Raw genomic sequence first — 115343 nt, forward strand, 5'->3', positions numbered from 1 at the left:
TTCTGTTTCCCACGGATGTTCGGGCAGCTGTGGCTGTGGGACTTCCTTTTTTGGAAAGTTTCCGCCTGTGATATACGGCCAATCATTTTCCCAATAAACAGACTGGATCGCTGTTTCTCGTCCGAGCGGGCAATAGCCGCGATTTTCTAAGAGGGGCGTTTCTGGATACTTCAGCGCTCGCCCTGTTAAGTGAACAAAATACCATTCATCAGTCTGCGTTTTCACAAATGAACCATGACCAGCTTTTTGTAGCGGGATCTCTGGCTGTCCCCATGAACTGATCAGAGGGTTTTGAGGATGAACTTCATAAGGCCCTTCGATGTGTGTCCCACGAGCGATGGTACTTGCATGTTCAAACTTGGTGCCGCCTTCTGCCGTCAATAAATAATAATAGCCGTTCGCTTTATACATAACCGGTGCTTCCGTCAATTTGCGCTCTGTTCCTTTGAAGATGATTTTGGGCTGCCCCACCAATTTCTTGGCTTGCCAATCAAACTCTTGGAGAGCGATCCCATAAAAGGAATGGTTTGTCGGACGATAATCCCAAACCATGTTCAGAAAATATTTTTTGCCGTCGTCGTCATGAAATAACGAGGGATCGAAACCAGAAGAATTCATATAGATTGGTTCTGACCAATCCCCATCAATGGTTTCACAGGTGATCAAATAATTGTTCACATCTTTCCAACTATTAGATTGTGTTTTGACATCTGAATAAATCAACCAAAAACGACCATCACTGTAACTTAAGTTTGGCGCCCAAACACCCCCAGAATCTGGGTTTCCCAGCATATTCAACTGACTGACACGATTGACTGGTGTACTGATCAAGCGCCAGTTCTTCAAATCCTTCGAATGGAAGATGCGCACACCTGGAAACCATTCAAAGGTCGACGTAGCAATGTAATAATCTTCTCCTGCACGACAAATACTCGGGTCTGGATGAAAGCCTGTTAGTATCGGATTGGTAATCAAAAAAATTTCCTCCTCTTTCCCTTTTTGGCATTTTGTGATTCAACTGAGTGTCAGTAGGAATGAGCTTCATCCAGTTAGTAAGTTTTCTTTACTAATATACCTAACAAAAAAAAGAAACTTGCTGCTGCAGCTCATTTTAAAAATATTCACTAATCATTGTTCTATTTACTTTCTTCAGCTGAACTGTCATAATTATAGAATGAAATCGCTATCATTCACAGGACGATTTCCACACATCGATAGACAAAAAATGGAGGATAGATCGCGTGACCATTTTAGAAGAATACCATTTCGGCGAATACCTAGGCGTTTCCAGTTACCATCCCTACTCGCTTAATTACATGGAACATTTTCATCGTTCCTTTGAATTGCTTTTTTGTAGTGACGGCGAAGCGGTTGTCAAAATCGAAGAAAGTCCCTATGTCCTTACGACAGGCCAAGTGTTATTAGTCATGCCTTATCAGACTCATGCCATTGAAACCCCTAAGGAATCACAATTGCATATTCTTGTGTTTTCACCTGAGTATATTCCAGATTTTTACGCCAAAACGAAAGATTTCGCTTTGTCAGATCCGGTGATCACCATTGATTCATCTGTTGCCAAGCAACTCTACTATCCTTTATTTGAAACGGATTCCCTCTATTTACGAAAATCGGCACTGTATCAAGTCCTTTACCTTTTTGAACACCAAACTACTTTATTACCAGCCAAAAATCAAGAGGATATCCTGATCCAGCTACTTGTTTACATCGAATCCCACTTCAAAGAAGAACTGACGCTCGAAAAACTAAGCAGCAGTATCGGTTATAGCAGCGTCTACGTTTCCAGAATGATCACCGATAAATTGAAAAGCACCTTTCCTCGGCTTTTGAATCAAGCAAGAATACGCCATGCCTCTTTTTTGCTGACCCATAGTCTCTTGCCGATTACGGAAGTAGCAGAACAAGCTGGCTTTCAAAATGTGCGAACCTTCAATCGAAATTTCAAAGCATTGACCTCACTGACGCCAAAAGAATACCGCTTAAAACACAATGCTCATTTTTCGTTGCTGAAGGAATAGCCCTCCTCAAAGACATTTCATCGTTTTCCTTTGCTCCCACAAAAAAAAGCATCAGAAAGCAAAAAGCTTTCTGATGCAATCCAATTTTTGATATACAGGAATCAATAACGACTAGACAAAATCTCTGCTCCAAAGGGCATCAACGCTAAGCGCGCCATTTTCAATGATTGCGCCGCAAATGGAATGCCGATGATCGTGATGGCTAGAATGACTGCGCTAGCTAAATGGCCTAAAGCCAGTGGTATACCAGAAAAAATCAACCATAAAATATTTAGAATCACGGACACGCCACCGCCACGGTAAACGATGTCTTTCCCAAATGGTGCGAGTGACAACGTCGCAAACTTAAAACATTGCAGACCAATGGGAATGCCGATGATGGTGATACACCATAAACACCCAGCCAAAAACCATGAGATCGCACCGATCAAGCCGCCAAAGACAAACCAAATCACGTTGCCTAAAAAATTCATCTGATTGCCCTCCTTCTTTTTTTAATAAAGACTGCTCCTGTTTTATCAAAGAAAGCAGAGGACATCGAAAGCACTCAGACGTGCGCTATCGTCTGATGCTCCTTCCCCTGCGCGCTTCTCTTTTTTCTTAATACAAGCGAAATGTGTTATTTTGTAAAATGCTTATTGCCCAGAATCAACGGTTGATTCGCTGCTATTGTTGGACTCATTTGAGTCATTTCCGAAGACACCGGTGATCGAAGACCAGATGCCGCTAAAGAAGCTCTTGATATTTTCCCAAAGGCCCTTAGAGGTTTCTTCGATTTGCTTGCGGGCTTCTGACAGATCCAATTCTTTGATGAAGTCATCGAAGATATTGTTGTCTCGCATGTCGCTCATCAAAGAGGTCAATTCAGAAATTTGATTTTCCGTAACGATTCCTTCCAATCCGTTGTCTTTCAAGGCTTTTTCTACTGTCTCTTGAATATCGGCTTGGGTTAATTCCGTACCATCTGCGGTTTGAGCAGCCAAATCGGTTTTCGCTTGTTCTTGCGCTGCATTCAAAGCTTCATCGGAATAGCCTTCTTTGTCTTTATTCTCTTCGGTGATCGTAGACAGTACATCCATCTCATCTTGAGCTACGGCTACTCGATTCTGATTGATGACACCGCCTGATTCTTCAACGATTTTGTATACCCCAGCTAAAGCTCCGGAACCGTCGATCGGTACGGCAGAAGCGACCGTTAGCTTCGCATCAGTGATCCCTGCCGTCAGCGCTGCATTTTGGTACTGGGCTGCAGTGATGCGGGTAATGTTATCTGGTGTCGCGATATCGACAGTGATTCCTGCCCCGCTTTCTAGCGTCTGCATTCTGACCGAGCTATAGACCGCCCAATCTGCAGTAAAGCCGCCATCGGGAATGTATTTCATCAAGTCATTACCGTTTGTCGTATAAATCGGTGTTTCGCCTTGAATGCCTAAGCGTTCCAGTGTGTAGTCTTCTTGTGCTTTCGTCAAGGCATTTCCGATCGCCACGGCATTGACTTGCAAACGATCTGAACTGCTGTCAGAAGTACTTGTTTGACTATCGGTAGTGGCTGTCGTTGCGGTAGAATTGCTCGTTGCAGTGGAACTGCTGGTCGTTGAATTGGTTTCGTCAGCAAAAACTTGTGGTGCTGCTAATAAAACTTGGCTAGATACCAAGAGAGTCGCTAAAATCATCGCTGGTTTTCGAGTCTGTTTTTTCATCACTATATCCTCCAAGTGTTGATCTCTTTTTCAGGGATTTTTTCCCTCTTACTGCTGTTATTGTACTATAGGTTTTCTTGCAAAGCCTACGTCTAGGGTCTGAAATGAAGAAAAACTTAGAACTCTACTGCTATTTAAAAAAGGCGCAATTTGGTATTATCCTTGGTACAGCAATACTTTAGACGCTTTTCTTTTCATCAACTGTTTTTTTAGCAAAACCAACAGTATAGGATTTCAAACGGCTGCCCACTTTCCTCAAACCAAGAAAGGCTCCCGTTAAAGCTATCGTATAAAAGAACAACGGAAACCCTGCGAGTGAAAAAAAGACCTTCCCGGTTTCTAGAAACAGCGGGTGACTCAGAAAGATCAATCGACTAGCCTCAGCTGCTTGTTTTGCTTGCCAAGTCCGCTTTGGGGGTTGCTGCTTGATCAGCCAAGCAAGGAAAAAAAGAGTCGTCGGCACAAAAAACAGCATGAAATTCTTATCGTCCCCCTGATTGAGATACACCAGTCGACCTTCAATGCCTAATAAGCAGAGAGACCGCGAGTTTTCTACCAAGATGCTTCGTAAAAAAAGGGTGTTTTTGGTGTTCTCTTAAACAAACCCCACACAGTAAAAATAAAAACCCATAAAAGAGTCCGTTTCTCGTTGTAAAAAATAGTGTCCGATAGCTTTGATAGCATACCAATAAAGGTCCCCTTAAATAACTGCTGTACGTTTCAAGACAGCCAATCACATACAAACTGATCGCCAGTAAAAACTGCCGCCGATAGCCAAGAAAGCGAGTTTTTCGTACTAACCACATGCCAAAGAGCAACGCTGGAAAATACCAAAGATGGTACCAGACCCCTACTGTAAAAAAGCCAGTAGCCAAACCGATGACCCGTAATGAATCAGCAAGATTTTGCTGCCCTAAGTAAAACCAGCCTAAGGGAAGATACACGATCGACCAACGCAAATAAAGCTTGAGTTGTCGTTTGCACCATTGCTGCCATGAACAGGTACTCTTTTGAAAAAAATAGCCATTCAGCAGCAGAAAAAAAGGAACCGCCAAACGACATAAGAGACTCTTTAACAAAAAATGAAGCCCGTTGTTTTCTGCCAGTCGGCCACAATGAACGAGAATCACCAATAAGGAAGCGATGAATTGGATGTAGCCAATTGGAACCATAGGTTGTTTTGTCTTCATTCGATCGTTTCTCCTTTCTCCGTCAAATTTGATCAAACATACTTCACTCTACTGGTCCTTTCTTTTTGTGACCAGCACGGAAAGCTTCCAAGATAGAAAGGCAGCGCAACAAGTAGAGACATTGATAAATAAAGGATGTTACCCTTTGTTGCATCGCTAATTTCATAGATCCTCGTTCGTATAGAAAAGAGTTTGCTATAATATATGAAGAATGATGGAGGCAAAACAGACACATGGATATTGGGAAAATTATCAAAGAAGAACGCACCAAACGAAATCTCACACAAGAACAATTGGCGCAGGAATTTTTTGTCACTCGGCAACTGATTTCAAAATGGGAAAACGGCAAGAGCTATCCTGATCTAGACCAAGTAGTCAAGCTGAGCAGCTATTTTGAATTGACTTTGGACTATTTATTAAAAGAAGATCAGCAGATGGTCCAAGAACTTAATCTGACCACCCACCGCAAACGAATTGGGCTCGTATTGATCGCCCTTTTGACTATTCTCAGTATTAGCTTAAGTACGATTTTGTTGGCAGCATTTTGGATCGATCCAGTCTTTTTTACAAAAGAAGACCTAACGATCACTTCTATAAAAAAGTATCGCTTGCCTGCCACTGAGATAACGAATGAGGCAACCGGACAAGTGATTCAACTGCCTGAAGATACGGAATACTTGATCACTTATACGATCGATCGGCCGCTGGTAAAAACGGATCGTCTGTCGGGTTATAAAGAATACAGCAGCGAAAATGCCAGCCAATTAACGGCTTTTGGTCATCGCGGTTTTCATTTTGGCGCGCAAACAAGCAAAATCGTCATTCGCAGCAATCGCGAAGACAATTTAGCTGCACCAGAATTAAATGCAGGCAAGGATCTTTATCTTCGTAATATGAATAAAGCGCGCGTCTATCAAAAATCAGCAGCTGGTGTCGCATTTTCTATCGAAGATGAAGGCGACCTCCTCTTTACTGCAGAAGAACTGGCGCAATTGCCCTTTGAACAAGGACAGCTGCCAGAGTAAACAAAAACCACCGAATCGTTTTGATTTGGTGGTTTTTTGCTGACTTTCTTATCCTAGCAAGATCATTGCGATCGCCGCCAAGGCGTTGTTGAGAAAATGCATGGCGATGGCTGTTTCTAGACGCTTAGTTTTTACATAAATCAACGCCATGATCAGTCCCATAGCACCATAAATCAAAAACTCGACCAGATTGGTGACGGAATGGATGATACTAAAAACCGCTACACTTGAAATGATCCCGACTATTGGGTATTTCTCGAATAAAAGGCCAATAAACCCACCACGAAAAACGATCTCTTCCATAATTGGCGCAGCAACAGCGATCAATAAAAAGATCAAAAGCGGATTTTCGCCTGTAAACAGTTCCCCTAACAATGCATCATTGGCGGTCGCCTCTTGATCGGATATATGCTGCAGATAGAGCGTTCCGCCAACTGCAACGACTCGACCTAAAACAAACCCTCCGACGATCCATAGCCAATTTTTCTTCGTTGACCAGCCAAAGTCAAAGGTGGCAAGTCCTAACTTTTTAGCCAAAAACATCAGTAGACCAATGTTGGCCAAAAGCAAGGCAATCAACCCATAGCTGATCATCGCAGGAATCGTCGGTTCTCCTGCTTCCAAATAATAGATTTTTACCACGCTAAATGCGGTCATCCCTACTTGACTAAGTAAGAATAAGCCAATCAAAATAAAGACATTCTTTACTGCTTTCATGCTCTCCTCCATTGTTTGCTCATTGCATTTTTCAGGATTGGGTTACGACAAATCATGACACAGCCCATCATTTGGTTCCCCATGTTTCCAGAAAATGCTTAGCCACTATCGGCTGCTTATAATGATACTTAGTTTCCTCATTATTTACAACTAATAAAAAATAAAAATAGTTATTTTGCTCATTTTATCGAATAAACCACGCTTTTTCATTCCCATTCTTTTCAAAAAAATATAAGTAATGTTTGAAAAAAGCGCTCTCTTATGCTACACTGTTCCTACTTTTGTTTGGCTGACGAACCGCTGCCCCAACCATGTTCGTTTGGACCAACTCGTTGCGAGTATTCGATTTCGAATGCTCTTTTTGTCGCGTTTGTCAAAAGAAAGTGAGTGAATCCAAATGATCCAAGTAGAACACCTCAGCAAGACCTTCCAAGTATCCAAGCGAAAAAGCGGCTTTCGCCAAGCAGCCAAAGCCTTTCTTTCTCGTGAAACCACCACCGTCCATGCGTTGCAAGACATCAGCTTTACCATCAATGAAGGCGAAATGGTTGGCTACATCGGGCCTAATGGTGCTGGAAAAAGTACCACCATCAAAATCATGTGCGGGATTTTGACCCCTGATCAAGGCGTTTGTCACATCAATGGTCGTACGCCTTGGCAAGAACGTATCCAACATGTCAAAGACATCGGCGTCGTCTTCGGGCAACGCAGTCAACTCTGGTGGGATGTCCCCATCAATGACAGCTTTGATTTGATTCGTGATATCTACAAAGTCGACGCTGCTAGTTATCAACGCAACCTAGAAGAATTAGTCACCTTACTAGATTTAGGTGAGATCTTAAAAACCCCTGCTCGTTCCTTAAGTCTCGGTCAGCGTATGCGCTGTGAGATCGCAGCCTCCTTACTCCATGACCCCAAAATCTTATTTCTTGATGAACCCACCATCGGTTTAGATGCTGTGTCAAAAATCGCCGTGCGTCAGTTCATCAAAAAAAGAAACCAAGAAAAAGGTACCACAGTCATCCTGACGACCCACGATATGCAAGATATCGAGGCGCTGACACAACGAATTCTGTTGATCGGCAAAGGGCAAATTTTGCTAGATGGTCGCCTCGATGAACTAAAGCACCGTTTTTCTGATGTCAAAACGCTGGAGGTCGACTATCAAGGGAATGAGCCCCATCTGCCAGAAAATGTCCAACTTCTTCAAAAAGACGTCGGTCGCCTTGTTCTGAAACTTGATCCCAAAGAAGTGTCGGTCGCTCAGCTGCTCAGTCTGCTCAGCAGTCAAGTCGAGATCACCGATTTGGCCGTTGCCAGTATCACCGCCGAAGAAATGGTCGCCAAGCTGTATCAGGAGTATCAGATATGAGGAAGTATCAGGCATTTTTCCGCATCCGCTTTATCAATACCTTGCAATACCGCTCGGCGGCAATTGCCGGGATGGCTACGCAACTAGCTTGGGGCTTGATGGAAATTCTGGCATTCCACGCCTTTTACCAAGCAGATCCTAGTGCCTTTCCCATGACCTTTCAACAAACTGTCTCCTATGTTTGGCTCCAGCAAGCCTTCTTGTCTTTATTTATGTTGTGGTTCTTTGAGGCAGAAATTTTCAATACCATCACCACAGGATCGATCGCCTATGAACTTGTGCGGCCGATGGATCTATACAATCGCTGGTTTTGCCAATCGGCTGCCAATCGCTTAGCAAAAGCCGTCTTGCGTTGCGGACCGATTTTTGTGATTGCCTTTTTACTGCCAGCACCTTATCGTTTAATTCTGCCAGCAAACATCGTTGCCTTGTTCTTGTTTCTTTTGTCCATGGCGCTGAGTTTAGGTGTAGTGATCGCTATGTCGCAGCTGGTCTACATCTCGACTTTTTATACATTATCCTCCATCGGGGTGCGGGTCGTCATCAGCTCCATCGGTGAATTTTTAGCTGGTGGGGTCATTCCTCTGCCTTTCTTTCCGCAGCCTTTTCGCCAATTCGTGGAACTACTGCCTTTTGCTTCCATGCAAAACGTCCCGCTGCGAATTTACAACGGGGATCTGACTGGCTTTGCGCTGGTTTCAGCATTGCTCTTACAAGCCTTTTGGCTCGTACTTTTGATCGTGATCGGAAAAATTTGGCTGCAGCAGGCGCTCAAACGCGTCGTTGTGCAAGGAGGTTAAGGAATATGGTTTATTGGCATTATTTTTGTATTCATCTCAAAAGTCAGATGCAGTATAAAGTTTCCTTTGTGTTAACCGCTTTAGGACAATTTCTAGGCTCCTTTACTGCTTTTTTAGGCATTTGGTTTATGTTTACCCGGTTTCATCAAGTGGATGGCTTCACCTTTGAGGAAGTCCTACTTTCCTTTGCGACGGTTTTGTTTGCCTTTTCGATTGCGGAATGCTTCTTTCGCGGGTTCGATCTTTTTCCGCAAATGATCAGTAATGGCGAGTTCGATCGAGCACTCGTGCGCCCTCGCTCCTTGATTTTTCAAGTCTTAGCTTCCAAAATGGAATTCTCGCGTCTCGGCCGTTTTATTCAAGCCTTGCTGTTGTTTGCTTATGCGATTCCTAATAGTGGAATTGCTTGGCATTTTGGAAATGTCCTGACTCTTTTTCTGATGATCGTCTGTGGCGCCCTCTTTTTCGCCCTATTGTTCTTAGTGTATGCCGCCATTTCCTTCTTTACGATCCAAGGACTTGAATTTATGAATATTTTTACCGATGGTGCCCGCGAGTTCGGTCGCTACCCCTTCAGTATCTACGGAAAACACGTCTTGCGTTTATTGACCTACGTCGTGCCGATGGCTTGGTTTCAGTATTATCCGTTTCTGTATGTCATTGGTCGCGTAACTAATCCTTGGTGGATCTTATCACCCTTGGTTTGTCTACTCTTTGCCTTTCCCGCCTTCTTCTTTTGGCGAGTAGGTTTGAAGAACTATATTTCTACGGGTTCGTAAGCCTCACCCTTAATAAACATATTATGGGAAAAGAGCGTCACTTTATGGGTGATGCTCTTTTTTTCTTTCCAATAGTTGTGAAATTGCTTCGCTTTTTTGATTGCATAACTACACATGTCTTATGCAGTAAATAATTATTGTTATAAAGACAAAAACTGGCTAGGAAAAGCCGCCAATCTCTGGTAAGATAAATAAAAACGTAAAAGAGGACCAGTTATGGAATATTTAGCGATTTTACTTGTTTTCTTTCTATTGAATGTAGTGATACTTGTACTTGGATTGAAGAAGAAACGAATCATGCTGCTTTTTCTGTCACTCTCTGGTTTATTGTTGGTTTGCTTGATTGCCATTTCTTACGTTTTCTTCTATTCAAATACACTTTAAGTCGTCAAAAACACGGGAAGCTGGCTACGAACCTACCGAAACAAACGAGGCTGTTTTAGTCATTACACCCGACGTATAGGACACATTTGTTAAAATTTATTTGAGAAAAAAATGACTGTGACATAAGTTACGAAAAAAGCGTAATGAATAACGGATATCCGTTCATTCATTACGCTTTTCTCTTGTTCTTTTTTCATGATGAATAATTAAACGAGCTATACTCTCCACATGTTTCACAGATATAGTAATAGTTGCGTTTCTTCTTATTGTAAAGTTTCAACTTCTTCCCATTTTTACAACTCTTGCATTCTTCTAATTCAGTCAAGGTTTTATAATAAAATAACTCACTGATCATTTCTGGATAAAAATGCGTAAGCAGCTCAATCAGTTTTTTTCTGTCAATTAACAGTAAATTATCACCGGCTATTTCTAAAGCTTGATCTGTAAAAAAATGTGTTGTGATGAAAAGCCCATTGGGAAACCCTTTGTCTGGAAAAATCCCTTTAAATGCGGCAACAAGTGGCTTACTGATCCGCTCCGTTGTCTTTTGCGGATTCCAAGCTTTACATTGGACCGCTATTGCCTTTTTATTATTAGAAAAAGCATACACATCAATACCACCATCTTTGTAACCATCGATGTTTTGGACGGTATATCCCATCTTTTGTAAAATACATTCAGCAATATAATTCAAATCCTCCGATTTACAGGTTTCTAATTGAGCCACAATCTTTTTCAATTTTTTCGGGTATGTACGTTCATTAAAGTTGCTTAGTTCTGGTAAATTAATAACTTCTTTTTTTTTCTTAAATGAAAACATGTCTCTTCCTTTCTTGATTGTTTTGGATGTGATTAGTTAAAGCTTAGCTAGTAAGTGGTCTTTGATTATGTAGAATAAAATTGGTTCTTAAGAGAGGAAAAATCTACTTTTCTCAAAAAATCGTTTGAATTCGGCGAAATAAGTCAAAATAATAAACTTATAAAGGGATATTATCGATTTAATGATAATTTTATTTAAGCTAAAAGTCAATTGAAGCTTGAATATTCAATAGCAATCGAAGGTTAAATCAAATCACTCTTGATCACTGCTTCATTTAAAAAAATTTCTAGATAGGATTCGTTATAGTGCTAATTTTCACATTCTTGTCTTACTGATCTATTGAGTCCTCTTACTTTACTTGTAACAGATTCTGAATGGTTTCTTTCGCTTTAGCAGTTGCGTGTCTATTACCTATAAAAATAAAAAAGGTTTCCCTCGTAAAAGGGAAACCTCAGAAATGTTGCCGAAACAACATTTGCAGTTATTTGTCTTATTCTGCAGCGTTTGTGTCTTTGAGACCGTATTTTTTGTTGAAACGGTCCACACGTCCGTCTGCTTGTGTGAATTTTTGACGTCCAGTGTAGAATGGATGTGAATCAGAAGTTACTTCGACACGGATCAATGGATACGTGTTGCCGTCTTCCCACTCAACAGTTTCTTGAGAATTCTTTGTAGAACCTGATAAGAATTTGAAACCAGTAGTTGAGTCCATGAATACAACTGGATGATAATCTGGATGGATATCTTGTTTCATTTCTTCTTCTCTCCTTTGCCCTGGCTCATTTGCTTCACCAGAGTTGATTTGTCGATTTTACAACATGACTATCTTACCATGTTTGGTTTTTAGATGCAATTATCTTTTTATATTTCTTTTTTGCCGTTTGTCTCCGAAATGGACATCATGAAAAGCCGCTAAAAACTCTTCATTGTTCTTCGTTTTTCGCAAGAATTGAATGAATTGTTCTGTGAACTCCAAGGAATCCCCCAACATGTTGTTGCGTAAGCGCCAGGTTTCTTCCAATTGCTCGCTACTCATCAGCAATTCCTCTTTACGGGTACCAGATTTCTTGATGTCGATCGCTGGGAAGATCCGACGTTCTGCTAAGCTGCGAGAAAGCTGCAGCTCCATATTGCCGGTTCCTTTAAACTCTTCATAGATGACATCATCCATGCGGCTGCCGGTATCCACCAGTGCGGTGGCAAGAATCGTCAAGCTGCCGCCTTCTTCAATATTACGGGCAGCACCAAAAAATTTCTTTGGTTTGTACAAAGCAGCTGGATCGATCCCGCCGCTTAGTGTACGTCCGCTTGGAGGTACCACTAAGTTGTAGGCTCTTGCCAAACGAGTGATACTATCCATCAGAATCACGACATCACGCTTGTCTTCTACCAAACGCATCGCCCGTTCTAGTACCAATTCAGAAACACGGGTATGGTTGCTAGGCTGCAGGTCAAAGGTTGAAGAAACAACATCGCCTTTGACACTGCGTTCCAGATCAGTCACTTCTTCTGGGCGCTCGTCGATCAAAAGAACGATCAATTCCACCTCAGGATAGTTGTCAGTGATCCCATTGGCAATTTCTTTCAAGATACTGGTTTTCCCAGCTTTAGGCGGAGCAACGATCAGTCCCCGTTGTCCAAAACCCACTGGCGACAGCATGTCGATCATCCGCGTAGAAAGGCGTCCTGGCGTTGTTTCCAATTTTAAATGACGATTCGGATAAAGCGGCGTCAGCGCTGGAAAATGCGGACGCTCTTTGGCATCTTCTGGATCTTTGCCATTAACAGACTCAACGTGCATCAATCCATAATAGCGCTCAGATTCCTTGGGCGGGCGCGCCTTACCGGCGACTTTATCACCATTACGCAAACTAAACCGACGAATCTGTGATGAAGAAATATAGATATCTTCTGCACTCGGTCCGTAGTTGATTGGGCGTAAAAAACCGTAGCCTTCTTGGCCTACGATATCCAAGATTCCTTCCATATAAAAGAAACCTTGTTTTTCCGCCTGCGCCCGTATCACAGCCAATGACAATTCTTTTTTATTCATCTGGCTGTAATAAGGAATTCGAAACTCTTTGGCAAAGGTGTAGATCTCTTTTAAGGTTTTGTTTTCCAACTCTGCCATCGTAAGATAATCGCTCATAATTACTCCTCTATCATTTGAATATCAGCTCCAAGAGCCGTTAGTTTTTCGATGATATGATCATAGCCGCGCAAAATATACTCGACATTAAAGACGCTGGTCGTGCCAGTCGCCATCAATCCGGCAATGACCAGGCAAGCTCCTGCTCGTAAATCAGAAGCGACAACTTCTGCTCCGTGCAATTGGCTCGGTCCGCTAACAAAAATCATGTTGCCTTCTGTCGTTGCTTGTGCACCCATTCGTGCTAATTCAGGAATATGGTTGACCCGTTTGGCGTAAATCGTGTCCATGATCTCCGATGTTCCGTTTGCTTTTAGCAATAATGGTGTGATCGGCTGTTGCAGGTCTGTGGCAAATCCTGGATAAGGATAGGTTTTCACAGTCGCTGGTTTCAAGTCTTTTGAGGGATGCACATAGATTTCATCTTCGCTGATATCCATTCGTACGCCAATTTCTTCCAATTTCGCAATGTAGCTTTCTAAATGCTCATAAATCACATTTTTGACAGTAATGCCTTCCCCCGCTGCTGCGGCTAAAGAAAGGTAGGTTCCTGCTTCGATCCGGTCTGGAATGATGGAATGACGACAACCGTGCAATTCTTCCACGCCTTCGATACGAATTTCATTGGTACCTGCACCTCTGATTTTCGCTCCCATATTATTTAAAAGGGTCGCAACATCAATGATCTCAGGTTCTCGTGCGGCATTTTCAATGATCGTTTTGCCTTTCGCTTTTACTGCTGCCAGCATCACATTGATGGTTGCTCCGATGGAGACCATATCTAGGAAGATTCGTTCACCAGTCAAACCTTCTTCTTCGGTACGCAAGTACATGGCACCATGTTCGTTGGTGACTTTTGCGCCAAGTGCTTCGAAGCCTTTAATATGCAAATCGATTGGTCGCGGGCCTAAGAAGCAGCCGCCAGGCAATCCAACGACGCCTTCACCAAACTTCGCCAACAATGCCCCCATGAAATAGTAAGAAGCTCGTAGACTGTTGATTTTTCCGTTAGGCATCGGGATCGAAACGATGTTTGTCGGATCGATCTCTAGCGTATTGTTTTCAAAATGGGTCTTCACACCCATGATTTCGATAATCTCAATTAATGAGTGCACATCTTGGATGTCAGGCACTCCTTCTAAAATGACCGGTGAATCAGCTAAGATCGCTGCCGGGATCAATGCGACTGCACTGTTTTTTGCGCCGCTAATGGTGACTTCACCTTTTAAGGGACGATTGCCGTTGATGACAATTTTTTTCATGGAATTCCACCTATACTCTTTTTTAATTTATGTGTATCATTCCAATTTTAGCACAGATCACTCAAAGAAAAAAGATGCAGGATATTTTTGATCCCCGCATCAAGAATATTTTCTTGGAAAACAAAAAAACTCTTAGAATCAGTGATTCTAAGAGTTTTGATCTTTGATTAAGATTAAGCTTTACCAGCTGAACCGAACCAGTCGATGTGTTCTTCTGCATCTTTAACGATTGCAGCAACACCTGGTGCTAATAATTTACGAGGGTCGAATCCTTTACCTTCTTTATCTTTGCCAGCTTCGATGTATTCACGAGTTGCTTTAGCAAATGATAATTGGAATTCAGTATTTACGTTTACTTTAGAAACACCCATTGAGATTGCTTTTTCGATTTGGTCTTGAGGAATACCAGAACCACCGTGTAATACTAATGGTACATCAGAACCTACTGCATCAGCGATTGCTTGTAAGTGGTCAAAAGCAAGGCCTTTCCAGTTTTCAGGGTATTGACCGTGAATGTTACCAATTCCGCAAGCTAGGTAATCAATACCAGTTGCAACCATTTGTTTACATTCTTCGATGTCAGCTAATTCGCCAGAACCGATGATTCCATCTTCTTCTCCGCCGATTGAACCAACTTCACACTCAACAGAAACGCCTTTTGCGTGTGCTTTTTCGACAACTTCTTTAGCCAATTTCAAGTTTTCTTCAAATGGTAAGTGAGAGCCATCAAACATAACAGAAGTGTAACCAACTTCGATACATTCCATTGCTGCATCATAATCACCGTGGTCTAAGTGGATTGCAACTGGAACAGTGATGTTCATTGAATCAACCAAGTTTGTAACGATGTCTTTAGCAACTTTGTATCCGCCCATATATTTGGCAGCACCCATTGAAGTTTGGATTAGAACTGGCGCTTTTTTCGCTTCAGCAGCTTTTAAAATCGCTTGTGTCCATTCTAAGTTGTTTGTGTTGAATCCGCCGACTGCATATCCGCCTTGACGAGCAGCTTTTAAGAATTCAGCTCCTGATACTACTGGCATAAAAAATTCCTCCTAAGTTTTGAAAAACTTTATTTGTTAAGCAATGCTTAACCGACAATGCTATTTTAGCAAAGATTTGCGGTATTTGCTACTAAAAAGAGGAATTTCTCTTTTCAAAAAAAGATTGCACAAATATAAAAATCCAGCATTTTCATCATCTTTTCTGAAAGTCTAGGATTCTGTAAGGTTTTGCTCTTCTGTCTGTGGTCGTTAGATAACAAATCGGCATGTGAAAATTCGAGAAAAATTTCACATATTTTTTCGTTATTTTATCATAATCTTCCAGCAAATCCTTTCTTCTTCTCTTTTGAGCATAAGAATAGCCTTGTGAAAGCGGCTATATTATTATGTAAAAAAGGAGGGATAAAATGAAAAAAGCGCTTATTGGATTTTTGGCAGTCATCGGAGTTCTTTTCTTGGCAAGCTGTAGCTCGGGGGCCAAGGAAGAAACCAAAACATTCACAATGGATCAAAATGGGGTTTCAATGGAACTGGTCTTCACTTATGAAGGCGATAAAGTAAAAACTCAGACTGCGAACAATGTCATGCCTTATTCAGCGATCGGGGTAACGACTAAAGAAGAAGCACAAACCGTGCTTGATCCGATCGCTAAGAAGTATCAGCAAGTCAAAGGGTTGGACTATTCCCTCGACTATACAGATAGTGAAGCGACTGAATCCTTGACCATCAATTATGATGAGTTGGATTATGATTCAGCGAAACAATTGCCTGGGGTTAGTTTCGAAGGAAACACTGAAAATGGGATCAGCATGGAACGTACAGAGGAAATGCTCTTAGACCAAGGGTATAAGCTAAAAGAATAATCCTCTCTAGGCACCAGCAAATCAACATGGGTTTCCCACTGGCGGATTTCATTCGAACTGCTAGCGAAAAAAATAATGTATCAGCCAGAAACTTCCGGTCGTTTTGACGGAAGTTTTTTGTGTGCAGAAACAGATACCTTCTACCAACGCTCACGTAAGTTTCAACCTTTTACGGATTACTGGGATGGCGTAACTCAAAAAAACTCCCCATCTTGAGATGAGGAGTTTCGCACATTCATTCCTTGGTTTGCCGCTAGCGATTATTATGCTTGGCGGTTATCCAATGAAGCTCCAACAAAGGCTTTGATCAAGCGTTGTGGGCGAGTTGGACGAGAAATCAATTCTGGGTGGAATTGGCAACCCACGAAGAATTTGTTTTCTGGGATCTCAACGATCTCAACCAAACGATTGTCTGGTGACACACCTGAGAAAACCATCCCGTTTGCTTCAAAGATTTCACGGTATTTGTTGTTGAATTCATAACGATGACGGTGACGTTCTTGAACAACTTCTTCTCCGTCATAAGCTGCAGCTGTTTTGGTGCCTTTCTTCACTTTACATGGGTACAAGCCTAAGCGCAATGTCCCACCTAAGTTTTCGATGTTTTCTTGGTCAGCCATCAAATCAATGATGTTGTTGGCTGTTTCAGGATCTGTTTCTGCGGAATTGGCATTTTCCAAGCCAACGACATTGCGGGCATATTCCACACAAGCCATTTGCATCCCTAGACAAATCCCTAAGAATGGTACATCGTTTTCCCGAGCATATCGGATCGCTTCGATTTTTCCTTCAATCCCGCGATCACCGAATCCACCAGGAACGAGAATACCGTCTACTTCACCTAAGTAAGAATCCACGTTTTCTCGTGTGATTTCTTGGGCTTTGATCCAATCGATCTCGATGTCTGCATCAAAGGCAAAACCAGAATGTTTCAAGGCTTCGACAACTGATAGATAAGCATCTGGCAATTCCACGTATTTTCCGACTAATGCGATACGTACTTTTTTCTTCAAATTCAGTACCTTTTCTTCCAATGCTTGCCATTCAGTCATGTCAGCAGCTGGTGCAGTCAGTTTCAAATGATCACACACGATTTGATCCATGCCTTGCGCTTGCAGTGCCAATGGGATCGAATAAAGGGTCTCAACGTCACGAGATTCGATCACGGCTTCTGGTGCCACGTCACAGAATTGGGCCAATTTGTTTTTCGTTGATTGTCCTACGGGTTGTTCTGTACGAACGACCAAGATATTTGGTTGAATCCCTAAGCCGCGCAGTTCCTTCACACTGTGTTGGGTCGGTTTGGTTTTCATTTCGCCCGCTGCTTTCAAATAAGGAATCAGCGTGGTGTGGATGTACATCACATTGTCTGAACCTACGTCTGCTTTCATTTGACGCAAAGCTTCTAGAAATGGCAATGATTCAATATCCCCTACTGTACCGCCGACTTCTGTAATGATCACATCTGAATCAGTCATTTTGGCTGCCCGCATGATTTTTTCTTTGATCTCGTTGGTGATATGCGGGATCACTTGAACAGTCGCGCCTAAGTATTCTCCTTTACGCTCTTTCCGCAAAACTTCTGAATAGATTTTTCCAGTTGTTACATTTGAGTATTTGTTCAAATTGATATCGATAAAGCGTTCATAGTGACCTAAGTCTAAGTCGGTCTCTGCTCCATCATCGGTTACGAATACTTCACCATGTTGGTATGGGCTCATCGTTCCTGGATCGACGTTGATGTACGGATCGAATTTTTGAATCGTTACTTTCAAGCCGCGATTTTTCAACAGACGTCCTAATGATGCTGCTACGATCCCTTTACCAATAGAAGAAACCACACCGCCGGTTACAAAAATATATTTTGTCATAAACTGAAAAACTCCTTTAATCTATTTTACAGGAAAAGCATTTAGAAAATAATAAAAGCTCCCTATCCATAAATGAATAGGGAGCGAAAATTCTAAATCACTTTCTGACTCTTGTAAAGAGTGCCCAAACAGAATGATACATTCTCACCTAGCAAATGTCAAGAAAACTTTATCTGTTTTTTTCAGAAAAAAAACGAGGTTTCCAGACAAAGCGCTTTACTTATCGATACAGCTGGTTCCTTCTTTTTCACGACTAAGTTCTATGGTTATTCTTTCTTAAACAACCTTCATGTTTTCTGCACAACTTTTTGCAAATTTTTCATTGCTTCTTACGAAATCGTTGAACTCTCTTTGGCATAATACAAAGTGTAGATGAAGTCTGGCGCTTTACTCGTTTTGTTAAAAATGATCGGAACGTATTTCTGGTTATTTTTGGCAAAGACGAGGTGCAGGTTCGATTCCTGCCTTCTACGCTAGTGATGCGGTTGAAAGGGAGCTCTGAGGATCAATCGCAGCAATCCTTAGACTATTGTTTCACCAATGAAACAAAATCAACGTTCGTCCAAGCATTTTCTGAAGCCTTGCTGTAAACCCCGATTTCACAAGCACCTGTTGTAATTGGAATGTCTTTGATTGTAATTTTTGTCCATTCACTTGTTTTAACAACCGCAGTATTTAGTTCCGCTCCACCATAATTTTTGATATATAACTGATTGGTATCAAACTCTCCCCCAGACATTACATAAGCACTCAATGTGTAAGTTCCATCGCTTATACCACTAACATTTTGATAAGCTGATGCCTCGTAAGCTTGGTCCTGCCAAAAAGTTAATTTGTAGTCTCCAAAAAAAGTCCCTGCTTCCGTTTTGATCGTACCTTCAGCTGTTCCTTGTTGAAACCACGTTTGCCAATCGGAAGGACTAGTCGTTGGTCCATCGCTCTCGAAACTTGCATTTTTAACCAGATTTGTTTGCGTCCCTGCTTGTTTAAACGCACGCAAGCTTGGCAAGGCGTTTCCAGCAAAATCAAACATCGCCTGGTTGTCCCATTCGTTTCCCATAGTGGATTGAACACCGAGATAATTCATACCTGCTTGTGTTGCCCAACTCACGTTTCCGTTGTACCAAAGAGGTTCCCAGTAAAAGAAGCCCGCCCCGCGATCATTCGGCACCGCTTGAATACGATCGGCTAGATCCAGCAAATACTCTGCTTGTCCTGACGGTGTTGGTTCATATCCCCCCGCCGCTGCTTCGGCTTCGCCAAAGGCATTTGGCATAGTATCTGCATTCGCTGTTGTATGCCCATAAGCTGTTTCAACTACGATCACTTCTTTGCCATACCGTTGACTGATCGTATTCATATTGGTTTGAAGTTCATTCATTGAACCGTGCCAATACGGATAATACGATACTCCAATTAAATCAAATGACACACCCCGACTGGTGATTTCATCAAACCACCAAGTAAATGCTCCTGTATCGCCACCATCAGCTAAGTGGAGCATTACTGGAGTTGTTTTAGGTTGAGTGTCTCGAACAGCTTGGACACCAGACTTCAAAAAAGTAGCCAATCGATCAAACTCTCCCCCGTCTTCTCCCCAAGACTTGCCATAAGGCCAGAGCATGCCACTATTCAGTTCATTGCCGATCTGAACCATATCAGGATAAACGTCTAGCTGCTTCATTTCCGACAGAACGTTCTTTGTATAGTCATACAATGCCGTATTCATTTCTTCAAAGGTCAGATCTTGCCACGCTTTAGGAACATTCTGTTTCCCAGGATCAACCCAAAAATCACTGTAATGAAAATCTAGCAACACGTTGAGTCCAAGACTTTTTGCTCGTTTTGCAAGGGCAATCGTCGTTTCCAGATCATTTGTCCCTGCCCCATAACTTTCTCCGTTACTATTATAAGGATTCTGCCACAAACGCAGTCGAACATAGTTGACACCATTATTTTTTAGAATCTCTAAGGCATCTTTTGAAATACCATCTTCATAATATTTTGCACCAGATTTTTCCATATCTGACAAGATTGAAATATCTGCTCCGCGAATAAACTCGCTGGCAGATGCTTCAACTGTTTTTGAAACAGCCCCCAAAGTCCCTATCACAGCTGCAAATAAAGCGACTTTACGTAACCAAGCTCCCTTTTTCATTCATTTGCTCCTCCTTTATTGAAATTGGTTCAGAATAAATTGAACGGCTTTTTCAGGATCTCTCGTTAATCCGATATATTCTGCTCCTTTTGTCGCAACCAGCTTGATTCCTAAGCGATCGGTATCTTCTTTGATATCATCATAATAAGAATTGACTTGCGGTGCTAAGACCACCATATCAAAATCCTGCAGCATTTCGTAATGAGAACCATAAGCACCCGCCATTGCACTGATCGGTGCTTTCGATTCAGATGCGCCTTCTTTTAAAGCATTAGCTAACATCGCACTTGTCCCTGCTCCAGCACAAAGCACCAACACATTGATTTCTTTATTTGTATCGCTGATAATTTGGCTCGCTGCCACAGGTACTTCCTCACGTATAGCAGCAGAAGCACCTTCTTCGGTTGCGATCACTTCCGCTTTTTGTGCTTCTTGCTCTACTAAAACAGCATCGTATGCTTTACAAAATGGTAGATAGATCAGGAAGTCAACGACGATTAGAACCGCTGCTAAAACAAAGGCTAACACCCCCATGCCCGTTCCTAGAACCAGACCGATCGGTGCCGGAGTTGCCCAAGGTAAAACGTACATAAAACTGTTCATGCCTAGCACATCGACAAAAAACTTAAACAAGCAAACGTTTACAACTGGTGTTAACAAAAACGGAATGAAAAAATAAGGATTCAAAATCATGGGTGCTGCAAACAACAATGGTTCATTGACAGCAAAACTTACTGGAATAAAGGAAGCTTTCCCGACTGCCTTCAATTGTTTAGACTTAGCAAAGAGTAAGAAGATAAAAGGAACGACCAATGTGGCCCCAGTTCCTCCCATAGTTCCTACAAAATTTCCTAAACCGACTGTCAGTACTTTTGAAGCTTGCTCACCGGAATTGAACAATTGCAGATTGGTTTCCACATTGGCATAGATAATTGCTGCAATTGCTGGTTCCACGATCGACGGTCCATGAACACCGACAAACCAAAATAGCGCCATCGCTCCCCAGATGATAGCGATTCCTAAATAACCGTCGGCTGCTGTGAATAATGGCTGCAGCACAGTAATGATTGCTTCTGCAAATGAGATTTGGAAAATTTGCCGAATACCTAAATCAATTAAAACGGCCGCAAATACTGAAAAAGAGAAAGGAAAAATATCTCGGAAGGTTTGCGAAATCGTACCAGGAACTTCTTTAGGCATCTTAATGGTAATATCTTTCAGCACACAAAACTTATATAAATTAACTGTTAAAAATGCAGCGACAAAGGACGCCAATAGCCCCTTTGTCCCCATGTATTCCGTTGAAAATCCGCCTTCGATCGGAGAGACGCTTAACAACAGGAAACTTACCACAGAAGCCAGCATCACAGAAGTCGTGTTGATCACTTTGTTTTTCGGTAAGCGGCGATTCATCGAATCAGCCAAGCAGCGAGCAGTGGTTGCTGAAACAAGTAACCCTACAACCCCCATCGAATAATTATAGACTTTCCACAACCAAGTGGAGACAGCTTCAGGCCATTGGTAACCAAAAATCTCAGGAACCGCAGCAATCAAAATGAATATGCTTGAGAATAAAATAGCCGGCATCGCTGTTAAAAATCCGTCACGAACGGCTCCCAGATAACTATTGCGTGAGATTTTTTCAAAAAACGGTTTCCCTTTTTCGATTTGTTTAATGATTCCATCCATAGCGTTCTTCTCCTATCCTTGATTCTGCTTGTACAGTGCAATAAAGTCTTGAATCAGATCCCTCAGCAACAAAGTGGTCATTAAATGGTCCTGTCCATGGATAAAAATGAATCCCATCTCCATCTCTTTTCCCGATGCTTCTTCCGCTAAAATTTTCGTTTGCGAATTGTGTGCAAGGGTTAAATTTTCGTCGGCTTCTTTCAGTGCTGAATCAACATGCTCAAAGTTCCCTTGTCTTACTTCTTTCAATAATTTTAATAATGTACTGCGAGCGTCCCCTGAATAAGCAACGATCTCAAAACCAAGCATTTGTAATTCCTCTTTATTCATCTTTTCTTCCTCCATTATTACTTATTAAATAATCGTTTTGGTTTCACTAACTAATTTGTACCAGTATGCTGACTCTTTCGGGTAACGCTTCTGGGTTTCAAAATCAACATAAAACAAGCCATACCTTTTGTTATACCCATTTGTCCATGAGAAAAGATCCATAAGCGACCACAAAAAATATCCCTTCACATTTATCCCAGCTGTTATCGCCTTGCTTAAGGATTCCAAATAGACTCTCAAATAGTCGATTCTCGGCTGATCCATAATGATGCCATCTTCAAACTGGTCTTTATACCCCATGCCGTTTTCAGTGATATAGATTTTGTTGTAATGCGGGTAATCGCTTTTAATTCGCAACAACAAGTCATAAAGACCTTCTGGATAAATCAGCCAGTCCCAATCTGTTCGAGGAATTCCTTCTTTATAAATGCGTTCTCCGATCCCCTTCACTTTATAAACAGAGGTCCCTTTTTCACCCGTGCCATTATGATGGATCGCGTTTTCTCCATCGTAAGCTTTGACAAAATGGCATTGGTAGTGATTGATCCCTAAATAGTCATTACGCGTGGAGGCTTTTTTCAATTCAACGAAATCTTCTTCAGGAAAATGATAGCTAGCCTGATTTGCTTCACATATCTCATCAAGAGCCGTCAAGGTTTCAGTTGAATAATAGCCTAAATAAGTAGCATCTAATAAGAAGCGGATCGACAATGCATCGTCTAAAAAGGCTGCATGCTTATCTTCTGGAGCATCTGTTGCCGCATATTTCGTCTCCAATGAGTGAACGACACCGATTTCGCCTGGAAGTTCGTTTTCTTTGAAATAGTTCACTACACGTGCATGGGCAACCATCATATTATGAAGACAGGCGATGATTTTTGTAAAATCATATTTGATACCTGGCGGGAAAACGCCTAACAAATATTGATTGGTCGCAACAGGATAGATTTCATTAAAGGTACTCCACACTTTCACTTCTTTGAATTCATGAAAACAAAAAATGGCATAGGAAACGAATGCTTCTATTGTTTCTCGATTCAAAAAATCTCCCTGGTCAAACAAACGTTTAGGGGTATCAAAATGATGCAATGTCACAAACGGCGTTACGTTTCTTTTCGCACATTCTTCGAACACACGATGATAAAAAGCGATTCCTTCTGGGTTCGGTTCCCCATCACCATCAGGAAAAATTCGACTCCATGCAATGGATAATCTTAGCCCATTCACACCAAATCGTTCACACAATTCAATATCCTTTGCATATTGATGATAAAAATCACTTGCCGGATCGGGACTAAATCTACCCTGTTCCTCTAAAAAATCATCCCAAGCAACAGCGCCTTTGCCGCCTTCCTTAGTGGCTCCTTCAACCTGATAGGCTGCTGTGGCTCCACCAAAAATAAAATCTTCTGGTAATTTAAGCATGTACATCTCTCCTCAAATCTATAATCAGTTTCCGCACTTTCTAACTGATTGAATTGTAATCGCATCCAAAACATTTGTCAACAAAAACAAACATAAATAATCACAAAAATCGAAAAAAATTGATAAAACCCATTGAAACAAACATATATCACGCGAATAATTGTTTGTTTTTGTTTGAAACAGATTGACTGTTATCCGATTATATGGTAGATTATCCTTAAATTAGAGGTGAAGACGATGCTAAAAAAAGAAAGATTGTTTACTATCGTAGAAATGGTCAATAAAAAAGGAATCCTTACCGTTAATGAAATCATCAATCAATTAGATGTTTCTGATATGACCGTTCGCAGAGATTTAGATGAATTAGAAAAATCGGGCAAGCTGCTACGTGTCCATGGAGGGGCGCAAAGTCTTTCCTACACTTTAGATCAAGAACTTTCTCACACCGAAAAAGCCACTTTGCAGATTCAAGAAAAAAAAGAAATTGCTGCCGCAGCAGCCTCCTTGATTCAAGAAGGTGAAACGATTTTCTTAGGGCCTGGTACAACAATCGAACTTTTGGCGACTCATTTACTCAACAAGAAAATCCGGATCATTACTAATAATTACCCAGTTTTTGATATTCTTGCGCAAGCAGATGGACCAGAAATTTTACTAATTGGTGGTGATTTCCGTAAAAATACCGGTGCATTTGTTGGACCGATCACTAACGACAATTTAAGAAGATTAAAGTTTACGAAAGCATTTATCAGTTCAAACGGTGTACACAACGAAGCCATTTCTACTTATAGTACAGAAGAAGGAGAAGCACAACAGATCGCATTAAATAATTCCCGTAAGAAATATCTGCTCGTTGATAACAAAAAGTTCAACCGAGATGATTTTTATGTATTTTATAATTTGCATGACTTCGACCTACTCATTACGGACCGTCAAATATCACCTGAGCTGCAAGAGCACTATGCACAATATGTCGATCTGCAAATTGCTGATCCAACCGAAAATACCACTATAGGAGCGTAACTATGAAAGGGATTATTTTTGATTTCAACGGAACTATGTTTTTGGACTCTCATCTACATGAAGCTGCTTGGCTGCACATGATTCATGATCATACAAAAGATGGTTTATCAGATGAGGATATTTTAAAAAATATCCATGGTCGAACGAATACGGAGATTTTAAAACATTTCATTTCAGAATATTTGACCGTCTCTGAGATCGCCGTATTGTCAGATGAAAAAGAAAGCTATTATCGTATGCTTTGCTTACAAAATAAGAACGATCTCCAATTGACAAAGGGGCTTGAAGCGACTCTTGATCAGCTGACTGACCAGCAGATTCCATTAACGATCGCCACGGCTACTGTTAAAGAGAATGTTGCTTTTTATTTTGATACTTTCGATTTAGCTCGCTGGTTTGATTGGGATAAGATCGTCTATGACGATGGCTCTTTTCCTGGAAAACCGCAACCGGATATTTTTCTTAAAGCGGTTGGCAAATTGGGCTTAGCTCCTGCTGATTGTCTTGTTATCGAAGATGCTTATTCAGGTTTGCTTGCTGCCAAGCGTGCTGGGATCGGAACAATTATCGCAATTGATCCATTCGGTAAGAATAAATCAGTATTTGAACAGGCACAGCTAAATAAAGATGGAACCATCAAAGATTTTACTGATTTTTGGACAGAGCACCTGTCAAAAGTTTTCGTTAAATCATAATATTCCATACAAAAAGCGGCTCAACCAAGAAATCTTGATTGAGCCGCTTTGTTATTATTTGTTTCCATTTTTCTAATTCCGACGGTTGTTATTACCAAATAAAATAATCAAACGTAAGAGCTGCAATAAGGTTGCTACGGCAGCTGCGACATACGTCAACGCTGCGGCAAAGAGCACTCTTCTTGCTTGTGGTACTTCATCTTCTGTTAACAAGCCACCATCTGCCAAAATACGGATCGCCCGTTTTGAGGCATCGAACTCGACTGGCAAGGTCACTAATTGGAAAATAAACGCCAATGAGAAAGCCAACAAGCCTAAGTTGATCAGAAACGATCCTCGTAATAGGACCCCAATCAAAATCAATGGGATCGAGATGCTGGTTCCGATATTAGCGATCGGTACGATCGCATGACGCAAACGCAAAGGAAAATAACCTTTGGCATCTTGGACTGCGTGTCCACACTCATGGGCCGCAACACCGATTGCTGCTACCGAAGTTGATTGTGCAGTGGATTGCGATAAACTCAGCATTTTGTTGCCAGAATTGTAATTATCCGTCAAATCACCAGCGATCGCTTGCACACCCACATTATTGATTCCTTGGCTTTGCAAGATGTACTGCGCCGCTTTTGTGCCGGTAATATTATTTTTACTTCTGACTTTGTCATATTTGTTAAAGGTACTTTTGACGTACGCTGACGCTGCTAGTGAAATCACCATACCGATAATTACAAGAATGAAAGTCGGGTCATAAAAAAAGCCGAACCCGTATCCGCCCATACCATACACGATAAAATTCCCCCTTTTAATCTTTGACCTTATTTTACCATTAAAGTGGTGAAAAAATTATGAAGATGACTGGAAGATTTTGTTTTTAACCTTTTTTTACAAATTCTGATTTTAGTTTCATTGCGCCGAAGCCATCGATCTTGCAATCAATGTTGTGGTCGCCTTCGACTAATTTGATGTTTTTCACTTTCGTTCCTTGTTTGATGGCGCCAGATGCGCCTTTGACTTTCAAGTCTTTGATGACCGTTACTGTATCACCATCGACTAAAATATTGCCGTTGGCATCTTTATATACGGGTGCTTCTTCCATCGCTTGTTGCTCTTGCCATTCGTTTCCGCATTCAGGACAAACAAACAGCCCACGGTCTTCATAAGCGTATTCAGATTGGCAATTTGGACAGTTAGGAATTTGAGTCATAGTGTTGCTCCTTTAAAATATAATTTTCGCTGTAAAAAAACAACTCACCATCAGCATACCGAAAAACCATTAGCGGTGCAACCAAAAATCAGTGACCTGTAAGTAAAAAAAATCGCTTCTGTAGAGTAATAACAGAAGCGATAACTCAAGTGTATTCGAAAAGGAACTACAAAACGTTGGGTATTATTTTGAGAAATGATTCGCACAAGCATCGCCGACCCACTGGATGATTTGTACCAGAAGAATCAGCAGGAGAATCACCACAATCAAAATCGCCGTTTCATAGCGATAATAACCATACTGAATTGCTAAATCGCCAATGCCGCCTGCGCCAATTGTTCCCACCATCGCTGAGTAGCCTAAAAGACTGATCAAAGTTAGCACAAATCCGCGAATCAAAGCTGGCAGACTTTCTGGTAAAATCACTTCGCGAACGATCTGTCTCGTCGATGCTCCAGAAGCGACGCTGGCTTCAAGGACGCCATAGTCGATTTCGGCAAATGCGGATTCAGCGATTCGGGCGTAAAAAGGAATCGCGGCAATCGATAAAGCAATCGCACCACCCGCTGGGGTATAAGGATCACCGATCAGCATCGCTGATAACGGAATCAGCGTAATCAATAAGATCAAAAATGGCAGCGAACGGATTGCATTGACGACAAAATCGGCCAGATGATGCAAGAAAATATTTTTATGAAAAAGGTTACTGCCGACTAAAAACAGGACTAATCCAATCAATAAGCCGAAAACTACTCCTATAATTGCTGAGGTCCCCACCATAAAGAATGTTTCCCATAGTGCTTGAGGCAGGTTTGTTTTTAAAATCTCAATCGTTTCAGCCATTTTTCTCACCTATCTTTCTTAGAGAAAAGACGTTCGCAGCTAAGTGTTCTCGGGCTTTTGCTGCTTCTTCGTCGGGTCCCGTCAAATAGATATACAAAATACCGATCACATCTTTTTTGATATACTCAATTTTCCCATGGATGATATTGATCGACACATCGTAGGCTTTCGCTACAGTCGAAATCAGCGGTTCTAACGTATACTCACCTTGGTAGCGCAATTCCAGCAAGTCGCCTTGCGTGAAAGATGCTAGAATCTCTTCAGGAAGCGTCAGATCCAAGTAGCGGCCTACCAGTTTTTTCGTAATAGGCTGTTTAGGCTGACTGAACAAGCCATAGGTCGTTTGTTCTTCAACGATGCGCCCCTTTTCCATCACTGCCACCCGATCAAAAAACTTACGGGCAACATCCAATTCATGAGTGATAAAGACGATGGTGATGCCTGTCTGTTCCTTGATTCGGATCAACAATTTCAAAATTTCTTCAGTCGTTTCAACATCTAACGCACTGGTAGCTTCGTCACACAATAAAATCTCAGGTTCGTTGGCAATCGCTCGTGCAATGCCGATCCGTTGCTTTTCTCCCCCAGACAAATTATTCGGATACTCGTGAATTTTGTGAGGCAGATCCACCATTTCCAACAGTTCCTTGATCCTCGCTTCTTGCTGATCTTTCGGATAATCACCAGCGCGCAAAGCAAAGGCTAAATTTTCCTTGATGGTTCGATTATGGATCAGATTGAAATGCTGAAAGATCATCCCGATTTTTTGTCGTACTTCACGCAAGTGTTTGCCTTTGGCTTGCGTGATGTCTTGACCATCAATCAGAATTTGACCGCTAGAGGGCACCTGCAGTAGATTCAACGTACGAACCAAGGTACTTTTCCCAGCCCCGCTCAATCCGACGATCCCGTATACTTCTCCAGCTTTAACGGAAAAATCAACGGAATCCACTGCTTTTTTGATTTGTTTTTTATGAGTGAATGCCACTGATACTTGTTTTACTTCTATTTTTGCCATAAGATATGCCCTTCTTACTCAGCCCAAAATTTCGGTTGATCAAAGTTGCTGAACGGTGATTCGGCAATCGCTTCTTTAAATGCATCACTTTCTAATACTTCCGTAACTGCCTTAGCAAAATCACTGTCTTCTTCTTCGGTGGACACCACAAAGACATTTTTATATTCTTCTTTCAACGACTCCAACGCCAAAGCATCTGCAGGATCAAGAGAAGCCGCCCAAGCGAAGTTTCCTGGTACTAAAGCTAAATCGACTGTATCTAACGAACGAGCCAATTGGGCTGCGTCTAATTCTTTAAATGTCAGATTCTTCGGATTTTCTTCGATATCATTCACCGTTGCCTTCGTTTCGTCGATATTGTCTGCGATGGTGATCAACTCATTGGCAGCTAACAGTTGCAAGGTCCGAGCTAAATTTGAGGCATCATTGGCAATCGAAACAGTCGCCCCGTCTGCTAACTCATCCAAGCTGGACAGTTGCTTCGAATAGATGCCCATTCCCAATGTTGGCACTTTTTGTAATGCCGTAAGAGATAACTGGTTATCTGCCGAAAATTTTTCTAGATAGGCCGTATGCTGAAACAAATTGGCATCGATTTGGCCATTCGCCAAGGCATTGTTCGGCTGAATATAATCATTAAACACTTTGGTCGTTAGTTGATACCCTTTTTCTTCCAGTAATGGAGAGATCACCTCTGTCACCATATCCCCATATGGTCCAGGTGCCACTCCAACGACTTTTTCTTCCACTGCATCTACACTGTTTTCACCAGACTGTGTATCCTCCGTGCTGCTAGTATTGCCACAAGCTGCCAATGTAATTAAGACAGCAGCAGCAACTAACCCAACGATTCCCTTTTTCAACTGTTTCATTTTTTAGTTCCCCCTTTTTATAATAAAAAAACGTCCTTTCTCCATCATAGAGAAAGGACGAAACAACCATGTTCGTGGTACCACCTTTAATTCATTGGCACAAGCTGCCAACCTTATCAGTTTATCAACTGCTTTGCTGTAACGGGCAATCCCGCTGCACGCTTGCTTTTGCTCACGTCCAAACGCTCCAAGGCCATCTTCAGTCAAACGGCTGTGCTCTTTCTCACCAATCCGAGCTCTCTGATCCAATCGAAACTGACTTACTCTTCTTATCATCGCGTGTTTTTAAGTTGTGTTTAACTATACGATAGCCTCAAATGAATGTCAATTCTTTTTTTCACGAAAACACCATCTTTTTACAATGGTTTTCACAGCGTTTACACAGTCAAATTCTCATCTAAAATCAAGCCTTCAGATACCATAACCGCATCGCCGATCAATTCTAATGCGCCCTGATCAACATCAACTTCTACCGTTAACTCGCCACCTAACACGTGCAGCAAGACATTCGCTGTCGCTTGCTGGTGACGTTTGGTCACGACATACGCAGTGGCACCAGAACCTGTGCCGCACGCATAGGTAAAACCTTCCACCCCTCGTTCATACGTGCGAACGATCAGATCACCCTTGTCATCTTCTTCATAGAAATTGACATTCGCCCCTTTTGGGAAAACTTCCCAATAGCGTATCTCTTTGGCAAGTTCAGCCAGCTGTTCCAACTCAGTTTCTGCCAGACCAGGATAGTGAACCACCGCATGAGGGATTCCTGGATCACCCAATTCCACATAGTCCACGAAAGAAACCATTGGATTCGGGTACGCTTGATCAAATGTAGTCACGGTCGGTGGATTCAAGGTTACTTTGTAGTGTTTTGCCGACAAGCGCCATGCGGGGACATCGCCAGCAACTGTTTCGATGGTCATCTGCTCGCCAGCAATTCCCTTCTCAAAGGCATAACGGGCAATACAGCGAGCGCCGTTGCCGCACATTTCTGCTTCGGTCCCATCAGCATTGTAAAACCGCATCCGAAAATCAGCGGTTCCTGTGGGAAAATCCACTGCCATGACTGCATCCGCGCCAACAGAAAATTTCCGATGGCAAACCTGAGCAGCAAATTGCGACAGTTGTTCATGGGAGAATTTCAATGTGCGGTTATCGATTACGATAAAATCATTTCCTGCACCTTGCATTTTTGTATAAGAAATCGTCATGTTGTCACCTGCTTTTCAAAATTTTACTTGCTGGAAGCTCCCTCTTTTAGAAACGAAGGAACCACTTCATTTTGCAGCATTTGCTCGTAGGACTGGCGTTTAACGGCTAATTCCGCTTGGCCGTTTTCCACAAAGACGACTGCAGGAATCTGTAAATTATTGTAGCTGCTGGCCATCGAATAGCCATAAGCTCCTGTTGCGAACGTAGCAAACAGATCCCCAGTTTCAACGGGCGGTAATGCAAGGTCTTTTACTAAGATGTCCGTGCTCTCACAAGCTTTACCAGAAATGGTGATCTTTTGTGTCGCAGCTTCGGAAGCGCGGTTGGCTAAGATCCCAGTGTAAGTTGCCTGATAAAGACCAGGACGAATATTGTCTGTCATGCCACCGTCAATGCTGGCGTATGTTCTGATTCCCGGCAATGTCTTGATACTGCCGATGGTGTGCAAACTGATACCTGCTTCTGCGACGATACTGCGCCCAGGTTCAATAACGATGGTCGGGCGTTCGCTCTGGTGCTGCGCATAAAAGGCGTCGATTTTTTCCATCACAGGATCTAAAAAATAGCTGTAGGGTTGGCGAATATCTGCATCTGTGTATCGAACGCCAAAGCCGCCGCCAACATTTAGTTCTTTGATCCAATAATCAAAGCGTTCATGAATGGTTTGGACAAGGGCCAAAGCCGCATCAACTGCCGCTAGATGTGAGCGATTGTCCGACAATTGACTGCCGACATGAAAATGCAGGCCATAGAAATCCAATTCAGGTGCTTGAATCACTTCTTCCACTAACGGAAATAAGATTTCTTCATCTAAAGGAATCCCGAATTTCGAATCTTTTTGTCCGGTCGAGATAAATTGATGAGTACTGACCGAAACCTCGGGTGTGATGCGCAACAAAATTTTAGCAACGACTTGCTTTTCTTGACATAACGCGCGGATCAAGCCGACTTCTTGAATGCCATCAACGATGATCCGTCCTACGCCATAATCAAGGGCAGCTGCTAATTCTTCAATCGATTTATTATTCCCGTTAAACTCGATGTGTTCTGCTGGAAAATCAGCTTGGATCGCTGTATACAGCTCTCCACCGCTAACCACGTCTAATGAGAGTCCTTCTGACTTGATCACTTGCAGCATTGCTGTGGTGCAGAAAGCTTTAGCGGCATAGGCTGCCCGTGTCTTGCTGTAGCGCGTCAAAAACTGCGACTGAATCTTTTGGCATTCTTCGCGAATCTCCGAAACGGAATACACGTAAAGGGGGGTTCCGAAGGTTTTTGCCAGCTCAACGGTATCACAACCGTCAATGTATAAGTGATTGTCCTTGATTTCTTTTGCCATCGCTTTACTCCTTGTCTGTTGGCTCGTTCAATGCCTCGATCAAACGAACGTAGCATTCGATGCCTTGCAATAGATTTTTTTCGTCAAAATTCATTTTGCTGCTGTGTAAAGGGTGGCCATAGCCTTTTTCTTCATTTCGGGTACCCACAAAGAAAAAGACGCCTGGGATCTCCTTTTGGTACATCGAAAAATCCTCTGCCAACATATATGGCGGTGTTTCTCGGTAGCTCTCCCCGACCACTTTTTCCAACACTTCCACCATCTCAGGATCATTGTCCACGACACGATAAAGGTGCTCGAATTCGACATCCGCCGTGCAATCATATCCTTTGGCGATTTCTTGTGCGACGGTGGTGATTCTGCGCGTCATCGTTTCATAGACTTCATCTTCAAACGCCCGCATCGTTCCTTTTAAAACGACCTTGCCGGGAATGATATTTTCCGCATCTCCCCCATGGATCTTCCCAAAAGTGATGACCCCAGCAGAAAGCGGGCTGATATTGCGTGAAATGATCGAATGCAATCCTTGAATAATCGCAGCCGCGGCTAAAATGGCATCATGTCCTTGATGAGGCTGGGCACCATGGGCACTCGTGCCGTTGATCGTTAGATTGATCTCGCCGTTACGGGCCATCATCGGACCTTTCCGGCTCGCAATGACTCCTTCGGGAAAGTCTGGGAAGACATGCAGCCCCACGATTTTTTCCACGCCAAAATCTCGTAAGATGCCTTCATCGATCATCAATTGAGCGCCACCGGGGCTTTCCTCGGCTGGTTGGAAAATCAAAACGATCGTTCCACGAATCACTTCAGGATGTGTTGCTAAATATTTAGCAAACCCTAGCATCGTTGCCATATGGCCGTCATGACCGCAGGCATGCATTTTCCCTTCATGTTTGGAAACAAAGGAAACACCTGTCTCTTCTTTGATCGGCAGTGCATCGATATCCGTTCGAAAGGCCAGCGTCTTTCCTGGACGATCGCTGCGAAAGACAGCAATCAAGCCGGTTTCAATCACTGGATAGATTTCTTTGATTCCAAAGGATTGCAACTGACGCAGCAAGTATTCCTTTGTTTTGAACTCAGTTAACCCTAATTCAGGGATTGTATGTAATTCACGACGAAAACGAACCACGTCTTCGGTTAATTCTTTGACTGCTTGCGATACTTGCATGTTAAAACACCTTTCTATTCATTCCTTTTAAAAATATCCATAAAAACCAACGAATATTCAGTTTTTCATTGATATTGTTTAATATTATAGTATATAATTCGAATAATCTATAGTATAAATTGTCGAAATGTTTCGATTTTTATTGAAAAATTTACCCCTCGTTTTGGTACACTTATACGTAGAGTTACGAAAAATAAATTGGTTGAAAGGATGTGTCGTAGTTTGACAATATTCAAAGGTTCTGGCGTTGCGTTGATCACCCCTATGCTTCAAGATGGTTCGGTGGATTTCGATAAGCTGAAGGAGTTAGCGGAGTGGCATGTGCAGCAAGGAACGAATGCAATCATTGCATGCGGTACGACCGGTGAAGCATCCACGTTAGACGATGAAGAACATATCGCGGTGATCGAAGCGGTGGTAAAACAAGTTGCTGGTCGAATCCCCGTCATCGGCGGAACAGGCTCCAACAACACCCAACATGGGATCCATCTTTCAAAAGAAGCACAGCGCGTTGGTGCTGACGCATTATTGGTTGTAACACCCTACTACAACAAAGCGACCAAGAAAAGTTTAGTCGCTCACTATGAAGCAATCTGTCAAAGCGTTGAACTGCCAGTGATCTTATACTCCGTCAGCTCAAGAACCGGCTTAAATTTAACACCTGAAGCTGTGGCAGAACTGAAAAAAATCCCTAATATCAAAGGCATCAAAGAAGCCAGCGGCGACATTTCGCAAATCGCAGAAATCGCTCGTCTTGCGGATGATGACTTTGCTATCTACTCAGGAAATGACGATCAAGTAACCCCAATTCTAGCTTTAGGTGGCTCTGGCGTGATTTCAACGATCGGCAATATCGCTCCGAAACAAACGGCACAACTCGTTGCTGATTTCTTAAATGGTGATGTAAAAGCCGCCATCAAAGAGCAATTGCGACAAAAACCGTTGATCGATGCGATTTTCAGTGAAGTAAATCCTGTGCCGATCAAAGCAGCGGTCTCCTTGCTAGGCAAATGCGAATTGCATTATCGTTTGCCTTTGGGTGTCCCAGAAGATGCGACCCTCGTTCATTTAGAAGAAGAAATGACCAATTACGGATTGCTGTAAGGAGGAGTTTTTGGTGAAACAGATTTTATTAAGCGGTGCAAACGGTCGTATGGGCAAAGTGTTGCAAAGCCTGATCGCAAAGCACCCTCAGTTAGAAGTGGCCGCCGGATTGGATCGTACCGAGCAATTAGATGGTCCCTTTCCAATCTATGATCGTCCAGAAAAAATCACGCAGCCGATCGATTTGGTGATTGATTTTTCTCATTATAGCAATGTCCCTGCCTTATTGAACTATTGTGTCGAACAGCAGCTGCCTATCGTGGTTGCTACAACTGGTTTGACGGAAGACACGCAGATGATGCTGCCGTTGGCTGCTAAAGTGATCCCAGTTTTCTATTCTGCCAATATGTCGTTGGGGATCAATGTACTGATCAAAGCACTACAAAGTATCACCCCCGCATTAGAAGCTGACTTTGACATTGAGATCATCGAAAAGCATCATAATCAAAAACTCGATGCACCAAGTGGTACAGCTTTGCTGTTGGCAGATAGTATCAATGACAGCTGCGAAACGAAAAAAGAGTATCTCTACGGGCGTGAAGGCAGTGATCTAGTAAATGACCGCAAGCAGATGGGCATCCATGCCGTTCGCGGTGGAACGATTCCTGGAGAACACATTGTCATCTACGCTGGGCAGGATGAAATCATTGAATTAAAACACACAGCGCTCTCCCGCGAAATCTTCGCCAATGGTGCGCTAAAAGCAGCGGAATTTTTAGCCAACCAACCAGCTGGTTTTTATTCCATGCAAAATCTAATCGACAAGTAAAGGTGGTCTCTCATGACAGAATTACAATTTTCCGATCCTTATCAATTAGCAAAATACATCAAAGAAGCAAATAAACAAACACCTGTACAAGTCTATATCAATGGAGATCTTAGTAACGTCCAAGCAGATGGCATCCAATTGTTTGGTAACGGCACTTTCTATTTCGTGGTTGGTGACAGTCAAAAAGTGGCTGAGTTTTTAACCGCGCACCAAGACAAAATCACCGATCACTATCTGGAAAATGATCGCCGCAACTCAGCAATCCCTTTATTGGACTTGACGAAAGTCGATGCCCGTATCGAACCAGGTGCCTTTATCCGTGACCAAGCCATCATTGAAAAAAATGCCGTTATCATGATGGGGGCCGTGATCAACATTGGTGCCGTCGTTGGTGAAGAAACCATGATCGACATGGGTGCGATTTTAGGCGCCCGAGCAACCGTTGGGAAAAAAGCCCATATTGGCGCTGGTGCTGTCTTGGCTGGCGTTCTTGAGCCACCTTCAGCAAGCCCAGTCATCATTGAAGACAATGTTTTGATCGGTGCAAATGCCGTCGTCCTTGAAGGCGTCCGTGTCGGCGAAGGTGCAGTCGTCGCTGCCGGTTCTGTGGTAACGGAAGATGTCCCTGCTGGAGCAGTCGTTGCTGGCTCACCAGCCAAAGTCATCAAAATGAAAGACGAGAAAACGAAAAGCAAAACCGAATTTTTAGACGATCTACGGGGCTAAACCGCGCTTTTCTCAAAAATAAACAAAAAAACGCAGTGCGGGTTCAGTGATGAGCCTGCGCTGCGTTTTGTCTAAAAAAGGGCGTGCCGAAAGCTTTTGGCACGCCCTTTTTCTATTGGCAAATGTTCTTGTAAAAGTGTTTATTCTGCTTGAAATTCTTTGATCGCTGCTTGGATCTCTTGATAGATTAGGGCAACTTCTTCAAGGTCTTTTGCGTTTGCTCCACTGGCAAGGGGATGTCCGCCGCCATGATGGCGTTTGGCGATCTCATTGATCACTGGACCTTTCGAACGCATCCGCACCCGATAATAGCCTTCTGGTTGTTCGACAAAGATCGCCCAAGCCATCACTTCGTCGATTTTCCCTGGTAAGGAAACGACTGCTGAGGTTTCCGAATCCACTACGCCAAAACGCCGCTGCAATTCTTGTGATAGGATCACTTTGCCAGCACCAATCTCATCGATCTCGATGTTTTCGTAGACATACCCTGAAAGGCGAGCAACACTGCGAGAGACTTGATCCAATTGCCGATTGATCTTCGGTGCATCAAAACCGTAATCCAATAGTTCAGCCGCTAAGCGCAGCGTTGTCGCTGTCGTTGCCGGATATAAAAACCGTCCAGTATCACCAACGATGCCCGCATACAGCAGACGAGCCGCTTCTTGTGTCATCGTCAGCTCGTTTTGAAACATTTGCCAAAATGAAACGATCATCTCACTACAGCTGCTGGCTTTCGTATTGACCCAGACCAGCTCTCCGTAAGGCTCATCATTAGGGTGATGATCGATTTTGATCAATTTCGCCCCTTGATCATAGCGTTGGTCACTGACCCGTGGAGCATTGGCCGTATCTGTAACGATCACTAGTGCCCCTTTATACAAATCATCAGGGATCGTCTGCATCAGCGCCAAGTAATCCAATCCTTCAACGGGTCCGCCGACTTGATAGATTTCTTTTTTAGGAAAACTAGCTCGTAAAATTTCTGCCAATCCCACTTGTGATCCTAATGCATCTGGATCAGGGCGCTGGTGCCGATGGATAATGATTCGGTCGAATGCTTTGATTGTTGCAAGTATTTCTTCTTGTACCTTCATGAATGGTCTCAACTTTCTCTCTAAAATTTTTCCATAAGTGCCGTTTTCGATGATTTATGGGCGTTCCATTACTTGGCATACCACGATCGCTTTTGCCACTAAGGAATTTTCGATCGATACTTCGATATCGATTTTCGCCGAACGTCGCCCCAGTTCTAGAATCTTCGGTTGAATGATGATCTCGCTTTCTAATTGGATCAAACGGAAGTAATGCAGATTGACTTGCTCGATCCAACTATTGCGCCGTTGATTCAACTGCATCGTTCGTTTCGCCGTATTCGCGATCACTTCACTCAAGACACCAAAAGAGATCGTTCCGACTTCATTGACCATTTGAGGCGTCACCGCAAAGCTGAAATGTGGCTGCGGCAATTTGTTCCCTTCAAAATCTTGTTCGATGACTTGCATCTGTCCCGAGATTTGGTCTGAAATCGTATCTGAAATTTGTGTTTGTCGTTGGACCATCTGCATCGCTTTCATGATGTCTTGGCGTGTAACGATCCCAATCAAAGAAAGGTCATCTGCTACGACGGGCATCACTTCTAAGCCATCCCAAATCATCTGATGGCTGGCAGAGGCCACACTCATCTCTTTTTTTACGACCCGTGGTTCCCGGGTCATGATTCGTTCGATGATCTGCGTGTCAGGCTTTTCTAGGACATCTTTGGCTGTGATGATCCCAACGACCCGCATATTCTTGTTGACGACTGGATAGCGGGAGTGGTTGGTAGACTCCGAAAGCAGTTTGTAATCCTTGACCGTATCAAAGGTGTGCAGATACTTGGTTTTTTCCAATGGCATATAAATGTCACTCACCAGCATGATGTCCTTTTTGATCAGCTGGTCGCTCAAGGCACGGTTGATCATCGTTGCCACGGTAAAGGTGTCATAGGTTGTTTGTAAAATCGGCAGCTCCAATTCGTCTGCTAAGCGACAGATTTCCTCTGAGGTTTCAAAGCCCCCCGTGATCAAGACGGCTGCGCCATCTTCCAGTGCCAACTTGTGGACTTCGTTACGGTTTCCGACGATCACTAAGGAACCAGGCGTGATGTAGCGTTCCATTGCCGATTCCTTCATGGCGCCGATAACAAATTTGTTCAAGTCTTTGTCTAAACCGGCTGCGCCGCCCAAAACATCGCCTTCAATGATTTGGACGACTTCGCCGAAAGTTAGTTTTTCAATGTGTTTCTTTAGTTTCCGTTCAATCCGAATGGTTCCCACACGTTGGATCGTTGAAACCAAGCCGATATTTTCCGCATCTTTGATCGCCCGATAGGCTGTTCCTTCACTGACATTCAAGTCTTTTGCGATTCCCCGCACCGAGATGCGATCGCCTACAGGCAGATTCTCGATATGCGCTAAAATCAAGTCGTGTTTTGTCGCCATAATTATCCCCTATTCCTACTACGAATCTTCCTGTTGCTTAAACTTCTAATGTCTCACCGACTGCAAGGATCTGGCCCACACCTGCCGGCAATAAATTCACGAAGGTTTGCGGATCTTGCTTGATCATTGGAAACGTATTGTAATGGATCGGTACTACTTTGCTCGCGTTTAAAAGCGCCGCTGCTGTTGCAGCATCTTGAACGCCCATCGTAAAATTATCCCCGATCGGTAAAAACGCCACATCGATGTCGAAACGTTCACCGATCATCGCCATATCGCTAAAGAGGGCAGTATCGCCAGCGTGGTAGATGGTTTTGCCTTCTGCTTCTAAAATGATCCCCACTGGGTTGCCCATATAGATCATCATTCCGTCTTCTTCAAGACCAGAGCTGTGTTTCGCTTCCACCATTGAGATTTTGCCAAACGGGAACTCAAAAGAGCCTCCCATATTCATGCCATGCGTCTCAGCAACGCCTTTGCGGGCTGCATAGCGGCAAATTTCAACGACACTGATCACTGGTGCTTCATTTCTTTTGGCGATCGGCACCATGTCCCCAATATGATCGCTATGACCATGCGTGATCAAAAGCCAATCGGTTTCCACTGTGTCTGCATCCAAATCAGTCAGAGCATTTCCAGTAATAAAAGGGTCAAACAACAATTTTTGGTCATCCGCTAATTGGATAGCAAGCACCGAGTGTCCGTGATACGTAAGTTTCATACAACATTCCCCTTTCCATCTAAGTAATACAGTCTAATATTTTTCATTATAACAGATAACGCCAGAAATCCAAAAGCACAAATTCTGACAGCTTTATTACATCCGTCCTTTTTCTGGTTCTTGTCAAGAAAAATAAAAAAACTGTTCTACCCTTTCTGAATAAGGAATAGAACAGTTCGACCTGTTGACTTCAAGCGATCATAGCGTTTTCTTACGTCCGCCTTGTTTATAGATGCGCCAGACTGTTAAGAATAACGCCGTGATACAAAGAAGGAACGCCCCAAAGAAGGTGATTTTCATGCCATAGGCAAAAATATCTGCCCGACCTGCGATATAGGTCGTCACATGCTTCCCATAGGCTTGACTCATTGCGGCATAAAGAATCGTCGTTGCTAAGGATATCCCTAAGACCATGCCCAAGTTACGGGCAAAGGAATTTAGACTACCTGCCACCCCAAGATTTTCTTTGGTGACGCTGCTCATCACCATCGTATTGTTGGGGGATTGGAACAACGAATTGCCTAACCCCATGATGGCAGTAGCGACGACATAGTACCAAATCGGCGTATGCTGATTCATAAACATATACATCAGCTGAGTGATGGACAGCAACGCTAAGCCAGCTAAGACCAAGATCTCCGGTCCTACACGGTCCGTCAAATAGCCGCTAAGTGGTGAACCAATGACCATCATCAAAGGAAAGACCATCATCAGCATTCCTGCCACACTCGGCGTTAAGCCTCGGGCACTTTGCAAGTAAAAGGGAATCACGACATTGACAAAAAAGTTTGCAGAAAAGATCAGCAACGCCGTGATCAGGCTCATGGTGAAAATTTTATTACGAAAGATCCCAAAGGTAATCAGCGGTTTGCTCACACGCGCTTCTACTCGCAAAAAGACGATGAATGCCACTAAGGCGATCCCCACCAACAGCAGCGGCAGCCACGTTAGAAAGCCACGCTCTTGTCCAAGAAAAATGCCGCCGAAGAAGCTGATAATTGCAATTGAAAACAGCACAAACCCGGTTTTATCGATGGAATCATGACTCATGGTGATATCTTTTGGCAACACCTTTTCTCCAGCAATCATTGTCAGAATACCGACTGGAACATTGATCCAAAAAATAAACGGCCAAGAAAAATGCGCCAAAATCACTCCGCCCAATCCAGGACCGGCGATGGAGCCTAACGAAACAAAGGCACCAATCATCCCTAAGGCGCGTCCTCGTTCACTCATAGGAAAGACTTCAGTAATGATTCCGGTATTCGTCGCCATCGTCATGCTGGCTCCGATCGCTTGCACGACTCGGGCAAATAGCAGAAATGCTAAGGAATGATTAAACCCGCATAACAGCGAACCGATAATAAAGATCAGCATCCCCAAGCGGAATACTTTGATCTTACCCCAACTATCGCCTACCTTACCGAATAACAAAAGGCAGGCACAAACGATCATCAAGTAGACGGATACGACCCACTCCGCTTGATTCATAGGGACACCCATATCTGCCGAGATCGTCGGCAAAGCGATATTTACGATACTCCCATCCAGTGTTGACATAAAGGTAAACATCGAAACAGCAATGAGAATCCACCACTTTCTCTGTTGTACTACGGGATTTTCTTGATAACTATTCACAAATCGACCATCCTCTCTTTGCTTGTTTTGTTCCTCTAGTCTTAGGGGGACAACTTTGTATTATTGATCGAAATCCATTCGCCGTCAATCCTTATCTGCTCATCACGACCAAAACAAGGGGCATTTTGTAAAAAAACCGCCGCCTGTTTCTTTCATAAAAAAAGACAAAAGCTTCGGTGAAAAGAAATCGGCCGTCAAACGGCTATTCTTTCACCTGCTTTTGTCAGTAGGTCAAAACGAATTATTTACGGTTGCGATTTCTTTGGCTTGATTCCATGATGACCGGCAAGATGACGGGACGGCGTTTGGTTTGTTCAAACAAGAAACGACTCAAACGATCACGGATATCTTGTTTCAATTTGCTCCATTCAAACTCTTCATCATGAAGGTGTTTTTCTACGATTTCTTCCACGATCTCGCCACTTTCACGAATCAGATCGCGACTAGCTTTCACGTAGACGAATCCGCGAGAAGTGATTTGTGGTGCAGAAATAATTTTCTTTTCACGACGATTGATCGTCACTACCGCAACGAAGATTCCGTCTTCAGATAAGACTTTGCGGTCTCGCAGGACGATATTCCCAATGTCACCGACACCGATCCCATCGATCATGACGTTTTCCGCTGGAACCGCACCTGCGGCAAGCATTTCGCCTTTTTTGTACTCTAACACATCTCCACGAGCAGTAATGAAGATATTTTTCATCGGAATCCCGACTTCTTGCGCCAAGTCCACATGGGCGGCTAATTGGCGGTACTCGCCTTGAATAGGGATAAAGTACTTCGGTTTCATCATATTCAACATCAGCTGCAGATCATTCGGGTTGGCATGACCAGAAACACGGAAATTATCCGAGATCTGTTTCACGGTACCGCCAGCGCGATAGATGATATCTTCCGTTTTCGCAACCACAGTTTCCATTGCCGTTGTCGGCGTCGTTGTAATGTAAACAAGATCTCCTTCTTTGATGCGCAGCGTCCGGTGAGAGCCGTTGGCCATTTTTTGCAACGCTTTGATTGGTTCACCCATACGACCTGTTTCTAAAATCAGCAACTGTTCGTCTGAGTATTTTTTCATTTCTTTTTGGGTGATCAGCAAGTCTTCGGCAGGTAATTTTAATTTCCCTAACTTCATGGCCGTTTTGATGATCCGACCAAAATCTTGCCCGGTCAAAACGACTTTGCGATCAGAACGAAACGCAGCATCTAATACTTGTTGCACCCGTTGCAAATTGCTGGCAACACTAGCGACGATGATTCGACCTTCCCAATAACGGATATTGTCGTAAACTTCATCTTGGATCGTCAATTCAGAAGCGATCGGCGTTGGATTTTCGGCATTTGAAGACGTGCTTAGCAATGCTAAGACGCCTTCTTTTCCAATTTCCGCTAAGCGGCCAAAATCGGTTTGATACATAGGGATCGCTGTTTGGTCAAATTTGAAATCTCCTGTATAAACGATATTGCCAGCTTCTGTTTTGACGCTGATCCCAACAGAATCAGGGATGGAGTGGGTCGTACGGAAAAAGCTAATGGTCGCATGACCAAAGTCGATCTCCGAATGTTCATCGATCACATGAAAATCTTTGAAGCGCTTGGTAGCTTCATTTTTATTCACGGTCAATTTTGCTAGTTCGATCGTTAACTCGGTCCCAAAGACCGGTACTTGGATATTCTCCAAGAAATAAGGCAATGCACCAATCGCATCTGCATGCCCATGGGTCAAGAAGACACCCGCCACACGGTCGGCATTTTCTTCTAAATATGTGAAGTCTGGAATCACTGTATCGATCCCTAATAATTCATTTTCTGGATAACGGACACCGCAATCCAGCACAAATATATCCTCGCCAACTTCAGCAATGTACATGTTCTTTCCGTTTTCGCGTACACCGCCAAGAGGAATGATTTTTATCGTTTCCACTTTTATTCACCTCTTAATTTTTTTCTACTGTATTATTTCCCAAGCATAAGCCGTCCCTATTATTATACAACAAAAAAAAGAAAAGCGTGGCATTCACCACACTTTTCTGAAAAACTTATGGTTTACACATGAACTAATCCTTGCTGATGCAGGCTTTCGGCGATTTGAACGGAGTTCCATGCCGCACCTTTCAGCAAATTATCAGAAACGACCCATAAATGCAAGCCGTTTTCGACATCCAAATCTTTGCGAATCCGACCAACAAAGGTTTCTGTTTTGTCCACACTGGTCAAAGCTTGCGGGTACACTTGTTGACTCGGATCATCTTGCAAGACAGCTCCTGGCGCTTCGCTGATCCACTGTCTGACTTCCTCAACACTAGCATGGTCTTTGGTCTCGATATAAATCGACTCTGAATGACCGCTAAACACAGGGATCCGCACACACGTAGCTGCTACTTTGATCTGCGTATCTTCCATGATCTTCTTCGTTTCATTGATCATTTTCCACTCTTCGTAAGTATAATCCTCTTCGGCGAAAACATCGATTTGCGGCAAGGCATTAAACGCGATCGGGTAGTGCTTCTTGTCGCTGCCTGCTGGTAAAATCTCAGGGTTTAGTTCATCAGCGGCTTTGCCAGCTAATAATTCTTGAGATTCACGAGTCAATTCAGCCAAGGCTTGGGCGCCAGCACCTGAAACTGCTTGATACGTCGAAACCAAGACCCTCGATAAACCGACTTTTTGACGAATCGGCTCTAACGCCACCATCATTTGAATCGTTGAACAATTCGGATTGGCAATGATTCCTTTATGTTGCGCTAATGCATGAGGATTCACCTCAGGAACGACTAGAGGAACATTCGGGTCCATCCGAAAATGACTGGTATTGTCGATCACGACTGCACCGTGTTTGACTGCTTCTGGAGCAAATTGTTTTGAAATGCCGCCACCGGCACTGAACAATGCAATATCGACGCCTGCAAAGGAATCTGTGGTCAGCTCCTGAATAACGAGCGGTTCATTTTTGAACACAAGGGTCTTCCCAGCAGAACGTTTGGATGCCAACAACGTTATTTTTTTGATCGGCAACGTGGTCTTCTCCAACATCTCAATCATTTTTGTTCCTACTGCGCCGGTAGCCCCGACAACTGCTACGTGATACCCTGTACTCATCAAATCACTCCTCGAATAAAAATACATTTTTACTAGTTTATCATATCTTGTAAAAAAGAAAAGACCTTTCGTGAAAAGAAGCGCAAAAAGAAGGCAATACTGTCTAAATTTTCAATCTTTTCCCCCTTTACAGAAAAAATCTACCTATATTTAAGGGTTATCATTTGTCACATTCAGGTGTTATAGGATATAATACCGACAGAAGGAATTTTGGGGAAGATTCTTTCCAACGTGCATGGGGAAATTAAAAATACCCAAAACATTGAATGAGGCAAGAATTGCATATGCAATTCTTGCCTCATTTTTATGCTTCATTCGATTCTTCGTTGTTTACTTTCACGATAGCAAAGCCTTTGTTATCAATAATCATCGTTTCATCTTCCAATTGGACAAACTGTTCCATCAGGATCGAATCAGGACGAGAAAGGGTGATTTGGTCATCGCCCGTATTGAAAATACCGATGATCCGCTGTGCCCCTAACTCTCGTTCGAAAATGATCAGTCCATCCTCTTCCGAAACCCAGTTCCAACTCAAGGAACCTTCTGATAAGACTTTCTGGTTGTCTTTGCGAATGCTGATCAATGAGCGAGTGAAATGCAGGAGATCACGATCTTGCTTTTCTTCTTCCCAAATCATACATTTACGGCAATCCGGGTCCATATCGCCGGTCAAACCGATCTCATCACCGTAATACAGGCAAGGAACGCCTTGTTGCAGATACGTAAAGGCCATCACTTGGCGCATCAAGTCTTTGTCTCCTCGAGCCAAAGTTAACAAGCGCGGGGTATCATGAGAATCCAAGATATTGAACTGTACCTGGTTGGTTTGCTCCCGATACAACATCAGCTGGTTATTTAATTCCGAGACCATTTTCGTCATGGAGATCTCGTCTTTGACAAAATATTCAATGATTGCATCCGTAAAGGCGTAATTCATTACTGCATGAAACTCGTCGCCTTGTAACCACCGTTGAGAAGAGTGCCAAATTTCCCCAAGGATATAAAAATCATCTTTGGCATCATCACACACTTGGCGGAATTTTTTCCAGAAGTGATGACTGACTTCATTGGCCACGTCCAAGCGCCAAGCATCGATATCAAACTCTTCGATCCAATAACGAGCGATCTTCAACAAATAATCTTGCACGTCAGGATTTTCCGTATTGAGTTTTGGCATATGCGGCGTAAAGGCAAACACATCATAGGTGATGTCATAAGCATCTTCAAAGTTTTCCCCTTCTTTGTAGTTGACAGGAAACTCATTGATGTGGAACCAATCAGCAAAGGGCGAATCTTTGCCGTTTTTGATGACATCTAGCCATTGATGCGAAGTATCCCCCATATGATTGAACACAGCATCTAGCATGACTTTGATACCGCGTTTGTGGCATTCCTCCACTAAGCGTTTAAAGGTGTCGTTATCCCCAAACGCTGGATCGATGGCTAAATAATCGATGGTATCATACTTGTGATTCGAATAGGCCTCAAAAATCGGACAGAAGTAGATCCCATTGATGCCTAGATCGACGAGGTAATCCAAATGATCGATGACCCCTTGCAGATCCCCGCCGAAAAAGTCTTGGCGATCGGGATTTTTTGAGCCCCATGGCAATACACCTTCTGGATCATTTGATGGGTCCCCATTTGCAAAGCGTTCAGGGAAGATTTGATACCAAACGGTTTCTTTTGCCCACTCGGGAATTTTGAAACGATCGGCTTCTTGGAAGTAAGGCATCCGAAAATAATTGTTGTTCATTTCTAAATATTGCTGCTCAAAAGGATAGACCCCGTGGTCTCCATAAAAGACATGCAACCCATCGTAACTTTCGATGGAAAAGCCGTAAGACAAACGGCGGAATTCTGCTCCGACCGATACTTGCCAATAATCATGCAAGTCCGTGGAAAGAATTTTTTTCATTTCAATTCTTTGCTGGTACCAAGCTTCTTTATACAGTGTGTAAGGATCACCGCAAAGCAGCTGGACATGGCGGACGTCTTGACGGGCGGTACGCAAACGGATATGCATTTTATCCTTCTCGTACAAATACGCAAATTCACTTTCGGGACGATGATAAATGGCAGTAGTATTCATAGCAGACTCCTTTGACTTGTTTGATATACTCATTGTCGCACAAATCAGAAGTCAAAACAAGAGAAAAACGCAATCGGTTGCTTTATCTAAAAAATCGATAATATAAGTTAATATGAAATTAATTCAGTAATTAAAAAGCAAACGATTGCTTCGCCCTTTTTTAATCAAAAGGCGTATTTTTCTCACATTGATTGCCAGTCCGTAAAATGTCATATTTCCGCAAGATCCCCACTGCTTCCGTCAACGACTGACTCAACTGCTGGATATCTTCTGCAGCCATTTGAGCGGTTTTGGCATTCAAGCGGTCTTCCACTTGTTTTTTCTTTTGGACAAACAACTGCTTCCCAGCTTCTTCCAAATAAACATTGACGTTGCGGCGATTGACGCCGTTGGTTTTGCGGACCACAAAGCCAGCCTTTTCTAACCCCGAGATCGAACGACTGATTTGGACTTTTGACGTACCGATTTGCTGGGCCAACTCGGACATCGTGATTCCTTCATTACTAGAGATCACCACGAGTTCCAAGATTTCCATTTTGGTCAATTTTAAATCTTCCAGACCGATTTCTTCAAACAATATGTTTCCCATCAGCGAAAAGATCTCCGCAAATACCGCCATATTGAATGTTCCTAACGCTTTTTCCATACTCTCCCTCTTTTCTGTCTTTAGTTTAGTATAAATTATTTGTTTAAACAATGATAATCGTTGATTTTTGTTAACCATTATGATAGCGTGGTTACATAATGAAAATAATCGTGAAAACGGCAAGAAAAGAGTGACAGCATGTTAGAATTAAAAGATATCAAGAAGTATTATACGGTTGGCGCCAGTACTACAAAAGCCCTCGATGGTGTCTCCGTCGCCTTTCGTAAACAAGAGTTTGTTGCCATTTTAGGGCCAAGCGGCTCTGGGAAAACAACCATGTTGAACGTGATCGGCGGCTTAGATAATTACGATTCTGGTGATATGATCATCAACGGCAAATCAACGAAATCCTTTAAAGATCGTGACTGGGATGCGTATCGGAACAATTCGATCGGCTTTGTCTTCCAAAGCTACAATTTGATCAGTCATTTAGGCATCATCGACAACGTCGAGCTTGGGATGACCTTGAGCGGTGTGTCAAAAGAAGAAAAACGCGCCAAAGCAACCGATGCTTTGACGCGTGTGGGCTTAGCTGAGCATATGCACAAAAAACCAAATCAGCTTTCTGGTGGTCAAATGCAGCGGGTAGCGATCGCTCGTGCCTTAGCAAATGATCCTGATATCCTTCTTTGTGATGAACCAACAGGTGCCTTGGATTCAGAGACCAGTGTCCAAATCATGGAACTGATCCAAGAACTATCAAAAGAAAAATTGGTCATCATGGTTACTCATAATCCTGAATTGGCGCACAAATACGCTGGACGGATCATTGAGTTCAAAGACGGACGAATCATTAAAGATTCGAACCCTCATGTCGAAGGACAAAAGAAAGACCAATTCGAATTAAAACACACAAAAATGAGTTTCATGACTGCCTTACGTTTGTCGTTTAACAATATCCGCACCAAAAAAGGGCGCACCTTCTTGACAGCCTTTGCTTCTAGTATCGGGATCATCGGAATCGCCATTGTTTTGTCACTGTCAACGGGATTCCAAAAACAAATCGACAATACCCAGTCAGAAACATTAGCTCGTTTTCCGATCACGATCTCGCAAGTAGCCACTGAACAAGATCCATCAGCCATGGGGACGCGGGAGAAATCGGAAGATTTCCCTTCAGATAAAGAAGTCACTGCCAAATTAAGTGATGCGGATCGTGCAACCCATATCAATAAAATCGATCAAGAGTTTCTCGATTACATCAACGACATTGATCCTGAATTAAGCAACAATATCGGCTACACTCGTTCCACTTCCTTGAACCTTTTCCGTAAGATCGATGATACTGTGGAACAAGTCAGCTTCTCCAATGCATCACCTGACAATGAACAGACCAATGCCATGATGTCTGCCATGAGTGCCTCCACCGGGATTGGGGTTTCGACTTTCCCCGAGCAGTTATCAGAGGATAACGGCAATTTCTTAAAAGACAACTACGACCTTTTAGAAGGCAGCTACCCAAGTGCCAGCACAGATGTCGTTTTGATCGTCGATGAAAACAACGTAACGAATGTCAATGCATTGATCAATCTCGGTTTTGACATTGAAGATGGCGACACGGTGTCCTTCGACGATATCGTGGGAACAAAAATCACATTGGCGTCTAATGATGCCTTTTACACCGAATTACCAACTGGAAACTTCATTCCAAATCAAGATTTAAATGACGTTTTCGATAACAGTAACAACAAAGAATTAACGATCAGCGGAATCTTACGTATCAAGCAAAACTCTACGATGAACTTGCTGTCAACTGGCATTGCCTACAGTGATGCCCTCGCGCAAGAAGTCATCAAAGAAAACCAAGACTCAGCGATCGTCCAAGCACAAAAAGACAGCGACACCAACGTGATGACGAATGAACCCGTTGACGAAAGTGCCAAAGATTCATTGATCGCTTATCTTGGCGGCAGTGATTTACCAAACAGCATTATGATCTATCCGAATGATTTCAGTGCCAAAGAAAAAATCCTTGATTACTTGGATGACTTCAACAAAGGCAAAGACAAAGAAGACCAAATCGTTTATTCCGATTTAGCGGGTACGATGACTCAATTGACTGGTGGCTTGATGGATGCCATCACCTACGTCTTGATCGCTTTTGCAGGGATCTCCTTGGTAACTAGCATGATCATGATCGGTATCATCACCTACACCTCTGTGCTAGAACGTACGAAAGAAATTGGGGTCTTAAAAGCATTAGGTGCTCGTAAAAAAGACATCACCCGCGTCTTTGATGCCGAAACCTGTATTTTAGGGATCGCTTCAGGAGCTTTAGGTGTCCTGATTGCTTGGTTAGCCACATTCCCGATCAACGCGATCTTATATAGTATGACTGATCTGGAAAATGTTGCTCAATTAAATCCGGTCCACGGCCTGATCTTGATTGCTGTCAGCACCGTCCTAACGATGATCGGCGGCCACATACCAGCTCGAATGGCAGCGAAAAAAGATGCAGCGATCGCTTTACGCGCCGACTAATTTTATAAGAAAACCCAACAGACAGCAGCCATTCCTTTGGCTGCTGTTTTTTTGTCCTTTCCTTCCGACTTCCAAAAGGTTTCTCTTGAAAAATTCATAAATGAGGAATACAATAGATTTGTTTTTAGGTATACCTAAAAAGATAGGACGTGAAACGATGAATGAAGAAAAAAAATTGATCCAAGCGGCCAACGGTCCTAGCTTGGAAGAAATAAATAATACAGTTGCCATTCCAAAAAACGGCAGCTTTTGGCGCAATCTCTTAGCGTTCTCTGGTCCTGGGGCATTGGTAGCCGTGGGCTATATGGACCCAGGAAACTGGATCACCTCGATCGGAGGCGGTGCTGAATATGGCTATCTCTTACTTTCTGTGATCTTGATTTCCAGTTTGATCGCTATGCTGCTGCAATACATGGCAGCCAAGCTAGGGATCGTGACCCAGATGGACCTTGCGCAAGCAACTCGTAAACACACCAGCAAAGGCTTAGGCTTTGTCTTGTGGATCGTCACCGAATTGGCTATCATGGCAACGGATATCGCGGAAGTGATCGGAGGAGCGATCGCTCTCAATCTACTATTTGGCTTACCTTTATTAGTTGGGGTCATCTTAACGATTTTCGATGTACTGCTTCTGCTCTTTTTAATGAAATTGGGTTTCCGAAAAATCGAAGCGATCGTCATGACACTGATTTTGGTCATTATGCTGGTCTTTTGTTACGAAGTCATTATTGCTCAACCAAATTTGCCTGCTGTCTTGCAAGGCTTTATTCCCCAAAAGCAAGTCTTGAACCATGGGCAGCTGACAATGGCGTTGGGGATCGTTGGTGCGACTGTGATGCCGCATAATCTCTATCTGCATTCTTCGATCTCCCAGTCACGAAAAATCGATCGCAGCGATACCCAAGAAGTGGCAACGGCCGTGCGGTTCGCTACTTGGGATTCCAACATCCAGTTATCCGCTGCGTTTTTGGTCAATTGCCTGCTTTTGATCTTAGGAAGCGCCTTGTTCTTTGGTCATAGTGAAGAAGTCGGCACCTTCTCCGCGCTGTTTGATGCTTTGCAAGATTCCTCCATTGCTGGTGCTGTCGCCAGTCCAGTCTTGAGCGTTCTGTTTGCCGTGGCGCTCTTGGCATCTGGTCAAAATTCAACGATCACTGGGACACTGACGGGGCAAGTCGTGATGGAAGGATTTATCCATATGAAGATCCCTACTTGGGCGCGACGTCTGATCACCCGTGGCTTATCGGTGATCCCCGTCTTGCTTTGTACGATTTACTTTGGCGGCAACGAACAAGCCTTGGACGATCTGCTGATTTATTCGCAAGTCTTTTTAAGCATCGCCTTACCCGTTTCGATGATTCCGTTGGTTCTTTTTACCAGCTCAAAAAAAATCATGGGGGAACGCTTCAAGAATCCGCTATGGGTCTCTACCTTAGGCTGGATCTGTGCCATTGCACTGACGGTCTTGAATGTCCGCTTGATCATCGAAACACTCGGCAACTTCTAATAGAAAAAAAGCTTACGAGCTAGCCTCGTAAGCTTTTTTTGGTTAATTCGTTTCTAAATCATGTAAAAACAGACCGCTCAACAGTTTTGGTTCAAACCAAGTTGATTTTGGCGGCATAATTTCTCCCGCATCGGCGACTGCCAAAAGATCGGCCATTTGCGTTGGATACATGGAAAAGGCCAATGTCCATTCTCCGCTATATACCAAACGTTCCAATTCTTCTGGACCACGAATTCCGCCGACAAAATCAACGCGTTTGTCTGTCCGCACATCTTGGATCGCGAAAATATCAGCCAGCACGTATTGTTGTAAAAGCGACACATCCAACTGTCCTACCGCATCTTGCGGCACAGCTTCCGGTTTGATGGTCAACTCCCACCACGCTTGGTTTAGGTGCAGATGAATCGAACCACGTTGCGCTGGTTTCTTCCTTGTAGTTTCTCGAATCGTAAAATGTTGGGCTGCCTGCTCAAAAAAGGTATCTGGCACTGGTACCCGCAAAACCCGATTGTATTCCCAAATCGCCAATTCATTTTCTGGGAATAAGATCGCTAAAAAGCGGTCGCTTTCTTGACTGCTTTGGCCATCGGCTCGCTTTTGCAAGCCGACTTTGACTGCTGACTCTGTGCGGTGATGCCCATCCGCAATATAAAGGGCATCTACAGCTTGAAACTGCTGGGCAAAAGAGGCGACTAGCGCTGGATCATCGATCAGCCAAACACGATGTTGCACCTCATGATAGCTAACAAAATCATAGATTGGCGCATGTTCTGCTTGCCACGCATCGATCGCTTCTTTGACTGCTGCTGGTTGGCGATAGCTCAAGAAAATCGGACTTGTATTGGCATCACATGCCAGAATATGATTGATCCGATCGATTTCTTTTTCTGGACGGGTAAACTCGTGTTTCTTGATTTTCCCAGCGACATAATCATCGATCGAGGTACAAGCGACAAGCCCCGTTTGGCTTCTACCAGCCATCGTCAATTCATACAAATAATATGCGGGCGCCGTTTCTTGGATCAACCAGCCTGATTCTTGAAAAGATGCAAGATTTTCTGCCGCTTTTTGATACACCTGAGGATCATAAGGATCGATTCCTGGCAAGTCGATCTCCGAACGGTCGATGTGGAAATAGCTGTAAGGATTGCCTTGCGCAAACGCTGCGGCTTCTTGTGAATTGACCACGTCATACGGCAGCTCGGCCACTTTTTCTGCCAATGAGGCTTCTGGACGAATGGCTTTAAACGGAAATACTTGAACCATTAATACCCAACCTCCTGATTCTTGATGACCCGCACACGAACGATGTTTTCGTTCTCCCGCAGTTTATCGGCTAATTGATTCAATAAGGCTTCATCTTCAGAAGCGACATCGGCTAAGGTGTAAGCAAAGTCTTCCCGTCCACGATTCAGCATATTGTCGATATTGATCCCAGATTCCGCAATGATCGATGAAATCTGACCTAACATATTCGGTACATTGCGATTGATGATCGTCAGACGATAAGGCGAATGAAAGGCCATCTCAACAGTTGGAAAATTCACCGAGCGCTTGATGGTTCCAAATTCCAAGAATTTTTTCAATGTTCGGGCTGCCATCTTGGCACAGTTGACTTCAGCTTCTTCTGTTGATGCACCTAAATGCGGCAAGACGAGGACTTTTTCATTGCGCAGCAATTGTTCATCCGCAAAATCAGTCGTATAGCCAGCTAAACGGTCGGCTTTTAACGCACGTAAAACGGCATCTGTATCGACGATTTCTTTACGAGAAAAGTTGAATAGCTTCGTTGTTGGTTTCATTTTCGCAAGTTCGGCTTCCCCGACGAGATGATGCGTGTTTTCCATTAGCGGCACATGAACCGTAATAAAATCACAGGTTGAAAAGACTTCCGCAATATCATTGGCACGCTTGACCCGACGAGAGATCGTCCAAGCAGTATCCACTGACACGTAAGGATCATAACCGACTACTTCCATCCCTAGACGATAAGCATCGTTGGCGACCATCGCTCCAATAGAACCAAGGCCGATGATTCCTAACTTTTTGCCTTCTAACTCTGTTCCAGCAAATTGACTTTTTTGCGCTTCTGCTTGTTCTTCCACATTATCACCGCTCAAGGTTTGGACCCATTGGGCACCTCGTAAAATCGGACGGACACTTAAGAGCAGACTAGCGATCACTAATTCTTTGACCGCATTGGCATTGGCGCCTGGCGTATTAAAGACGACGATCCCTTTTTCAGTACATGCTTTGACGGGAATGTTGTTGGTCCCAGCCCCTGCACGGGCAATACCTAAGACACTTTCAGGAAAAGCGTAATCGTGCAATTTCTGGCTGCGCAGCAAAATCCCTTGCGGTTGGTCGCTTTCGTTGATGGCATACTTTTCTTTTTCTAAACGCTGTAATCCTTCTGGTGCGATCGCATTGAATGTTTTGATTTGGAACATTTATTTGACCTCCGCTTCAAATGATTTCATAAAGTCGACTAACGCTTGAACGCCAGCTAATGGAAAGGCATTGTACAAGCTTGCTCGCATTCCTCCAACGGAACGATGCCCTTTCAAGTTCTCAAAGCCAGCTTTGACAGCTTCTTCATTGAAGCGCTGATCTAATGCTTTATCCCCTGTCACAAAAGGAATATTCGTTAGTGAGCGGCTGTCAACAGCCACAGGACTACTGTAAAGAGCAGAGGCTTCGATCGTTTCGTATAAAAGCGCCGCTTTTTGGCGGTCTTGTTCTAAAATGGCAGGAATGCCGCCTAATTCTTCCAACCATTCAAACACCAATTTAGCAATATAGATAGCATACGTTGGTGGTGTATTGTACAATGAGTCATTTTTAGCCTGTAGACGATAATCCAGCATTGGAGCGAAGACAGCATCATCATTGAGTAAATCTTCTCGGATAATCACTACCGTCAACCCTGCAGGACCAATATTCTTTTGGGCCCCAGTATAAATCACACCGAAGTCTTCTACGCGATAGTCATTGGCTAAAATATTTGAGGACATATCCGCTACAATCGGCACGTTGCCAGCCTGCGGAATCGTTTGAAAGGCCGTCCCTTCAATGGTATTGTTCGTGGTGATATGCAAATAAGCCGCTTCTTGATCGATCGCATCTTCTGAAATTTCTGGAATATAGGTAAAGTTTTGATCCTCACTAGAGGCAACAACTTCCACCGTCACGTTTCCAAGCGCTTTTGCTGCTTCAATAGCTTTCTTCGACCAAGAACCGGTATTTACGTATAAGGCTTTTTTGTTTTGCGCAAGATTTAAAGGGATCATACTGAATTGGAGACTCGCGCCGCCTTGTAAAAACAGTACCTGATAGTTTTCAGGAATTCCCATCAATTTTCGTAAAAGTGCTTCTGCATCTTTAATGATCGCTTCAAACAAGGAGGACCGATGACTCAGCTCCATAACGGACATCCCACTTCCGCGGTAATTCAAAAGTTCGGATTGTGCTTTCTCCAATACGGGACGGGGCAATACGGCAGGACCAGCTGAAAAGTTATAAACTGTCATACAAAAAATCTCTCCTTTATGTTAGATGTGAAAATCATTATAACAGATAGCCGAAAATGAAAAAAGCCTTAAAAGAGAAAATAATTTTGAATTTTCAGAAAAGACTACCAATTTCTTAACGTTCGTCATTTCGGCATTTTTTCAAACAGCCAGCGAGAAATTTCATTGTAAACGATCTCGCGGTTGCGCTCATTCAAAATCTCATGACGTCCCTGCTCAAGCAAATACATCGTCACGTCAGCATTTTGCTTCAGCTGCTGAGCCAATTGGCGGACGCTTTTGCCATAGTGCCCCACAGGATCATCTGCACCTGAAATCAAGAGCAGCGGCAATTCTGGATCAATCCTGCGCAGTTGATCCGGATCACTGGCAGCTTGCGTCAATGTAAAGAGATCCTTGTAAGCCGCTAAGGAAAAATGAAATTGCGTGTAAGGGTCCTTCAAGTAGCGATCCACTTGTTGCGGATCACTGGTCAACCAATCCTTGGCGGTCCGATTGGGACGAAAACGCCGGTTGTGCTGGCCAAAAACCAGCTGTTCCATTACGTGATAAGGCCATTGCTGAGCGGCAAACGGGCGCAACAAGTTCGTGACAAGTTTGCCTCCTTGCATCAGCACGGCTTTTTCCATCGTGGTGCCCATGATGATTGCTCCTGACAATGGATGTGGCTGACTAAACAAATAATTTCGCAACACCAGCGACCCCATACTGTGCCCTAAGATAAAGTATGGTCGGTCTGGGTAGCAAGCAGCTGCGTACTGATGGACCACTCCCACATCTGCCACTAAATAGTTGGCGCCCTCTTTTTCACCAAAATGCCCATAGGCCTGTGTTTCTTTCACGGATTGCCCATGCCCTAAGTGATCATGACCGACCACCGCATAGCCTTGCGCAGTCAAACATTCCGCAAACTCGTGGTAACGTTCAATGTGTTCGATCATTCCGTGAACGATTTGCACGACTGCTTTCGGCTGTTCTTCTGGCAGCCACGTTTTGACAAAAAGCTGATCCTTCCCATTTGATGAAGTCAGCTTTTCTTGATTCATCCTCATAGTTCGCACCTCTTTTGCTTTTTCTTTTCCCTTCGCCAAATAAAACGGTCGTTTTCTTTATTATACATGGAATTTTAGGCTATGGCGGTAGGAGTTGGGAATTTTCAAGGATAAAAAAACCACGCGAAACGTGAGAAGTTCAAACATATGTAGCACAATAGCCACCCCTATTTGCGGTAAGAGTGACTATTGTGCGCTTGTTGCAACTCCAAGCGTGTGGGTTAGCGACAACTTGCCTAGCTATCGCCTCGCTTATCTAACCAATAAGCGTATAGATCGAGATACCTCGAGTGATCCTACTAACCCAAACCATTCAAAACAGTATTCTTTAACTGAACATCAAGTACCTTAACCAAAGCTTCTTTTTGAAAATTGTTTCCCCTTCACATGATTATGGGTCACTTATGATGTCAAGAAATAAAAAAACTGGGACAGAATGAACATCATTCTCTCCCAGTTTTTGCTTCTCGCACTCGTTCGGTTACATGGATAAAGAGCTGCTTCCTCTATCTCTTACGCTGTGGCAAAAATACGTTCGATCAACTGCATCACTGCTCGGACTTCTTCGTTTTTAACGATAGGTTCGGCACCGTTGCGTACAACGTTGTAAAAATTCTTGTAGAAAGGTTCAAAATCCGCTTCGGCTTTCGGGAAAGGAATTTCTTTGGCTGCCAATTCCGATGGCGGTGCCATCGTTTTCGTCAAGCCGACGCCTGCTTGGACTGGTTTTGGTGCTGCCACATCTTCGCGACCTGTTGCTTGCACCATTTCCCCATTTAGATCCCAATCGGTGATGGTGGCTGTTCCTTCTGTTCCTTTGATGTACCAGCGAGGCAATTGCGTGTAATTGGAGGTTCCAACTTCCACGATTGCTTTGACCCCATTTTCAAAGGTAATCAAAGCGAAGAACCCATCATCGACTTCTTCCCCCAACACAAAGCTAAGATCCGCTTTAACATCTTTCACTGGACTGTCGATCAGCCATAGCATTTGATCCAGCAAGTGAACGCCCCAGTCTAAAAGCATTCCCCCGCCTTGTTTTTTCACATGGCGCCAGTCTCCTGGGATGCCGTTTGCCCCTTGGACCCGTGACTCTAATTGGAACAAATCACCGATCTGTCCATTACGGTACAGTTCGCGTACAAGTAGAAAATCAGGATCCCAACGGCGGTTTTGGTGAACCATAAAGGTATTGTCAGTTTCTTGGGCAACCGCCACGATCTCATCTAGTTCCGCAGTATTCAGCGCAACAGGCTTCTCGCAAACAACATGTTTGCCGGCTTTCAACGCAGCGATCGATAACTCTTTGTGCAAGTCATTAGGTGTGGCGATCAATACTGCTTCGATCGTCTCATCGGCTAAGACTTCATCATAGCTTTTAAAGATCTTATGGCCTTTTTCTTGGGAGATCGCTTGACGTTCTTCATTGATATCGTAAGTTCCTACGATGTGGATTCGTTCGTTTTCATTTGGTAAGATATTGTGGACATGGTACGCACCCATGCCGCCATATCCGATTACTGCAAAATTGATTGCACTCATGTCTGACACTCCTCGGTTTTCTTCTTATGCCCACCACATGGATGAAGCTTCTTCACGGATCATAATCGTCTTCAAGTTACTGATGGCACGAGTCAGTCCTTCATCAATGGACATGATTGGATCTTCATGTTCAATACTCAAGACATAATCATACCCATAAATTCTAAGCGCAGAAATAATATCTGACCAGACTTGTAAGCTGTGGCCGCAACCGACTGAACGGAAGGTCCAAGCTCGGGTTTTGACATTGCTATATGGCTGCATGTCCGTCAAGCCATGCATGTTGATATTGTCTTGGTCCAAATACGTATCTTTGGCATGGAAGTGATGGATCGCATCGGCTTCCCCTAAGATTTTGACCGCTGCCACTGGGTCGATCCCTTGCCACCATAAATGACTTGGATCCAAGTTACAGCCGATGGCTTTCCCCGCAGCATCCCGCAGTTTCAACATCGTATAAGGGGTATGTGCCAAAAAGCCACCATGAAGTTCGATCCCAATTTTAACACCAGCCGCTTCCGCTTCCGTGTTGATGCCTTTCCAATAAGGAATCAGTTTTTGTTCCCATTGATAATTATAATTGTCATCGTATTCCGTTGGCCATGGCAATACTGGCCAGTTGACTTGTGTATCTGTTGCATTTCCGCCTGAAACGCCTGAAAATCCGTTCACAACAGGTACATTCATTAAGCTGGCTAATTTGATGGTTTTGCGCAAAAGTTCATCGGCTTCTTGCGCTTCTGCTTTTAATGGAGAGATTGGGTTGTTGTGACAGCTCAAAGCTGAGATTTCCAATCCTTTATCAGCTAATTTCGCTAAGTATTCTTTTCGCTCTGCTTCACTTGCTAGTAAACGGTCAATGTCTAAGTGGGCATTGCCTGGAGAACCACCGGTACCGATCTCGACGGTTTGCAGCCCTTTTTTCGCTACTTCATCGATCATTTCTTCGAAGCTAAGTTGATTGAATAACGGGGTAAAAACACCTAATTTCATTTTCTTTCCTCCTCAATTGCTTGAAAATGCCCATATGTTGGGTAACGATTTTCTGTTGGTGCACACCAGCGAGCCGCATTTTGGATCACTTTTTGCACTTTGGGATTGTAATAGCTTGGGAATGTCTCATGACCAGGCTGGAAATAGAAGATCTTGCCATTCCCACGGCGGAATGTACAGCCGCTACGGAAAACTTCACCACCAGGGAACCAGCTGACAAAGATCAATTCATCCGGCGCTGGAATATCAAAGTGCTCGCCATACATTTCCTCTTGCTCTAGTTCGATCCATTCGCCGACTCCTTCAACAATTGGGTGGCTTGGATTGACATTCCAGATCCGCGCATGCTGATCGTCTACTCGCCATTTCAAATCGCACGACGTTCCCATCAAGGTTTTAAAGATTTTCGAAAAATGACCAGAATGCAAGACGATCAGTCCCATTCCTTCCCATACACGCTGCTGCACACGAGCAACGATAGCATCATCGACTTCTTCGTGCGCCATATGGCCCCACCAAACCAACACATCCGTGTCAGCCAATACTTGCTCCGTCAACCCGTGTTCTGGTTCATCAAGGGTCGCCGTTCGCACTTGGAAATCATCCTCTTCTAAAAACTTGGCAATTTGACCATGGATTCCTTCTGGATACATTTTTTGGACGGTCTCATTCGTTTTTTCATGACGAAACTCGTTCCATACCGTAACATGGATCATTGGTAGACCTCCTCTACGATGTTTTTTAATTGCAGATAATCAATCCCGCTGGCTTCTAAAGGAGCGAATTTTTGAAACGCTTCCTGCTCGACGATCAACCATGGTAGTTCTAATGCTTTAGCTGTTTCTACATACGACTTGATTGGTAAAAGCCCATTGCCGATCTCGGTGCTTTCCTGCGGCTGCTCTTGCATATCTTTGATATGAACCAAGCCGACCTTCGTTTCGCGTTCCTTTAGCCAAGGTAAAACAGCCACGTTTGCAAAGGCTAACCAGTAAAGGTCGGCTTCCAAACGCAGTTGCGGATTGTCTTTGATCAGTTCATCGATCATGGATTCTCCAGCAACTTCAGTAAATTCATGGGCATGGTTGTGGTAGTAGCAAGTCAGCCCTTCTGCTTGCAACTTTTGGGTGATCTGGGTCAGCTCCGCAGCAAAAGCTTCCCATTTTTCCAAAGAATCAAAACTGGCATACGGAATGACGATCCGTTGATTGCCAATCGTTTTTTCAAAAGTGACGGTTTCTTCAAAACGATCTCGCAATGCTTCAAACGGGATATGGGAAGCCGCGACCGCCAAATCCAATTGCTCCAGCATTTCTTTGATCTGAGCAGCACTGTGTCCATGATAACCGGCAAATTCAACACCGTCATAGCCGTTTTGTTTAACTGTTTTCAACGCTTCAAAAAGATCTGTCTTGCAGTCCTCTTGAATACTCCAAAGCTGTAAAGCGATTTTCGGTTTTGTCATTTATGCTCGCTCCTTTTCTTCCAGCAGTTCTTATAGGTAGACTGGCTCACCGGTTTGCGATGATTTGTAGATCGCTTCTAAAATCTCCGTCACGACCATTGCTTCTTCAGGTTTGACCACTGGTTCGGTATCGTTGATGATCGCATGGATCCACGATTGCGCTTCTAAAATTTCTGGCGTTTCCCCGTTTCCTTCATAAAAATCAACGCCGCCTGTTTCAAGTTCGATATTTTTTTCATACAGCAAGCTGTGGTCTTCTCCGTTGATGGTCAAACCGTTGTTCATATCCGCACCCGCTTTGCTGCCCATCAGTGTCGTTTTGGCTTCTTTCACATCCAAGCTGTTGAGCGCCCAGCTAGCTTCTAAGAAAATCGTTGCGCCATCTTCCATGACCACAAAACCAAAGGCCGAATCTTCTACTGAGAATTTCTCTGGATCCCAAGGACCCCAAGCATTTGCGGCATTTTTGGTTTGCGACAACTCATGATACGCTTTTCCGACAACAAATTTTGGTTTGTAATTGTTCATCATCCATAAGGTCAGATCCAATGCGTGGGTACCAATATCGATCAACGGACCGCCGCCTTGCGCTTCTTCATCAAGGAAAACACCCCAAGTTGGCACAGCCCGACGACGGATCGCATGAGCTTTCCCAAAATAAATGTTTCCTAATTGTCCTTCGGCGCACACTTCATGAAGATAACGAGAATCTTTTCTAAAACGGTTTTGGTAGCCGATCGTGAGTTTTTTCCCTGTTCGGTTAGCTGCTTCGATCATTGCTTTGGCTTCTGCCGCTGTTTTTGCCATTGGTTTTTCACACATGACATGACAATCCGCTTCTAGTGCGGCAATCGTCAACTCAGCATGTGAGGCGTTTGGTGTACACACATGGATCACATCTAGATCAGCTTGTGCCAACATTTCTTGATAATCGCTGAATACTTGGGCATCTTCAGTCCCAAATGCTGATTTCGCTTCAACTGCACGTTCAACCAGCAGATCACAAAAGGCAACCATTTCTACTTCTTCTACTTGAGACAAGGCAGGCATGTGCTTGCCATTTGCGATCCCACCGCACCCAATGATTCCAACTTTAACTGTCATATCTTTCCTCCTGAAAACGCTTATTATTTTCTACCTCCTCATTATAGCGAAACATCGAAAGCAGTTCTTCCCAGTTTCCATTGAAAAAATTCCCGAAAATTATCTTATGAAACTTTAACAAAAAGAACCACTCCACAATTTATGCAAAGCGCTTAAAAAAACACTATCGAGAAAAAAATAGTGCCAAAATGACAAAAAAACAGTCGACAAGCAAAGGCTCATCGGCTGTTTCTATCAATTTTGATTCAGTTGTTTCTGGTACTGCAACGGTGATTGACCAACGGCTTCCTTAAAGACATGGTGAAATGTTTTGACACTGGCAAAACCTGCTTTTTCAGCGACTTCTGCCATGGGGATCTTTTCATTGGCCAAGATAAATTTGGCTTGATTGATGCGATATTCCGTCAAAAACTGCATGAAGGTCTTGCCAGTATTGGTTTTAAAGAAACGCGTGAAATAATGTGGACTAAACCCTACATGTCTAGCGGTGTCCTCCATCGTCAAGACTTCTTGGTAATGAGATTCGATGTACTCAAAGACATCATTCAGACGCTGCAAGGTTTCTTTGTATTGTGCGGCCGTTCGTTTTAGCGGATTGACGGCTTGTTTGCGCTTTGGCAAACCTTGATAGCACTCCCCAATCAACTGGTAAAGCAGCCCGAGAGTCAAATAACGCTTCCCAACAACATTTTCCTCTTCCAACTGATACAACTCGATCAAGAGACCTGTTATTTTTTCCGTAAAACTCGTTGGCCAATTTTTGCTGTGGGGCTCCCCTTCTTCAAAGAGTGTCATCAAGGATACTTCATTTTCTCGAAGCAACGGCTCTTCAAAAAGCTTCATATCAAATTGATAGACATAGCGTTCACTCTCAGGCGATGCTAGAAAATAGTGGGGTTGCCCGCTGGAAAAAAGATACAGATCCCCTTCCTCCAACTCAATGATCGTATCGTCAACACCAATATTGACCGTGCCGCGCTTAGCGTAAATGATCTCGATTTCTTTATGGACATGGGGGTAAACGATGGTCAAACCATCATTTAGAAACGTTCGAAAACGAAATTCACTTTCAAATTCAGGAATTTCAAGGTACATACTCATGGCTGACCGACTCCTTCGCTCTATTCTTATTTATTATAAGCGAAAAATTGTCCAAGAGAAAACCTTTTCTCAGCCAATCATAGTTTCTTCTGCTTTTTTGTGGTATCGTATTCAAGAAAAGGAGTCTTGTTTATGAATTATTATGATCAACATCTGCATACATTTTTGTCTTTTGATTCAGATGAACAGTTTGAGAATTATCTTGCTTACCAGCCTGCCTACTTCGTTGCGACAGATCATTTCGATTTGAAGAACCCCTATTCGGGATTCCGTGATGATATTCCTGACTATGAATTACTAGTAAATACCCACCAGAAGCTGCAAGAGACCACAGCGACGAAACTCTTAAAAGGCATTGAGATTGGTGTCGTGCCTGGTCAAGAACAAGAAATCTTGCGCTATCTTGAAAGCCATCCCTATGACTTGAAATTGATCAGTATCCATCAAAACGGTACCTTTGATTATATGGACGATGCCGTGTTGAACAAGGACAAATTTGCAGTCGCCAAACAATACTTTGACCAAATGGCCCACGTGTTGGACTCGTTTTCTGACGGGCACATCGTGACCCACTTTGATTATGGCTTGCGTCGTTTCCAATTTACAGCTGAGGAATTGGCCGCCCATTTTGAAACAGAGTTAACGACGATCTTCAAAAAAATCGTTGCCCGTGACTTAGCGATGGAAATCAACGCGAAGAGCTTTGGCCCCTATCAAAATGCCCACCTTTATCAATATGCTATCCCGCTGTATCAAAGTGTCGGTGGCAAATTGTTCACCCTCGGCTCTGATGCCCATAAAGCCAGTGACTATCGGTTAGATTTTGCAGCGATGAGCGATCTATTGCGTTCCTTTGGTGTCAATCAATTAGCGGTCTTTCAAGGTAGCGAACGGTTTATGGCGGATCTGCCTGCTCAATAGCGCCACCTTTGAATGCACTCTACAACAACACATTTTCAATAAATGGACAAAAAAACGGCGAACCCTAAAAGGATACGCCGTTTTTGTATTTTTAGAATAGATTTACTTAGGTTATTCTGCTGCTAAAATATCTTCCTTAGCATGGATCATTTGAGTCAAAAAGTCGCAATAAGGCGTTGGCACTTGGTACTTGCGGCCTTTTCGTGAGATTGCGCCATTGATATAATCGATCTCGGTTTTGCGATGATTATTGATCAAATCTTGATACATGGATGGATAGTGCATTCCGATGCCTTCTGGATCATAGGTTTCCTCAATATGGTGGACTACTTCGGATACATCCAGTTCAACAGATTCATGGGCAGCAACTGCCGCAAATTCTTCCACGATCGTTTGGACCATCGCACGCGCTGTTGAGGTTTGTCCGAATTGGGCAATATTCACATTTAAAATCGAGCACAAGCCGTTTAGGGTGCCGTTGACACAGGCTTTGCGATAGATGGAGTAACGGATGTTCTCAGAATAAGACGCATTCAACCCAGCATCAGCCAAGACTGCCGCCAATTGACGGGCATCTTCTTCTTTCCCCGGTTCGATATTTTGCAGTTCTACAGAACCATCCCCAAACAAGCGAACGTTACCAGGACCAATCAAGTCCGCCGTCCAAATGGTATTTCCTAAAAAGATTTTATCCGTGCTAACATATTTTTCAATCGTGTCCTCATGACCGATCCCGTTTAATAAGCATAAGACTTTCGTTTGCTCTCCGATCATCGGTTTGATCGTTTGCATCATTTGATCCAGTTGCATCGCTTTAGTAAAGACCAGGATCAAGTCTGCTTGTACAGTCGTTGGGATCTCATTTTGCGAATAGATCGAAAAAGGGACTGCGATCTCTTCACCGTTTAAGTTCGCTCGTAATCCGTGTTCACGGATCGCTTCGATATGCGCAGGCCAGCCGTCGATCAACGTGACGTCATTTCCGCCTCTTTTTAGCATAATAGCAAAACGGCTGCCCATAGCACCTGCACCAGCAATAACAATTTTCATCTGAATTCCTCTTTCCTCTTCCACAATTAGGTATAGTTTACTCTAAAATCGTGAAATATGCGAGAGCCTTGCGTTTTTTTCTCGATAGGAAAGAAAAAAGAACAATTGGAATAGTTAGATTTTTCAGATAATTAAAAAACAATCGTTTCCAATTCTGTCCATTCAAAAAAGCCGCACGGAAGGTGGAAAAACTGACTGAGCTAAGCCAGTTTTCGGACTCACGTGCGACTCTTTTAATCTTTCATTTCCTGTGAAACAGTTGTCGGTTTAGGCAGTGACTGTTTCATTTTTTGTTGCAAAGTTTTTTAACCGTTCAGCTTTTTCTGCTTCTGTGATTCCATGTTGCTCCACGTAACGGTTGTGTTCGTGGATGGCACAATCATAGCTGCAGGCACCTAAATGGGCAGCCTGATTTTCCTCAGAAGTTAAGAATTGGCGATTGCATTCTGGGTTGGCACAGTTTACATAGCGCTCGCAAGGTGTCCCATCAAACCAGTCGCGGCCGATGACTTTTTTATCTACATGATTGATTTCCACACTGATGCGTTCATCAAAGACGTACATTTTCCCATCCCAAAGCTCACCTTGAACTTCTGGGTCATTCCCATAAGCAAAGATACCGCCATGGAGTTGGGCCACATCTTCAAAGCCTTCTCGCAGCAGCCAGCCTGAGAATTTTTCACAACGGATACCACCAGTACAATAAGTAACGACTTTTTTATCCATGAATTTTTCTTTATTATCGATGATCCATTGCGGCAACTCACGGAAGCTGCGGATATCGGGACGAACGGCTCCTCGGAAATGGCCTAAATCATATTCATAATCGTTACGGGCATCGATCACCACGGTATCTTCATCTAACAACGCTTCTTTGAACGCTTTAGGATCTAAATATTTTCCAGTCATTTCTAATGGATCGATGTCGTCTTCAAGGTTCAATGAAACCAATTCTTTACGCGGACGAACGAATAGCTTTTTAAACGCATGTTCTTCTACTTCGTCAATCTTATAAAAAATCCCTTTAAAACGGGGATCAGCTTCCATTTTTTCCATATAGCGATCCGTTGCTTCAACCGTTCCAGAAAGTGTGCCATTGATCCCTTCATTGGCTACTAAAATACGGCCCTTGATGCCAATTTCTTTTCCAAATGCTAAATGCTCCTTGGCGAAGCTTTCCGGATCTTCAATTGTTGTGTATTTATAAAATAATAAAACGCGGTATGTCAAACCAATTCCTCCTTTTTTTGCACCCTACAGTATAGGTTATCACGTGACAAAAAACGAGTTTTATGCTTGTACCTTTTCACACAATCTTTTTCCTTGCGCAAACAGTGTCATGGATTGGTTTTATTGAGCTCTGCCACGAAAAAAGCTGTGACTTGATCCATCGTTTCTCCACGTACCAGATGGCGTTCTTCTCGCGAGATAAACTGCAAATTTGCTTCTGGATTTTCTGCCACAAAGGCTTCCACATCACCATAAGGAATTTTCTCGTCTTGGGTACCATGCCAAAACAAAAGAGGACGCTGTCCCAATTTCTCTGGTTGAGAAGACAGGTCGTAAGCATCCATCCAGCTTAAAAGCTGACCATAATCCTCGGGTACAAAGAACCCAGCAGCGCCAGCGTGCATTTGGATGCGGTCACGGTATTTCAACATGGAAGGAGAACCCATGATACAAGCTGCCGCTGTGATTTCTGGATGCTGACACAATAAACCGCACGTGGTCATCCCTCCCATAGAGACTCCGCCAACTGCGATCTGACCGTTGACCAAACCAAGGTTTTCAAAAAAATCGACTAAGTAAGAAAACTCAAATAGATTGGTTTGGATACTTTGCCAAAAAGTTAAAGAAGGAATCTCCGATAGCTGGGTCTTGCGCTCCCCATGATTGGCTGCATCTGGCAAGACCACCCGAAAACCTTCTCTAGCCAACTTTCTGCCTTGTGTCAACACTAATTCTTTACTCGTCTGCCAGCCATGGTAGTAAATAATCAATGGCAGCGGCTCATAAATCATTTCTTCAGGTACGACTTCTAAGACCGGAATATTCCCGATTTTTCTTTTTCGAACAGCTAATTTCATTCTTTTCCACCTCAGCTTAAGTATACAAAAAGTCGCCAAAAGCGCCACTGATACGCTGTAAAAAAAGACCATACCCGAAGAGTATGATCTTTTTTTTATTTATGAATGTAAGACCGCTTCTCGAGCCAATGCCAAACAACCGAGGGTTCCAGCGTTGTCTTCCAATGCTGGGGTCACGATATATTTGCTTAACTCAGGTGTTTCGACATACCCATTGACCAATTTTGCAAATGCGTCGTGGACGTTTTGCAGCATATGGCGTTGTTTCATCACACCACCGCCAAAAATGATCACATCTGGAGAAAACATCAAGGTTGTATTGTAGGCACATTGAGCAATATAGGAGGCTTCGATTTCCCAATAAGGATCATCTTCTGCAACCTCTTGACCTTTTTTCCCTAAGCGTTTTTCGATGGCGGGTCCAGCAGCCATCCCTTCTAAACAGTTGCCATGAAATGGACAGCTGCCAGCAAAGTCATCTTTTGGATGAGGGACGACCAGCATATGCCCCATTTCTGGATGACTAAAGCCTTCGATAAAGCGCCCTTCTTGTAAGGCACCGCCGCCAACACCTGTACCGATCGTGTAATAAACGACACTACTCAATCCTTTGCCACTGCCGAAGACATACTCACCATAGGCAGCCGCATTGACATCTGTTGTCCAAGAAATCGGGATCGGAAATTCTTTTTTCATGGTACCGATGAAATCAAAATTTTGCCATGCCAATTTCGGGGTCGAGGTAATGTACCCATAAGTGGCAGAATCGCGATGGATATCGATGGGCCCAAATGAGCCAATCCCAATCCCTGCTAAATCTGCTTGGTATTGTTTGAAGAAACCAATGACTAAAGCCATTGTTTCCTCAGGTGTCGTTGTCGGAAAGCTCACTCTTTCCTTGATTGTCATTTCTTCATCGCCAATGGCGCACACAAATTTTGTGCCGCCTGCTTCAATCGAACCGTATAACATGCACATCGCTCCTTTTTTTCTAACTACTTGCTGAACTTGACGCTGCGGCATCATCTGCTTTGACGCGATCGATGGCTACCACTAATGCAATGATCAGGTCATCTAGATCTTCTTCATAGATCACAACTTCATAGGTATCGCCCCAAGAGATCCATTTTTTGTGGATCTCTGCGATCCGTTTGCCGTTGCGGTTGACCACAAAATCCATATCCCACCAATTGCCGTCCACATCGATGCCTTCTGCACTGATGGAATAGCGGGCTTTAAAAAATGTGAAATGTTTTTCTAAAACGATCGCTTCTTGGCCGTGGACTTCCACAAAAAATTTCGGTAATAAACTGAACACTTTTTTGGTGATCTCCGCGATCGGTCGCTGCTGCTCATTGAAGATCGTAAAACTTTTCGGGATCTTAAAAAAACTGCCTTCGACATAATAGCGAGGGTTTTGTAAATCATCAGTGACGGTAAATTTTTCACCGATGCTGAAAACCTTCTGTTTGATGTAAAGTTTCTTCAAATGCTACACTCCTTTCTCTTTGACATCGCCCGTATTGATCACCGGCTGCGTGCCTTTATCGGTAATGATCGACACCAATAAATTATTGATCAGTTGGACTTTGCGGTCATCTGTGAAATTGATGTCCTGTCCGTCTTCGATTTGTTCTAACGCCATTTGTGTCATGGAGACGGCCCCTTCAACAATGATTTGCCGTGCTGATAAAATTGCTTTAGCTTGTTGGCGCTGCAACATCGCACTAGCGATCTCAGTCGCATACGCGAGGTGATTTAAGCGGGTCTCTATGACTTCGACCCCAGCAACAGCCAATCGTTCTTGCAATTCTTTTGCCAGTTCTTCAGAAACTTCATTGGTATTGCCTCGCAACGTCAGATCATCGTCATTGAACGTGTCATACGGGTATTGCGTCGCAATATGACGAATCGCTGTTTCACTTTGGATCTCAATGAAATCTTGGTAATAATCGACATCAAACAATGCTTTCGCCGTATCTACGACTTTAAAAACCACCACCGCCGAGATCTCGATCGGGTTTCCGTCTGAATCATTGACCTTCAACAGCGAACTGTTAAAGTTACGGACTTTCAATGAAACATTGATTTTTTGGGTTAAGGGGGTTGTCACGAATAAGCCGTTGTCTTTAATGGTCCCTAAATATTGCCCAAAAAAGAGGATCGCTTTGGCTTGGTTGGGCTGTACGATCGTTAACGAACTAAGGAACAGAAACGAAACGATCCATAAAAGAATACTGAGAACGATTTCGAGAACGCTCTCATTTACGAACCCATGATAAAACAAATAACCGCCGCCAACTAATAACCCGATCAGCACAACCAGTGCTAAATACCCATTCACATGAAATGTCTGTTTTTCTGTCATTTTTATTCCTTCCCTTCTTGCTCTTATCTTACCTTGGTTAAAGCCGCTGTGCAAATGTTCTTGCGCATATCAGGGACGATTCCCAATCAAGCTATTTTGTTTTCTGCAACTTTCCCGTTACAATTAAGGTAGGACAAAATTTTTCTCAAAAAAGGGGTAATTCTTATGGCACAAAAAATTGACTTAGAAACGAGTAAATGGTCGTTGGAATCGATCATTAAAACGGTCGGCACCGATCTTTCCTCTGTTGTAGAGGTACAAAACAAAGATGGCATTGATGTTGTAGTGATCTCGAAAGACGAGTGGCAACATCTTTTGGAATTACTCGATGCACGTCATGCAGAAGGCTATCGGTTGGAACAAGAGCTTCCTGAAGAAATTTTAGTTGACGTTGCCGATACCGACAACCAATACACCGAAGAAGGCGAGTTAGAAATGGAGCTGCCTGAGCGTGTGCATCCAGCACCTGATTTTGAACTGGATTCAGAAGAAATCGTTGAAAGTGATGACGTACTAGATTAAACAAAAAAGCAAAACGGCCACGGGCACGTTTTGCTTTTTTTATAGCTCTTTTTCCTGCTTTTTGGTAATGACTGCTTGCAATCGTTCGATGGCAGGCTGCAATTCTTGCTGTGCTTCTTCTTCGGGTTCTAACTCTGCGCATCGTTGCAGTCGCTCTAACCACATCTCTGGTTCTTTGACGCCCAACTGACCAATGGCCCAATAAGCCGTTCCTCGAATCACTGGGCGCACGTCTTCTGTCGCACAGCGCCAAATCGCTGGCAAGGCACTGCGGTCTCCCACATTGGCTAAGGCGATGATGGCATTACGCTGCAGCGGTTTTTTCCCCCGCCAAGAGCCAGATAGATGGCCAAATTGTTCTTTGAAGGCTTTGTTTGATAAAGACAGCATCGGTTGCAGTTTTGGATAAACGGTATCAACTTCAGGCTCCATCTCTGGATGAAAATGGAAGTCCTTCCCCCGATTATAAGGGCAGACCAGCTGACAAATATCGCAACCGTAAATCACGTTATGCATCTTTTTGCGGTACTCTTCTGGCATCATGCCCTTCGTCTGGGTTTGATAGGACAAACAGCGCTGGGCATTCATCCGACCATCGCCCAATAACGCTTTGGTGGGGCAAGCCGTCACACAACGCATGCAATCCCCACAACCAAACGGGACTTCTTCATCTGGTTCAAGAGAGATATTAGTGACGATCTCCCCGAGATAAACAAACGAACCAAACTCTTCTGTGATCAGCAAGCCATTACGACCGATAAAGCCAAGACCCGCCCGCTGCGCTGCCGCCACATCCACCAATTCCCCTGTATCGACTTGCGGTGCGAAACGCCATTCGACTTGTTCTTCCATCGTTTGCGCTTGTTCTTTGATAAAGGCGATCAAGCGATCCAACCGTTCTCGCAAAATATCATGGTAATCGATGCCCCACGAGGCACGGGCAAACATGCCACGTTTTTCATCCCGCGGGACTTTCTCTTTGATTTTTGTCGGATAAGCTAAAGCGATCGCAATGATCGTTTGCGGATTTTCAAATGTCCGTTCAGGATAGATACGCTCTTCGATCACGGGATGCTCAAAACCAGAGGTATGGCCTTTGGCTTTTTGTTCCCGCAAGGAAGGCTCCAATGCCAAAAACGGCTCCGCTGAAGCAAACCCGATCTTGTCGATGCCAAGCCGCTTGCTTTCTGCAATAATTTTTTCTTTTAAAGACATGCTCGCTACCCTCTTTTGTCCGCTAAGCATCTGCTTCTCGGCTTTTTCTCTTCCCCTATTATACGTAAGCACCAGAAAAAAGTCGATGGTGCGGTTTGTTCCCCCAGTTTTTTTCTTTCTTTAAAAGAACACGTGTTGATTGTTTAAGATTTTAATTAATTTTATCGCTATTTTCCTCGCAACGATTGCATTGCCTTTTTCGAATGCTAGACTAGATAAAGGAATCAGAAAGAAATGAACAAATGAAATGGAGATGCTTATGACTCAATTACCCACCGGCTTGACTGCAGCAGAAGTCGCCAAGAAAACCCAAGAGGGGCTGCACAATGATTATGAAACCAAAACCAGTAAATCAACTGCTGCGATCATCAAGGACAATTTACTGACGTTATTCAATTTTCTCAACCTATTGATTGGCGTTTTTTTATTTGCCGTAGGCGCCTATTCCAACATGTTCTACTTAGCGATTATTTTTGTGAATATCACCATTGGGATCATCCAAGAATTGCACGCACGTAACTTAGTAAAAAAACTCTCACTTGTTTCACCGCAAACGGTACGAGTGATTCGAGATGGTCAAACCCATGAGATTTCAGCCAAAGAATTGGTCTTAGAAGACTCAGTCATTCTTGGTGCTGGGGACCAAATCCCCGCTGATATGACGGTGCTTTCTGGACTAGTCGAAGTCAATGAAGCGATGCTGACTGGTGAAGCCGATCTGGTTGTCAAAGAAGCAGGTGCTTCCTTACTCTCAGGAAGTTTCATCGTCAGCGGTGAAGTGACAGGAAAAGTTATTCATGTCGGTGCAGAAAACTACGCAGCGAAACTAAGCAATGAGGCGAAGGTCCACAAACCGATCCGCTCTGAGCTGCTTGCTTCGATCCGTAGTGTATCCAAATTCACTAGCTATGTGATCGTTCCTTTAGGGGTGATTTTGTTCTTCCAAGCCTTTATGATGCGAGATGCTGGGATCAAGGAATCCGTCGTCGTTTCTGCCGCTGCCTTATTAGGAATGTTACCAAAAGGACTTGTCCTGCTGATCAGTATCGCCTTGACGACAGGTGTCATTAAATTGGCCAAAAAACGGATTTTGGTCCAAGACATGTATGCCGTTGAAACCCTGGCGCATGTCGATACCCTTTGTCTGGATAAGACGGGGACGTTGACGGAAGGCCATATGGTTCTCGAATCGATCGTTCCTCTCCAAGTCGACAGCGACCCTAACATGCTCTTAGGGAATTATTTGGCAGCCAGCACAGATAACAATTTGACGATGCAAGCATTGCGTCAAGGCTGCCCTGAGCTAACGGATCATCAGCCGATCGAAGTCGCTGCCTTTTCTTCACAGCGCAAATGGGGTGCTGTAGCTTTTGAACATCTAGGAAATGTCTATCTTGGCGCACCTGAAAAAGTCGCTGGCTCTGCTGCCTTGCCGCAAGTCAAAGAAGCGCAAGAAGCAGGTCTGCGGGTGTTGATTTTAGCTGTAGAGACCGATCCAAAAGCGCCAGCATCCTTTGACCCCAGCAATGCACAAGCGGTGGCAGTCTTGATTTTATCTGATATCATCCGCCAAAACGCTGAAGAAACCTTGGCTTACTTAGCCGATCAAGGCATCGATCTAAAGGTGATCTCTGGCGATAATCCAATAGCTGTCGCAGCGATCGCCCATCGTGCAGGTCTTGCGAATGCCGATCAAGCCATCGATCTTTCTACCTTAACGACCGAAGCAGAAGTCCGAGAAGCTGCGACACGCTATACGGTCTTTGGTCGTGTGACCCCTGAACAAAAGAAACTGCTTGTCCAAGAATTAAAAGCCAATCAACGGACCGTTGCTATGACGGGCGATGGCGTCAATGACGTGTTGGCGCTGCGGGAAGCCGACGTTAGTATTGCGATGGCTGCTGGCGACAGTGCGGCTCGTCAAATCGCTAACTTTGTCTTATTGGATTCTGACTTTACTACGTTGCCAGATGTTTTATTTGAAGGACGCCGCGTCGTCAATAACGTCACCAAAGCGTCGGGGATCTTCTTTATCAAGACGATTTACAGCTTCTTGCTCTCTTTGGTTTGTATCCTGACATCCAGCGCCTTTCCGTTCTTGCCGATCCAAATCACATTGATCGACTTAGCAATTGAAGGCTATCCTTCTTTCTTCCTTTCCTTTGAAGAAAACAAAGCACCGATCAAGGGGCGCTACTTGCCGACAGTCTTGCTCAATGCGTTGCCAAACGCCCTGTTGGTGTTAGTCAATTACTTTGCGATCCGCTTTTTACAAACCGACTACGGTTGGTCGCAATTTGATACGACGACCTTGTTGTACTATTTGTTGATCGGGATCAGTTGTATCGCTGTGATTCGCGCTTGCTTGCCATTAAATCCATTGCGATTGTTCTTAGCGATTACCACTACCGTGGGGATCTATGTCGCAGCAATGCTTTTCCACGGATTGCTGGAAGTCGGTTTCTTGACCGCCGTAACCTTGCCTTACTTCCTTGGCATGATGGCATTGAACATCTGCCTGTACGTGGGGCTTTCTTTCCTAACGAAGCGCTTTTCAGCCAAAGTGCTCGTTAAACAATCCTAATTGATTTTGCAGCATCGCTCTTTCTTGCTTTGTCCAGAAAGACGATGCTGTTTTTTTGTCCTCTCCATAGGTGCAACCATACAAGAAGAAAGAAATTTGGTATACTGAACCTGTAGGCGGTTTCAACAAGGACGGTGTTTCTTTGGAAAAGGCACCCCCCTTGTCAAACAGCCAAATTTAATCAGAAAGTGTTGGTGAAATTGGATGAAAAAAAGTATTTTACTCGTTTCTCACAGTCAGCAACTCACCGAAGGATTAAAACAGATGATCGAAGAAATGGCTGACGGCGAGTCAGTCACGATCTATTCTTTAGGCGGGACAGCAGAAGGAGAGCTGGGTTCTGACGCCACGAAAATCGTGGATGCCGTCAACGAATCCGCAGACGCTGAACTGATCTTAGTCTTTGCCGATCTAGGCAGTGCCGTTTTGAATGCCGAACTTGCTTACGACATGCTGGAACCTCAGCAACAAGAACGCTATCACCTGATCGACGCGCCGCTGGTGGAAGGTGCCTTTGCTGCAGCGATCACCGCTGGTTTCAGTGATGATTTGGCGCAAATCGTTGCAGAAGCAAAAAAAGCAGCCGAGAAAGGATGGCATGAAGCATGAAAAAAATCATTAATGATCCCTCAATGATCGTAGAAGAAATGTTGGCTGGTATCGTAGGCAGTTATCCTGAACTGGTCCATCAAGTCGCAGACTCACGGGTGATTGCTAAGAATAATCAAAAAGAACAAGTCGGTCTTGTTTCTGGTGGTGGGAGCGGACATGAGCCGGCGCATGCTGGCTTTGTCGGTGATGGGATGCTTAGCGCCGCCGTTTTAGGCGATGTCTTCACCTCCCCGACCCCCGACCAGATTTTGACGGCTATCCAAGATTCTGATCAAGGACAAGGCGTCTTGCTGATCGTCAAAAACTATACTGGCGATATCTTGAACTTTGAGATGGCCAAAGATATGGCAGAAATGGAAGAGATCACGACGGAGATCGTGGTCGTGGATGATGATATCGCTGTTGAAAATAGCACCTATACTGCTGGCAAACGAGGAGTTGCCGGTACGGTCTTAGTCCACAAGATTTTAGGCGCAGCTGCTCGTAATGGTGCCAGCTTAAGCGAATTAAAAACACTGGGCGATGCCTTGGTTGCATCGATCAAAACCATCGGGGTCGCATTAAAAGCGGCAACAGTTCCTGAAGTTGGGAAACCAGGTTTTGACTTAGCCGATGATGAGATCGAGTATGGCGTGGGCATCCACGGCGAACCTGGTTACCGTCGTGAAAAACTGAAACCCTCACGTGAACTAGCACAAGAGTTGGTGGAAAAAATCTTAGCGGATTATGAAAAGACCCCAGAAAAAGTCGGTGTCTTGATCAACGGTATGGGTGGTACGCCGCAAATGGAGCTGTTCGTTTTTGCCAATGATGTCGCGAAATTACTCGCAGAAAAAGACATCCCGGTCTCCTTCCATAAAGTCGGCAATTTCATGACTTCCATCGATATGCAGGGACTTTCACTGACCTTGATCGACTTCAGCGAAACGGATCACACCGATGCGTTAAATGAAGCCGTCACAACAATAGCCTGGTAAAGGAGCGAATAGAGATGCAATTGACAACAGAAACGGTGCAAGCATGGTTAGATACCTTCACGAAAGAAATCGAAGCAAACAAAGCCTATTTGAGCGATTTAGATACACCGATCGGCGACGGAGACCATGGCAACAATATGGCACGCGGCGTAGCTGCTTATCAAGAAGCTTATGCCAAACAACAGCCAACGACGATCAGTGATACCTTTAAAGTCTTCTCGATGGCAATGATCTCAAAAGTCGGCGGCGCTTCAGGTCCCCTTTATGGTTCGGCGTTTATGAATATGACTAAAGCAACGAAGGAACTAGAAACGATCGACTCCTTTGAACAATTAGGTACGATCGTTGAAGAAGGCTTGACGGGCATCAAAATGCGGGGAAAAGCTGAGTTTGAGGATAAGACCATGATCGATGTCTGGCAACCTGTCGCAGAAGCCTTGAAAAAAGGTGAATTGACCAAAGACACGATCGAAGCAGCGAAAGAACATACCAAAGAACTCGTTGCTAAAAAAGGCCGCGCCTCTTATGTTGGTGAACGTGCCATCGGTCATATCGATCCCGGATCGGCTTCTAGTGCGATTTTGTTTGACTCACTATTAACGGTGATAGAAAAGAATTAAAAAACGATGCTCTTACAAAGCACCGTTTAAGACAAAAGACAAACCTTATGATTGCGTAAGGTTTGTCTTTTTCTTGTTTATTCCTCTTGTAAAATCGTTTGGGCAACTAGCTTCACGTATTGATCCATGCCATCTGGATTTGGATGGACCCGATCTTCATAGAACCATGACTCTTGGTCATTACTCAAATCATACCAATCGATCAAGGTCATATTGTCGTATTTTTCCGCCATGCGCTCCAACATCCGATTGACTTCATTTTGCCAACGCTGTGTCGGTACCCGCACATTGATCCAGTAGACTTTGCGATCACCGATCTCATTCATAAAGCTGTCAAATTGGGCTTCTGTAAAGGAACCATTCGTCCCTAGCCCCACAAGGACGGTATCCCGCAAAAGATTTTTTTCTTTCAAGTCTTTGATCAATTCAGGACTCGCATACAGCTGGCGCCCAACATCCCCATCAACTACCGCTTGGGTAAAGACTTCTTTCAAGTCAGCCGTTGCATCCAGCATCACGGAATCACCAAAAGCCGTGATTTCAAGAGATTCTGCTTTTTTCACTTGGGCTGCTGTTAAATCATATTTTTCCATGATATTTTTTTCATCTTCACTTGTGTTCGCCTCATCGTCTGCTTCATTGCCTTCAGCATTCGCATTTTTTTGCGATTGCTCTGCCGCTTTTTTATTGGCCGCAATGTTGTCTTTCAACTGCTGCTGCTGGGCATCGACATAATTCGTCGGTGCGGTCACGACGCCAAACAAAGCAACGAGGGTAATCAGTAAGCTGGGCACTAACCACGGTTTTTTCCAACTAAAAATCGGTTTACTGAACCAACCACGGACCGTTCTGAATGTGTCTTTGTACTGGAATTTACGCATTGGGTTTTCGATAAACCGATAGGACAATTCACTGATAAACAAGATCAAGAATAGTTCCACTAACGTGTGCATCAGCACGTTCTCCCCGATATTCCCCACTTTTGCTTCGTAAAAAATCATCACTGGAAATTGATACAAATAGATCCCATAACTACGCTTGCCGATATAACTGAAAATAGGATTACTCAATACCCGGTTCAAGCTGGCTCCGGGATGAGCGGTGACTGCCACAAGAATCGTACATAGGATACTGATCAAGAACATGCCGCCATAATAGACAAAAGTCAAATGATCATCTAAGAAAAAGAACGCTGCGATCAGACCAGCCAAGGAAGCAAAGCCAGAGATATTCAAGACCCGTTTGGCTTTTTGCGGTATCTCTTTCTTCAAATGGGTACTTGGCCAAATGAATGCTAAGGCACTCCCCATCCAGATCGAAAAGAGCCGCGTATCCGTTCCATAATAGACCCGTGTCGGATCAGCACCTGGTGTGTAAAGGACTGCTAACAGAATTGCCGACAAAATCGTGACTGCGGCAGTAAATTTAAAGGCGCGATGCCTCTGCTTGCCGATTTTCATCAGCAAAATAAATACTAAAGGCCAAATCAGATAGTTCTGTCCCTCTACAGCCAGCGACCACAGATGGGTAAAGGGGGATTCATTACCGAATCGATCAAAATAGGATAACCCATGATTGATCTGCCACCAGTTGTTGTAATAAAGCAACGAGCTAACAAAAACCCCGCGCAAATTATTCAACAGGTTTCGCTGGAACAACGTGATATATGCTGCTGAGATAAGCAGCATCACCACCATTCCTGGATAGAGCCGTTTCATCCGCCGAACATAAAAATCTTTGACTTTGATTTTGCCGTTTTGATCCCACTCTTGCCTCAGCAAGTCAGTGATTAAATAACCTGATACGACAAAGAATACTGGAACTCCTAAATACCCGCCTCGCATATGAGTAGGTAGTAAATGATATAAAATAACGCCGATGACTGCCAAGGTTCGAATGCCGTCAAACCCGGTAATATAGCGGCTTGTGCTTAAACGTTTATTCATTTTTCAACCACTTTTCTCTAATTGATCCAATTGTTTCATAAAAAAACAATTTCAGCATGAACGCTATTGATTCCATACTCTCATAATTTACCAGAAATCCCCCATATAAAGCTAGCAACATCTGCTATATTTCAAAAAAATTAATTTTTGGCGAAAAAAAAGTACTTCTATAAAGAAATACTTTTTTCAACTCCTTTTTCACAGTTCTTCTTCATAAAAGCGACCCAAAATCTGGACATTTTCTGCAATACTGACAAAGGCTTTTGGATCGGCTTCTTTCATGGCACTGCGCAGCATCGGCAGTTCAAAGCGTGTCACTACCGTCAGCAAAACCGTTTGTTTGTCATGCTTGTACGCCCCTTCGGCTTCATTGATGATGGTAATCCCTCGCCGCATATGTTTTTGGATCGTTTGAATGACTTCTTCTGGGTTGCGGGTGATGATCGTCACCTGCATTTTCTTTTGCTTCGTAAAGACCGCATCCGTCACTTTTCCACTGACAAAAATCGCGATCGCACTATACAACGCATATTGCCAGCCAAACAAGATCCCTGCGGCGAACAAAATAACAATGTTAAAGAAAATCGATATCGAGCCGATCGTCTTCCCTGTCCGTTTGCGGATGGCAATGCTGACAAAATCCAGCCCTCCTGAAGAAAGACCATTCTTCAAAGCATAGCCGATCCCCACCCCGTTGATGGCACCACCGAAAATCGCACAGATCATCGGGTCCGTCGTAACGGTTTCTTCGGGTAAAATTTGCACGAATAAGGAGGTGAGTAAAACAGTAATTCCAGTAAAAATCGTAAACTTGTGGCCGATCTTAAACCAACCTAGAAAAAATAATGGCACATTCAACAATAATAGCGCAAGGGACAAGGGGATATAAAATCCGAGCCCTTCTCTTGAGATCGTGGTGATGATCTGAGCGACACCCGTAATGCCGCTGGAATAAATATTACCTGGTTGATAGAAGAAATTGACCGCAATCGATGCCAGCAGCGCATAGACGATCGAAAACGAAAGTTTGTTGGCGTATTCTGGATGAGGGAGCCATTTAAACAGAGGAGTCATTGCATTTCATAGCCTCACTTTTTTGATTTGCCTTTATTATACTTCAGCTCATAAAAAAAGAAACGAGCAATGAAAGAAATGGGTGAATTCTCATGAACTTTTTTCATTCATTCACCAATTTCTATTTCATCACTCATTTCATCATGATTTAACGCTTATTCGTTTTCTTCAACCGTTGTTACATCAATGTTCAAGTCAAACAACTGCATTGGCGAAACGGTACTTGGCGCTTGTGACATTGGATCAGCTGCTTTCCCATTTTTAGGGAAAGCAATGACTTCGCGAATGTTTTCTTCACCAGCCAAGAGCATGACTAACCGGTCTAACCCAAGGGCGATGCCGCCATGTGGTGGGAACCCATAATCCAAAGCATCCAATAAGAAGCCAAATTGATTTTGCATCTCGCGACGTGAGAAGCCTAGCGCTTCAAACATTTGCTCTTGCACTTCCCGTGTATGGATACGCAATGATCCGCCACCTAGCTCGTAACCGTTTAGCACGATATCGTAGGCTTGCGCATAGACTTTTGAAGGGTCTGTCGTTAACAACGGCAGATCGCTTTCTTTTGGCAATGTGAATGGATGGTGAGCAGAAACGTAGCGGCCTGCTTCTTCATCGTATTCAAATTGCGGCCAATCAGTGACCCATAGGAAGTTGAATTTGCTCTCGTCGATCAAGCCTAATTCTTTTCCTAATTTATTACGGATCGCCCCCAATGTTGCTGAAACGATCGCAAAGGAATCGGCACCAAACATCAGAATATCGCCAACTTCCGCATTGGCTGCTGCAATGATCGCGTCGGTCGCTTCTGTCAAGAATTTAGCGATCGGTCCTTTCAATCCATCTTCTTCAACTTTGACCCATGCCAATCCTTTGGCACCAAATTGACCAGCGTAATGGCCTAGATTGTCCATGTCTTTTCTGGAGTATTTGTCTGCAGCCCCTTTGGCGTTCAAGACTTTCACAACGCCGCCTTTTTCAAGAGCCATTTGGAAGACTTTAAAATCAACGTCTTTCACAACTTCAGATAAGTCGATAAGCTCCATGTCAAACCGTGTATCTGGTTTGTCACTGCCGTAGCGTCCCATTGCCTCATCATAGGTCATCCGTGGGAATGGCAAGGTAACTTCGATGCCTTTGACTTCTCGCATCACTTTTGCCAACAGCTCTTCCGTATAGGTTTGGATTTCTTCTGCCGTCAAGAAAGAGGTTTCGATATCGACTTGGGTAAATTCTGGTTGACGGTCGCCCCGCAAATCTTCGTCACGGAAGCAACGTACGATTTGATAGTAGCGATCGAAGCCAGCTCCCATCAATAACTGTTTAAAAATTTGTGGTGATTGCGGCAACGCATAGAAATGACCTGGATAGATCCGTGAAGGAACCAAATAATCCCGCGCACCCTCTGGTGTTGATTTTCCTAGATAAGGTGTTTCGATATCCAAGAAGTCGTTCGTATCTAAGAAATTGCGGATCGCTTGCGTCGTTTTCGCCCGCATCACGATGTTGTTCGTCATTTTTGGACGACGCAAGTCTAAATAACGGTATTTCATGCGAATCTCATCGCCAACGGTTTGATCATCTTCAATCAAGAAGGCTGGTGTTTTTGCAGTGTTTAAAATCGTGATTTCGCTGATCATCACTTCATAGGCACCTGTCACCATTTTCGGATTGATGGCTTCTGGTGCACGATTGATGACTTGACCTGTTACTTCTAACACATATTCACTGCGGCATTTGTCCGCGATTTCCCAGGCTTCTTTCGAAACCTCAGGATTGAAGACGATTTGCACGATCCCTTCTCGGTCGCGCAAGTCAATAAAGATCACGCCCCCTAAGTCACGGCGCTTTTGCACCCAGCCTTTTAGAGTCACTGTCTGGTTTAAATGGGTCTCATTTACTAACCCGCAATATACTGTACGTTTTGTCATTCTTTTTCTCCTCACTCAAACATTTTGGTTGTCATTTCATCGTAGATCTCATCGAAGCGGGCATAAAGATCCGCTAACGGAAATTGTTTTTCTTCACGGCTTGCCATGGATTTGATATTGATCACTTGTTCTGCTAATTCTGTTTCGCCTAGAGTCAGAACCAACCGTGCCCCTTGCTTATCAGCAGATTTGAACTGGGCTTTGGCTTTACGATCCATGAAATCACGATCGGCAGAAAAACCGAAATTACGAATCGCTTGCACGACTTTCAGCGCTTCTAAATTGGTTTCTTGTCCCAAACCAACCACATACGCATCTAACTCATTCAAAGCAGGAATTACAACTTCTTCGGCTTCCATAGTGATCAATAAACGTTCGATCCCTAAAGCAAAACCAAAACCAGGTGTTTCTGGTCCGCCTAGCTCTTCCACTAAATGATTGTAACGACCGCCGGCACAGATGGTGGCTTGCGCCCCCATTTTTGGTGCCTCACTCATGATCTCAAAAATCGTGTGGGTATAATAATCCAAACCGCGCACCATATTTGAATCGATCTCATAAGGGATCTCCAACGCATCCAGCATACTCGTTACGGTTTCAAAATGTGCCTTGGCATCTGGTGTTAAGTAGTCTAGGATCGATGGTGCATCCGCCACGAATTTTTGGTCTCGCTTGTCCTTGCTGTCAAGGACCCGCAAAGGATTTTCATGCAAGCGGCGTTTTGAATCCTCACTAAGCTCCGCTTCATGGGGCGCTAGATAGTCGATCAACGCTTGGCGATAGTTTTGGCGTGTTTCTTTGTCGCCTAATGAATTGATGACCAAGCGCAATTGACTCAGTCCTAATTGACGATAAAAATCCATTGCCATCGCCATTGTCTCAACATCGGTCGCTGGATTTGCTGAACCGAAAACTTCGACACCGATTTGGTGGAATTGACGCAAACGGCCTTTTTGCGGACGTTCATAACGGAACATTGGTCCCATGTAAAACACTTTATAAGGCTTCGTATGTTCTGGTCCGAATAGTTTGTTTTCGACATAAGAACGAGCGATCGGTGCGGTGCCTTCTGGACGCAACGTCACATGACGCTCTCCTTTATCGTAGAAATCATACATTTCTTTTGAAACGATATCCGTTGTGTCCCCGACACTGCGGGCGATCACTTCAAAGTGCTCAAAAATCGGTGTCCGAATTTCGTTGAATTGGTAATCGCGAAACACTAAGCGTGCTGTTTCTTCCACAAATTGCCATTTTTCGGATTCTCCTGGCAAAATATCGTTGGTTCCTTTTGGACGTTGGTAACTCATCGTATGCATCCTCCTATTTGTTTCATGGTTGCCCATGTTCTTTGCTTTCATTGCTTGTTTGCTTATTCACCTATTGCTTGTTGCTCATTGATGTGGGTGGGTTGTTCTCGTGTTTGACTTTTGGGTTATTGCGCTCTTTGCCGTTGGTTGCTGGTCATGGTTTCGTTGGCTTCGACTGCAATTGAACAAAGCAAAAAATGCCAAGTACAGCTTTCATGTCTCACTTCCTGCGTCAATCAACGTGATTCCTAGTTTGGTTACTACGCTCCCTGCACTCGCCTTACTGTTCATCATCTATTCTGGCTTGCTCCGCAAGCCAATCAACGTGATTCCTAGTTCGGTTACTACGCTCCCTGTGGTCGCCTAGTACTGTTCATCATCTGCTCTGTCTTGCTCCGCAAGCCAATCAACGTGATTCCTAGTACGGTTACTACGCTCCCTGTGGTCGCCTAGTACTGTTCATCATCTGCTCTGTTCCGCTTTGCGGACCAGTCGCAGTGATTCACAGCAAAAAACTCGCCCTTGTTTTTTATACAAGGGCGAGTTTTGATTACACGCGGTACCACCTAAATTCGAGAAATGTTCTTCTCCTTCGCTCGATTAACGCTCGGTCACGGAACAGCTTTTCTTCTGTTCATCTCCAGATTGTCTTTCCTTTACACGTCCTAAACTGCTTTCAGCCGGGGCAGTTTTCTCTTTTAAGGAGTAGAATAAAGTACTCGATCCTTCACTGATTTTTGATATTATCTATAAACTACAAGAAAGCTATGAAAAAGTCAAGGTGTTTCACTGTCTTTTTCACTCCGCTGCTCTCTAGTAGCATTTTCTCAAGTGTTCAACACAAAGAAGCTCTCCTTCTGTTTGCTTTTCTTCCTTTTTGCGTTATGCTGAATAACGAAGGTTTTGTTTCTATGAAAGGAGCTGTTTTTATGTCTTTATATTCAGGCTATATCCGTCAACCACACTACTATGAGACCGATCAAATGGCGATCATCCATCACGCCAATTATATCCGCTGGTTTGAAGAGGCCCGCGTGGAGTTACTCGCGTTTTTGGATTTACCGTATCATACCATCGAAGAAGCGGGCTTGATCGTTCCCGTGCTGGAAGTCAGTGCGCAATACAAAACGATGATTCGTTACGAAGATGAGGTGCGAATCGATGTTTTGGTCGACAAATATACTGGCACGCGTTTGGATTTTCGCTATGAGATCTACAAAACTAGCGATGGTCAGTTGGCAACGACGGGGACTTCAAAGCATTGTTTTTTAGCAAAAGAGACCAATCGCATCGTGCAGCTGAAGCGTAGTTTTCCTGAAATCCATCAACGATTTGCTGATTATGCTGCCCTGTCAGGGGAATAATCAATTCTGATCACTCATTTAAGTCAAAATCCTTGCTTTTTGAAACGGCTTTCGTATAATCAAAAGTAATTTCAGGGAAGGATGATGGCGATGTACGTGATTAAAGTTTTGCATGGTTACATTGGCAAAGATGGTCGTCGCACTCGTGAAAAAATTCCAGACAAGTTATGGGTCTTTGAAGATCGGAAGCAGTCCGAAGCATTTGCAGATAAAATTGGTGGTCGCGTCAAACCGTTAACTGAAGTCAAACAGCATACGTAAAAAAATAAGCCATTATCGTCTTTTGCGCATAGACGATAGCGGCTTATCTTTTTTACTGCGAAACAGGATTAGTCATCCAATTCGGTTTCTAGTACTTCACCTGTTTGGGCATTGATTTTCACATCTGTTTGTTTGTTGCCATCTTCTACCTTGACTTCCCAATAGGTTACATTCATTTCTTTGTCTAATGACCAATCTGTTGCTTGACCACCGCCAGCTTCTTTCACGGCGATATCAGAAATTTCTTCCAATGAAAGCAAGTTGGTTAGGTCCAATTGATCGGCATCTTTTTTGACACCGTTTTGTTCATCGGCATCCAATTTTTCCGTTCTTTCTTCAGAAGTTTCTTTGGTTTCTGCATCGATCTTTAATTCAAACTCATTCGTGTCATCCACGCCTTCTACTTGGTAGAAGTAATTGCCAAAAGAAGTATCCAAATCAATCGAAGTGATCGCTGCATCTGGGTATTTGTCTTGGAATATTTGGATCGCTTCTTCTACGGTCACCGTAGGTAAGCCGCCATTGGCGATCGCTGCACTGCTTGAAGAGCTGTCTGTTGCTTGTGAAGACGTTGTTTCACTTGATGAGGCAACTGCTGTGCTTGAGCTGCTGTTTTGCGCAGGTTCTGAATTTCCAGTGTTGTTTTGTGTACATCCTGCCAATAATCCTAATGCGGCAATTCCGAATAAAATAGTTGTTTTTTTCATGTTTCATTCCTCCAATTGTTTGTGTATTCCTTTTTTCTATATATTTAGAATAACAAGTTCCTCATGAAAAAGAATCAAAAATGCTTGAAGAAAATCTAAAAAAATCTTCATCTTTCTCTTTCATTTGGAAAGGCAAGTTTAAAGATACTGCCTTGCGGTTGATTGTCTGTGACGGTAATTTTGGCATGATACTTGTCTGCCAGCTGTTTTACCAATGAAAGCCCGATGCCTGAACCAGCAATCTGGCTGGAACGAGAATCTTCTACTCGATAGAACCGTTCAAAAATCAAGGCTTTCTTATCATCGGGAATCCCAATGCCAAAATCGACGACGGTCAAAGACATCTGTGTCTGCTCTTGCGTCAAGGTCACATGAATCGGCTGATCGGCAGGTGAATACTTCGCGGCATTTTCTAATAGGTTTTGGATGATTTGTTGGAAGTCACGCTTATGCCCACGTTTCATACATTGGTTCTCCACAAAATATTCAATCGATTGCGGAACGATCGTCGCTTGTTTTTCACACTCTTCTCGGACGATCTGGGAAACATCAACAAGGGTCATTTCATCTTGGGATTGATTTTTTTCTAGGTCCAACAATTGATTGCTCAATGTTTCCAAACGCTTCGACTCTTTGTCGATAAACGCCATTGAGGAAGGAATGACTTCGGGATGTTTGGTTCCACGCCGCTGGATCAATTGGACATGTCCGCGAATCGCAGCTAAAGGTGTTCGCAGCTCATGGGAAGCATCGGCAACGAACCGTTTTTCCCGCTCGATCGTCTCTCGCTGTTCTTTCAATAATTTATTAAAGGCCAATGCCACTGAACGAATCTCGATGGGCTCTTCAGAAACCGTCAGTTCTCCTGTTCGACTTTGTTCAATGGCAGCAATTTCTTGCGCCATACCCGTAAGCTTCTGACTCCATTTCCCGACACTCCAATAAATCAGCAGACTGCCCACGACAACAGCGATCAGATTCAAGAAACTGCTGATCATAAAGAGGCCATAGGCTAATTCCACACTATCCTCCCCATTGATAGCGATCGTCACCTGATCCCCATCGACTTCTTGGGTTTTCGTGTAATAGATGCCCTCCTCTGTAAAAACGATGTCTTCGAGAAAAGGAATCACTCGCCCTTGATTGATATCGGCAAAAATCTCTTCCGCATCTTCTGATGAAACGACACTGCCATCGGCTAAGATCACTTGCAGGGCGTCTTCTTCATCTGCCGAGACATAGGCATTGACGAGAAAGTCCCAGGCATCCCCTGATGCCTCACCTTTTTCGATGGCTTCAAGGATGTTGCTGGCACGATTTTCGATATGTTCAAACAAATAACCTACGGATAATAAAATAAACAGCAGATTGAAGAGAATCAGCAGACCAAAGAGAATCAAGGAAAAGCGGCTCGTCAATTGAAACTGGGCTGTTTTTCTACGTTGGTTGGCTGACTTATTCTTCATGATCGGTCCTCAAGACATAGCCTAATCCACGAACGGTTGCGATCATTTTGCCTTTGCCGCAAACATCCAGCTTGTTCCTCAGTGTGCGGATATAGACATCTACAACATTCGTTTGGCCGTCGTATTCATAGCCCCAAATCTCATTCAATAGGTCATCTCTCGTTTTGACGACCTCGGGTTCTTTCATCAATTCATATAAAATGCCAAACTCTTTGGGCGTCAACTCAATGGTTTCACCGGCAACCTGAACCAAGTGCTTGGCGATGTCCATCATCAGCTCCCCCGCCACTAATTGGTTTTGCTGGTTCTTTTGTTGTTTGGCTTCTCGTTGCAACCGCCGCTCGATCACCCGAATTCTGGCAAACAGTTCTTCGATTTCAAAAGGTTTCGTTAAATAATCATCTAATCCGACATCAAGCCCCGTCACCACATCGGCGGTTTGATTTCTGGCGGTCATCATCAAAATCGGGATGTCGCTTTCTTTGCGTATCCGCCGCGCCACTGTGATGCCGTCATAGATTGGCAGCATCCAATCCAATAAAATCAGATCAAAGGCATTTGCTTGCTGATTGAACAAGGTCAATGCCTCTTGCCCATCTTTGGCCCAGACCGTGTCATATCCCTCAAAAGTCAATTCGGTCTGAATAAAACTGGCTAAACTTTCTTCGTCTTCTACTAGCAAGATCTTCAAGGCCATATGCACTCCTCCTCCTGTTTTGCTTCTATCATAACGGATTTTTTCGAAACTTCCTAACTGATTGAAAGAAAAAAATCATGAAGATTTTTTCATGTTCAACAAAAAAAGACGGCATGAACCAAGGTCCACTCCGTCTTTCATTTATTCCATATTTTTTGCTAGCTGATACGTGCCAACGAGTTCCCCTTGTTGGAGTTGAAGCACGTAAGGACATGTTTCAGCTAAAAACTCACGATCATGACTGATCACCGCTAACAGATCAACTTCCTTAGCGACTGTTCGCAACAGTTTTGCGACTTCTTCCATTTGCTGCAAATCTAACCCACTCGTTGGTTCATCGAAAAACAACAAACGTTTGCCAGAAAGCAGGGCACTGCCGATGGCAACTCGTTGTTTTTCCCCACCCGACAAGCTTTGCGGATGTCGGGCAAGGAGTGGTGTTAAGTGCAACAATGAGACAATTTCTTCAAAACGCGCTGGGTTTTGGGCTTTGATCAGCAGCTCTTTTTCCACCGTTTCAAAAAACAGCTGCAAGTTAACATCCTGCATCACAAGAAAGCTTTCCTGCAGCAGCTGCTTTTGGGTCCGCTTTTGTCCATTGATGGCAAATACTGCTTCTGGGCATTTTTTCAATCCTGACAGGACTTGCACCAACGTACTTTTGCCAGCACCATTTGGTCCAACGATCCCCACAGCTTGCTTCGTCGGCAATTGTAGTTCAGGCAAGTTGAGCGCCCAATTTCTGCTGTTTGCTGAGCGTTTCGATTGCTTGATCTGCAGATGCGTTGCCCTTAATCCAGACTTTTCTGGCAAAGATTCTCGGCAGTGCTGAATTTCCAATGCCGCCTCGCCTACTTTTCGCAATCCCAACTCGTGAATTGCCTCCTCGGGCAGTGACAAAAGCTGAGCTGCTGGATAAGCCGCCCGCAATCGTCCTGCTTCTAATAGACAGAAGCGATCTGCCAGTGGCGCCAAATAAGCCAAGCGATGTTCGGCGATCACAATGGTTTTCCCTTGTTGTTTTAAAGAAGCCAATCCTTGAGTCAACTTTTGGATCGCTTCTTGATCCAAATTACTGGAAGGCTCATCCAATAAGAACACATCATGGGGCAACATCGTGGCTGCCGCGAGGGCAATCAGCTGCTTCTCCCCACCAGATAGGTCAAAGACACTAGCATCAAGCAACGGGGTCAGGGAAAACTGCTGGGCTACTTCGGTGATTCGCTGCCGAATGTTTTCTGGTGCGACGCCCGCATTTTCCATCGAAAAAGCCAACTCCGAATAGACATCCGTGGTGAAAAATTGCGTCTTGGGGTTTTGAAAGACGACGCCAATCGTCTGGGCATAATGGGAGAAATCGGCAACTGGCAAGTTTGTTTCTCCGACACGGATCTTTCCTTGCACTTCGGCGGGATACAGCTCAGGGATCAAGCCATTCAAAACATTGAGCAAGGTCGATTTTCCGCTGCCGCTAGCGCCGCACAAAACGATGACTTCCCCAGCTGCGACCGTCAAAGAAAGCTCAGATAATACGGTCCGATTTTCTCGTTTCACTGACACTTGTTTTAATGTGATCATCCAAGCCACATCCTTTTCACGATAAAGCCGCATAATGCTAAAAAGACCAAGCCATCCCACCAGCGCAGCTTCAGTTCGTGGACGGTGGTATGGGGAGTTTCTGATGCTAACCCGCGAACCAGCGCCGTAGCCGACAGTTCGGTTGCGGTCTTTTCAGCCGACATCAGTAATGGGATCAAAAAATACTCCGCACTTTGCAGTGGATGAAGCAAGATCGATCCTGCCGACAGCGAGATGCCGCGAAAGCGCATCGCTTGGCGAATACTTTTGAAATCTTGTACCAATGTGGGAAAAAAACGAAATAAGACTGCCAGCGGGACTAATAATACGTTGGGCACGTGCATTTTTTGCAGCGCAGCCATCCACTCACTGTTTTTCGTCCCGCTAATGGCAAAAGCCGCCGCCATGATCGTTGGCAATAAGCGGCGATAACCGACGGAAAAGAAATCCAGCAACACGATTAGTACGTGGTTGCCTTGGCGAAACAAAAAACTATCTGCCATTGTCAGCAAGACAAACACGCCATAGAGCAGCAAGCCTTTTTTCCAAAAGCCGCTGACTATAAATAGCAGCAGCAAGAAAGTGACAAAGGCAAACTCATCGATCCAGCTGATGGTCACCATCATAGTAAAACTAGCAAAGAGAATCACCGCTAATTTGCTGCGGGGATCAAACCTTGTTTTCGACACATTCCTCACCCTTTATGCGATTGGATCGTTGGTTGAAAATGTTTTTCCATCAAGCGACTGCCGATACCTAAACCAGCCACCGCACCAATCAAAACCGCCAATGCACAAAGCCCTAACATCAAATTGGAGGTATGAGCAAACACGCCGGCAATGTAGGTTTCATCTTTTCCGCGAGCCACTAATGAATCGATGTAGGCATTTTTCATAAACCACAGGGGTAAGATCGGACCCATCAAGCCAAAACTAAAGACGATATAACTCGCCAGTACGCGAACGTTTCCTTTGAGCTTTGTTTTGTATTGGATCAAATCAGCTGCTAAGGCACAAATCATATTGGGCAAAAAGGCCAATGGAAAATGTCCTGAAATCAAAAAAAAGAGCCCTACCACGGTACCCATAATGGTGATTGCGCCAAATTTCGGTACTTTATTCAATAAAATCAGATAGATAATGCCAGAAAACAAAGCGGTGACTGCTGGAATAAATAAATTATGAAAACCTGGGATCACAAAACGCAAAATCAATAGACAGACGCTCATTAAAAGAAAATAGATCGCTGTATAGATCCCTACTGCAATTAAATCTTGAACCTTTAGTTTTTTCACTGCGTATACGCTCCTTCTTGCAAGCAATCAATGAAAAAACCGTTGCTGCTTGCTTGTACAAACTTATTTTTACAAAGCCTCAGTATAGCACAAAGCAGACATTTTTATGGGGAGATATGCTTACCAACAGTCGATTTTCTTCTAAAACAGAACCAACAAATAGAGGTGTCTTCTGAAGGGCTCCATTTTCAACACACAGGTACCTTTAAAGATCCACTAATGGAAAAATGAATCTTTCACACGCTTAGTTGTTTTCTCCTCTTCCCATCTTTGCGAAATTAATGAATAATAGACAAGGACAAACACTTAAAATCAGCAAAGACTCGCTATCTTTTTTCTTTTTTTTAGAAACCACCAGGTATGTCTATAAAAAAACAATAAGCAAGTTGACCGTCGCTTGGTAACGGAAGAAAATCAACGCTGTACTGCTATTTAAACACCCCAAACCCAACTGTAAAAACATTTTGACACTTGATTCCAAGGCATTGTCAAAGACATTTGATCGTTAGAATGCAGACATTGGCCTAAACTAATGGTAGAAGGAGCGGATAAAATGAACTTAAGCAAACAAATAAAAAAACATCGGGAACGATTAAGTCTCTCTCAGGAAGGGCTGGCAGAAAAACTCTATGTCTCCCGACAAACGATCTCCAATTGGGAGAATGAAAAAAGCTATCCTGATGTTCACAATTTATTATTGCTCAGTGTTCTATTTGATGTTTCTTTAGATGAATTAGTCAAAGGGGATGTTGAACAAATGAAAGAAACGATTGAGAAAACAGAAATGGATCGTTACACAAAAATGATGCTGCTTTTTATACTATTGACCGCACTCTCTGTTGGGCCTGCTCTTTATTTACCCGGATACTGGTGGATTGTCCCGCCTCTATGTTTTTGGCTTGTCTCCATGTATGCCGCATTAAAGATCGAAAAAATCAAGAAAACCCAAAATATCAAAACGTATAAAGAGATCGTTGCCTTCATGGAAAATCAAGACCTCGATGCCATTAGAAAAAAGCGCGACGTCAAAAAAGATTTCCTTTCAACAGCAGTCATCGTCGTGGTCTTTACCTTGATCGTCGGTATCATCGCATGGCTTAGTACACTGCCGCATTTACTGATGCGCTGACAAAAAATACAGGGTGCAACTGCTTTTCATAAACGAGCAGCTGCACCCTTTTTTTCAATTCAAAGGTTCTCATAAGCTCCTGACACGAACATTTCCATTCCTAAGATAGATGCGGTTAGAACAAAAAGAAAAAGACATTGCCTTACTTCACAAAAAATTGAGCAAGACAAATCAAACCGCTGATCTTGCTCAATGAAATAGAAAACTGTTTCTTCTATTTCCCCTAATCATCACTTAATAAACGATAGTATTTTTCATCCCTTACTTTATCGATATAATTGATCACGCGAATCCAATCAGAAAGGTATTGCTTTTCTCCCCATTGATAAAGATGGGGTTGATTTTTCGTATAGTACTTCGAGATGTCGATTGCGTAATCCGAAATGATGACATCTGGAAAATCTTTGATCCTTACAATGTTGATCGGGCGGGGACTCATCCGCACCAGCTTTTGCTTTTGGACTTCTTCTTCAATCCCCCGACTTTTTGATTCGATCGTTACCCTGACTGGAGTATCGTAATCAGATAAAATATAATAAAGAATCTGCGAAGCATAATATTTAAAGGAATTGGAATTGAGAATATTTAGCCATGCTTTATTTTCCACTTCATGCTTACGAGAGATTTTTTCTAATACAGTAAACCAATAATGGTATTGCCTTTCAACTTCTGAAAGGGTGATGTAATCCCCAAAGGAATCAATTTTGTTCCCTAAACCAAACGTCAAAAGGAAAGAAAAAATATAGGTAGCATTAATAAAAAGCAGCTTTCGCTCATTTGAACCAAAAGAAAAATGGATTTGTTTTTCAATCAAGGTGATCCAGTCATCTATAAACACACGATAATCATTCATATACATTGGTGATTGAAGACGAAGCTGACTCAAAGACTCTTGGGAATAGCTTTGCCCTACCGTGAACATATAGAAATGATAGATCAGCTCTTCCTTTGGCAAATCTTTTTCATAAATGCTATTTGCTTCGAAAAAAGGCAGCAAAAGCTCTTTATCAAAGGTGATCTGATCCATAAAAGGGTTATAAAACTTCTTGACACTTTCTGGTATCTCTTTGATGAGATTTCCTTGTTTTATTCTCGTGACAGAAACAGCTAACAGATTAATGAAGCGTTCCTTTGCTGCATGCCGTAGAAAAGGAAAATAGATGGATAAAGCTTGGTAAAGGTCTGTCGCACTTTGCTCAACGATTGGCGGTCAGTTGCTTTCGATCTCATCATACACATGCCAATAAAAGCTGTGGAAGAAATAGCGAATGCAGTACTCTTCCCCACCCAAGTATTCTGACCTTTTTAAATTCAAATCCAATTTGTAATGTTCCAAAATTGGTGCAAAGGTCCCGATCTGCCGTTGCACGGTCCGTCCACTCACATATTGACTTTGACTAAAGGCTTCCAGTGTCTTGAACTTTTGATAAAAAATAGCATCCCAGATGATGAAAAGCAGCGTAGATTTGGTTAAATTGACCCGAATTTTATTGTATAAAAATTTTTCAGAAAAAGTGACTTTGATTACTTTATTATCTCTAGACATAGTAAATTCAGGATACCCCTTTTGAATGGTATCCACTTGCTCTAGCACGTTATTTAACACAGGATATGAGATATTTAATTCATCAACAACATCTTTATAGGTATAGGTGTCTTGGTATGAGCGATAATAGAATAAAAAAAACTTTTGCACTAAGCGATCCTGTCCTCTTAAAAAAGAATCTAGCACATAGAAGCCCCCTTAATTTAGTAGGAATTAGTATATAGCAGCATACCTATAGCAATTCAACCTATTTGCTTTAAGGAAAATGGAAAAAAAACAGGTCAAACTTTTGAATGATCTGAGGACAAAAGTTCAAACTGCTTTTTTACAAATAGATGAAGGCTAAGAAATTACCATTTTAAAAAAATAAATAACTCATTTTACTTTCGATACATTTTTTCTTACAAATCAGACTTAATAATTACTTAATAATTGTCTGAAAACCAAAGCCAATCATCTTTGAGCCTATTATCCATAAAAAATAACGTGCTTTTTTAACACCCAATCCGTATGATCAAGCACACTTTCTTCTGACTTGTTGCTTTCCCAAAGAATATTTATGTTATTTTCCCCTTCACCTTTCTTTCGATGTCCAACAATCATATCTCAGTAGTACGCCCTCTAGCTTATGGAAAAATGGAGAGAATGAGGCGTGGTGTCAATCAACGTCATCCCACATTTCTCTTTGAAATAGGTTTGACAGTCTTTCTTCGCTGTTTTTACCACTTCTTCTTCAGTAAAGACCCGCTTCTCTTTTTTAGTTGTGATCTCACTCAATTCAAGTAGAATCAAAATTTGCGCCTCTAAACTATTGATATTTGCCCATTGCTGAAAAAAATTTTGACTATTGATTTGAGCGATCTGTTCTTCCAACTCCCCACAAATCTGAAGAATCCGTTCTTTCACATGAGGCAAATTTTCTGAGAAACGAGGGTCGTTCACTTTCTCCCTATAGTAATTTAAATAATCATTCATATTATTTATTTGAAATAGCTGGCTCATTTGATATCCTCCCATACCGTTAAAAACAACGACTCGTCTTTACCTTTTCCCATTTTTTCCTCTCTTCTTGATTAAGCGTTATCCTCGCTTCCCCCTGCCCATCGGTATTCCTTTGATTTCATCCCCGCAATCTGCTGCGCCTGATGAAGTAGTTTTTCCAAAATGATCATTTATCACTTCACTTTTTCTACACTAGCTTTCCATCTGCTCTGCTTGCGGATCACTTTTATCAAAGTCCACTTGCAAGTTGCCTGAGGCCAATTGCCGAACTTTCTCTTGAAGATCGCTATACATGGATGACACGGTCTCTTTGGATTCATCAATTTCAATCAAAATTTTACGCGCTTTGTTTTCCATACCTTCTAATTCTAGTTTGGCCGCTTTGATCAAATGATCGGCTTCTGTTTGCGCTTCTTCTAAGGTCCGACTCGCTTGTTTTTTGGCGGTCAACAAAACCTCGCCGATTTCTTTTTGCGAATACTCGATCTCCTTTGTCAGCTGCTCGTTTTGTTGAACGAGTTGATTGATTTTTTCCTGTGCCTCTACATACAAGTCGTACTCACTTCCTTGTAAAAATTCTCCCGACTCGATACGACTTTGCAGCGCTGCTAATTCAGCATTGCTTTGTTCTAATTGGGAAAACTGCTCATTAAATACCCGTTCTTTTTCTTCGTATTGCGATTGATAAGCAGCGGCTTCTTCAGTAGCTTTGACTAATTGAATCGTTAGCGCATTTTTTTCAGCACTTAATTGTGCGATTTGTTCCAAGGGTTCTTCCAGTTGACTGATTTCTTTTTGCAGCTTTTGATTTTCTTTTGTGGCTGCTTGCAGCAGCTGACTGGTTTCGATCAATTGTTCCGCTTGTTGTTCACTTTCTTTTAATTGCGTTCGTAACTGTTGGTTTTCTCCAAGAGCATGAAGCAACTCATTTGATAAGGCGGTTTTTTCTTCAAGTACTCGTTGTAGCTCTTCTTTTGTTGTTTCAAGTTTCATACGCATCTCCTCCATTTGTTTTACTCCTTCAAATATTTCTGCCTGCTGAATGTTCATGGTTTGTTCTAACTGTGTATTTGTCTCATGAAACGTCGTTGCTTGTTGTTCCATCAAGTCAACATGTCCTTGTAGCTCATCCATTTTCACAACTTTTAGCATCATTTCTTTTTGTAATTCTTGATTTTGCCTTTCGAGCAAGTGTTGTTCTTCTATCGCCATTTGTTTTTCTTCTTCCGCTTTTTCAAGCGCTGCTTGTAAGTCGGCAAGTTGTTGTTCGAATGCTTGAATCTCTGATTTTAGGTCTTCCTGTGGTACGGATTCGGTTTCGTCATTGGCTTCTTCCATGACAACGGAATCTTCTTTTGCCTCTAATGCTTGGCTGGTCTTATCCACAGCTCCCCCCTCTTCAAGATCTGGCATTTCGTCAGTCGTTGTTTGTTGATCATCCAAGTGTTTTTCTGCGAGTAAGCGTTCATGAACAAGCTCCTGCGCGATTCGGTTGTCCCCTAATATTGGGAAATCCGCCGTTTCTTCTTGATCCAGTGAAAGCAGTTCATCTGGCACACTGTTGATCTCATCAATGATATTTTTTGTGAAAAACCAGCTGTCTTTATTTTTTGCCATAATTATCCTTTTCCTTTCTGTTCGTTCACTTCATTTTTTTCTACTTTAGAAAATGCATCGGTATCCTTCTCACGAAGAAAAATCTCTTCATAGATCGTTTCGGTTTCTTTCTCAGTGGTCATTTGAATTTCGATCGTAATCTGCATGAGCTTCGGAATTTCTTTGGATTCTGCTACAAAAGCGGTGATATTGTCCTCGATTTTTTTGCGGTTTTCTTCATTCTCAGTCGCTCCTGTCATGGCGATCGACAATGTTTGGGAAGGAACATCTAATGAAATAATTGCTTGTGTTAAGCCAAAATAAGGGACGAGCTTTTGTGTCAGCTCCGTTTCAATTTTCGGTTGCAGGGCTTCTTGCTCTTGACTTTTCGTTAGTGCTTCCCAAGAGATGTCAGCAAGTCCAATGCCTTCTTCTGGATACGAGCGAACAGTAACCTTGGACAGCACTTCATTTTGTTGAGTTTTTATTTTCTGAACCTCTTTTTCCAATTGTGTTACTTGCTCGTTTCGTTGAAGGAACTGATTTTCAACTTGGAACAAAGAAACCATCAGTAAAAAAACGACGACGCCCATTAAGAGGGTGGTTATCATTAAAAACAGGGTCGTTTTCTGCGTTTCCAGTTGCTTTAATATTTGTAGTTTCTTGTAAAAAACAGCTGGATGACCTGTCAGTTTTTTTGCTTGTTCCATCCGATAATGAATCAGGAAGCGACTAGCTAAAATTCCAAATACCAAAAGGATTACTCCTATCGCGATTCCTTTTATAATCAACACTTGACGACCTCCTTTTACGCTCGGCAGAATAGCAGTTAAGATGCCTTCCACTTGCGTTTTTTTGATTAAGCCAAAGCTGCGACTGTCTTTTGAGACAGCCATATGATCCCCCAGAACAAAATAATAGCCTGCAGGAATTTCATGCAATTCTTTTAATTGCTCAGCAACGTTGGCTTGTAGTTTTACTTGAATCGTAGAAGCAAAGGCTGACTCTGTTTCAAAGTCAAGAATCAGCACATCGTTTTGAACAATAAGTTTATCTCCTGGCACCCCAATGATTCGCTTGATAAACATTCCATCCTCACTGGAAGCGGAAAACGCAACGGTTGCATAACGTTGTAAAGTTTGTGTTTTTTTGATAGCTACCTGTTGACCATCTTTAATGGTCGGTTCCATCGAGCTGCCAGCCACTGGATGAATACTATACTGCGTAAAAAAGAAAGCAATAAGGCTCACACTGACGACGCCGATGAGTAAGAGTAAAACATAAGCGAAGGTCATTTTGTGATTGGCGGCAACCTTTTCTTTTTCTGTTTTACCTAGGTTCCACATAGGTCACTAACTCCGAATAGGCTAAATCATTGCCAATGACCCGATAAGAGATTTTTGTGCCGCCGACGACATTTCCTTCGGAGATCAAGATTCCTTCATCGGTCACCGCTTCAACAAAAGCAACGTGTCCGTAATTCGGATCAGATCCGGCTGTTCCAGGGGTAAATGAAATAAGCCATCCTGCTTTAGGTACTTGGCTTGTTTCGTAGCCTAGACGCTTCGCAGTTGCCCCCCACTCGCCACCATTTCCCATATAGTCATCAACTGATTTCCCTAATTGCGCCACACGATTGTAGGCATACCAGGTACATTGCCCCACGGGATAGGATCCCGATACATTGTAATTTTTCCCATCATAGTCGGGATACGTCATTTCCTTTCGATAGGTTTCTGGAATTTTCTCTTTTCCTACCATGATGCTACTGGTTGATGTCGTACTTGCACTCAAGGGTTGATCATATTGGGTTAAGTGGTACGCAGCGATCAAAGAACTGATTTTTTGATTATAGGTCGTGTCCGTCGCATACTTCCCGGTGAGGGCATCTGCCGCTCGCAAATAGTTTTTGGCAGTGGAACGCCACGTGTCTTGATAAAACAGTTCATTGCCCTGAATGCCTCCTCGAAGCAAGCTGACATAGTCACCAAGGGATTGTGCATAACTAGGGTATTTGCGAAAAGCAGCTTGAATTGTATACAACTCCCCATTTCCACGGTCTTCTTGGGTAGCAAAACTCACTGATGATCCTTGATAACTTCCCTTTACTCCGAATAAATTATAGTTTGGTGCACTTGATAATGCGCTGGTTCCCGAGCCGCTTTCTAAAATCGCTTGCGCAATCATTACCGAAGCAAAGACATCGTAATCAAGACCTAACTTTTGTGCCGATTTTGCAATGGCTTGAATGAATGTTTGTGTTTGAGCGTTTTCGGAGAAATCCATTGAAGCAGGGTACGCTTTTTCCACTTCTTTGCCATAGGTTGTCAGCTTGTTCTCAGCAAGCCGCTGAACAGTTAATGATTCATCCGCCAATTTCTCTTTTGAAAGAAGACCAATCTTAGCAACCTTCTGGTTAGCCAACTCTGAGTGTTCTTCGATTTCTTTGGTTGTCGGTTCTCCAACCGTTACGTAATGGTCACCGCCTAAATACAAGCCCAGCAGTTTTCCCTGATGGTACAACAAGTCTCCCGCTTGTTTTTCTTCACGAGGAATTTCTTCTTTATGGGTCGTTTTCAGTGATTGATCAAAGAGATTCTCCAACAGGGTATTGATGAGAACTTCCGTGCTTTCTAGAGGGATCTTTTTTCCATCCTCATTTTTTTCGTTACTGAGTTCGAAAAGTCCCACTTGCTTGATGCCTTCATAAATCAAAATGGCTTTACTCTTATCTGTGAATGTCTTTAAAAGCGGCAGTTCAAAGCCTTTTAGATCCGTTTCAGCAACCTCACTTACTCGGAGGGAAGCATCTAGCGTGGTCCCATTGATCTCAGACAAGAGTTGTGAAACGGCTGACTCAGGCAAACGCTCTTTATTGAATGTCTCTGATTGGGTATTAGCAGGAAGGGCAACGCTTTGCTCTTGTTTTGCTGGTGAACTAGACGCCGCTGGTTTCTTGTCTTTTTCTGGTTCTTCATCGGCAACAGCTTCGGTAGACGTTTCCGTAGAACTTGGTGTAGTTGCCGTTGGTTCTTTTGAAGAAGACGAAACATTACTCGTACTGGAAGAAGTTGGTTCCGAGCTCGGTGTCGTTGATTCACTTGTTTCCGTCGGTGTTGACGTTTCGCTAGGAGCAGTACTTGCTTCAGTCGATTGACTGGTGGAACTTTCAGAGCTAGTAGGAGTTGTTTCTGATTCAACTGGCGCTGAGCTGACGGTCTCCTGACTATCTTCTGAAGAAGTAGCGGGAACTTCTTCACTTGGCACGGTACTTGGCACGGTCACTTCTTCTGAGCTCATCGGAACTTCCATACTTTCCGTACTAGATGGCACCGTTTCTTCGGGAAGCTCCAGAACACTGACATCAGTTGCTTCAGCAGCGGATTGGTCTTCCGCATGTAACGGCTGACCGATCCCATTTTGGATCACTAGTAATCCGAATAAAGCTGTACAAACAGCAATGGTCTTTTTTTTCATGGTTGCACCTTCTTTTTTCCTTTCTTTGATTAACACTTTTCTGACAGAGGGAACTTTTCACATTTTTCTTGCCGCTGAACGATCAACGGATAATACTAAAGAATAAGATCGGGAGCATAAAGAACAAAAACATCGGTAACATCGTCTGAAGCGGATCTTTGACGAACCGTGCAGCAATGATCATGGCAAAGCTTTGAAAAAATGAAATTGGATTTTCTTCAACGATTTTCCCAGTGGACTTTTCGGTCGATTGCTTCAGACCCATGGTAGCCATTTCTGCTTTCGTCATTCCCTGAATCGATTCCACCGCCTGCAATTCTCCTTGAACGACTCGTCGATAAGGCGTTCCTATATTCCCCTCACATCGCAAAAGCGTGAGGATCGGCGAGGCTCCTGGTTTGTTTTTTTCAATGTAAGAAACCTCTGTTTCTTCGACCACTTTATTGAGAGAGACCGTATAGATATAGACATCTTTAAAATCGGTCGTATAGATCTTGTCCCCTTCTTCTAAAAACTTGATGCGATGCATCAGTACATCTTGTTCATAAATGTTATGGGCGAGCAAAACGTAGTTGTCTTTTCCTAATTGCTGTTCTTGGCGAAATGTTGCTGCCCCCGTTAATAAATTTTGGTTGGCTAATCCAGCGAGTATCGGCAAATCAATCGATTGCTCTGGGATCACGAGCTTCCCGATTCCCCAGTTGTTTGTTGAAAGCTGCAATGCGCTCTTGGCACTTGCATAATCCGCCACATTCACACTGGCAATTTGTTTTTCTTCATAATCAGCACGTTGTATCTTACTCAAATTGTAGTCACTCAACGTCTCTTCAACCCCTACATCAACGGCAGCTGTTGCGGTTTCTTGCTGCATTTGTAAGTACCCATAAAAGGCAACCGCTAAAATCGCCAACATGCTAAGAAAGACGAGTGCAAAATACGTTTTCGTCACAAAGAAGAGTCGTTTCAGATTTTTGCGTCCTCGCTCGGATCGTTTCGGATCTGGCGAACGAAAATAGCGTAACCAATAGCGGTAAACCATGATCAGGATCAAGAAAAGAACCAGGTTGATCGCAAGTGTCCCTAAAATGATATTTTGGTAGCTCCACACGTTACGCTTGGTTACCTTCTTTTGTATCGCATAGCTATATGGCACTCTTTTTCCTGTAACCAGCAAGCGGTAAGTATTGATTCCAGGTGGGGTACACGTGAGTAAAGTCACTTCATCTTTCCCCGAGTTGATTTTTACTTTCTCCACTTCACTTGGTAAGATTTCTTCAAATGAAGTGATCTGATAGGCCAACCGTTCCCCTAAAATATTGATAAAAAACAAATCGCCTTCTACTAGATTTCGTACATCCGTAAATAGGACCTGATTTTTCACCCCGCTGTGTCCTGTTATCACAGAGCGGGTATTTTCACCGCCGATCGGGATCGACGTTGGTTCGAAATGCCCTAAGCCCTTATCAAGGGTTTTATAAGAAGTACCATGATAAAAGGGCATCTCTTTAATATCAATTGCTGGAATATCAATGGTTCCCATGACACCAGATTGATTTTTCAAGGCACTTTCATAAACAACCGGTTCAGGATTTTCTCCTTGCTGCTTCGCAAAAATATACTCGTTATACTTTTGTGCTAACTCGTATTGTGCTTTTTTTTCCTGCTCACTCATTTTTTCCATGGTTTGGTCATAAGCGACCTCTGCTTGACTTCGTTCTCGATTGGATAAATAATTGCCGATGATTGGATAAATAAGTACGAGGAACCCAACCGTTATCATAGTAATGGCAAAAATCATTAAGAATGAGTGCTTTTTTCTTGGTTGACGTTGCCTCATTTTTTCTCCTTTCCCATCTTTGACCCGACTGTTTATATTTCGGTCAATTTGTATGTATCTGTTTTTTATAACTAAGTACTTTTATTGAAAAAAGCAGGACAGTTTTTTTAGGACTGCCCTGCCTAACGAGCCATTAAAACTTGTTGTGTTTCGTCTTCAGAGCCCTTATCCCAATCGCGCCCATACTAATGATAAACACTAGAATAAGGTACAATGGTTGCGCATTTCCGATATTTCCACTCGTTTGCGGCAGCCGTTGCGTGCCCCCATCAGGAGTGGTTCCTGGAGGGGTCGTTCCTGTTGCATCCACCACACTTGATTTAGGATAGAGAAAGACTTCTTTTAACGCCTCCCCTTCCCGTTGTGGCAAAGGAACCTCCACAATGACTGGGTCCATCACTGATTTCAACAATTGATTGTCTTTTTCAATGACTTGATAGGTCCCACTAGCTAAATCAGCAACCCGTGCCAATCCATTTTGATCGGTGGTGACGGTTATTGAAAAAGCATCTTCTCCGACGACTGGTTCAAAGGTCGATTGTCCTTGGACAGGTGATACCCTCGTGATCTCATAAGAGATTCCTGGTAAAGGAGCAAGAACATTGCCGTTTTCATCTACGACTTGATCGACTTTTGTTCCATCCATAGGCAACTCAGAAGAAAGAACCGTAGAATCACTTAACTTATATTTCAAAATTGAAATCGCATAGGATTCATTGCTTGCTTCAGCAGCATGTGCTGGAATCGAAGATACCCCTAGCCCTAATAGAAAGAGGAACGCGAGAAAGAAAACCGATATTTTTTTCATCTACTTACGCTCCTTTCTTTCTAAGCTGATCATAGTAGTAATACAACGCCCAGATACCTGCCAAACCAAATGCACAGGCAATTCCTACGAGCCAAACCATCGGTCCGTTAACCCCTGCTTGAGGCAATTCAGTCGTTTTATCGTTTTCTTGATAAACCATGATGGTTTGATTTCCCTCACCAATCGTGACTTTGATTGGTTTTTTGATCAATTCGTATCCGGCAGGTGCTTTTGTCTCTACAAGATTGTATTCGCCTGGTTGGATACCCGTGAAGTTCAAATAGCCGCTTGCATCGGTGGTTGCACTACCGACTTTTTCCGTTTGATCATTGCCTTTGTATAGATCAAAGGTGGCATCAGCTAACGCTTTTCCTGAAGCTTTTTCGACATCACTTAACTTTCCATCTCCATTTGCATCAACGGCAGTTCCTGTTTCGTATTTAAATAACCGAATAGTAGACAGGCGGATCAAGCCGATGTTGACATCTGTCACATGGTGAACATGCTCTTTCAGATTTTCATCTGCCGCTAAATCTGTTAATTCTGGCAAATCATACGCTGCTGTTTTAAATGTATCTTGATCCGCTTTGGAGTTTAGTGTAGGATCGTCTCCAACCAAAGGAGTCGTTACTGCAAATTTCTTTTGAACCACTTGATCACCAACCACAAATTCAGCAATGTACTCGCCTTCTGGCAAGTTTTGGAAAATATATTTCCCAGCTGCATCGGTCTTGATCAATGAATTCCCCGAGTCATCAACGAACTTTTCCCCCGATAAGCTTTCCTTGACTAACTCGTTTTGGTACGTTTCCTCTACAAAGCTTGTGCGATAAAGCTTGACTGGAATGTCTTGGGCAGCCAATTCCTTGGTGCCATTTGCCAAATTGCCGATCAAGCCATCTAAGTTATCGTCCTACCAAGCCACACCGGTAAGATCACGACCGTAGACGGTGGTTTCAAAATTCTGCGAGCGAACATCCATGTCCAAATAAGAATTGAACCGAATATTATTGACCAAAACATCTCCTGGTTCTTGCCCACTTGGATCAATGGTGACTGTCAGGGTGATCGTGTCACCAACTGGTAGTGACTCTGTCGTCACTAAAAATCCTTTGGCTTTTGAGATGTCAGAATTACTTGAATACAGTGTCCAATCGTTAATATCATTAGGATCAGTTGTTTCACTCACTGTCTCATTTGTGAAATAGATTTTTGCATTTGGATCATCAACCGCTACTTCTGTCACCTTGTAACTTCCGTGGAAGATCGTGCCTCTTGAGTCACCATCATATGGAAGAACATCGCTGATTCGAACATCTTTAATCGGTTGTGCAGATTCGTTTTTCGTCGTCATCGTATACTTGATAGCATCGGTTACTCCAACTGGTGTATCATCACCAACTTCAATAAGTTTTTTGTCACCAGTTTTACTGACGATCACTTGTTGGATCAACTTTTCTTTGAAGGTATCCGATGAAGAACGAATCGTTGCAACTGCTTCATCCTTCACTGTCGGATCATCCTTGCGCCACATCTCACCTACAGTAGAAACAGTCAAATTACCGGTAAAGCCACTTGAATCGAAACTTAGTTTTGGAAACTCAGAGGTTGCTTTGAAATTGACTTCTATTCCAGTGGTCAATGGCATGTCTGAGAAGGACCAGCGAAGTTTGGTCGTTCCGTCGGCGTTATTCGTAATAGTCGGTTCTGGAAGACTATTTCCTTTTGCATCCTTACTAGAATTTGCTTCGTAATTGATACCTTTTGGTAGGGTAGTCGTCAGTGCACCGTCATAGTCAACTGTGCTTGTGCCAGTCAGGGTTCCAGAAACTTTCATAGAAATCGTTTCAGTCGTATCATAAAGCTCTTTTTCAACTTCTGTTTTTGTTAAAATACTGAAAGGATTGACATAAGCCGATTCACCAATCCAACAAACATATTGCATGGGATATGAGACTGCTTTTCCGTTCGAATCATATTGAGTTGGTAAATATTTTCCATAATTGGTACTCGGCCAGAAGGGTTCATCTTTAACAGGATCGTATAAGACATTGCCATTATTATCTTTAAATTGCTGTACAGACAACAACACTAACGGATTCCCAGCGGGCGTTTTATTTCCCGGCTGTTTTTGAATGACTTTTAAAGGGACTCTTGGCATTCCTTTCCATCCTGTTGGAACCGAAGTTTTTACATAACAGGACACAGCTGAAATTTCTCCACCACTTGCTTCTGCTTCTTGCGGTGTCGAATACCAATTGTAGAGTGCTTCTGTATTAGAAAAAACATATACTTGCATGGTTGATGGTGGCGAATTTGCGAAACTCTTTGCCACCCCATACCTAAACTTTGCATTACCAGCTTCAGAATTATATGGTTCTCTAGAAGTATCATATTTTAAGGCACTTGGATCCCACATAAGCAAAGTATCTATTTCATAAACTGCATCATTGGTCGTTCCAACAAAGTTAAAAGCAACGATTGAATCGCCTGAAGACAAGCGGGCATTACCTGTATTTTCAGCAACAGAAGGGTGGTTTAGTGCCAAATTATTCAAGGTACTATCCATATCGATGTCAACGGTTTTCGCAAATACTGGTCCACCTACGTATGCTCCAGACGGAGTGACTATGGTAGGATACGAGATGCTTGAATTATTTGAAGTGGTTAAGCCATCATATGAGACAGAATCAACATAAAAAGTCATATCGTATCGATTCCAATTGTTTGCTCGGGCAAGCGCTTCTGTTTGGGTACGGTCCCAAGACATAATGAGCTCTAAACTCGAAAACGCTTTGGATGAGCTACTAGTGGTTCTATTTCCAGTCATGAGGTACGTATATGGATTGACCACCCCAGCATAGTCGGAGTTAGTGACATTTCCATTCGTGGTAACATTAAAGTTACCTGATTCATAAACACCAATCTCTTCCAGCACTCCTTTTGGTTGTGTGGAATAGATTTCGCCAGTGCTGGCGTTGGGAGTCGCTAACGGTGCAGTAAATACATTGGTATTTACCGTCCCAACGTTTTTGGTAAATGCTTGTGTCCGCTGATAAGTTGCTGGTGCATAAGCTCCGATTGAGTAATTAGTGTACTGAGCAGTGGTTAAATTATTCGTCGTGGAACTTCCATTAACTTGATACGTTCCCTTTTGCTTAATTGTGTAAGTAATGGGTCCACTTGGAAAAGATGCTCCTCGATAATCGCCGGCAGCTCTTCCTTCCAACGGACGCAAGATTGTTACTGCCCCTACATCATATGCATCTAGATTGGCATTGCTTCCACCAAATACTTCTGTTCCTTTTTTTCGATCCCCAGAAACCAATTGAATTTCTACTGATGGTTTAGCAGAAACTGTTGTCTGTGGAACAGCAAATTCAGAATCATACACATTGTTGATAGATTCAGTTATACCACTTTCCAAATTTTCAGCATCTATTATGGTTAACTCAAAAGTCGGTTGCATCACCGTCCCGTGCTTTGCATCGAACACATTTACTACGACTGGCACAAAGATCTGCCCCGTATCACTAATAGCAGATTCCATGACACCTTCCGAATACTGGGTACCATCACCTGCTCCCGTATCAACATAAGTCCCGTTTGCAATTTCTCCATTGACTTGCGGTACGCCATTACTATCTTTGGTGATTGCATTAGGAAGAGTCGCTTTCAATCGATAACGAATATTGGTGTAATCTTGATCTTTCGTACTATTTTGAATCGTAAATGAAACAAGATAAATCACTTGATCGTGAGAACGAACAATGGTATTCGTCTCATTCGAGTCATACCCAGGATTGTCATTTGTATCAAATGTTGCTGTTCCTGTTTTCAAACTAATTTTGCCTTCTCCCATTTGAATAGGAGAACTAGCAGTAGTTCCGATTTCCTCTGACGTCGCTTCACTAAAGTAGACAGGTTTATTTAAGGAATCTTTAGAAGTGTATTCCTTATTTGTCAACTCTTGCAAACTCTTATCCGTCACAGTTGTTGGAACAACGATCACCTCCGCATTTGAATCCTCATTAGCTGAAGAAGAACCACTATCATCTGCCTTTAACGTAGAGGCAGACGGAATAGCCCAGATAATCAACAAAGCGAGTACAACCGGAAACAGAACGGCGACAAGTGTATTCAATTTAAATTTATTCATTCCTTAAGTCACCTCATTCTTTCCTTCTGAACTCCTCTTAGTTGGTTTGACGTTTTTTATCAATCACTACAGCAGCTGTACCAATCGTGATGGCGCCAATTGCAATGGCGATCAACAAGGTCGTTCCAGCGCCCCCAGTGAATGGTAAATCAGTCTTCGTTTCATTGACGATCGTTGCTTCAATGATATCGTTGGTTTCACTTGCTAAATTCACTGTGATCTGTTGTGGTGCTTTCAACAATTCATAGCCTTCTGGGGCTTTTGTTTCAACGACCCAGTAATCGCGTTTGATGTCTTCTTTAGCAAATGTTGGCTCAGTACCAATGTCTTGTTGTCCGTCACCGTCTGTATCGGTATACCAGTTCAATTCAAGACCGTTAAATTCTGCAAGCCCTTGATCGTTTGACGTTGCTTTTAATAATGTGACGCCAGTTGGTAATGCAGGAGTTGTTGTTCCGTCATTATTCAAGGTGTACGTTTTGCCATCAGAAGCGAGGAATTTGTTGGCTTTGGCATCTTCTTCACTGGTTGCAAGATGGAATTCCGCACCTGCCAATAATTTTGCTTCATCTTCTGCTGTTTTCTTAAGATCGAACCCACCTGTGTAGTATTCTGGGTCATCCTCTGAAGGTACATCGACAGGCTCTAACCCTGGCGTTAAGTAAGCAACATCCATGTGGTTAAGAATGGTTCCGTTGAAGTCTTCATCCGTATGGGTTTCAAAAACAACTTGGATTTGAGTATCTCCATTTTGAGTGACTTTCTTCATTCCAGCTTCAGTCAAACTTACAGTAACTGGTTTTTCATTCTCAGATTGGTCAGTGATTGGATGTGTAGTCACATTAGCACCATTCAGTGTAACAGTATAATCTGTACCTAATTGTAGTGCTGCCCAGTCACTGGAATCTGTCTTCGTATTAACAGCTAACCCATCCAACATAATTTTTTCGTTCAATGTATCACGGATCGTATAGTAGTCAGCGTAAATTTCGTCGCCTGCAGAGACTGGAATATCCGCAATTTGAGTACCATCTTTGTCATAGACCGGTGTAATGACCATGTCTTGTGACGCAACTTGATACAATCCGCTTGGAAGAGATGCGTTGGCTTCCCATGTAAAGTGGTTGCCCGCTTTGTTTGAGAATCCTTTTCCTTCTTCAACGGTCTTATCTGGTTCAAGTAGCGATTCCATCAAGTTTTTCGGTTGAACTTCTACGTTATAAATCAATGAGCCTAGATCATCACGATCCGTTTGTGGTACTTGCACAAAGAATGGATCTGCTGGTTTTGCGACAGCAGGAGAAACACCACGGTCATCTTCTAATTCGGTAACTAGATAGATACCGTCTGCTGCATTACCAGTTCCCAAGTCAGCTACAACAGACCCATCTGCGCCGGTCGTCACTGTTTGAGCAGTAAATGTAGTATCAATCGTGTAATCTGTTCCTTCTTTTTGAACAAGTGGATTCGTTAACGCCGCATTGCCAACTGGTTTTACACGTTGAATAAGGAATTTGATCCCTGCTAGCGGTGTCTTCGTAACATCTTCTTTTTCCCCGTCGCCACGCTCGCCAAGTTCAGATAAATCTTTCACTTCATATTTCCAAAGGGTAATGGAACGAGGAGTTGTGTTATCTGCAACAGGCCCGGTCGTTGCAGCATAAGCAGAAACAGAACCCACAACGGGCACAACGATGCTTCCTGCAGTGAAAAGTGACGTGGCAATAACAAATTTGGTTATCATTTTTTTCTTTGGTTTCATTATTGAACCTTCTTTCTTATTCTTATCTAGCAACAAAACAATCCAACATTTTTTCAATCTACATAATCATCACTCCTAAAGTGCCTCTTGATTTACTATGATTATGAAATAAATCAGCTCTGAGTAACTGACAAAATCAGCCTAGAAAATTTTTATTTCGGTCTTATTTGGCATTGAAAAATTCTGATTATTTGTGTGAATTCGACGATGAGAGCGGATTCAATAGTCAGTGATAGTAGATTTTCTCCAAAATGTTGGCATTTTGGCTCTCAAATTCCAAAAAAACTGGCTCAGCTTTTTAAAAGAAACTGGGTTCTCCATTGGGTCTTTAAAAGAAAAGGACAAAATTCTGATAAAAATGCTTATCTCCTGTCGCTTTCTTCTGAACAAACAAAAAAAACCGCTAAAATTAGCGGTTTTAAACAGAAATTTCTTTTGATTTGAATAAAAAAAGATTGAAGGATTTTAGGGAAAAGAAGGGTTTTTAGTTTTCGGAACTAAGTGTTCTAGCTGATTAATTATTTCCTCATTCTCCACCATAAATTGTTCTTGTCAATAAGTTGCATTAAGCATTTGCTGCTTCAATTGCTACAAATTGGATATACAAACTTAGACAGTTTATAGGTTAATAAAGCCTTGGGTAATCTTAGATCGTCTTATAATATTCTAAAACTTTATTAAACATGTTCGAGTCTTTCTGAAGCCCGGAAATTTTTTCGATAGTATTTTCTATCCCGTTATTTTTAATATACTCTTGTAATTCCACTGCTTCCTCATCACCAGCATCATCATACTTAAAGGCATATGCCGCACCGTATAGCAAATGATCATTGGATAATCCATATTCAGAAGCAATATATGCTGGTCCCATTATTCTGTCATCTGGAGATAATTTTCGAATTGGCTGACGTGCCACCCTAACAATAGGGTCGTTGATTCCCTCTTGATTATAATCATCATATCTTTTTATAATCATATTATTGATATACTTATTCATTTCCTCATTAGAAAAGCCAAATTTCTTTTCTAATCCCGCTGCAGATTCAACTATCGCCTTTTTTACTATGCTTTGAATCTCTGCATCACGTAATGCTTCATCAACCATTGTATAGCCTTTGGTATAACCAATATAGCTAGTTATTGCGAGCCAACAATTCACTAAATAAATTTTTCTTTTGAGTACCGCTTCTAAATCATCTACGTACTCTGCTCCTTTAATGGGTCGACTATCTGGATCATCTAACTTCTGTCGTTCAATCGCTAGTTCATGAGAATCACTAATTGCTGTCCCTTCTTTACCGTTGTAAACTCCCCCAAATACAAATCTATCAACGCCAGTGTTGGGATATGCTCCAATTTCGGATAACTGATTTATCGTAATGATTCCAGTTTCACTCATAAGATTTACTAGCATATCTGTGCCCATAATAGCATTCTCGCATGCCATTACGAGAACTCTTCTTCCACCCTCAGCTAACCTTTTTTTTAGCCCCTTAGCTAAGATAGGTGCTACACTGATTAAATTTGTTTGCATGACAGATGTTGTGATGATGTCTACTTGCGTAATCACTTCAATTATTTCTTCTTGATTTTTTTTTAGAGACAAGGCAGAAACGTTGTCAATAATTTTTTCCTCATAATTATGGTTCGTTAAGAATAGACTATAACAATTATTTCTATTGATATCTTCAATCAAGGTATCAGAAACATCCGCAAAAATAATTTCGTATCCATCGTCATGGAGAAGTTCTCCAATAAAGCCCTGACCAATCTTTCCTGCTCCAAAGATTAATGCTTTTTTCATACTCAACTAGCCCCCTTCACTTTATCCTAGTACAGCCATAAATTCATCGTGATATTTCCCAAATGTACTTGGGTGTTTAAGGATTTTAGAGGCACTACCAACTACAAACCCGTTTGCACCACTTTCATACATTTTTTTACTGTTCTCTGGTGTCGTATTACCATCAACTAAGAGATCAATTTGAGGATTAAATGAATCTAGCAGTTGCCTAATTCTTTTTAATTTAGTAAAAGAATTAGGGACTAATTTTTGTCCTGCAAATCCTGGGTTAACTGTCATTAAAGTCACATAATCAAGTTGGTCAAGAGATTCTTCTAAATAGGAAATGGGTGTCCCAGGACTAAGAACTAAACCAGCTCTACAATCCATATCTTTGATTTTTTGAAGCAATTGATACGGTTGATTCGTCGTTTCTGGATGAAAACTTATCCAGTCGTCTTTCCTTGTTCGAAACATAGAAAGGTATTTCTCTGGTTCATTGACCATCAAATGTATATCTATTGGTATGTCGGTCATCTCTCTTAAATCACTAAAAACAGATGTACCTAACATGATATTTGGTACAAAATGACCATCCATTACGTCGAAATGGATGACAGAGAGTTTATACTGATCAAATTGATTCAAATACTCTTCATATTCGTATATTTTTGGAACCATTATTGATGGAGAAATAAATGTATTCAACCCCATATATTGCACACATCCTTTATTATTTTATAAGTGTAAATAACCACTTTTTAAGTTACTACTTCAACTTTCTTTATATCGCTTAATTTTGTAACTTCGAGTTAAACTGTTTACTAATTTTATTCCTTAGAAAATTCCGATGATTGCACCGATAGCTGAGAGCAATACTAAGATCAGCAATACGGAAGTAGATTTCATTTTTTTATTCAGACAAATCAAAGCAATCATCGTTACTGCTAGTGGTAGCATACCTTTTAATAATTTATCTAAAATATCAGTTTGTACATTCAAACTTAAATCATTAAACTTAAACACTAAACTCGTACTCAAGCTGACATAGTTTGCTGTCAACGCACCAATAACAACACCGCCCATTACTTTCGCACCTAGCATCACTTTTTTCAGAAGGTCGCCCCCCATCAATTTCTGGATTCCTTCTTTCCCGTAGCTATAGCCTTGCATCCATAAGTAATATGCAAGTCCCAGCATAATGACGAACATTGACACAATATAGAAAATAGGACCAAAGATATTCCCTTCTGAACCGATACTAATGGCGATTGAGAGAAGAATTGGCACCAGTGTACCTTGCCACAATGTATCACCAATTCCAGCTAATGGCCCCATCAATCCTGTTTTAATTGAGTTGATTGCATCTCCAGTAATTGGGGCACCTACCGCTTTTTCCTCTTCTAATGCAATTGTTAAACCTCCAATGATTCCTCCAAAGTGAGGCTCTGTATTAAAAAATTCCAGATGACGATGATAGCTTTTTCGCAGAGCTTCCTCATCATCGCCATAAAGTTTATCTAAAACTGGTAGCATTGCATGTAAAAAACCAGATGATTGCATGCGTTCATAGTTATAATTTGAATGAGAAAAACATGTCCAACGCCAAAAGCTTTTTTTTACTTCCTTTTTAGTTAGTTTCTTTTCTACTGTCTTTTCCATTAATTGGTCACACTCCCTAGCTTAAACTTGATTTAAAAAATAATTGCGTATAAATAAATGCCGTAATAAAGGCCAAAATCGAAACAGCAATAATAGGTAATTCCAAATACACTGCCAAAACAAACCCTAAGAAATAAAATGCCGCAGTGTCTTTGCTCATGATTGATTTCAAAATCATCGCAATCCCCAGTGCAGGAAGAACACCCCCAATTACTTCAAGTACGTGTAGCGGCTTACCTTCTAAGGCATCCAGAATATCCTTCACAACGCCAGATCCAAAATAGGCAACAAGAAACACTGGAATCACTGAAATCAACACCAAAAAAAGCTGTGGTATAAACATTTGAATACGATCGATTTTTTTGGAATTTAATTCATCTGCTGCTTTATCAATCATGTGTAAAAACGAAATATCGACTGTCATATGAGCAATCCAAATCACTGTTCCCAATAAACCAATTGGTACTGCCATCGAGACTGCTACTTCGGGCGAAGCATTCGCAGCCATGGCTAAAGCTGTTCCTAGTGTTCCAGCCAATCCTGGGTCCATTGGCACGGTACCACCTGCAGAAATATAGGCTAAATAAGGCAAGCTGATTGCCGCTCCAATCACACATCCCTGAACAATATCACCGAGTACCAAACCTACCAAGGTTCCACAAATCAGCGGACGTGCTAGTACGGTACTTCCCAATAGTGTAAGCCAAGGTGTGCCATTTATACTCAGATAATATATCAGCCCAATCAATAAAGCTTGAAAGACATTAATCTCCATTTTCTTCTCTCCCTTTTATAAGTATTGTTCGATATTTGTGCTTTTTTCTTCTGGGATTACTTGAACATAGACAGACGTCCCATCTGCGATGATTTGCTTGAAGCAATTACGCTCTTCATCACTAATAGAAATATTTCGATACAATTGCGTGCGATCTTTTCGTGCACCCATTCCACCGACATTTAGTTCTTCGATTTTCACACCACCATCCATAATATTTTTGATCACTGTTGGGTTCTTTGCTAAAACAATCAGCTTATTTCCATCTGAATCTTGTGACAGATAATCGATCGACTGCTTCTCAGACATAATCAGCACTTTGATACCTGAAGGGGCTGATGAAGTCATGATCATTTTTAGAAATTCATCCTGTGCAACTTCGTTATCAATAATTACAATTTCGTTTGCCTTCGTTTCATGAACCCATGCGGTCATTACTTGACCATGAATTAGGCGATCATCAATTCGAGCAAAGACAATATTTCTCATTATTCTTCCTCCTTTGCAAATGTTTGCGCTTCAGTAAATAATTCCTTGATACCAGCTTTTCCCGTATGCATGATATGGGTTACTAATTCATCCAGTTCCATCGAGCTTCTCATTAAAACGCCCTCAATAAACATCGAAAAATTGACTCCAGAAATAGAACGATACTTCGTGTTTGGCAATTTTTTCACACAATAAGCTGTTGCCTTAAATGGGCTCGCCCCGTAAAGGTCTGAAAATACCAGTACGCCTTCTCCGTCATCCATTTCTTGAATTTTTTCAGCAGTCTTATCATAAAACTCATCAATATTGTTCCCTTCATAGAGCCCTAGATAATCGACTTTTTCATTCGACCCGACAATCATTTTTCCACTTTCTACAATTCCTTGCGCAAGATTACCGTGACTCAAAACTAAAATTCCAATCATACACTCATCCTTCCTTTCAACTTTATATAAAGCAATTAGCATGCCAGTTTTTCCACACACATGAAAACCGCTTTAGAATAGGAATTTCTATCAATAATTTTCTATGTGTAACATCTTTTTATCACACTTTTTCATTTTTCAATGTGTGCAACGCTAAAAAAGATCATCTGTTACACTTTGACTGTAACAGATGATCTTTTATAAAAATCCTTTAATAATTTTTGTCACATATAAAATCTCGCTATCAGAAATAGTTGTTCCATACATTCTTTCTAATATAGCTACTTCTCTTTTTACTTCTCTAAATTCAACATCTTTATCCAATTCCTTTACTTCAAAATCAAGGCTTTCTTTACGAATCGCTCGCTCCAACATTCCAAGACAATGAAAATAGAATTTTATGACAAGTGTATCAATAATTTCGAAATTCATTCGTTTAGCTAGCGAAATCAATATTTCATCCAGAGCTTCGGTTGCCTTATAGACATTCAAAAATATCACACTTTTCTCTAATGAATTATAAAAAAGATGATCTTTATTTTTTATAAGTCGACGACTCGAATAATCAAAAATATTCGAATCACGCTTATTCCCCATGAAATAAGTACTTTCTTCTAACAATTCATGAACGAGTTTTTTCATACCCATATTGGCAAACAAAGCTTTTCTAGTAGCTTCAATGATGATTGGAGATGTAACATTATCAATAACCATGATTTCTATTCCAGTTTCTTTTGCAATTTTACTTGGAAAAGATGAAAATGAACCCATATCAGCTAACAGGAGCACTCCAGAACCTCGATCAATTCGCTTAACGGTTTGCAAGGCTTTATGATACACATTCTCAATACTCTCCTCAAGTGGCATGTCAACTCCGACTGCGTGACTTATCCCTAATAAATCATTAACCATTTTGGCTAAATTGGTGGCTACACCGACACCATGCATAAGTATCAAAATTCCAATAGGATTTTGTCTGACATTTTGATAAATGGTGTCCAAAAACAACTCGATGATTTCCTGTTCTTCGATTGGAATTTGTATACCCATTTTTCGATTGATTTCGCTAATCAGCTTATCCGCGTATTTCTTGAAGTGTGTCTCTGAACCTGGCTCAACAATTTTTTTCGATCGATAAGGGCTATTACTTGTTTGAAGCTTTAATACTAAGGCTTCAATATGTAAAGCTAGATTATAAGTGATATGCGGATCGCTTTTAACCTCCAAAGCAACTGATATTTCTTGGATTGTTTCTTCAACAATGTCCAATATTTCTTTGGAAACAAGTTTTTCGATTCCCTTATTCGCTTGGACATCCACATGGTCAGGCTTTAAGTCAACTTTAAAAAAATCATCAATAAATGACGTGATTTTTTGTTGAATTTCTTTGATTGAACGACCCTCTTTTAACAGAGTTGAGTACCTTTCTAAGACCGATTGATAAAAGGAGGTTTCATTTCCGATTGCATCTGGAACTGTTATCGGAAATGATTGCTCAGAACGCATCTTCTCACCTTGAAAATACAAAGTGTCTTGAATACTACTATTTTCTATAGGCTGAATCACTTCGCAAACTTCTATGTGTTCGAGTGTGATACAAATGGTATTTTTTTCCTGGATCATAGCTTGAGCAAATTCCTTAGCGCATAAAATTTGAATGTCATTTTTTAATTGGCCAATATTGCCTGAACATGAATAGGATGCTAAATAGTTGATAACTGATTTTTCAACTTTGATTTCTCGCTCAATTTTTTTGGATTCAATACAAAAGAAGTAATCAATCAATTGCAAACGTTCCTTAAAAGTTCGATCCTTGAGATCAGGCAATGTTAGCACCATAGGAAACCGTCGTTTAAATGTTTGTAATAATGAGCTATCAATACTCTCTGTTGTGGCACACAATATCAGTATATTAACTTTTCTGGCTGCAGTGTCAGATTCCCCTAACCTGCGAAATTTTTGAGTATCAATAATTGTGAAAAGCATTTCTTGCCCCTCAGGTGGGAGACGGTGAATTTCATCTAAAAACAATACGCCATGATTCGATTTTTCGATAATACCCGCTTTTTCCGTATCCGCTCCCGTGAATGCACCTTTAACATATCCGAATAAGATCGATAAGAGGAGCTGCGGATTATTAGAATAGTCCGCACAATTAAAATGGACAAAGGGACTTTTATTAGTGAACCTACCAATTTCTTGACCATATTGAAACATTATTTGGGCAAAGGTACTTTTCCCGACACCTGTAGACCCCAGAATGATCGTATGTAATCCATTCGGGGGGTACATTATCGCTGCTTTGGCAGAATTAATGTGTGTACTTAGACTTCCTTCAGCACCGATAAATCTAGAAAACGCATTCATTTTTTCTGATTTTTTTATTAATATATTTGGAGAATGCACTCTTCTCGGAGACTCAGAACCTTTTAAATGGTTTGTCTGATATTCACTGTTTAAAAAATACTGTACCGGCTTTCCCTTTTCTTTTCTTACTTGACCTTCTCTAACCAAAGCATTCAATTCTCTACTTGCTGCTGTACGACTAATTAGTAACTGCTTAGATACATCCGCTGTTGTAACTTTGGCACCTCCACACTCACTAATAAAAGATAGTACTTCTTCACGTCTCCCCATTAAAACACCTCTCCTAAACACTCATTCATGACTTGTCTATAGATTATAAATAAATGAGAGAAAGAATCAAGTTTTCATTGATAAAAATTAAAAATCAAAACCGAGGATACACTGAATTATTTCCCTCAAAGCACTACCCAAATAATCTAAACATATTTATTTGTAGTTTGTTTAACACTGATGAATATCGTAGAAACAAAAAAACCCCGCTCAAAGAGCGGGGCTAACGTTGTTGCCAACGATTGATTATTTGTTTAAAGCGTCTTTTGCTTGGTCAGCTAATGCAGTAAATGCTGCTGCATCGTTTACAGCCAAGTCAGCTAACATTTTGCGGTTGATGTCGATTTCAGCTAATTTCAAGCCGTGCATCAATTTTGAGTAGCTTAAGCCATTCATACGAGCCGCTGCGTTGATACGCAAACCCTCATTTTTATCTACATTAAGGGGTATTCAATGGGGTATTCAATCAAAAATAAACAGGCATAGGATAAAGTTGATTTTTATTTAGAAAATAAACAAACAGAGATTAAATAACAAATATACTTAGTTTAATGAATGAAATCTCGTTTATCTTTAGGGATTAAATTGATGAATAAAACTGCTGATGGGTAATGTTTTTGCATGTATTCTACAGCCCCTAATACATGTGAATCTTCAGAAGCATACAATTCATCCTTTAATTGCCCCATATCAATATGGATACTTCCACTTAGAAAATCAACTGCATCTTTAAATTCTTTATCTTCCTTAAACATATCATAAAAATCAGCAAGTTCTTTGCAAGTAACTACTCCATTTATCGTTAGCTCGATTAATGCTTTTTGGATATTCAAACTTATCTACTCCAGTCTGTCTTCGAGAATACTTCTTTCAATTCCTCTAACGATTTTACTCTTTTAGATAAATCCGCATTCATTCCAGAATCAATGAACTTCTCTACTTCTTCATTTTTATTATTATTCAGATTCTTTCTCCCAGTCATTATATAAAAAATCACCTGAGTTAACGCATAAATTTCATGTTGAATAGTGTATTTATCCGCTCCCATAATTTTCAACTGTGGGTCATTTAAACTTCCTTGAAATTCAGTGTTTTGACGAGTTAATGTGCTATCTGATTCTTTTAGATAACCAAAGTCACAAACTTTTAAGATAACGGTTTTGTCATCGTATTCCTTTACTAATATATTGGATAAAGAAATATCTCTATGAAAAATCCCTTTAGAATGAATGTATTTAAACGCATTAAAAAGTTGAGCAACTAACCTTTTTCTTTCAAATAATTCTAATTTGGTATTATTTGAATCAATAAACTCTTTAAGCGTTTGTTTCACGTATTCCATAATAAATTCATTCGCATCATCATTATAGCTATAAACTTTTAATACATATAAAGAATCCATATTTTTCATATTTTCAAACTCTTTTTTAAATCGTATTAACTCAGTAGATGTTAGTTCTTTTCTTGCTCTTTTTAAAGCAAATATTTGATTATAAAAAGTATCTTTAAACTTATAAACCATAGCATAAGAACCAGAATTAACCAATTTTAAAGAGGAATATAAACTGGTGTTTTCTTTTACAATTTCAATTTGCTTTTCAAAATAAATGATTGGTTCATATTTAACAATGTTCAGTAACTGATAGTCTTCTGGAATAGCTGACCCACCAGAATTACTAAGGTGCGGTTGAATGAATCGAATAGTGTCTACATAATTATCAATCATTTTAAAAGCATAATCAGTTCTAGATAAAGCATGTTCAAATTCTTCATATTTATCAACCAGTATAATTAATTCTCTACTCGGGTCTGCATTAAAATGATTATTATAATTTGCTTTTTCATTTAAGAAAGAAAATAGAGAATTAAACTGGTTATGGAATACTGCGAAACAAAATCTCAGGCGATTATCTTCTACACTTTCATATAAACGTTCTTCTGTTAATTGCCCCATGACTTTATTGGAAAAACCCATTAAAAAATCAACATTTTCATCTAGGATATAGTCTACATTCATATGTTGCAACTCCAAACATCATTTTCGATAATTTTATATAACGATACATATTTCCTAATACAATAAAAAGCCTAATTAAAGGCTTCTTATTGTAACTATATAAACCTAATCATTTATTTTTAAATATATAAAAAATCTATACTTATTTTATAAATCACTCACTATCCAACACATTTAAAATTGATTTTGCCACTGCTTGAACAACGGGTACACAAACAGAATTTCCAAATTGTTTATAAGCTTGGGTATCAGAAACTGGAATAATATAATTTTTGGGGAAACCTTGTAATCTAGAAGCTTCTCTTGGGGTTATTTTCCTTGGGTTTTTACCATCTTGTTCAATAAGAATTTCACTTCCATCTTTATAATACCTAGCTGAAAGGGTATTGGTATATGGACTATCAGAATTAAATAATGTATACCCAAATCCATTTCCTTTTTCCTTATGTTCTAATTTTCTACGCTGATGTCCCTCCCAAAGTTTATCAGATATAGTATATTTTTCATCAACCCTTTCTTCTAAGATATTTCCAACAGAAGTTGGATTTTTTGGAGGTTCAGGGGCAACAAAATTTTTAAAATTATTCACTTGATGTTTGTCAAACCCTACAATATAAATCCGTTCGCGATTTTGTGGAACACCAAAAT

The 115343-nt window shown here is 42.5% G+C and carries 103 protein-coding genes, 1 pseudogene and 2 other annotated features (2 of these 106 only partly in view); of the genes and pseudogenes, 23 read left to right on the top strand and 81 right to left on the bottom strand.

Features of this window, described 5'->3' with window-relative positions; all coding sequences use genetic code 11:
* On the bottom strand, positions 1 to 975 hold the 5' portion of the coding sequence (locus IGI73_RS12930) for a glycoside hydrolase family 43 protein (RefSeq protein WP_428206672.1). The gene continues 642 nt to the left of window position 1, outside the view; the window shows 975 of its 1617 coding nt (coding positions 1-975); its start codon is at positions 973 to 975; the stop codon falls past the left edge of the window.
* Between the two features lie 266 nt (positions 976 to 1241).
* Here IGI73_RS12930 and IGI73_RS12935 point away from each other — a divergent pair, with 266 nt between their 5' ends.
* A complete protein-coding gene (locus IGI73_RS12935; RefSeq protein ID WP_005228440.1) occupies positions 1242 to 2036 on the top strand; it encodes a helix-turn-helix transcriptional regulator in 795 nt (264 codons plus the stop codon).
* Between the two features lie 101 nt (positions 2037 to 2137).
* Here IGI73_RS12935 and IGI73_RS12940 read toward each other — a convergent pair whose 3' ends face one another.
* From IGI73_RS12940 to IGI73_RS12955, 4 genes are all read right to left on the bottom strand, one after another.
* On the bottom strand, positions 2138 to 2509 hold the full coding sequence (locus IGI73_RS12940; RefSeq protein WP_428206673.1) for a YccF domain-containing protein: 372 nt from the start codon (positions 2507 to 2509) through the stop codon (positions 2138 to 2140).
* Positions 2510 to 2671: 162 nt separating this feature from the next.
* Positions 2672 to 3736: a DUF1002 domain-containing protein gene (locus IGI73_RS12945; protein WP_015510302.1), complete on the bottom strand. Its 1065-nt coding sequence runs from the start codon at positions 3734 to 3736 to the stop codon at positions 2672 to 2674.
* A 178-nt stretch (positions 3737 to 3914) separates the two neighbouring features.
* On the bottom strand, positions 3915 to 4244 hold the full coding sequence (locus IGI73_RS12950; RefSeq protein WP_428206675.1) for a hypothetical protein: 330 nt from the start codon (positions 4242 to 4244) through the stop codon (positions 3915 to 3917).
* Between the two features lie 10 nt (positions 4245 to 4254).
* Complete coding sequence (locus IGI73_RS12955; protein WP_428206676.1) at positions 4255 to 4926, bottom strand: acyltransferase family protein; 672 nt, start codon at positions 4924 to 4926, stop codon at positions 4255 to 4257.
* Between the two features lie 233 nt (positions 4927 to 5159).
* On the opposite strand from IGI73_RS12955, the gene IGI73_RS12960 reads away from it, so the two are divergent.
* Positions 5160 to 5951: a helix-turn-helix domain-containing protein gene (locus IGI73_RS12960; RefSeq protein ID WP_159160715.1), complete on the top strand. Its 792-nt coding sequence runs from the start codon at positions 5160 to 5162 to the stop codon at positions 5949 to 5951.
* A gap of 48 nt (positions 5952 to 5999) precedes the next feature.
* Here the strand turns inward: IGI73_RS12960 and IGI73_RS12965 are convergent, their stop codons facing one another.
* Positions 6000 to 6668 carry a CPBP family intramembrane glutamic endopeptidase gene (locus IGI73_RS12965; protein ID WP_060791459.1) on the bottom strand — a complete coding sequence of 223 codons (669 nt, stop codon included), beginning with the start codon at positions 6666 to 6668 and terminating at the stop codon, positions 6000 to 6002.
* A gap of 397 nt (positions 6669 to 7065) precedes the next feature.
* Here IGI73_RS12965 and IGI73_RS12970 point away from each other — a divergent pair, with 397 nt between their 5' ends.
* The 4 genes from IGI73_RS12970 (at position 7066) to IGI73_RS12985 (ending at position 10003) form a co-directional block, all read left to right on the top strand.
* A complete protein-coding gene (locus IGI73_RS12970) occupies positions 7066 to 8040 on the top strand; it encodes an ABC transporter ATP-binding protein (protein ID WP_438759242.1) in 975 nt (324 codons plus the stop codon).
* Positions 8037 to 8840, top strand: coding sequence for an ABC transporter permease (locus tag IGI73_RS12975; protein ID WP_336682097.1), 804 nt, complete (start codon positions 8037 to 8039; stop codon positions 8838 to 8840). Before IGI73_RS12970 ends, IGI73_RS12975 begins: the two co-directional genes overlap by 4 nt.
* Positions 8841 to 8845: 5 nt before the next feature.
* Positions 8846 to 9619 carry an ABC transporter permease gene (locus tag IGI73_RS12980; protein WP_005228413.1) on the top strand — a complete coding sequence of 258 codons (774 nt, stop codon included), beginning with the start codon at positions 8846 to 8848 and terminating at the stop codon, positions 9617 to 9619.
* Positions 9620 to 9835: 216 nt separating this feature from the next.
* Positions 9836 to 10003, top strand: coding sequence for a hypothetical protein (locus IGI73_RS12985; protein WP_005234033.1), 168 nt, complete (start codon positions 9836 to 9838; stop codon positions 10001 to 10003).
* 193 nt (positions 10004 to 10196) lie between these two features.
* On the opposite strand, the gene IGI73_RS12990 is transcribed toward IGI73_RS12985, so the two are convergent.
* The 5 genes from IGI73_RS12990 to IGI73_RS13010 all read right to left on the bottom strand — a co-directional run bounded on the left by IGI73_RS12990 (position 10197) and on the right by IGI73_RS13010 (position 15277).
* On the bottom strand, positions 10197 to 10823 hold the full coding sequence (locus IGI73_RS12990) for a restriction endonuclease (protein ID WP_428206679.1): 627 nt from the start codon (positions 10821 to 10823) through the stop codon (positions 10197 to 10199).
* A gap of 490 nt (positions 10824 to 11313) precedes the next feature.
* Positions 11314 to 11577 (bottom strand): type B 50S ribosomal protein L31, encoded by a 264-nt coding sequence (locus tag IGI73_RS12995; RefSeq protein ID WP_005233979.1) that lies wholly within the window; start codon positions 11575 to 11577, stop codon positions 11314 to 11316.
* Between the two features lie 99 nt (positions 11578 to 11676).
* A complete protein-coding gene (rho, locus tag IGI73_RS13000; RefSeq protein WP_074933174.1) occupies positions 11677 to 12972 on the bottom strand; it encodes a transcription termination factor Rho in 1296 nt (431 codons plus the stop codon).
* A 2-nt stretch (positions 12973 to 12974) separates the two neighbouring features.
* Complete coding sequence (locus IGI73_RS13005; RefSeq protein WP_005228299.1) at positions 12975 to 14234, bottom strand: UDP-N-acetylglucosamine 1-carboxyvinyltransferase; 1260 nt, start codon at positions 14232 to 14234, stop codon at positions 12975 to 12977.
* 173 nt (positions 14235 to 14407) lie between these two features.
* Positions 14408 to 15277, bottom strand: a complete 870-nt coding sequence (locus IGI73_RS13010) for a class II fructose-bisphosphate aldolase (RefSeq protein WP_005228297.1) — start codon at positions 15275 to 15277, stop codon at positions 14408 to 14410.
* A 368-nt stretch (positions 15278 to 15645) separates the two neighbouring features.
* On the opposite strand from IGI73_RS13010, the gene IGI73_RS13015 reads away from it, so the two are divergent.
* The gene (locus IGI73_RS13015) at positions 15646 to 16101 is read left to right on the top strand and encodes a YehR family lipoprotein (protein ID WP_005228292.1); all 456 of its coding nucleotides are present in this window, start codon (positions 15646 to 15648) and stop codon (positions 16099 to 16101) included.
* A 263-nt stretch (positions 16102 to 16364) separates the two neighbouring features.
* Here the strand turns inward: IGI73_RS13015 and IGI73_RS13020 are convergent, their stop codons facing one another.
* The 5 genes from IGI73_RS13020 to lacG form a co-directional block, all read right to left on the bottom strand.
* Positions 16365 to 17972, bottom strand: coding sequence for a CTP synthase (locus IGI73_RS13020; RefSeq protein ID WP_005228290.1), 1608 nt, complete (start codon positions 17970 to 17972; stop codon positions 16365 to 16367).
* A gap of 526 nt (positions 17973 to 18498) precedes the next feature.
* Positions 18499 to 20130 carry a glycoside hydrolase family 53 protein gene (locus IGI73_RS13025; protein WP_015510316.1) on the bottom strand — a complete coding sequence of 544 codons (1632 nt, stop codon included), beginning with the start codon at positions 20128 to 20130 and terminating at the stop codon, positions 18499 to 18501.
* Between the two features lie 15 nt (positions 20131 to 20145).
* Complete coding sequence (locus IGI73_RS13030) at positions 20146 to 21819, bottom strand: PTS lactose transporter subunit IIBC (protein WP_016608434.1); 1674 nt, start codon at positions 21817 to 21819, stop codon at positions 20146 to 20148.
* Between the two features lie 12 nt (positions 21820 to 21831).
* Positions 21832 to 22149, bottom strand: a complete 318-nt coding sequence (locus IGI73_RS13035) for a PTS lactose/cellobiose transporter subunit IIA (protein WP_010749967.1) — start codon at positions 22147 to 22149, stop codon at positions 21832 to 21834.
* Positions 22150 to 22173: 24 nt separating this feature from the next.
* Positions 22174 to 23574, bottom strand: coding sequence for a 6-phospho-beta-galactosidase (gene lacG / locus IGI73_RS13040; RefSeq protein ID WP_428206682.1), 1401 nt, complete (start codon positions 23572 to 23574; stop codon positions 22174 to 22176).
* Between the two features lie 237 nt (positions 23575 to 23811).
* On the opposite strand from lacG, the gene IGI73_RS13045 reads away from it, so the two are divergent.
* On the top strand, positions 23812 to 24597 hold the full coding sequence (locus IGI73_RS13045; RefSeq protein WP_015510319.1) for a DeoR/GlpR family DNA-binding transcription regulator: 786 nt from the start codon (positions 23812 to 23814) through the stop codon (positions 24595 to 24597).
* 2 nt (positions 24598 to 24599) lie between these two features.
* Positions 24600 to 25292, top strand: coding sequence for an HAD family hydrolase (locus IGI73_RS13050; protein ID WP_428206683.1), 693 nt, complete (start codon positions 24600 to 24602; stop codon positions 25290 to 25292).
* A 72-nt stretch (positions 25293 to 25364) separates the two neighbouring features.
* On the opposite strand, the gene IGI73_RS13055 is transcribed toward IGI73_RS13050, so the two are convergent.
* The 8 genes from IGI73_RS13055 to IGI73_RS13090 all read right to left on the bottom strand — a co-directional run bounded on the left by IGI73_RS13055 (position 25365) and on the right by IGI73_RS13090 (position 32957).
* Complete coding sequence (locus IGI73_RS13055) at positions 25365 to 26072, bottom strand: zinc metallopeptidase (RefSeq protein WP_005228270.1); 708 nt, start codon at positions 26070 to 26072, stop codon at positions 25365 to 25367.
* A gap of 94 nt (positions 26073 to 26166) precedes the next feature.
* Positions 26167 to 26499: a zinc ribbon domain-containing protein YjdM gene (locus tag IGI73_RS13060; protein WP_010749972.1), complete on the bottom strand. Its 333-nt coding sequence runs from the start codon at positions 26497 to 26499 to the stop codon at positions 26167 to 26169.
* 183 nt (positions 26500 to 26682) lie between these two features.
* Positions 26683 to 27342, bottom strand: a complete 660-nt coding sequence (locus tag IGI73_RS13065; protein WP_016609383.1) for a methionine ABC transporter permease — start codon at positions 27340 to 27342, stop codon at positions 26683 to 26685.
* Positions 27335 to 28360 carry a methionine ABC transporter ATP-binding protein gene (locus IGI73_RS13070; RefSeq protein ID WP_142967413.1) on the bottom strand — a complete coding sequence of 342 codons (1026 nt, stop codon included), beginning with the start codon at positions 28358 to 28360 and terminating at the stop codon, positions 27335 to 27337. Before IGI73_RS13070 ends, IGI73_RS13065 begins: the two co-directional genes overlap by 8 nt.
* A gap of 14 nt (positions 28361 to 28374) precedes the next feature.
* A complete protein-coding gene (locus IGI73_RS13075; RefSeq protein ID WP_016609385.1) occupies positions 28375 to 29232 on the bottom strand; it encodes a MetQ/NlpA family ABC transporter substrate-binding protein in 858 nt (285 codons plus the stop codon).
* A 50-nt stretch (positions 29233 to 29282) separates the two neighbouring features.
* Positions 29283 to 29517, bottom strand: a binding site (T-box leader).
* Between the two features lie 92 nt (positions 29518 to 29609).
* Positions 29610 to 30443: a diaminopimelate epimerase gene (gene dapF, locus IGI73_RS13080; protein ID WP_438759243.1), complete on the bottom strand. Its 834-nt coding sequence runs from the start codon at positions 30441 to 30443 to the stop codon at positions 29610 to 29612.
* A 23-nt stretch (positions 30444 to 30466) separates the two neighbouring features.
* A complete protein-coding gene (gene lysA / locus IGI73_RS13085; protein WP_428206685.1) occupies positions 30467 to 31783 on the bottom strand; it encodes a diaminopimelate decarboxylase in 1317 nt (438 codons plus the stop codon).
* Positions 31784 to 31787: 4 nt separating this feature from the next.
* Positions 31788 to 32957 (bottom strand): M20 metallopeptidase family protein, encoded by a 1170-nt coding sequence (locus IGI73_RS13090; protein WP_428206686.1) that lies wholly within the window; start codon positions 32955 to 32957, stop codon positions 31788 to 31790.
* 222 nt (positions 32958 to 33179) lie between these two features.
* Between IGI73_RS13090 and dapA the strand changes: the two genes are divergently transcribed.
* From dapA to dapD, 3 genes are read left to right on the top strand one after another with little or no spacing between them, the layout of a single operon-like run.
* Entirely contained in the window at positions 33180 to 34061 is an 882-nt protein-coding gene (gene dapA, locus IGI73_RS13095; RefSeq protein ID WP_008380503.1) for a 4-hydroxy-tetrahydrodipicolinate synthase, read from the top strand.
* Positions 34062 to 34074: 13 nt separating this feature from the next.
* Complete coding sequence (gene dapB / locus IGI73_RS13100) at positions 34075 to 34830, top strand: 4-hydroxy-tetrahydrodipicolinate reductase (RefSeq protein WP_015510324.1); 756 nt, start codon at positions 34075 to 34077, stop codon at positions 34828 to 34830.
* Positions 34831 to 34842: 12 nt separating this feature from the next.
* On the top strand, positions 34843 to 35556 hold the full coding sequence (gene dapD, locus IGI73_RS13105; RefSeq protein ID WP_428206688.1) for a 2,3,4,5-tetrahydropyridine-2,6-dicarboxylate N-acetyltransferase: 714 nt from the start codon (positions 34843 to 34845) through the stop codon (positions 35554 to 35556).
* Positions 35557 to 35696: 140 nt separating this feature from the next.
* Here dapD and IGI73_RS13110 read toward each other — a convergent pair whose 3' ends face one another.
* The 8 genes from IGI73_RS13110 to IGI73_RS13145 all read right to left on the bottom strand — a co-directional run bounded on the left by IGI73_RS13110 (position 35697) and on the right by IGI73_RS13145 (position 46232).
* Positions 35697 to 36650 carry a DHH family phosphoesterase gene (locus IGI73_RS13110; protein WP_428206690.1) on the bottom strand — a complete coding sequence of 318 codons (954 nt, stop codon included), beginning with the start codon at positions 36648 to 36650 and terminating at the stop codon, positions 35697 to 35699.
* A 54-nt stretch (positions 36651 to 36704) separates the two neighbouring features.
* Positions 36705 to 38036, bottom strand: coding sequence for a DRTGG domain-containing protein (locus tag IGI73_RS13115; protein WP_005228249.1), 1332 nt, complete (start codon positions 38034 to 38036; stop codon positions 36705 to 36707).
* Positions 38037 to 38073: 37 nt separating this feature from the next.
* Positions 38074 to 38757: a metal-dependent hydrolase gene (locus tag IGI73_RS13120; RefSeq protein ID WP_438759244.1), complete on the bottom strand. Its 684-nt coding sequence runs from the start codon at positions 38755 to 38757 to the stop codon at positions 38074 to 38076.
* Positions 38758 to 38955: 198 nt separating this feature from the next.
* The gene (locus IGI73_RS13125; protein WP_015510327.1) at positions 38956 to 40395 is read right to left on the bottom strand and encodes an MFS transporter; all 1440 of its coding nucleotides are present in this window, start codon (positions 40393 to 40395) and stop codon (positions 38956 to 38958) included.
* 241 nt (positions 40396 to 40636) lie between these two features.
* Entirely contained in the window at positions 40637 to 42319 is a 1683-nt protein-coding gene (locus IGI73_RS13130) for a ribonuclease J (protein ID WP_010749981.1), read from the bottom strand.
* A 122-nt stretch (positions 42320 to 42441) separates the two neighbouring features.
* Positions 42442 to 43494: an aspartate-semialdehyde dehydrogenase gene (locus IGI73_RS13135; RefSeq protein WP_010749982.1), complete on the bottom strand. Its 1053-nt coding sequence runs from the start codon at positions 43492 to 43494 to the stop codon at positions 42442 to 42444.
* A gap of 304 nt (positions 43495 to 43798) precedes the next feature.
* Positions 43799 to 45586 (bottom strand): glycoside hydrolase family 13 protein, encoded by a 1788-nt coding sequence (locus IGI73_RS13140; RefSeq protein WP_005228237.1) that lies wholly within the window; start codon positions 45584 to 45586, stop codon positions 43799 to 43801.
* Positions 45587 to 45746: 160 nt separating this feature from the next.
* A complete protein-coding gene (locus IGI73_RS13145; protein ID WP_010749984.1) occupies positions 45747 to 46232 on the bottom strand; it encodes a MarR family winged helix-turn-helix transcriptional regulator in 486 nt (161 codons plus the stop codon).
* Between the two features lie 138 nt (positions 46233 to 46370).
* Here IGI73_RS13145 and IGI73_RS13150 point away from each other — a divergent pair, with 138 nt between their 5' ends.
* Together IGI73_RS13150 and IGI73_RS13155 are read left to right on the top strand one after the other, a co-directional pair.
* Complete coding sequence (locus tag IGI73_RS13150) at positions 46371 to 48713, top strand: ATP-binding cassette domain-containing protein (RefSeq protein WP_428206694.1); 2343 nt, start codon at positions 46371 to 46373, stop codon at positions 48711 to 48713.
* 157 nt (positions 48714 to 48870) lie between these two features.
* A complete protein-coding gene (locus IGI73_RS13155; protein ID WP_034857503.1) occupies positions 48871 to 50220 on the top strand; it encodes an Nramp family divalent metal transporter in 1350 nt (449 codons plus the stop codon).
* Between the two features lie 42 nt (positions 50221 to 50262).
* Here the strand turns inward: IGI73_RS13155 and IGI73_RS13160 are convergent, their stop codons facing one another.
* From IGI73_RS13160 to IGI73_RS13205, 10 genes are all read right to left on the bottom strand, one after another.
* Positions 50263 to 51486, bottom strand: coding sequence for a DUF1015 domain-containing protein (locus tag IGI73_RS13160; protein WP_428206696.1), 1224 nt, complete (start codon positions 51484 to 51486; stop codon positions 50263 to 50265).
* Positions 51486 to 52670, bottom strand: coding sequence for a phosphoglycerate dehydrogenase (locus IGI73_RS13165; protein WP_115232786.1), 1185 nt, complete (start codon positions 52668 to 52670; stop codon positions 51486 to 51488). Before IGI73_RS13165 ends, IGI73_RS13160 begins: the two co-directional genes overlap by 1 nt.
* Complete coding sequence (serC, locus tag IGI73_RS13170) at positions 52671 to 53750, bottom strand: 3-phosphoserine/phosphohydroxythreonine transaminase (RefSeq protein ID WP_428206698.1); 1080 nt, start codon at positions 53748 to 53750, stop codon at positions 52671 to 52673. It abuts the gene before it with no gap.
* A 125-nt stretch (positions 53751 to 53875) separates the two neighbouring features.
* Positions 53876 to 54802 carry an alpha/beta fold hydrolase gene (locus IGI73_RS13175; protein ID WP_015510334.1) on the bottom strand — a complete coding sequence of 309 codons (927 nt, stop codon included), beginning with the start codon at positions 54800 to 54802 and terminating at the stop codon, positions 53876 to 53878.
* Positions 54803 to 55315: 513 nt separating this feature from the next.
* A complete protein-coding gene (locus IGI73_RS13180; RefSeq protein ID WP_428206700.1) occupies positions 55316 to 56344 on the bottom strand; it encodes a Gfo/Idh/MocA family protein in 1029 nt (342 codons plus the stop codon).
* Between the two features lie 24 nt (positions 56345 to 56368).
* A complete protein-coding gene (locus tag IGI73_RS13185) occupies positions 56369 to 57337 on the bottom strand; it encodes a sugar phosphate isomerase/epimerase family protein (RefSeq protein ID WP_005228209.1) in 969 nt (322 codons plus the stop codon).
* On the bottom strand, positions 57334 to 58053 hold the full coding sequence (locus IGI73_RS13190; RefSeq protein ID WP_005228207.1) for a ThuA domain-containing protein: 720 nt from the start codon (positions 58051 to 58053) through the stop codon (positions 57334 to 57336). Before IGI73_RS13190 ends, IGI73_RS13185 begins: the two co-directional genes overlap by 4 nt.
* Positions 58050 to 58802: a sugar phosphate isomerase/epimerase family protein gene (locus IGI73_RS13195; protein ID WP_428206702.1), complete on the bottom strand. Its 753-nt coding sequence runs from the start codon at positions 58800 to 58802 to the stop codon at positions 58050 to 58052. The genes IGI73_RS13190 and IGI73_RS13195 overlap by 4 nt, the downstream gene beginning before the upstream one ends.
* A gap of 30 nt (positions 58803 to 58832) precedes the next feature.
* Positions 58833 to 59906, bottom strand: coding sequence for a Gfo/Idh/MocA family protein (locus tag IGI73_RS13200; RefSeq protein WP_005228203.1), 1074 nt, complete (start codon positions 59904 to 59906; stop codon positions 58833 to 58835).
* A gap of 234 nt (positions 59907 to 60140) precedes the next feature.
* Positions 60141 to 61007: an AraC family transcriptional regulator gene (locus IGI73_RS13205; protein WP_005228201.1), complete on the bottom strand. Its 867-nt coding sequence runs from the start codon at positions 61005 to 61007 to the stop codon at positions 60141 to 60143.
* 132 nt (positions 61008 to 61139) lie between these two features.
* On the opposite strand from IGI73_RS13205, the gene IGI73_RS13210 reads away from it, so the two are divergent.
* A complete protein-coding gene (locus tag IGI73_RS13210) occupies positions 61140 to 61928 on the top strand; it encodes a PHP domain-containing protein (RefSeq protein ID WP_060791485.1) in 789 nt (262 codons plus the stop codon).
* Between the two features lie 111 nt (positions 61929 to 62039).
* Here the strand turns inward: IGI73_RS13210 and IGI73_RS13215 are convergent, their stop codons facing one another.
* The 6 genes from IGI73_RS13215 to IGI73_RS13240 form a co-directional block, all read right to left on the bottom strand.
* Positions 62040 to 62978, bottom strand: a complete 939-nt coding sequence (locus tag IGI73_RS13215) for a 2-dehydropantoate 2-reductase (RefSeq protein WP_005228196.1) — start codon at positions 62976 to 62978, stop codon at positions 62040 to 62042.
* Between the two features lie 267 nt (positions 62979 to 63245).
* On the bottom strand, positions 63246 to 64208 hold the full coding sequence (trhO, locus tag IGI73_RS13220; RefSeq protein ID WP_010749997.1) for an oxygen-dependent tRNA uridine(34) hydroxylase TrhO: 963 nt from the start codon (positions 64206 to 64208) through the stop codon (positions 63246 to 63248).
* 107 nt (positions 64209 to 64315) lie between these two features.
* Positions 64316 to 65065 carry an alpha/beta fold hydrolase gene (locus IGI73_RS13225; protein ID WP_015510359.1) on the bottom strand — a complete coding sequence of 250 codons (750 nt, stop codon included), beginning with the start codon at positions 65063 to 65065 and terminating at the stop codon, positions 64316 to 64318.
* A gap of 99 nt (positions 65066 to 65164) precedes the next feature.
* Positions 65165 to 66037, bottom strand: a complete 873-nt coding sequence (scrK, locus tag IGI73_RS13230; RefSeq protein WP_428206704.1) for a fructokinase ScrK — start codon at positions 66035 to 66037, stop codon at positions 65165 to 65167.
* 19 nt (positions 66038 to 66056) lie between these two features.
* Positions 66057 to 66554, bottom strand: a complete 498-nt coding sequence (locus IGI73_RS13235) for an LURP-one-related/scramblase family protein (protein WP_005233908.1) — start codon at positions 66552 to 66554, stop codon at positions 66057 to 66059.
* A gap of 3 nt (positions 66555 to 66557) precedes the next feature.
* Positions 66558 to 67433, bottom strand: coding sequence for an SPFH domain-containing protein (locus IGI73_RS13240; RefSeq protein WP_010750000.1), 876 nt, complete (start codon positions 67431 to 67433; stop codon positions 66558 to 66560).
* Between the two features lie 165 nt (positions 67434 to 67598).
* Here IGI73_RS13240 and IGI73_RS13245 point away from each other — a divergent pair, with 165 nt between their 5' ends.
* A complete protein-coding gene (locus IGI73_RS13245; RefSeq protein WP_005228172.1) occupies positions 67599 to 67955 on the top strand; it encodes a hypothetical protein in 357 nt (118 codons plus the stop codon).
* Between the two features lie 39 nt (positions 67956 to 67994).
* On the opposite strand, the gene queG is transcribed toward IGI73_RS13245, so the two are convergent.
* Positions 67995 to 69170 carry a tRNA epoxyqueuosine(34) reductase QueG gene (gene queG, locus IGI73_RS13250; protein WP_208769657.1) on the bottom strand — a complete coding sequence of 392 codons (1176 nt, stop codon included), beginning with the start codon at positions 69168 to 69170 and terminating at the stop codon, positions 67995 to 67997.
* 259 nt (positions 69171 to 69429) lie between these two features.
* On the opposite strand from queG, the gene IGI73_RS13255 reads away from it, so the two are divergent.
* The 4 genes from IGI73_RS13255 to dhaL all read left to right on the top strand — a co-directional run bounded on the left by IGI73_RS13255 (position 69430) and on the right by dhaL (position 73963).
* Positions 69430 to 71754: an HAD-IC family P-type ATPase gene (locus IGI73_RS13255; protein ID WP_438759245.1), complete on the top strand. Its 2325-nt coding sequence runs from the start codon at positions 69430 to 69432 to the stop codon at positions 71752 to 71754.
* 204 nt (positions 71755 to 71958) lie between these two features.
* Positions 71959 to 72363 (top strand): dihydroxyacetone kinase phosphoryl donor subunit DhaM, encoded by a 405-nt coding sequence (gene dhaM / locus IGI73_RS13260; RefSeq protein ID WP_005228160.1) that lies wholly within the window; start codon positions 71959 to 71961, stop codon positions 72361 to 72363.
* Positions 72360 to 73343 carry a dihydroxyacetone kinase subunit DhaK gene (gene dhaK, locus IGI73_RS13265; RefSeq protein ID WP_010750002.1) on the top strand — a complete coding sequence of 328 codons (984 nt, stop codon included), beginning with the start codon at positions 72360 to 72362 and terminating at the stop codon, positions 73341 to 73343. The genes dhaM and dhaK overlap by 4 nt, the downstream gene beginning before the upstream one ends.
* 14 nt (positions 73344 to 73357) lie before the next feature.
* Complete coding sequence (gene dhaL, locus IGI73_RS13270) at positions 73358 to 73963, top strand: dihydroxyacetone kinase subunit DhaL (RefSeq protein ID WP_016609484.1); 606 nt, start codon at positions 73358 to 73360, stop codon at positions 73961 to 73963.
* 77 nt (positions 73964 to 74040) lie between these two features.
* Here dhaL and IGI73_RS13275 read toward each other — a convergent pair whose 3' ends face one another.
* The 4 genes from IGI73_RS13275 to hisS form a co-directional block, all read right to left on the bottom strand.
* Entirely contained in the window at positions 74041 to 75909 is a 1869-nt protein-coding gene (locus tag IGI73_RS13275) for an acyltransferase family protein (RefSeq protein WP_008379546.1), read from the bottom strand.
* Positions 75910 to 76107: 198 nt separating this feature from the next.
* Positions 76108 to 76983, bottom strand: coding sequence for a YitT family protein (locus tag IGI73_RS13280; RefSeq protein WP_010750004.1), 876 nt, complete (start codon positions 76981 to 76983; stop codon positions 76108 to 76110).
* Between the two features lie 155 nt (positions 76984 to 77138).
* Positions 77139 to 78914: an aspartate--tRNA ligase gene (aspS, locus tag IGI73_RS13285; RefSeq protein WP_015510364.1), complete on the bottom strand. Its 1776-nt coding sequence runs from the start codon at positions 78912 to 78914 to the stop codon at positions 77139 to 77141.
* 11 nt (positions 78915 to 78925) lie between these two features.
* Complete coding sequence (hisS, locus tag IGI73_RS13290) at positions 78926 to 80224, bottom strand: histidine--tRNA ligase (RefSeq protein ID WP_060791494.1); 1299 nt, start codon at positions 80222 to 80224, stop codon at positions 78926 to 78928.
* Between the two features lie 532 nt (positions 80225 to 80756).
* Positions 80757 to 80964 (bottom strand) — a binding site (T-box leader).
* 189 nt (positions 80965 to 81153) lie between these two features.
* Here hisS and IGI73_RS13295 point away from each other — a divergent pair.
* Both IGI73_RS13295 and IGI73_RS13300 read left to right on the top strand, forming a co-directional pair.
* Positions 81154 to 81588 carry an acyl-CoA thioesterase gene (locus IGI73_RS13295; protein WP_008379539.1) on the top strand — a complete coding sequence of 145 codons (435 nt, stop codon included), beginning with the start codon at positions 81154 to 81156 and terminating at the stop codon, positions 81586 to 81588.
* Between the two features lie 90 nt (positions 81589 to 81678).
* Positions 81679 to 81849 (top strand): hypothetical protein, encoded by a 171-nt coding sequence (locus IGI73_RS13300; protein WP_008379536.1) that lies wholly within the window; start codon positions 81679 to 81681, stop codon positions 81847 to 81849.
* A gap of 68 nt (positions 81850 to 81917) precedes the next feature.
* On the opposite strand, the gene IGI73_RS13305 is transcribed toward IGI73_RS13300, so the two are convergent.
* From IGI73_RS13305 to IGI73_RS13330, 6 genes are all read right to left on the bottom strand, one after another.
* A complete protein-coding gene (locus IGI73_RS13305; protein ID WP_010750007.1) occupies positions 81918 to 82556 on the bottom strand; it encodes a PepSY domain-containing protein in 639 nt (212 codons plus the stop codon).
* Between the two features lie 107 nt (positions 82557 to 82663).
* Positions 82664 to 84022, bottom strand: a complete 1359-nt coding sequence (locus IGI73_RS13310; protein WP_005228139.1) for a sensor histidine kinase — start codon at positions 84020 to 84022, stop codon at positions 82664 to 82666.
* A complete protein-coding gene (locus tag IGI73_RS13315) occupies positions 84012 to 84719 on the bottom strand; it encodes a response regulator transcription factor (protein WP_008379528.1) in 708 nt (235 codons plus the stop codon). Before IGI73_RS13315 ends, IGI73_RS13310 begins: the two co-directional genes overlap by 11 nt.
* Before the next feature lie 141 nt (positions 84720 to 84860).
* Complete coding sequence (locus IGI73_RS13320; RefSeq protein ID WP_428206706.1) at positions 84861 to 86297, bottom strand: ABC transporter ATP-binding protein; 1437 nt, start codon at positions 86295 to 86297, stop codon at positions 84861 to 84863.
* Complete coding sequence (locus IGI73_RS13325) at positions 86294 to 86995, bottom strand: energy-coupling factor transporter transmembrane component T (protein ID WP_074934109.1); 702 nt, start codon at positions 86993 to 86995, stop codon at positions 86294 to 86296. The genes IGI73_RS13320 and IGI73_RS13325 overlap by 4 nt, the downstream gene beginning before the upstream one ends.
* The gene (locus tag IGI73_RS13330; protein ID WP_010750012.1) at positions 86992 to 87591 is read right to left on the bottom strand and encodes an MptD family putative ECF transporter S component; all 600 of its coding nucleotides are present in this window, start codon (positions 87589 to 87591) and stop codon (positions 86992 to 86994) included. Before IGI73_RS13330 ends, IGI73_RS13325 begins: the two co-directional genes overlap by 4 nt.
* 553 nt (positions 87592 to 88144) lie before the next feature.
* Here IGI73_RS13330 and IGI73_RS13335 point away from each other — a divergent pair.
* Positions 88145 to 88720: a helix-turn-helix transcriptional regulator gene (locus IGI73_RS13335; RefSeq protein ID WP_010750013.1), complete on the top strand. Its 576-nt coding sequence runs from the start codon at positions 88145 to 88147 to the stop codon at positions 88718 to 88720.
* Positions 88721 to 88943: 223 nt separating this feature from the next.
* Here IGI73_RS13335 and IGI73_RS13340 read toward each other — a convergent pair whose 3' ends face one another.
* From IGI73_RS13340 to dcm, 22 genes and pseudogenes are all read right to left on the bottom strand, one after another.
* On the bottom strand, positions 88944 to 89747 hold the full coding sequence (locus IGI73_RS13340) for a hypothetical protein (protein WP_428206708.1): 804 nt from the start codon (positions 89745 to 89747) through the stop codon (positions 88944 to 88946).
* Between the two features lie 183 nt (positions 89748 to 89930).
* Positions 89931 to 90416 carry a helix-turn-helix domain-containing protein gene (locus IGI73_RS13345; protein WP_428206710.1) on the bottom strand — a complete coding sequence of 162 codons (486 nt, stop codon included), beginning with the start codon at positions 90414 to 90416 and terminating at the stop codon, positions 89931 to 89933.
* 471 nt (positions 90417 to 90887) lie between these two features.
* The gene (locus tag IGI73_RS13350; protein ID WP_428206712.1) at positions 90888 to 91268 is read right to left on the bottom strand and encodes a DUF7006 family protein; all 381 of its coding nucleotides are present in this window, start codon (positions 91266 to 91268) and stop codon (positions 90888 to 90890) included.
* A 192-nt stretch (positions 91269 to 91460) separates the two neighbouring features.
* Positions 91461 to 92885 (bottom strand): hypothetical protein, encoded by a 1425-nt coding sequence (locus IGI73_RS13355; RefSeq protein ID WP_428206713.1) that lies wholly within the window; start codon positions 92883 to 92885, stop codon positions 91461 to 91463.
* Between the two features lie 2 nt (positions 92886 to 92887).
* Positions 92888 to 94210, bottom strand: coding sequence for a signal peptidase I (gene lepB, locus IGI73_RS13360; RefSeq protein WP_208769665.1), 1323 nt, complete (start codon positions 94208 to 94210; stop codon positions 92888 to 92890).
* The gene (locus IGI73_RS13365) at positions 94194 to 96341 is read right to left on the bottom strand and encodes a glucosaminidase domain-containing protein (protein ID WP_428206716.1); all 2148 of its coding nucleotides are present in this window, start codon (positions 96339 to 96341) and stop codon (positions 94194 to 94196) included. Before IGI73_RS13365 ends, lepB begins: the two co-directional genes overlap by 17 nt.
* Positions 96342 to 96423: 82 nt before the next feature.
* On the bottom strand, positions 96424 to 98178 hold the full coding sequence (locus tag IGI73_RS13370; RefSeq protein ID WP_428206717.1) for a class C sortase: 1755 nt from the start codon (positions 98176 to 98178) through the stop codon (positions 96424 to 96426).
* Between the two features lie 133 nt (positions 98179 to 98311).
* Positions 98312 to 98986, bottom strand: coding sequence for a pilin N-terminal domain-containing protein (locus tag IGI73_RS13375; protein WP_156236563.1), 675 nt, complete (start codon positions 98984 to 98986; stop codon positions 98312 to 98314).
* 4 nt (positions 98987 to 98990) lie between these two features.
* Complete coding sequence (locus tag IGI73_RS13380; protein WP_428206719.1) at positions 98991 to 99881, bottom strand: SpaA isopeptide-forming pilin-related protein; 891 nt, start codon at positions 99879 to 99881, stop codon at positions 98991 to 98993.
* Positions 99882 to 99899: 18 nt separating this feature from the next.
* Positions 99900 to 103145, bottom strand: a complete 3246-nt coding sequence (locus IGI73_RS13385) for a SpaA isopeptide-forming pilin-related protein (RefSeq protein ID WP_438759246.1) — start codon at positions 103143 to 103145, stop codon at positions 99900 to 99902.
* Between the two features lie 37 nt (positions 103146 to 103182).
* Entirely contained in the window at positions 103183 to 104907 is a 1725-nt protein-coding gene (locus IGI73_RS13390) for a SpaH/EbpB family LPXTG-anchored major pilin (RefSeq protein ID WP_428206721.1), read from the bottom strand.
* A gap of 646 nt (positions 104908 to 105553) precedes the next feature.
* Positions 105554 to 106711 carry a mannitol dehydrogenase gene (locus IGI73_RS13395; RefSeq protein ID WP_428206723.1) on the bottom strand — a complete coding sequence of 386 codons (1158 nt, stop codon included), beginning with the start codon at positions 106709 to 106711 and terminating at the stop codon, positions 105554 to 105556.
* 21 nt (positions 106712 to 106732) lie between these two features.
* A complete protein-coding gene (locus IGI73_RS13400; protein ID WP_428206724.1) occupies positions 106733 to 107404 on the bottom strand; it encodes a ribulose-phosphate 3-epimerase in 672 nt (223 codons plus the stop codon).
* Between the two features lie 123 nt (positions 107405 to 107527).
* Positions 107528 to 108352, bottom strand: a complete 825-nt coding sequence (locus IGI73_RS13405) for a PTS system mannose/fructose/sorbose family transporter subunit IID (RefSeq protein ID WP_428206726.1) — start codon at positions 108350 to 108352, stop codon at positions 107528 to 107530.
* A gap of 16 nt (positions 108353 to 108368) precedes the next feature.
* A complete protein-coding gene (locus IGI73_RS13410) occupies positions 108369 to 109127 on the bottom strand; it encodes a PTS mannose/fructose/sorbose/N-acetylgalactosamine transporter subunit IIC (RefSeq protein ID WP_428206727.1) in 759 nt (252 codons plus the stop codon).
* A 15-nt stretch (positions 109128 to 109142) separates the two neighbouring features.
* Entirely contained in the window at positions 109143 to 109616 is a 474-nt protein-coding gene (locus IGI73_RS13415; RefSeq protein WP_428206729.1) for a PTS sugar transporter subunit IIB, read from the bottom strand.
* Entirely contained in the window at positions 109616 to 110083 is a 468-nt protein-coding gene (locus IGI73_RS13420) for a PTS sugar transporter subunit IIA (RefSeq protein WP_428213449.1), read from the bottom strand. Before IGI73_RS13420 ends, IGI73_RS13415 begins: the two co-directional genes overlap by 1 nt.
* 156 nt (positions 110084 to 110239) lie before the next feature.
* Complete coding sequence (locus tag IGI73_RS13425) at positions 110240 to 112678, bottom strand: sigma 54-interacting transcriptional regulator (RefSeq protein WP_428206731.1); 2439 nt, start codon at positions 112676 to 112678, stop codon at positions 110240 to 110242.
* Between the two features lie 246 nt (positions 112679 to 112924).
* A pseudogene (gene rplT, locus IGI73_RS13430) lies at positions 112925 to 113095 on the bottom strand (50S ribosomal protein L20); the annotation flags it as partial.
* Between the two features lie 131 nt (positions 113096 to 113226).
* Positions 113227 to 113511: a hypothetical protein gene (locus IGI73_RS13435; protein ID WP_438759247.1), complete on the bottom strand. Its 285-nt coding sequence runs from the start codon at positions 113509 to 113511 to the stop codon at positions 113227 to 113229.
* A 2-nt stretch (positions 113512 to 113513) separates the two neighbouring features.
* Positions 113514 to 114695 carry a protein kinase family protein gene (locus IGI73_RS13440; RefSeq protein ID WP_438759248.1) on the bottom strand — a complete coding sequence of 394 codons (1182 nt, stop codon included), beginning with the start codon at positions 114693 to 114695 and terminating at the stop codon, positions 113514 to 113516.
* Positions 114696 to 114849: 154 nt separating this feature from the next.
* A protein-coding gene (gene dcm, locus IGI73_RS13445; protein ID WP_438759249.1) for a DNA (cytosine-5-)-methyltransferase crosses the window boundary here: on the bottom strand, positions 114850 to 115343 show its final stretch. It continues 691 nt past the right edge of the window; only the last 494 of its 1185 coding nucleotides appear in the window; its start codon lies beyond the right edge, outside the window — the gene reads right to left on this strand; the stop codon is at positions 114850 to 114852.

It is taken from the genome of Enterococcus sp. DIV0755f, assembly GCF_051713725.1.
GTDB classification, from domain to species: Bacteria; Bacillota; Bacilli; order Lactobacillales; family Enterococcaceae; genus Enterococcus_D; species Enterococcus_D casseliflavus.

Coding starts and splice junctions, on each gene's coding strand:
- IGI73_RS12940 (WP_428206673.1), bottom strand. CDS start 2,509: ATGAATTTTTTAGGCAACGTGATTTGGTTTGTCTTTGGCGGCTTGATC.
- IGI73_RS12945 (WP_015510302.1), bottom strand. CDS start 3,736: ATGAAAAAACAGACTCGAAAACCAGCGATGATTTTAGCGACTCTCTTG.
- IGI73_RS12955 (WP_428206676.1), bottom strand. CDS start 4,926: ATGAAGACAAAACAACCTATGGTTCCAATTGGCTACATCCAATTCATC.
- IGI73_RS12960 (WP_159160715.1), top strand. CDS start 5,160: ATGGATATTGGGAAAATTATCAAAGAAGAACGCACCAAACGAAATCTC.
- IGI73_RS12965 (WP_060791459.1), bottom strand. CDS start 6,668: ATGAAAGCAGTAAAGAATGTCTTTATTTTGATTGGCTTATTCTTACTT.
- IGI73_RS12970 (WP_438759242.1), top strand. CDS start 7,066: ATGATCCAAGTAGAACACCTCAGCAAGACCTTCCAAGTATCCAAGCGA.
- IGI73_RS12975 (WP_336682097.1), top strand. CDS start 8,037: ATGAGGAAGTATCAGGCATTTTTCCGCATCCGCTTTATCAATACCTTG.
- IGI73_RS12980 (WP_005228413.1), top strand. CDS start 8,846: ATGGTTTATTGGCATTATTTTTGTATTCATCTCAAAAGTCAGATGCAG.
- IGI73_RS12985 (WP_005234033.1), top strand. CDS start 9,836: ATGGAATATTTAGCGATTTTACTTGTTTTCTTTCTATTGAATGTAGTG.
- IGI73_RS12990 (WP_428206679.1), bottom strand. CDS start 10,823: ATGTTTTCATTTAAGAAAAAAAAAGAAGTTATTAATTTACCAGAACTA.
- IGI73_RS12995 (WP_005233979.1), bottom strand. CDS start 11,577: ATGAAACAAGATATCCATCCAGATTATCATCCAGTTGTATTCATGGAC.
- rho (WP_074933174.1), bottom strand. CDS start 12,972: ATGAGCGATTATCTTACGATGGCAGAGTTGGAAAACAAAACCTTAAAA.
- IGI73_RS13005 (WP_005228299.1), bottom strand. CDS start 14,234: ATGAAAAAAATTGTCATCAACGGCAATCGTCCCTTAAAAGGTGAAGTC.
- IGI73_RS13010 (WP_005228297.1), bottom strand. CDS start 15,277: ATGCCAGTAGTATCAGGAGCTGAATTCTTAAAAGCTGCTCGTCAAGGC.
- IGI73_RS13015 (WP_005228292.1), top strand. CDS start 15,646: ATGAAAAAAGCGCTTATTGGATTTTTGGCAGTCATCGGAGTTCTTTTC.
- IGI73_RS13020 (WP_005228290.1), bottom strand. CDS start 17,972: ATGACAAAATATATTTTTGTAACCGGCGGTGTGGTTTCTTCTATTGGT.
- IGI73_RS13025 (WP_015510316.1), bottom strand. CDS start 20,130: ATGAAAAAGGGAGCTTGGTTACGTAAAGTCGCTTTATTTGCAGCTGTG.
- IGI73_RS13030 (WP_016608434.1), bottom strand. CDS start 21,819: ATGGATGGAATCATTAAACAAATCGAAAAAGGGAAACCGTTTTTTGAA.
- IGI73_RS13035 (WP_010749967.1), bottom strand. CDS start 22,149: ATGAATAAAGAGGAATTACAAATGCTTGGTTTTGAGATCGTTGCTTAT.
- lacG (WP_428206682.1), bottom strand. CDS start 23,574: ATGCTTAAATTACCAGAAGATTTTATTTTTGGTGGAGCCACAGCAGCC.
- IGI73_RS13045 (WP_015510319.1), top strand. CDS start 23,812: ATGCTAAAAAAAGAAAGATTGTTTACTATCGTAGAAATGGTCAATAAA.
- IGI73_RS13050 (WP_428206683.1), top strand. CDS start 24,600: ATGAAAGGGATTATTTTTGATTTCAACGGAACTATGTTTTTGGACTCT.
- IGI73_RS13055 (WP_005228270.1), bottom strand. CDS start 26,072: ATGGGCGGATACGGGTTCGGCTTTTTTTATGACCCGACTTTCATTCTT.
- IGI73_RS13060 (WP_010749972.1), bottom strand. CDS start 26,499: ATGACTCAAATTCCTAACTGTCCAAATTGCCAATCTGAATACGCTTAT.
- IGI73_RS13065 (WP_016609383.1), bottom strand. CDS start 27,342: ATGGCTGAAACGATTGAGATTTTAAAAACAAACCTGCCTCAAGCACTA.
- IGI73_RS13070 (WP_142967413.1), bottom strand. CDS start 28,360: ATGGCAAAAATAGAAGTAAAACAAGTATCAGTGGCATTCACTCATAAA.
- IGI73_RS13075 (WP_016609385.1), bottom strand. CDS start 29,232: ATGAAACAGTTGAAAAAGGGAATCGTTGGGTTAGTTGCTGCTGCTGTC.
- dapF (WP_438759243.1), bottom strand. CDS start 30,443: ATGACGATTTCTTATACAAAAATGCAAGGTGCAGGAAATGATTTTATC.
- lysA (WP_428206685.1), bottom strand. CDS start 31,783: ATGGCAAAAGAAATCAAGGACAATCACTTATACATTGACGGTTGTGAT.
- IGI73_RS13090 (WP_428206686.1), bottom strand. CDS start 32,957: ATGCAAGTATCGCAAGCAGTCAAAGAATTAACCGAAGACGTGGTTCGT.
- dapD (WP_428206688.1), top strand. CDS start 34,843: ATGACAGAATTACAATTTTCCGATCCTTATCAATTAGCAAAATACATC.
- IGI73_RS13110 (WP_428206690.1), bottom strand. CDS start 36,650: ATGAAGGTACAAGAAGAAATACTTGCAACAATCAAAGCATTCGACCGA.
- IGI73_RS13115 (WP_005228249.1), bottom strand. CDS start 38,036: ATGGCGACAAAACACGACTTGATTTTAGCGCATATCGAGAATCTGCCT.
- IGI73_RS13120 (WP_438759244.1), bottom strand. CDS start 38,757: ATGAAACTTACGTATCACGGACACTCGGTGCTTGCTATCCAATTAGCG.
- IGI73_RS13135 (WP_010749982.1), bottom strand. CDS start 43,494: ATGAGTACAGGGTATCACGTAGCAGTTGTCGGGGCTACCGGCGCAGTA.
- IGI73_RS13140 (WP_005228237.1), bottom strand. CDS start 45,586: ATGAATACTACTGCCATTTATCATCGTCCCGAAAGTGAATTTGCGTAT.
- IGI73_RS13145 (WP_010749984.1), bottom strand. CDS start 46,232: ATGGAAAAAGCGTTAGGAACATTCAATATGGCGGTATTTGCGGAGATC.
- IGI73_RS13150 (WP_428206694.1), top strand. CDS start 46,371: ATGTTAGAATTAAAAGATATCAAGAAGTATTATACGGTTGGCGCCAGT.
- IGI73_RS13155 (WP_034857503.1), top strand. CDS start 48,871: ATGAATGAAGAAAAAAAATTGATCCAAGCGGCCAACGGTCCTAGCTTG.
- IGI73_RS13160 (WP_428206696.1), bottom strand. CDS start 51,486: ATGGTTCAAGTATTTCCGTTTAAAGCCATTCGTCCAGAAGCCTCATTG.
- IGI73_RS13165 (WP_115232786.1), bottom strand. CDS start 52,670: ATGTTCCAAATCAAAACATTCAATGCGATCGCACCAGAAGGATTACAG.
- serC (WP_428206698.1), bottom strand. CDS start 53,750: ATGACAGTTTATAACTTTTCAGCTGGTCCTGCCGTATTGCCCCGTCCC.
- IGI73_RS13175 (WP_015510334.1), bottom strand. CDS start 54,802: ATGAGGATGAATCAAGAAAAGCTGACTTCATCAAATGGGAAGGATCAG.
- IGI73_RS13180 (WP_428206700.1), bottom strand. CDS start 56,344: ATGAGTGCAATCAATTTTGCAGTAATCGGATATGGCGGCATGGGTGCG.
- IGI73_RS13185 (WP_005228209.1), bottom strand. CDS start 57,337: ATGAAATTAGGTGTTTTTACCCCGTTATTCAATCAACTTAGCTTCGAA.
- IGI73_RS13190 (WP_005228207.1), bottom strand. CDS start 58,053: ATGATCCATGTTACGGTATGGAACGAGTTTCGTCATGAAAAAACGAAT.
- IGI73_RS13195 (WP_428206702.1), bottom strand. CDS start 58,802: ATGACAAAACCGAAAATCGCTTTACAGCTTTGGAGTATTCAAGAGGAC.
- IGI73_RS13200 (WP_005228203.1), bottom strand. CDS start 59,906: ATGACAGTTAAAGTTGGAATCATTGGGTGCGGTGGGATCGCAAATGGC.
- IGI73_RS13205 (WP_005228201.1), bottom strand. CDS start 61,007: ATGAGTATGTACCTTGAAATTCCTGAATTTGAAAGTGAATTTCGTTTT.
- IGI73_RS13210 (WP_060791485.1), top strand. CDS start 61,140: ATGAATTATTATGATCAACATCTGCATACATTTTTGTCTTTTGATTCA.
- IGI73_RS13215 (WP_005228196.1), bottom strand. CDS start 62,978: ATGAAAATTGTTATTGCTGGTGCAGGTGCTATGGGCAGCCGTTTTGCT.
- IGI73_RS13225 (WP_015510359.1), bottom strand. CDS start 65,065: ATGAAATTAGCTGTTCGAAAAAGAAAAATCGGGAATATTCCGGTCTTA.
- scrK (WP_428206704.1), bottom strand. CDS start 66,037: ATGTTATACGGTTCGATTGAAGCAGGCGGCACAAAATTTGTGTGCGCC.
- IGI73_RS13240 (WP_010750000.1), bottom strand. CDS start 67,433: ATGACAGAAAAACAGACATTTCATGTGAATGGGTATTTAGCACTGGTT.
- IGI73_RS13245 (WP_005228172.1), top strand. CDS start 67,599: ATGGCACAAAAAATTGACTTAGAAACGAGTAAATGGTCGTTGGAATCG.
- queG (WP_208769657.1), bottom strand. CDS start 69,170: ATGTCTTTAAAAGAAAAAATTATTGCAGAAAGCAAGCGGCTTGGCATC.
- IGI73_RS13255 (WP_438759245.1), top strand. CDS start 69,430: ATGACTCAATTACCCACCGGCTTGACTGCAGCAGAAGTCGCCAAGAAA.
- dhaM (WP_005228160.1), top strand. CDS start 71,959: ATGAAAAAAAGTATTTTACTCGTTTCTCACAGTCAGCAACTCACCGAA.
- dhaK (WP_010750002.1), top strand. CDS start 72,360: ATGAAAAAAATCATTAATGATCCCTCAATGATCGTAGAAGAAATGTTG.
- dhaL (WP_016609484.1), top strand. CDS start 73,358: ATGCAATTGACAACAGAAACGGTGCAAGCATGGTTAGATACCTTCACG.
- IGI73_RS13275 (WP_008379546.1), bottom strand. CDS start 75,909: ATGAATAAACGTTTAAGCACAAGCCGCTATATTACCGGGTTTGACGGC.
- IGI73_RS13280 (WP_010750004.1), bottom strand. CDS start 76,983: ATGACTCCTCTGTTTAAATGGCTCCCTCATCCAGAATACGCCAACAAA.
- aspS (WP_015510364.1), bottom strand. CDS start 78,914: ATGACAAAACGTACAGTATATTGCGGGTTAGTAAATGAGACCCATTTA.
- hisS (WP_060791494.1), bottom strand. CDS start 80,224: ATGAGTTACCAACGTCCAAAAGGAACCAACGATATTTTGCCAGGAGAA.
- IGI73_RS13295 (WP_008379539.1), top strand. CDS start 81,154: ATGTCTTTATATTCAGGCTATATCCGTCAACCACACTACTATGAGACC.
- IGI73_RS13300 (WP_008379536.1), top strand. CDS start 81,679: ATGTACGTGATTAAAGTTTTGCATGGTTACATTGGCAAAGATGGTCGT.
- IGI73_RS13305 (WP_010750007.1), bottom strand. CDS start 82,556: ATGAAAAAAACAACTATTTTATTCGGAATTGCCGCATTAGGATTATTG.
- IGI73_RS13310 (WP_005228139.1), bottom strand. CDS start 84,022: ATGAAGAATAAGTCAGCCAACCAACGTAGAAAAACAGCCCAGTTTCAA.
- IGI73_RS13315 (WP_008379528.1), bottom strand. CDS start 84,719: ATGGCCTTGAAGATCTTGCTAGTAGAAGACGAAGAAAGTTTAGCCAGT.
- IGI73_RS13320 (WP_428206706.1), bottom strand. CDS start 86,297: ATGATCACATTAAAACAAGTGTCAGTGAAACGAGAAAATCGGACCGTA.
- IGI73_RS13335 (WP_010750013.1), top strand. CDS start 88,145: ATGAACTTAAGCAAACAAATAAAAAAACATCGGGAACGATTAAGTCTC.
- IGI73_RS13340 (WP_428206708.1), bottom strand. CDS start 89,747: ATGGATCAGATCACCTTTGATAAAGAGCTTTTGCTGCCTTTTTTCGAA.
- IGI73_RS13350 (WP_428206712.1), bottom strand. CDS start 91,268: ATGAGCCAGCTATTTCAAATAAATAATATGAATGATTATTTAAATTAC.
- IGI73_RS13355 (WP_428206713.1), bottom strand. CDS start 92,885: ATGGCAAAAAATAAAGACAGCTGGTTTTTCACAAAAAATATCATTGAT.
- lepB (WP_208769665.1), bottom strand. CDS start 94,210: ATGTGGAACCTAGGTAAAACAGAAAAAGAAAAGGTTGCCGCCAATCAC.
- IGI73_RS13365 (WP_428206716.1), bottom strand. CDS start 96,341: ATGAAAAAAAAGACCATTGCTGTTTGTACAGCTTTATTCGGATTACTA.
- IGI73_RS13370 (WP_428206717.1), bottom strand. CDS start 98,178: ATGAGGCAACGTCAACCAAGAAAAAAGCACTCATTCTTAATGATTTTT.
- IGI73_RS13375 (WP_156236563.1), bottom strand. CDS start 98,986: ATGAAAAAAATATCGGTTTTCTTTCTCGCGTTCCTCTTTCTATTAGGG.
- IGI73_RS13385 (WP_438759246.1), bottom strand. CDS start 103,145: ATGAATAAATTTAAATTGAATACACTTGTCGCCGTTCTGTTTCCGGTT.
- IGI73_RS13390 (WP_428206721.1), bottom strand. CDS start 104,907: ATGAAACCAAAGAAAAAAATGATAACCAAATTTGTTATTGCCACGTCA.
- IGI73_RS13395 (WP_428206723.1), bottom strand. CDS start 106,711: ATGAAAAAAGCATTAATCTTTGGAGCAGGAAAGATTGGTCAGGGCTTT.
- IGI73_RS13400 (WP_428206724.1), bottom strand. CDS start 107,404: ATGGGGTTGAATACATTTATTTCTCCATCAATAATGGTTCCAAAAATA.
- IGI73_RS13405 (WP_428206726.1), bottom strand. CDS start 108,352: ATGGAAAAGACAGTAGAAAAGAAACTAACTAAAAAGGAAGTAAAAAAA.
- IGI73_RS13410 (WP_428206727.1), bottom strand. CDS start 109,127: ATGGAGATTAATGTCTTTCAAGCTTTATTGATTGGGCTGATATATTAT.
- IGI73_RS13415 (WP_428206729.1), bottom strand. CDS start 109,616: ATGAGAAATATTGTCTTTGCTCGAATTGATGATCGCCTAATTCATGGT.
- IGI73_RS13420 (WP_428213449.1), bottom strand. CDS start 110,083: ATGCTAATTGCTTTATATAAAGTTGAAAGGAAGGATGAGTGTATGATT.
- IGI73_RS13425 (WP_428206731.1), bottom strand. CDS start 112,678: ATGGGGAGACGTGAAGAAGTACTATCTTTTATTAGTGAGTGTGGAGGT.
- IGI73_RS13440 (WP_438759248.1), bottom strand. CDS start 114,695: ATGAATGTAGACTATATCCTAGATGAAAATGTTGATTTTTTAATGGGT.